This is a genomic window from Pseudomonas sp. P42 (assembly GCF_017973755.1).
GTDB lineage: Bacteria > Pseudomonadota > Gammaproteobacteria > Pseudomonadales > Pseudomonadaceae > Aquipseudomonas > Aquipseudomonas iridis.
Genome location: NZ_JACOPU010000001.1, coordinates 338,414 through 453,756 on the forward strand (window position 1 = coordinate 338,414; position 115,343 = coordinate 453,756).

Below are 115,343 nucleotides of genomic sequence, written 5' to 3' on the forward strand. Positions count from 1 at the left end.
TGTATGCGCGTCTGTCACCGGCCGAGCAGCAGCGGATTTTCCAGTCGCACCCGGGCCGTCGTGTGGTGCTGGCGACCAACGTTGCCGAAACCTCGCTGACCGTGCCGGGCATCCGTTACGTGATCGACAGCGGTACCGCGCGCATCAGCCGCTACAGCTATCGCGCCAAGGTCCAGCGCCTGCCGATCGAAGCGATTTCCCAGGCCAGTGCCAACCAGCGTAAAGGTCGCTGCGGCCGGGTCGAGCCGGGTATCTGCATTCGCCTCTACAGCGAAGAAGACTTCATCGGTCGCCCGGAATTTACCGATCCGGAAATTCTGCGCACCAACCTCGCCGCGGTGATTTTGCAGATGCTCCATCTGCGCCTCGGCGAAATCACCGCGTTCCCGTTCATCGAGCCGCCGGACGGCAAGGCGATCAGTGACGGATTCAATCTGCTGCAAGAACTCTCGGCGGTCGATCGCAACAGCCAGTTGACCCCGCTCGGCCGCCAATTGGCGCGCCTGCCGGTGGACCCGCGCATGGGGCGTATGTTGCTCGAAGCGGCCAAGCTCGGCAGTCTGCAGGAAGTGCTGATCGTCGCCAGTGCCATGTCGATTCAGGACCCGCGCGAGCGTCCGCCGGAGCGTCAGCAAGCCGCCGATCAGGCCCACGCGCAATGGAAGGACATCGACTCGGACTTCGCCGGGCTGGTCAATCTGTGGCGTGGTTTTGAAGAGCAGCGCCAGGCGCTCACGGCCAGTCCGCTGCGCAATTGGTGTCGGAAGAACTTCCTCAATTACTTGCGTTTGCGTGAGTGGCGCGACTCCCATCGTCAGTTGAGCCTGATCTGCCGCGACATGCAGCTGAGCCTGAACAAAGAGCCGGCGGATTATCAGAAACTGCACAAAGCGGTGCTGGTAGGGCTGCTCAGCCAGATCGGCCAGAAAACCGAGGACGGCGATTACCTCGGCGCGCGTCAGCGACGCTTCTGGATTCATCCGTCGTCAGGCATCGGCAAGAAGCGCCCGCAATGGCTGATGACCGCCGAACTGGTGGAGACCACCAAGCTTTACGCACGCATGGTCGCCAAGATCGACGCCGACTGGATCGAGCCGCTGGCCGGGCATCTGATCAAGAAAAACCACTTCGAGCCGCACTGGGAGAAGAAGCGCGGCCAGGTCGTGGCGTTCGAGCAGATCACCCTGTTCGGCCTGATCGTGGTTGGCCGCCGGCCGGTGCACTACGGTCCGGTCGATCCGGTGGTCTCGCGTGAATTGTTTATCCGTGAAGGTCTGGTGCGCGGCGAGATTCAATCCAGAGCCAAGTGTCTGTCCGCTAACCAGAAGCTACTGGAACAGCTCGACGAACTCGAAGCCAAGGCTCGTCGTCGCGACATTCTCGCCGACGAAGAAACCCTGTACGCCTTCTACGATGCACGCTTGCCGGCAGAGATTCACCAGACGGCGACCTTCGACAGTTGGTATCGCATCAACAGCCAGAAAGATCCGCGGCTGTTGATCATGCGTGAAGAAGATGTACTGGCTCGCGAGGCCAGTGAAGTCACCGCACGGGACTACCCGGACACCCTGCACATCGGTGATCTGGAACTGGCCCTGACGTATCATTTTGAACCCAATCACCCGCGTGACGGCGTGACTTTGCGTGTGCCGGCGCCGCTGTTGCCGATGTTGCCGCCGGAGCGTCTGGAATGGCTGGTGCCGGGGTTGATCGAGGCCAAGTGCATCGCCCTCGTGCGTAACTTGCCGAAAGCGCTGCGCAAAAATTTCGTGCCGGTGCCGGACTTTATCAAGGCTGCGTTGCAACGCATGACCTTCGCCGAAGCTTCGCTGCCGCAAGCTCTGGGCCGTGAGCTGTTGCGCATGACCGGCGCACGGGTCAGTGATGAGGCGTGGGCAGAGGCTGAGCAAGGGGTCGAAGGGCATCTGCGGATGAACCTGGAAATCGTCGACGGCCAAGGCAAGTTTCTTGGCGAAGGACGAGATCTGGCCGAGCTGACCGCGCGTTTTGCCGAAGCCAGTCAGGCCGCACTGGCCGTGCCGCAGAGCGCTAAAAGTCAGCAACCGGTGGAGGCGAAAGTCTTTGCCCCGGTGGCAGAAAAAACTCAGCAGAAGATCGCCGGGTTGTCGATGACGGTGTATCCGGCGCTGGTGGAAGAGGGCGGTACGGTCAAGGAAGGACGATTCTCGACGCCGGCCGAAGCCGAGTTTCAGCATCGTCGTGCGTTGCAGCGTTTGTTGATGCAGCAATTGGCCGAGCCGGCCAAATTCCTGCGTGGCAAGTTGCCGGGGCAGACCGAACTGGGTTTGCTCTACCGCGATCTCGGGCGGGTCGATGCCTTGGTCGAAGACATTTTGCTGGCCAGCCTCGACAGCTGCATTCTGGAGGGCGAAGACCCGTTGCCCCGTGACGGCGCAGGGCTGGCGGCATTGGCCGAGCGCAAGCGCAGCAGCTGGACGGAACATGCCGAGCGTGTGGCGCGGCTGACGCTGGAGATCCTGAAGATCTGGCACGGTCTGCAAAAGCGCTTCAAGGGCAAGATCGACCTCGCCCAAGCCGTGGCGCTCAATGACATCAAGCAGCAGATCAGTAATCTGGTCTATCCGGGCTTTGTCCGTGAAACGCCGATGCAGTGGCTCAAGGAGTTGCCGCGTTACCTGAAAGCGGTCGAGCAGCGTTTCGAGAAACTCGGCGCGCAGGTGCAGAAGGATCGGGTCTGGAGCGGTGAACTCGCTGGCCTCTGGGCGCAATACCAGACTCGCGCCGCCAAACACGCCCAGGAAGGCAAACGCGATCCGCAGCTTGAGTTGTACCGTTGGTGGCTGGAGGAATATCGGGTTTCGCTGTTCGCCCAGCAACTGGGGACGAAAGTGCCGATCTCCGACAAACGCCTGAACAAGCAGTGGACTCAGGTAGAACCCTGATCTTGCTCCCTACGCAACCCCCCTGTGGGAGCGAGCCTGCTCGCGAAAGCGCTGCATCAGACACCATGGCGGTGACTGACACACCGCCTTCGCGAGCAGGCTCGCTCCCACGTCGGGATTTGGGTTGTGCGTGAGAAAGGGGCCAAAACCTTGGGTTTATGGCAAACTTCGCGACCATAAACGCCGCGTTCGCGACCCAGAGCCTTCGGCCGTGTCCCGGAGCGGAATAAAGCGATGCCAGGTTTGCGTCCCCCGGATGGGAATAGACCCTTTGTGTGTTGGTACGACGGTTCCAGCACTTTCTGCCTGAACAGATTAGAGAAACGACCATGCATAACGTCGTCATCAGCGGCACCGGCCTGTATACCCCGGCCAACAGCATCTCCAACGAAGAGCTGGTGCAGTCTTTCAATACCTACGTCGCACAGTTCAACGCGGACAACGCCGAGGCCATCGCCAGCGGCGAAGTCCAGGCACTGACTGAATCCAGCGCACCGTTCATCGAGAAAGCCTCGGGCATCAAAAGCCGTTTTGTCATGGACAAGGACGGCATTCTTGATCCGCAACGCATGGCCCCGCGCCTGCCGGAGCGGTCCAACGACGAATGGTCGGTACTCTGCCAGATGGCCATCGGTGCTGCCGAGCAAGCCTTGCAACGCGCCGGCAAAACCGCTGCCGACATCGACGGTGTCATCGTTGCCTGCTCCAACCTGCAACGCGCCTACCCGGCCATCGCCATCGAAGTCCAGGAAGCGCTGGGCATTCAAGGTTTCGGTTTCGACATGAACGTGGCCTGTTCCTCGGCGACCTTCGGCATTCAGGCAGCGACCAACAGCGTGCAACTGGGCCAGGCCCGGGCGATCCTGATGGTCAACCCGGAAGTCTGCACCGGGCACCTGAACTTCCGTGACCGCGACAGCCACTTCATCTTCGGCGATGCAGCCACTGCGGTGATCATCGAACGCGCCGACCTGGCCACCTCCCGGCACCAGTTCGACGTGGTCAGCACCAAACTGCTGACCAAGTTCTCCAACAACATCCGCAACAACTTCGGTTTCCTCAATCGCGCGGCGGAAGAGGGCGTCGGTGCTCGCGACAAGCTGTTCGTGCAGGAAGGCCGCAAGGTGTTCAAGGACGTTTGCCCGATGGTTGCCGAACTGATCGGCGAGCATCTGCAAGAGAACCAGCTCAACGTCGGCGACGTTAAGCGCTTCTGGCTGCATCAGGCCAACCTGAGCATGAACCACCTGATCGTGCGCAAACTGCTGGGCCGCGAAGCGACGGAAGAAGAGGCGCCGGTAATCCTCGACACCTACGCCAACACCAGTTCGGCGGGGTCGGTCATTGCTTTCCACAAGTACCAGGATGACCTGGCCGCCGGTTCGCTGGCAGTGCTGAGTTCGTTCGGTGCGGGTTACTCGATCGGTAGCGTGATTCTGCGCAAGCGCTGAGTTTGCCCTGAAAAGATCGCAGCCTGAGACAGCTCCTACACTGACGGTTTCAAACCCGTTGTTGTAAGTGCTGCTGCGGGCTGCGATCTTTTGCGTCCTATCAACTGAAGCGAGGCGTCAATGGCCGTTACGGACGACACCCAATTGCTTGAGCGTTTGCTGGCAGGCGAGCAGAAGGCTTTCAAGGAGCTGGTCACGACTTATCAGAGCGCCATGCGTGCCGTTGCATATGCGATCGTCGGCCAGCGTCATGTCGAGGAAGTGGTGCAGGACGCCTGGCTGTCGGTGGTGCGTCATATTGGCAGCTTCGAAGGGCGCTCCAGTCTCAAGACCTGGCTGCTGACCATCACTGCCAATTCGGCCAAGAGTCGCTACAAGCAAAATCGCCGCGAGGTGCTGCTCGACGACTTGCCGTCGCCCCACGGCACTATCGACGACGACCGTTTTTCGTCTGGCGACGGCCATTGGCTGGTCGCGCCTTTCGCCTGGCACCAGGACACTCCCGAGGCGTTGTTGACCGAAGGCGAACTGCGCGAGTGCCTGGAGCACACGTTGCTGAGCCTGTCGGAACTGCAAAGCAGCGTTTTGCTGTTGCGTGAGCGCCAGGGCGTGGAGCTCGAAGAGATCTGTAATCTTCTGGACATCTCGCTCTCCAATGTTCGGGTGCTGCTGCATCGGGCACGGTTAAAGGTCTTCGCGACCGTGGAACATTTTGAGGAGACAGGAGAATGTTGACATGCAAGGAGCAAGTGGCACGATCCAGCGATTATCTCGATGGTCAGCTGAGTTTTGGCGAGAAGCTGATGGTGCGTCATCACCTGATGTTCTGCCGCAACTGCCGGCGTTTCATACGCCAGATGCGGTTGATGCAGGCGACGCTGAAGGCCATGCCGGAACAACCTGAAGAGGGTGTCGATGCACTGGCTGAGCGCCTGGCGACGCAACGACGGGAAGACAAGCCTCTGTAGGAGCTGCCGCAGGCTGCGATCTTTTGATCTTAAAAACAAGATCAAAAGATCGCAGCGTGCAGCAGCTCCTACAGGGGTTTTTGCGCATTCTGAAATAGCCCCGCGTGGGTGAAACGAACGGATGATGGGGATCGTCCCGCCCACGTCAGGCTATTGATTGCTGCTGTTTAGAACTTGGCTTCCGCATCCAGCTGCAGGGTGTTGGTATCTGCATCACGCTGGGTACGGCTGGCGAAGTCTGCCTTGGTCAGGAAGTACGTCGCGCCGACAGCGAAGTTCTTGTCGATGTCGTAACCGACCTTGAACTTGTGACCACGCGAACCTGTGGTGCCGTTGGCAAAGTCGGAGTCGGTGAACGCGCCGACCACAGCGTTGCGCTGCACGTCACGATAGTTGTAGTCGAGGTTGAAACCAAAGACCTTCGACTTGGCGCCGAGCAGCCAGGCAGTGTCCTGATCGGTCACGGCATCGTTGTTCTTCACGTATTGACCGTAGAACGACAGAGGCATTGGCAGACCGCCGATGTCGACCTGGCTGAAACCTTCGTACAGGCGGAACTCGTTGTTTGCCGAGTTGCCGTTGACCGCCAGCGCGCACGGCGTGGAAGTGCCGGTGCAACGGCTGTCTTCGTCGTTCTGGTAAGCGTAGACACTGCCGCCCAAGGTCAGTTTCAGGTTGTCGGTGATATTGAATCGGCTACCCAGTTGGCCGGCGGTCAGGCGCAGGTCGTGACGAAACTGCACGCCGTCACCATCGACGTTGTCTTTGAGGTTGTAGTTACCCAGGCTGCCGAACAGTTCGGCGCTGCTGCCCAGCGGGTATTTGTAAGTAACGGCCAGACCTTCAGGGTTGATGTCGCTATCCCAGATCACGTCGCCCATGCTCACCCACGGTTGCAGCATCTTGCCGCCGATCACGTGCAGGTTCTTGATCTGGTCAGGGTGGTAGTCGATGTAGCCCAGATCCAGCCAGATCTGCTTCTTGTCGAAGTAGTTGTCCTGATCCTGGTTAGTCGAACGGGCATCGTCGCCGCCGCCGGTGGCGATGCGGATGCCGGTGTCTACTTGCGGGTTGATCTCGGTGTAGGCACCCAGGCGGGCACGGATGCGCTGACGATCCTTGTCGCGACCGCCGTTGTTCGGTTCGCCATCGATCTTGATGGTTTCCTGACGGATGCGCACGTCGCCCTTGAACTGAGTCTTCGCCGCCCACGCCAGTTTCTGGTCGAAAGCGCTTTGTTCATTGGTCTTTTTCGCGACAGCCGCGACTTGTTCGTTGGTCTCTTGCTGCGCCTGCTGCGCGATTTGCTGAGCCTTCTGATCCTTGGCCAGTTCAGTTTGCAGTTCAATGTACTGCGCCTGGGAAATCGAACCGTTAGCCTTGAGCATGTCGAGCAGTTTGGCGTCGACTGCAGCACTGGCCGGAACGCTCATGGCCAGCAACAAGCCACCGCACAGGGCCGCCGCAGTTTTCGTGTAAGCAAGACGCATAGCAATCTCCGAAGATGAGAGGGATGGCTTAACCATCCTGGGCACAACCGACAATCGAGGTCGGAAAACAGTGTCCGGGTTAGAACCCGGCGCTCTAAAAACAGGCGCCAGTATCGCGATGGTTTATGACAGTGCAGTGGCACAGTGATGGCAAGATGATGACGGTGTGCGTCGATCGTGAACTATTGATCTAGAGCGCTGTCGGCCGATTGCGGGTGTGCATTGCGGCGCAATCGGCGATACTCGCCGGGCGCTGGAGTCCTGTTGTGGAGAGCTTGTTGATGCCGTTGCAACGTCTGCAAAACCTGTCAGAAATTTCCTCACATGCCTGGGATGCACTGGTGCCGGACAATCAGCCGTTTCTGCGCCATGCGTTTCTCAGTGCATTGGAAGACAGCGGCAGCGTCGGCCCCCACTCCGGTTGGCAGCCGGAGCATTTGCTGCATATTGAAGACGATCGGCTGATCGCGGCGTTGCCCAGTTATCGCAAGTGGCATTCCTACGGCGAGTACGTGTTCGATCATGGCTGGGCCGATGCCTGTGCCCGCGCCGGAATCGATTACTACCCCAAGCTTTTGACGGCGGTCCCGTTCAGTCCCGTCAGTGGGCCGAGGCTGCTGGCCGCCAGGGTCGAGGACGGTTTCGAGCTGCTCAAGAGCCTGCCCGGTTATCTGGAAATAGAAGCGCTTTCCAGTGCCCACATCAATTTCACCGATACGTTCACCGACGCGGCCATGGCCGAACAGCCGGGCTGGTTGCAGCGCATTGGCTGTCAGTATCACTGGCAGAATCGCGGCTATCGCGACTTTCAGGATTTCCTCGACGTGCTCGCTTCGCGCAAGCGCAAACAGATGCGCAAGGAACGCGAGCAAGTGGCGGGGCAGGGCTTTGAGTTTGAATGGCTGGAAGGAGGAGCGCTGGACGAGGCGCAGTGGGATTTCGTCTACGCCTGCTACGCCAATACCTACGCGGTGCGTCGGCAAACGCCGTATCTGACCCGGGAGTTTTTCAGTCTATTGGCCGAGCGCATGCCCGAAGCGATTCGCGTGGTATTGGCCAAACAGGGCTCACGGCCGGTGGCCATGGCGTTCAGTCTGGTGGGGGGCGACAGTTTTTACGGACGTTATTGGGGCTGTTTGGCCGAGTTTGATCGGCTGCACTTCGAAACCTGTTTTTATCAGGGCATGGACTACGCGATTGCCCAGGGTTATCAGCGTTTCGATGCCGGTGCTCAGGGCGAGCACAAACTGATTCGTGGCTTTGAACCGGTGATCACCCATTCATGGCATTACCTGCGCCATCCCGGATTGAAAGCAGCGGTGAAGGATTTTCTGAAACAGGAACGCGCTGGCGTTCTGGCCTATGCCGAGGAAGCAAAAACAGCCTTGCCCTACCGTCAAACCTAGATCCCCTGTAGGAACTGCCGAAGGCTGCGATCTTTTGATCTGGTTTTTTGAACATCAAGATCAAAAGATCGCAGCCTTCGGCAGCTCCTACAAAGGGAGCTCAGGCATCTCTCAGGTTTCCTCTTTGCCCAACCAGCGATAGATCCCGCCACCGACCACCGCGCCAATCAACGGCGCGACCCAGAACATCCACAACTGCGCGATCGCCCAGCCGCCGACCATCAGCGCCGGCCCGGTGCTGCGGGCCGGGTTGACCGAGGTATTGGTCACTGGAATCGAGATCAGGTGGATCAACGTCAGCGCGAGGCCGATGGCAATCGGTGCCAGCCCTGGCGGAGCGCGTTTGTCGGTGGCGCCCAGAATGATGATCACAAACATCGCGGTCATCACCAGCTCGGTGACAAATCCGGCAGCCATCGAATACTTGCCGGGCGAATGCTCGCCATAACCGTTGGAGGCCAAACCGGCGGCAATGTCGAAACCCTCCCTGCCGCTAGCGATGTAGTAAAGCAGCGCTGCCGCCAGAATCCCGCCCAGCACTTGGGCGATGATGTAGGCCGGCAGTTCCCGGGCGGGAAAACGACCGCCGACAAACAGGCCTACCGACACGGCCGGGTTGAGATGACAACCGCTGATGTGGCCGATGGCAAAGGCCATGGTCAGCACCGTCAGACCAAACGCCAGGGCCACCCCCAGCACCCCGATTCCCAAAGGTGAAGAGGCAGCGATCACCGCACTGCCACAACCGCCCAACACCAGCCAGAACGTACCCAGCAACTCCGTAACTGAACGTTTGAACAAAGACATGAGAAGAGTCCTTGATAGGCTTGCTATCGAGACTGCATCGAGTTGCGCGTCCTTGCGGACTTACGACAGGTTCCCTGCTGGAACCTTCGCTGAGTACAGCACGCTTTCCGCGGATTTCCAGCAGGCGAAAAAAAACCGCCAGCCCCCGTGATTGGCGGGTTGTGACGGTTTTGTCTGCGGGTGATTGCAGGCTCACTCCTGCAAGGTTTGGTGGTGATCGGGTCTGTCAATCGATCCCGACAAACCCCCCGGTCTGATGCGCCCACAACCGGGCATACAAACCACGGTGAGCCAGCAGTTCAGCGTGGGTGCCGCTCTCGGCGATCTTGCCGTTTTCCAGCACCACCAAGCGATCCATCCGGGCGATGGTCGAGAGGCGGTGGGCAATCGCGATCACGGTTTTGCCCTGCATCAGGGTTTCCAGGCTTTCCTGAATTGCCGCTTCAACTTCCGAGTCGAGTGCCGAGGTCGCTTCGTCCATGATCAGGATCGGCGCGTCCTTGAGCAGCACTCGGGCAATCGCGATGCGCTGTCGCTGGCCACCCGACAGCTTCACGCCGCGCTCGCCGACATGGGCGTCAAACCCGGTGCGGCCTTCAGCGTCGGACAACAACGGAATGAACTCGTCGGCGCGGGCCTTGTGCACTGCGTCCCAGAGTTCGGCGTCGGTTGCATCAGGTTTGCCGTACAACAAGTTGTCGCGGATCGAACGGTGCAGCAGCGAGGTGTCCTGGGTAATCATGCCGATACGTGCGCGCAGGCTTTCCTGGCCGACTTCGGCGATGTTCTGGCCGTCGATCAGGATGCGCCCACCCTCAACGTCGTAGAGGCGCAGCAGCAGGTTGACCAGAGTCGATTTGCCTGCACCGGACGGGCCGATCAGACCGATTTTTTCACCCGGTTTGATGGTCAGGTTGAGGTCGCCGATGATCCCGCGCTTCTTGCCGTAGTGAAAATCCACATGCTCGAAACGCACTTCGCCATTGGCCACCGCCAGCGGTTTGGCCTGCTCCTGATCGGTCACGCTGACCGGTTGCGAGATAGTGCGCAAACCGTCCTGAACCATGCCGATGTTTTCGAAGATGCCGGTGACCACCCACATGATCCAGCCGGACATGTTGACGATGCGGATCACCAGGCCAGTCGCCAAGGCAATGGCACCGACGGTGATTAACGATTGCGTCCACAACCACAGGGCCAGGGCGGTGGTGCCAACGATCAGCAAGCCGTTCATGGTAGTAATCGCCACGTCCATGCTGGTGACCACACGACCGGCCATTTGCGCCTTGACGGTTTGTTCTTCGATGGCTTCCTTGGCGTAATGCTGTTCGAAGTTGGTGTGGGCAAATAGCTTCAGTGTGGCGATGTTGGTGTAGCCGTCGACGATCCGCCCCATCAGTTTCGATCGCGCGTCGGAGGCTTCGACCGATCGCTCTTTCACCCGGGGCACGAAGTAGTAGAGCGCGCCGATGTAAGCGGCGATCCACACCAGCAGCGGGATCATCAGGCGCCAGTCAGCCTCGGCGAACAGCACCAGTGCGCTGATCGCATAGATCACCACATGCCACAACGCATCGACGGCTTGCACCGCTGAATCACGCAGCGAGTTGCCGGTCTGCATGATGCGCTGGGCGATGCGCCCGGCGAAGTCGTTCTGAAAGAAGTTCAGGCTCTGCTTGAGCACATAACTGTGGTTCTGCCAGCGGATCATGCTGGTCATGCCGGGGCTCAGGGTCTGGTGCACCAGCAGATCGTGCAGACCAAAGAAAATCGGCCGCAGGACCAGCGCAACCACCACCATCCACGTCAGTTCGAGGGCGTGGTCGCTGAAGAAATTCGGGTTGGGTGTGCCTTGGGCCAGGTCGATGATGCGGCTCAGGTAACTGAACAGCGCCACTTCGATCAGCGCGGCGAACAGGCCAACGACCAGCAGGGCGGCGAAACTCGGCCAGACCTGCTTCAGGTAATAGGTATAGAAGGGCCAGACACGATCTGGAGGGGCCGCCGTCGGGGCGTCGCGGAATATGTCGATCAGTTGTTCGAAACGGCGATAGAGCATCAGATAACCGCCCGGATACGGGCTCTCCTTTTATCAGTGTGAGCGGCGTGGCCCGAGACCGCCGCCGCTCGAAATGCCCCGCGAAACTTAGTCGATGCGTTTGGCCGACTTGATGATCACAGGGTCGACAGGCACGTTTTGCATGCCGCCTTTGGTGGTGGTTTGCGAGTTGACGATGATGTCGACCACGTCCATGCCCTTGACCACTTTGGCGAATACCGCGTAACCGGCATCACGGCCCGGGTCGAGGAAAGCGTTGTCAGCCACGTTGATGAAGAATTGGCTGGTGGCCGAATCCGGGTTGGAGGTGCGCGCCATAGACAAGGTGCCGCGAACGTTGTGCAGGCCGTTGCTGGCTTCGTTCTTGATCGGTGCCTTGGTGTCTTTCTGCTGCATTTGCTGGGTGAAACCACCGCCCTGAGCCATGAAGCCCGGGATCACACGGTGAAAAATCGTGTTGGTGTAGAAGCCGCTGTCGACGTACTCAAGGAAGTTCTTGGTACTGATCGGCGCCTTGACCGGGTCCAGTTCGATTTCAATCTGGCCGTTGGTGGTGTCCAGCAGCACGTGCGGCGCTTTGGCCGGAGTGGCAGCCATCAGGTTGGCGGCAAACAGCACGGTACCGGCGGCGAGAGCGATTTTTTTCAGCATGGGTCAGTGATCCTGAGGAGGAATATCGGCTGCGGCGAGAAACTCCAGCAGCGTTTGATTGAAGCGTTCGGGTTGATCGAGCGGGGTGGCGTGGCGCGAATCGGCGATCACCACCAGCCGCGCATCGGGCAGCAGTTTTACATAGGTTTCTTTCAGCGTGACGGGTGTGTAGTCACGGTCGGCGCTGACGATGAGCGTTGGACAGGTCACTCGGGAAAGTCGTTCCTGAACGCCCCAGCCAACAATCGCATCGAAGCTGGCGAGATAAGCACGTTTGTCGTTTTTTGCCCAGCGTTCGGCCATTTTCTGCCGCAGAGCGGCCTGTTCCGGCTTGGGAAAAAGTTTGCTGCCCAATGCCTTGCCGATGGTTGCCAGGCTGAGCACGCGCATCAGGCTCCAGCGTTTGAACCACTGCCAATAGTCATCGCGCGAACGCAGTTTGACCTCGGGCGCGCTGTTGACGATGGTCAGGCTCTTGAGCAGTTGCGGCTGATCGACACCCAACTGGAAACCGATCATGCCGCCCATGGACAGGCCAATGTAGTGCACCGGGCCGAGGTTCAAGTGCTCGATCAGTGCGACCAGATCGGCGCTGAACCCGGCGATGCTGTAGCGCTCGCGGGGTTTGTCCGAGCGTCCGTGGCCGCGGATGTCCGGGACGATCACCCGGTAGTGCGCGGCCAGCGCGGGAATCTGCATTTCCCAGTCCAGCGTGCTCGAGCCGAGCCCGTGGACCAGCAGCAGCGGTGTGCCGTGGCCATATTCCTCGTAATGCAGGTTGCAACCGTCGTGTTCGAAATACGCCATCGGTGAACTCCGTGTCAGGCTTGTTCAGGGGCGGCGAACGGTGCATCCAGCGGCAACGTGTCGAAGGTGCGCAGCAGTTCGATGAGGATTTGCGTCGCCGGGCCCAGCGGTTTGTCCTTGTTCGAGTACAGATAGAAACTCGGGTTGCGGCTGCCACCCTGATCCAACGGTAGCAGCTTGAGCGAGCCTTCTTTCAATTCCCGTTCGATCATGTGCCTTGGCAACCAGGCAAATCCCAGGCCGCTGCTGACGAAGGTTGCGGCGGTGGCGAGACTGCCGACGGTCCAGCGCTGCTCGGCGCCGAGCCAGCCGACATCCCGTGGTTGTTGGCGGCCGGAGTCACGGATAACCACTTGCATCTGGGTTTCCAGGTCCTGGAAGCTCAGTTCGCGGTTCAAACGATGCAAGGGATGTTCCGGGTGGGCGACGGCAACGAACTCGACATCGCTCAATTCTGCGCCGAGGTAACCGGGAATGCTGAACCCGGTGATGGCCAGGTCAGCCACGCCTTCAAGCAAGACTTCCTCCACGCCCGACAGCACTTCTTCGCGCAGGCGCACCCGGCAGCCACGGCTTTGCGGCATGAACGCCGTCAGTGCGCGGACGAGGCGAGCGCTGGGGTAAGCCGCATCGACGACCAAACGTACTTCGGCTTCCCAACCTTGCTCCATATGGTGGGCGAGGTCTTCCAGTTGGCTGGCCTGTTTCACCAGTTGTCGCGAGCGGCGCAGCAGTACGCCGCCGGCCTCGGTGAGCACTGCTTTACGCCCGTCGATGCGCAGCAACGGCACACCGAGTTGGTCCTGCATGCGGGCGACGGTGTAGCTCACCGACGATTGCGAACGGTGCAGAGCCTCGGCGGCCTGGGCGAATCCGCCGTGGTCGACCACGGCCTGCAATGTTCGCCATTGATCAAGGGTCACGCGGGGCGCTTTCATCAATAGCTCCTCTTGTCCTAAGCTGGCTGTCCCTCATGGAGACTGCCGAATGAAAAAATTCTGTTGTGTGCTGCTGGCGCTGCTGCCGCTGACGGCGTTTGCGTATCCGATCGACGTGCAGAAAGACCTCAACGACATGAAGATCGACTACGAGACCTTCGACACCGATAACGACATTGGCTCGATTCGGGTGGCCAACTACGGCGATGTCGATGCGACCTGCAAAGCGGTGTTCAATAATGGTCCGGAAGCGCCACGCACCCGTACCATCGATGTGCCCGCCGGCAAACACAAGAACGCCACGGCCAAGTTCACCCGCGAGATCATCAAGCTGCGCATCAAGCTGACCTGCACGCCGAAGTAGTACCAGTCCCTTGTGGGAGCGAGGCTGCTCGCGAATGCGCTGGATCAGTCAACGTATGTGTCGACTGATATTGCGTATTCGCGAGCAGGCTCGCTCTCACAGGGCTGAATGCATCTAAACGAATTATTCGATGCTTTGCAGCAATTATTTGCGCTTTTTCATCGATACGATACTGCTTAACCTTCACTCCATCGACCTACAACATTCTCGGATGGAGGCTACACAATATGTCCCGCGTTCTGATCATCGAAAGCAGCGCCCGCCAGCAAGACTCGGTTTCCCGTCAGCTGACCCAGACCTTTATCCGTCAGTGGAAAGCGGCGCACCCGGCCGATCAGATCACCGTCCGTGACGTTGCCGTCAACCCGGTTCCGCACCTCGATATCAACCTGCTGGGCGGCTGGATGAAGCCCGCCGAACAGCGCAATGACAGCGAGCAGTCCTCGCTGGACCGCTCCAATGAATTGACCGATGAGCTGCTCGCCGCTGATGTGCTGGTGATGGCCGCGCCGATGTACAACTTCGCGATCCCCAGCACCCTCAAGGCCTGGCTTGACCATGTGCTGCGTGCCGGCGTGACGTTCAAGTACACCGAAACCGGCCCGCAAGGTCTGCTCAGCGGCAAGCGTGCCTACGTGCTGACGGCTCGCGGCGGCATTTACGCTGGCGGCCCGGCCGACCATCAGGAACCGTACCTGCGTCAGGTGATGGGTTTCATCGGCATTCACGACGTGACCTTCATCCATGCTGAAGGCATGAACCTGGGGGGCGACTTCCAGGAGAAGGGCCTGAACCAGGCCAACGCCAGGCTTTCTCAGGTCGCTTGATATGTTAATCGCCAGATAATCACTGGATGTTCTAGTGCTCTGGCGCAACCCCTTCAAGGCTTTACGCGCATCGAACCTCCCTTTGCACTTGTTGCTCCTGAGTGCTGTAGCCCGATTGAACGCATTAGCGAGATCGGGCTTTTTTTTGCCCGGGATTTGAAGGCGGACACAGCTCCTACAGGGGATTTGTGCGTATCCAGTCGATTCGCAGTGAAACCAAAAAACCGCTATCGTCGCCGCCATTCAAAACAGGGGCGACCATGGGCTATCTACTTTTTGTCACGCTGATCCAGGCGTTTTCCTTCAGTCTGATCGGCGAATACCTGGCAGGGCATGTCGACAGCTACTTCGCGGTGCTGGTGCGTGTGGTGCTGGCCGGGCTGGTGTTCATCCCGCTGACACGCTGGCGTTCGGTGGAGCCAGCGTTCATGCGTGGCATGCTGCTGATCGGCGCGTTGCAGTTCGGCGTGACCTACGTCTGCCTGTACCTGAGCTTTCGCGTGTTGACGGTGCCGGAAGTGCTGCTGTTCACCATCCTCACGCCGCTGCACGTGACCCTGATCGAAGATGCCTTGAACCGGCGCTTCAACCCGTGGGCGCTGATCGCAGCACTGGTGGCGGTGGGCGGCGCAGCGGTGATTCGTTTTGACCGGATCAACCCGGACTTCTTCATGGGCTTCCTGCTGCTGCAACTGGCCAACTTCACCTATGCCGCCGGGCAAGTGTTGTACAAGCATCTGGTGGCCAAACACCCGAGCGATCTGCCGCATTACCGGCGCTTTGGCTTCTTCTACCTTGGCGCACTGGCGGTGGTGTTGCCGGCGTTTCTGTTATTCGGCAAATCGAACTTCCTGCCGGAGGCGCCGCTGCAATGGGGTGTGCTGGTGTTCCTTGGTCTGGTCTCGACCGCACTCGGCTTGTACTGGTGGAACAAGGGAGCGTGCATGGTCAATGGCGGCACATTGGCCGTGATGAACAACCTGCATGTGCCGGTGGGGTTGCTGCTGAATCTGCTGATCTGGAATCAGCATGAGGAACTGGGAAGGTTGTTCCTTGGCGGGAGTGTGATTCTGGCGGCGGTGTGGATCAGCCGGCTGGGCATCCGTAAAACCCCAGCCACCGCATGATACCTGACTGAAAAATATCCCTGTGGGAGCGGGCTTGCCCGCGATAGCGCAGTACCAGTCGATGAATTCATTGCTGACACTCCCTCATCGCGGGCAAGCCCTCTCCCACAGGTTTCAGTGGCGCTACATAATATGTTTTTCAGGCTCTGGGATGCTGGCCGCGCCCAACACCGCCGGCAACAACCCCGAGCGCAAATCCCCGCCGCTCGGCTGCTGATACAAGCTCAGTCCAAACTCCGGCAGCACGGCCAGCAGGTAATCGAAAATATCCCCCTGAATCCGCTCGTAGTCCGCCCACACCGTCGTGCGGGTGAAGCAGTAGATCTCCAGCGGAATGCCCTGCGCCGTGGTCTGCATCTGGCGGACCATGCAGGTCATGTTCGGTTGAATTTCCGGGTGGCTCTTCAGATAAGCCAGCGCATAAGCGCGAAAGGTACCGATGTTGGTCATGCGCCGGCGATTCGCCGACATGGCCGCGACATTGCCCTGCGCCTCGTTCCACGCCTTGAGTTCGGCTTTCTTGCGGCCCATGTAGTCGGTCAGCAGGTGCACCTGGGACAGCTTCGCTTCCTCGTCATCGCGAATGAAGCGCACGCCGCTGGCATCGATGAACAGGCTGCGCTTGATCCGCCGGCCACCGGACTGCTGCATGCCGCGCCAGTTTTTGAACGACTCGGACATCAGACGCCAGGTCGGGATCGAGACGATGGTTTTGTCGAAGTTCTGCACCTTGACCGTGTGCAGGGTGATATCGACCACGTCACCGTCGGCGCCGACCTGGGGCATCTCGATCCAGTCGCCGACCCGCAGCATGTCGTTGCTGGTCAATTGCACGCTGGCGACAAACGATAGCAGCGTGTCCTTGTAGACCAACAGGATCACCGCCGACATCGCACCCAAACCCGACAGCAGTAACAGTGGCGAACGATCGATCAGCGTGGCGACGATGATGATCGCGCCAAACACGTACAGGACCATTTTTGCCAGTTGCACGTAGCCTTTGATCGAGCGCGTACGGGCGTGTTCGGTGCGCGCGTAGATATCGAGCAGGGCATTGAGCAGGGCGCTGATCGACAGCAGCAGGAACAGAATGGTGAACGACAGCGCCACGTTGCCGAGAAAAGTCATCGCGGTTTTGCTCAGCTCGGGCACCAGATGCAGGCCGAACTGAATGACCAGCGATGGCGTCATCTGCGCCAGTCGCTGAAACACCTTGTTGTGGCGAAAGTCGTTGATCCAGTGCAGGGCCGGTTGGCGACCGAGCATACGGCTGGCGTGCAGGATCAGATAACGCGCCACTCGTCCGAGCACTAGCGCGATCACCAGTAAAACCGTCAAGGCCAGACCTGCCTGCAAGATCGGATGCTGTTCGAGGGTGCCCCAGAGGTCCTGGGCGTTGAGCCAGAGCTGTTTGAAATCCATGAGAGAAACGATTCTTCTGTAAGACGCGATGGGCGATTAGAGCATTTAAGCCGCTGTGTATTACCGTAAGAGACAAATCGAGCAACAAAAAAGCCACTGATTCACGCCGTTTGTATAAAGAAACTCGGCCTGAGCGCTCGAAACCGGTAACCTATGCAGCTGTTTTTTTGCATATCTTCGAGGTAGCACCCGTGTTTTCCCAATTCGCCCTGCACGAACGCCTGCTAAAAGCTGTGGCCGAGCTGAAATTTGTCGAGCCAACGCCTGTGCAAGCCGCGGCCATTCCGCTGGCGCTCCAAGGGCGTGATTTGCGGGTGACTGCGCAAACCGGTAGCGGCAAGACGGCCGCTTTTGTCCTGCCGATCCTCAATCGCCTGATCGGCCCGGCCAAGGTTCGCGTCAGCATCAAGACCCTGATCCTGCTGCCGACCCGCGAACTGGCCCAGCAGACCTTGAAGGAAGTTGAACGCTTTGCGCAGTTCACGTTCATCAAGTCCGGCCTGATCACCGGTGGTGAAGACTTCAAGGTCCAGGCCGCCATGCTGCGCAAGGTGCCGGACATCCTGATCGGCACCCCGGGCCGGATGATCGAGCAACTGAACGCCGGCAACCTCGACCTCAAGGAAGTCGAAGTGCTGGTGCTCGACGAAGCCGACCGTATGCTCGACATGGGTTTCTCCGAAGACGTGCAACGTCTGGTCGACGAATGCCCGAACCGTCAGCAAACCATGCTGTTCTCCGCCACCACCGGTGGTTCGGGCCTGCGCGAGATGATCGCCAAGGTGCTGAACAACCCTGAGCACTTGCAGCTCAACGCGGTCAGCCAGCTGAATTCGACCACCCGTCAGCAGGTGATCACAGCTGACCACAACCAGCACAAAGAACAGATTGTGAACTGGCTGTTGGCCAACGAGACCTATCAGAAAGCCATCGTATTCACCAACACCCGCGCCATGGCCGACCGCATTTACGGCCGTCTCGTGGCTCAGGAATACAAAGCGTTCGTGCTGCACGGCGAGAAAGACCAGAAGGATCGCAAACTGGCGATCGACCGTCTGAAGCAGGGCGGTGTGAAGATTCTGGTGGCTACCGACGTTGCGGCCCGTGGTCTGGACGTTGATGGCCTGGACATGGTGATCAACTTCGACATGCCACGCAGCGGCGACGAATACGTGCACCGTATCGGTCGTACCGGCCGTGCCGGTAACGACGGTCTGGCGATCTCGCTGATCTGCCACGGCGACTGGAACCTGATGTCGAGCATCGAGCGCTATCTGAAGCAGAGCTTCGAGCGCCGCACCATCAAGGAAGTCAAAGGCACCTACGGCGGACCGAAGAAGGTCAAGGCCTCGGGCAAAGCCGTTGGCGTGAAGAAGAAAAAAACCGACGGCAAGGGCGACAAGAAGAAAACTGCCGCCAAGACGCCGACCAAGCGCAAGAGCGTCAACCGTCCCAAGCCAGATGCTCTGGTGAGCAGCGACGGCATGGCGCCGCTCAAGCGCCGCAAACCGGCAGAGCCAGCGGCTGAGTAAGTCGTTTCAGGCGCATAAAAAACCCGGACAGTGTCCGGGTTTTTTTATGGCCGGGATTTGTCAGCTCCCGAGCAGACCGCTGGTGTCGGCATCAAAACGTTGCTTTGCCTTGTCAGCGGCCGGTTTCAGCAACGCGAGCAGCGCGGCCTCGCTGTACAACCCGGTTGTCGCCAGTTCCTTGGGCGTCGGCTCAATCGGAATCAGCAGATCTTCACCGTCCGCGTGCAGCCAGATCGCCACAACGTGCAGTGCCGAGACGAACAGCAGTCGCGGTTCCACGGTTTTGCCCTGCAATGGCGGCGACTGCTCCGCCAGTTTCAGCGCACCGATGGCAGCGGCGGCGAGTGTCCCGTGGTTCAACGAGGCAAACTCGACGTGGCCGCGTACTTCGGCCAGTTGCGCATCGGCAATCGTTACGCCATCGGCGAAGACCAGGTAATGCCAGTCGCCCATCCGAGCGTCTTGCAGGCCTTTGTCGTTGCTCAAATCCTCCAGACTCAGCGAGTAACCGCGCCAGGCCTCACTGAGGCTGATCTTCGCAGGTGAGGCGTTAGCGAATTGGCGGTTAGCGCCAAAGCCTCGGGTTTGCAGGGCGGCTTGCAGAGCCGGACGCAAGGTCTGTACGCCGTTGGAAGGCGCCTTTGGATAAGTCAGTTGCATGATCTCGCCCTCCTAGTTTTTTACGGTGAAGTAAGTGTTGGTCCAGTTGCCGCCGCCGTTGTATGAACGGGGGAATGTGTTCAGCGCGCGGGTCGAATAGCCGTAGATCGAGTCTGCGACCAGTACGTAGTTGCCATTGGTGCCGTAGATCGTCAGGAAGTGGGCACCACCGCCGTACCAGGCACAGCGCAGGCCGACCGGGCGGCCCATGTTGATCTGGTTCTGAATGGCCGACATCTGCAGCGAACCCTGATTCATGCCGTTATAACTGCGCGTGGTGCGCAGGGCGGTGTCGAGGTAGCCATAGACGTTGCACGGCCCCGGCTGATTGCAGCAGTTGCGGTTCAGCTCCGAACTGGCCACACCGCACTGAGTCCACGACCCGGTGCCGTAATAGTTGCCGACTGAAGCGGAAACGGCCGCCCAGCACCAGTTGGTCTGGGTTTGCTTCTGCATCGTGAAATTGAGGCTGCCTGCGGCGAGTGCGCGGGGCTGCGCCGATGCTTCGACGTCGACCAGTTTCGGGTCGATCAGGTGGCCGATAAGACACCTTGGCAGGGTCTCGGCGGTAAAACGGGTCGCTTCATTGGTTAACATTTTTCAATCCTCCATGAGTGAAAACAAGCGTCCAGCTTGTGAGTGTGTTGCGGTGTTGCTGAGCAATCGGTGCGTAAGGGTTGCCATGTTGGATGGCGCGTTCCGATCTCCTTGCTGGAGGTAACCTTAGCCTGAGTATGCATTTGTGCAATAAAATAAATGCATTAATGCATTTTTGAGGTCAAAAGATCGTCCGAACGCGGCCCGAGCCCTCGGCTGCTCCTACAGGTGGACCATCAATCCCATGTAGGAGCTGCCGAGGGCTCGGGCCGCGTTCGGACGATCTTTTGACTTTTAGCTGTCTGCTTTCTTCTCAGCCGAATTCAGCTCTTTCAACCGCTGATCAATCAACTGGCACTTGTCCGGCAAATCCGCACTGGCCGTGCCCAGGTCCATCTTCTGCAATTCAGCATTGATCTCTTTGGCCTTGGCTGGATTCTGTTCGGTGAGCCGGGTGACTTCCTTGGCCAGTTGTTCACGTTTGGCCGTGGCTTCTTCGGGCGTGCAGGCCCAGACGGGCAGGGCGCAGGCGAGGGTGGCAGCGAGGGTGAGCTTGATCAGGGTTTTCATGGGAGCAGGCCTCAGTTCCGGTTAAGGCGGGTTAAACGGTTGAGGGCTTTGGCCTGTTAAAAGTTCAGTCTCGCTCCCATCAATCCTCCGCAGACTTTATGGGAGCGAGGCTTCTCACGATCGCGATGACACGGCATCAAAGACTAACTGGCGTGGCAGCAACTGGATCGGTTTACCCCTTCATACCGATCATGATGGCGCACCCATTCCATGATCTCGTCCTCATTCCTGCCCTTGGGCGTGAGGTCGAGGTAGTTGTAAGCGCCAACCAGCATGTCCAGACCTCGGGCATACGTTGAGTAGGTGTGAAAAATCTCACCTTTGTCATTGCGATAAAACACACTCAGCCCCGGCATTTCCTCCTCAGCACTGTCGGTTTTTTCGTAGTTGTAAGTAGCCTTTCCAGCCGCGACATCTTCAGCTCGCGCGCAAACGCCGAAGTCATAGTTGAAGTCGCAACCTTCTGACGACACCCATTCGAACCTCCAGCCCATCCGCCGTTTAAAGGCTTGAAACTCGTTGAACGGTGCATGGGAAACAGCCACCACGGCAATGTCGTGATGGGCCAGATGCTGATTGGCACCATCGATGTGGTCGCTCAAAAACGAGCAACCCTGACAACCTTCCTCCCAGTCTTTGGCGAACATGAAGTGGTACACCACTAATTGGCTGTTTGTGCCGAAAAGGTCGGCGAGTTTCAGTTCGCCGTTGGGGCCCTGGAAGCGGTAATCCTTGTCAATTCTCACCCAAGGTAATGCCCGGCGTTCAGCGCTGAGGCGGTCGCGTTCCTTGGTGAACGCTTTTTCATGAGCCAGGTGCTGCTTACGGGCGGCGAGCCATTCTTCGCGCGATACCACCGGATGATTCTCAACGTTCATGATGATTTCTCCTGCGGGGTTGAAACCGTCTGTTTCAGACTAGTCGTTTAACCCGCCGGGAATTCGACAGACCGCCGGTCGGTCGCCGTGCAAAATGCGGCTGAACGGCTGCGGCACGTCCGGGTCACAACCTATGAACGCGCCCTAAATCACGCGCACCGGAGGTTGAATCAGGATGACGACTTATAACTGGGATTTGATTGAGCGATTGCTGCATGAAGTGCAGAACAGCGCTGGCCATAGTTTCGCCCCTCGGGCGTACGCGGAGGATTACGCGGCAGCGAAAGCCAGCGCCGGTGAGCCGATCGAGAATCTGGATCTCTTGAAAACGCTGGCCTGTGAATATGAGCGGTTGCTGCTATTGCGCGGTTACATTGAGCCACGTGGCGAAGATGAAGGCAGCACCGGCAATAACTTCAGTCTGACTCCGCGGGGATCGAGCCTGTTAAGCCTGATCGACAGCAGCATTCCCGGGAATGACCATCCGCGTCAGGTGCTGGATGAACAGGAAGATGCACTGGCAGAGGGGACGTTTGATGAAGTGGCGTCCAAAGCGCAGATAGCCTGACTTCACACATATCCCTGTGGGAGCGAGCCTGCTCGCGAATGCGTAGTGTCAGTCACCCTCAAAGTGTTTGATACAGCGCTTTCGCGAGCAGGCTCGCTCCCACATTGGTTTTACATTGATCTTAATTATTTCGTGCAGCCTTCAAGCACTTCAGATCATTGAAATCTTTACGCACACCCTCGATTTTCTTCAGCAACCGTTTACGCTGCTGCGGCGTACTTTCGGCCATCAGGTCGACCGCCAGCGCTCGTCCTTGTGCCTCGGTGTTGGCGTAGGCTTTGCGGTAATCCGCCGTCCACAAACTTTCGCGGTTGATCAGCAGGGTCTCGATACGTTGTGGGAATTCGAGACTTTTGCGCTGTGCGACCGCAGCGCTGAACTGCTTCTGCCAATGCTCACGGTTGGCAATCCATTGGGTGTTCTGATCGCCCAAGGCGTTAGTCCAAGCCAATACCCGCTCTTTTTGTGTCGGGCTTAGTGGTCCGAGCCAGTCGTTCAGACGCTTCTCCATACGCTCGCCACGTTCCTTGATCTGCTCGGCCAATGGCGGTTTGACGTAATTCTGCTGGCGTTTGCGCAGATCCTTGGCGAACGCGTCGTTCATCTCCGCCACCTGCTTATCGTCCAGGCCTTGCAGAAGTTCGATGGCTGACGGGGTGATCTCCCGCGCAGTTTCGGCAATGGCGTTTTTGGCTTCCACGGTGCGCGCCTGAAGCGCTTCGTCAGTGACCTGATTGGTTTCGACCATCGTTTGCAAACGATCCAGCCAGTCGAGATACCCCGGCAATTGCGTGGTGCAGTGCCAGCTCAGGTGTTCCTGGAGGCGCTCGTTGAACCAGCCCTTTTGCTCGCCGTTCATGTCCAGGTAGTCGCCGAGCGTCCACGGGATAATCACGTCGAGATTGCGATACGCCAGGCCGACGCGGCTACAGGCGCCAAGGGCGAGGGTGCAAATCAACAAGGCAGCGATGTGTTTGAACCAGCGAGACATAGGCGAATCCTTGCGATGGCCAGCCGTAGGGTCTGATTCTCATGTGAACGCAGAATGAGCCCGGCAGTTCAGCCAATCAATAGAACGCGCGTGCAGCCTTGAGTGTGACGAGGCCATCGCATTCGCTGTTGTGCCCGGAATAGGCCGAGCAATCGCTGCCGCTGAGGCTGGAGTTGCTGTAGATCAGGTCGAGGTCGACGCCCATGAAGGGCCGGGACAATTTCACCGACCAATCGGTAAAACTGCTGACGTAACCACCGTCCACCGCGACCGGCGAATTCAGTTGGTGGGTGGTGTATTTCATGCTGACACCAATGCCGAAGGGTTGATTGCCGCGCAGATCGGCAAACAGCGTGTTGTTCTGTTTATCCGGATCGTTGCTCAAGGCAATGCCGAATCGGCTGCCGAGCAGGGTCAGACCACCGAACAATTCCTGGCTGTCGAGGGTGTCCACTTTGGGATAGCTGTAGTGGATCATCCCCACTTCGTAGCCGAGGGTTTCGTCGAAAGGTTGTTTAAAGCCGACGTAGGAATCGATCTCGAGGTTCTTGCCCGGCGTGATGCCCATGCTCGGTGCGTACTGGCCGATATAGAGGCCACTGTCGTGGCTGAGGTCGAGTCCGCCATGAAACGAGCCGGTGGACGCCGGTTTGACCAGTCCTTGCGCCATGCTGCGCGTGGGCGTGGTGCCCAGTTTGAGGTCGAAATCACCGAGTTCACGCTGGAAAATCTGCGCGTGCGCAGTCGAACAAGCCAGCAGGCCAGCGAGTAAGAAACAAGATGATGTGCGCATGCGTCACTCCATGTACAGCGAGCGCAGGGCAGCTAGCCTGCTGAAACGCTTGATCTAGACGCGTGCAAGGATACCGGCGAATGCTCGGCATTGATGGCCGTTCGTCGATTTTCAAAGAATGGATAAGTGTTTTTTAAAGCGGAGGGGGATTTTGCGGTGCCAGTCCAGACGCTTCGAAGCTCAAAGCGCCTAGGGACGGGTGTATTACCGGGGATTACTTCTTGCCCAGGCTGATCTGCTTGGACGGACCGAACGTCTGGCCGCTGACGCCTTTGGCAATTTGCTGGATCTCGCCGCCGGACTTGAGGAACAAAGCAATCTGATCGTTGATCGATTCGCTTGTTTCAACGGCTGGGGCTGGCTTTGCTTTGCTGGTGGATGCTTTTACACGCATGGCGGCCATTAACCTGTAGAAGAGTAACTCGGCCAGGCATCGTACAGGAATAACTTGACAATAGCTCGGTAAATATCCCCCGGAATAACCAACCTTCACGGTGGATTATTCTCGGTTAAATATCCGAAATACTTCGCTAACCTGCTGTTTTAGTTAAGAACATCTGTGCATTGCGGTGCTGTGGCGGTCTTGCGCTGGGCACCGAATCAGTCTGACGAGTGGCACCGCGTGCGTGCCCGACCAAGGAGAATCAAGGCGTTGCGCAGATTTTCCCGGTCTCGCCGTTTTGCCGGCGAACGTTCACGGTAAAAACGGGTAGAATGCCGCCCACGCAATGAGGGTTTTGGAAATGGCTTTAGTCGGGCGCTACAACAGTTTGCAAGTGGTTAAACACACTAACTTCGGTTTATATCTGGACGGCGGTGCCGACGGCGAAATTCTTTTGCCCAACCGTTATATCCCTAAAGATATTCCCAGCGAAGATGAAGACTGGCTCAACGTATTTGTTTATCTGGATAGCGAAGACAAACTTCTCGCTACCACTGAAAAACCGAAAGTTCAGGTCGGTGAATTCGCCAGTTTGAAAGTTGTTGAAGTCAACAGCATCGGTGTGTTCCTCGATTGGGGCTTGCCGAAGGATCTGTTGCTGCCGTATTCCGAAGAGAAGCGTCAGATGACTGCCGGCGAATATTGCGTGGTGCATGTCTACCTCGACAAACACACCCGTCGCATCACCGCCACTGCGCGACTGGATCGTTACCTCGACAAAACCCCGGCCACCTACAGCCCGGGTCAGGAAGTTGATCTGCTGGTTGCCGAAGCTACCGATATGGGCTTCAAGGCGATCATCAACAACAAGCACTGGGGTTTGATTCACAAGAACGAAATCTTCAAGTTCATGCGCGCCGGCATGAGCGAAAAAGGCTTCATCAAGGAAGTGCGCGCCGACGGCAAGATCAGCCTGAGCCTGCAACCGGTTGGTCAGGAAGCGGCGAGCAGCCTGAACTCGAAGATTCTGACCAAGTTGCGCGAAAATGACGGCACCCTGCCGGTCAGCGACAAGAGCGATCCGGCATTGATCAGCAGTCTGTTCGGTGTCAGCAAGGGCAACTTCAAGAAGGCGATCGGTTCGCTGTACAAGGAAGGCAAGATCGTCATTCATGCGGATCGCATTGAACTAAGCTGATCGCGCACCAGCCCCATGTAGGAGCCGCTGAAGGCTGCGATCTGTTGATCTTGTTTTTTGGAACGAAGGTCAAAAGATCCAAGCGCGCGGCAACGCCTACATTGAGGGTCGTATGATGAAGAAAGCGCTGATTGCTTATTCTGCAACGCTGGTGACGTTTCTGTTGCTCGACGGGATATGGCTTGGCCTGCTGATGGCGCCGAGCTATCGCGAACTGCTCGGTCCGTTGATGCTCGAAAAACCGCTGCTCTTACCGGCAGCGGTTTTTTATTGCCTGTATGTTTTCGGTTGCGTGGTTTTTGTGGTGTTGCCGGCACTGAGATGGCAAAAGGCAGCGACGATGGGCGCACTGTTGGGACTGGTGGCGTATGGCACGTATGACCTGACCAATTGGGCGACATTGCGCGGATGGTCGGTGCAAGTGACTTTGCTTGATTGGGCGTGGGGGACGTTTGCCACTGCTGTGGCTTGTACTGTTGGTTTCCTATTGGCGACCCGGCGGGTGAAGTCATACTCCTGAACAGCGTTGATTGATCTGACCTCATCGCTGGCAAGCCAGCTCCCACAGGGTTTTGTGTCGAGCACGAGACAGGGTAGGCGCCACGAACTTGTGGGAGCTGGCTTACCAGCGATTGGCGTCGCAGTCGACAGCCATTCACCACTGACGCAGCAAGGGAATTAAATGTCTTTTCCAGACGGCTTTTTCTGTTGCACTGGTTAATAATCGACGCCACGACTCTTCGCCCCGGACATTGATCCGGGGTTTTGTTTTGACCAATGGATGGCTGCCATGTTGTTTGTGTTCGAGGTGTTGCGGTGATTGTCGAGCGGCGCAATGCCGACCGTTTTGCGCTGCAGGTGATGATCGGTCTGTGCCTGATCTGGGGCGTGCAGCAGGTGATGATCAAGTGGGCTGCACCTGACATCGCACCGGTGATGCAAGCGGCGGGGCGCTCGGGGATTTCTGCGCTGCTGGTCGGATTGCTGATCTGCTGGAAGGGCGGTTGGGATCAGGTCGGGAGCACCTGGCGCGGCGGCTTGCTGGCCGGTGCGCTGTTCGGGCTGGAGTTCTTCTTTATCTCCGAAGGCTTGCAACTGACCACGGCAGCGCACATGTCGGTGTTCCTCTACACCGCGCCGATTTTCACCGCGCTGGGCGTGCATTTTCTACTGGCCAGTGAGCGTTTGCGACCGTTGCAGTGGCTGGGGATTTTGCTCGCCTTCATCGGTATCGCGATTGCGTTTGCCGGTGGTGTTTCGTGGGACAACCTCGATCGGCGCATGTTATTGGGCGATGCCTTTGGTGTATTGGCCGGTGCCTGTTGGGGCGCGACCACGGTGGTGGTGCGCGCCTCGCGCTTGTCGGAAGCCCCGGTGACGTTGACCCTGTTCTATCAGTTGATCGTCGGCTTCGTCGGCCTGCTGTTGATCGCACTGTTCAGCGGCCAGATCGGCCATGTCAACCTGACCGCAGTGGCGGTGGCCAGCGTGCTGTTTCAAGGGCTGGTGGTGTCGTTCTTCAGCTACCTGGTGTGGTTCTGGTTGCTGCGGCGTTATCTGGCGGCCAACCTCGCGGTGTTCTCGTTCATGACGCCGCTGTTCGGCGTCACCTTCGGCGTGTTGCTGCTCGGTGAACAACTGAGCCTGAACTTCGTCATCGGCGCGGTGCTGGTGTTGCTCGGCATCACTTTTGTCAGTGCCGAGCAGTGGCTGCGTCGGCGTTTGCGCAAAGCGCTGGGCCAGTAGCCGTCGATAGCATCGCCAGACCGCCGGCAATCAGCAAACCACTGCCGGCGATCACCAACGCTGGCTGCAAGCCACCGCTGAAATGGCTGCTCAGCGCGGCCAGTAATGGGCCGCTGAGCTGGCCAACGGCGAAGCAGGCGGTGAGCATGCCGGCATTACGCTGGGTGGCGTGCGGCGCCAGTTCCCGCGAGCGTTGCATGACCAGTTGCATGCAGGCCAGGAACGGCGTCCCGCAGCAGATAACGCCCAGCGCCAACCCCCAGCCGCTGCCCAGCAAGCAGGCGAACACCCCGGCGGCTTGCAGCCACAACGTCGCCATCAACCAGTGACGCGTGGTGTGCGGTTCGTGACGACGCAGGCTCACCAGTAAAACGCCGATGGCGGCGCCGAGGCCGAAACACGGCCAGAACAGATCGGCCTGCCATTGCCCGTGAAACTGCGCGTTGGCCATTTGCGACAGAAACGTGGCCGGAATGATGTAGCCGACGCCATACAGCGCGTAAATCAACGCCAGACGACCAATCCCACGATTCGCCGGACTCACGGCCGCTGCATCAGTTGCCTTCGCGGCGACCGGTTGTGGCAGGAGTCGCCAGACCCCCAACATCATCACCAGCGCGGCCGCGGCATAAATCAGCCACAACGTCGCGGACGTCTGGTTCAACAGATGTGAGACCAGTGCCAGCAACCCTGTCAGAAAAATCCCCAGACCCGGCCCGGCAAAGACCAGCGCTCCCAGCCGTGGGCGACCCGCTGCCACCGCCAGTGGCTGACTCAGCGCGGTAATCATCACCAGCACCCAGGCACTCGCCACACCGGTTCCGAAGCGCAGCAGCAGATGTGCCCAGAAGCCATTCGCCCAGAACGACGCCAGTGTCAGCAGCACACAAAGCCACAAGCCGCCGTGCAGGCGCCGCTGCACCTGTTGCGCACGATGGGCAAACATCGCGTCCACCGCCCCGAGCAAGTAGCCGAGGTAATTGGCTGCGGCAATCAGACCGGCGGCAGTCAGGTCAAACTGCCCCTCGCTGAGCAGGTGCGGCATTTGCGGGGTGAGGGCGAAGCGCCCGATGCCCATGGCCATCATCAGGGCGACGAAGCAGGCGGATAAGCGAATCAGCGGTGACATGGTCTGGATTCCGTTGGCAAGATCAATGACCGTCAGGCTAGGACTGATTGACTTTCTTTAAAATTGAATAATAGTGAGTAACTTGTTCTGTTATGGAGAAAGGTTGTGGAGTTCAGCCAACTGCGGATTTTTCAGGCAGTCGCCGAGGAAGGTTCGATCACCCGCGCCGCCGAACGGCTGCACCGAGTCCCGTCGAACCTTTCGACGCGGCTCAAGCAGCTTGAAGAGCAAATGGGCGTCGAATTGTTCGTCCGTGAGCGTCAGCGTTTGCAGCTATCACCTGCGGGAAAAGTCTTGCTGGACTACACCGGCAAACTGTTCGCTCTGCGCGATCAGGCCAGCGCGGCGGTGATGGGCGGGCAACCGGCGGGGGATTTTGTGCTGGGCACGATGTACAGCACCGCAGCCATCCATCTGCCGGCATTGCTGGCGCGCTATCACAAGCAATATCCGGCGGTGAACCTGCAAGTGCAGTCGGCGCCGAGCGGTGAGTTACTGGAAGGTTTGCTCACCGGGCGCCTCGACGCGGCGTTGGTAGACGGGCCGCTGCAACTGGCCGGGCTCGACGGCGTGGCGCTGTGCGAGGAAAGGTTGGTGCTGATCACCGAGATCGATCACCCGCCCGTGCACAGTGCCAGTGATGTCGAAGGGCGCTCGGTGTTCACCTTTCGTCGCGGCTGTTCCTATCGCATGCGACTGGAGGCATGGTTCGCTCATGCCCACGCGGCAATGGGCCGGGCGATGGAGATCGAGTCCTATCAAGGCATGCTCGCCTGCGTGATTGCCGGCAGCGGGGTGGCGCTGATGTCGGAGTCGATGCTGGCCAGCCTGCCGGGGCGCGACAGCGTCGCGGTGCATCCGTTGGCCGAGCCGTTCGCGGGTGCGACAACATGGCTCATGTGGCGTCGGGGCATGGTCGGCGCCAATCTCAATGCGTGGATAGAAGTGCAGCAAGCTGTCTATCCCGCACCTTTGGTTGAATCCCTGGAAACGGCTTGAACCAACGATGGCGCACTCTGTTCAATTCAGTAACAGATCATTGCGGATTTGGCCGAGCATTGCGTAGGACTTCGGACTATTATCAGTGCGAAGCGGCCTCAGAATTCCGGTCGCTCAGCACTACCCTGAAGGGGGCATGACGATGAAAGAGAAAATTCAGAACTGGCTGCATGATTTGGGTGTTGCCCTCGGTTTGATCGAACCGCCTCTGCAACCGGTACCGATCCGCACTGACGACGAACAGCGTCGGCGCCAACCTCGTCGGCGGTAATGTCCCTGATGTGAAGGGTCAATAGACTCAAGATCAAGAGATCGCAGCCTTCGGCAGCTCCTACAGAGAAAAGTGTAGGAGCTGCCGAAGGCTGCGATTTTTTGTTTTCAATGCCGCCCGATCATCAGCAAAAACCGGCTCAAGTCATTTGCGGTCTTCGCAGTTTTGAGCAGGTGATCTTCTTCGGCGGTGAAAGCCGTCAAGCCGAATTCATCTTCCAGATGAAAGATCAGGTCCTCGATATCAGCTTTCTCTAATCCCAACTGCGCCAGGCTGGTGTTGTCGTTGAATTCGCGGTTCTCCAGCAGGCGGCGGATATATCGATGCACGGCAGCACGTACGGCAGCTCTTCTCATGGCAGATATTTCGTTGTTGTTTGACTGATTACAGCAGGCATCAAGGTTGTTGCCGCAGCCATTCGTCCATCATCGAGCGTGGCTGAGCTCTCTGCAGCGAATCTTCACCAGCACTTTCCTCCAGACGAAAAAAACGGGTGTGGCAACCGACGCCACACCCGTCGAAGAAAGCATCAGTCGTTACATCGAACTCAGATCGCGCTGGCCACCGTCGAAGGGCGCGGCGACAGCAGGCTGACCACCACAAAACTCACCAGACCCACAGCCAGGCTGTAGTAAATCGGGGTGTTGGCGTCCAGACCGTCCTTGAACATGAACAGCAGCGCGGTGGCAAAGCCCAGGCCCATGCTGGCGATGGCGCCGGAGGTGGTCGCGCGTTTCCAGAAGATCGCACCGATCAGCGGAACCAGCATGCCGCCCACCAACAGGTTGTACGCCAGGGTCAGGGCGCTGATCACGTCGTTTACCACCAGCGCGATGCCCAGTACGACAACACCGGTCAGCAGGGTGAACAGGCGGTTGATGCGCAGGCTCGATGGCTTGCCGCCACGCAGTTTCGGCAGCAGGTCTTCGGTCAGCGTGGTGGCGGCGGCGAGGAGGCCGGCGCTGGCGGTGGACATCATGGCGGCCAGTGCGGCAGCGATCACAAGGCCTCGGATGCCGTCCGGCAGCGACAGTTTGACGATCGCGGCGAACGCGTTGTTGACGTTGTCCAGATCCGGGATCAGCACATGAGCGGCCATGCCGATCAGGGCGCAGGCCAGACCGTAGACGACGCAGTAGACGCCCGCGATGCTGCCTGCGTATTGGGCGACTTTGGCAGTCTTGACGGTGAACACCCGTTGCCAGATGTCCTGACCGATCAGTATGCCGAAGAAGTAGATCATGAAGTAGGTGATGATCGTGTCCCAGCCGATGCTGGTGAAGTTGAACGCGGTGGCGGGCAGTTTCAGCACCAGCTCATCCCAACCGCCGACGCGGTACAGGCAGATCGGCAACAGGATGAACATCAGGCCCACGGTCTTGATGATGAACTGGACGATGTCGGTCAGGGTCAGCGACCACATCCCGCCGATCGCCGAGTAGACCACCACTACACCACCGCCGAGCAACACCGAGACCCAGAAGGGCAGGTCGAACAGCACTTGCAGCACGGTGCCGATCGCCAGGATCGAGGTCACGCCGATCATCAGTGCATAGGCCAGCATGATCACCGCGCTCGCCGAGCGGGCCATCGGGTTGTAGCGTTTTTCCAGGACCTGGGTAACGGTGTAGATCTTCAGTTTCAGCAGCGGCTTGGCCAGGAACAGGTTCAGCGCAATGATGCCGCAACCCAGTGCCGCGCAAAGCCAGAAACCGGAAATCCCGTGCACGTAGCCCAGACGCACGGTGCCAACGGTGGACGCGCCACCCAGCACCGTCGCGGCCATGGTGCCCATGTACAGGCTCGGGCCCAGGTTACGACCGGCAACGAGAAAGTCCTCGTTGGTCTTGGCCTTGCGCATACCGAAATAGCCGAGCAAAAGCATGCCGGCGGCGTAGATGAGGACGACGAATAAATCCAAAGCCATGATGGCGTGTCTCCGATTGTCTTTTTTATGGTGAAACAAAATTGGTTCGATGGAGCTGCCCTTTGTGGGAGCGAGCCTGCTCGCGAAGGCGATCTGTCAGTGACATCCATGCTGGATGTGCCGAAGTCTTCGCGAGCAGGCTCGCTCCCACAGAGGAAAAGTGTCAGGCCAGTTCGGGCTTCGCTGAGGGGGGCATAAATTGGCTGCGTTCATCCTTCGGGCCGTAAACCGCCGCCGGTTCCGGAAACAGGCGCAGCAGCGTCAGATACACCACCGAGGCCAGCCCCAGGGTCACCGGCAAACTGATGTCGATGCCGCCCGCCAACTCACCCAGTGGGCCGACGAACTGCCCCGGCAAATTGACGAAGAACAGACCAACGGCCGCGCTCGGAATCCACGCGCCCAGGCCCCGCCAGTTCCAGCCGTGGGTGAACCAGTAGCGTCCGCCTTGCTCGCCGCGCGTGAATACTTGCAGGTCATCCGGGCAGTAGAAGCCGCGACGCACCACCAGGCCGATGATCATGATCACCATCCATGGCGTGGTGCAGGTGATGATCAGCACGGCGAAGGTCGACACGCTCTGCACCAGGTTCGCCGCAAAGCGTCCGATGAAGATGAACGCAATCGACAGCACGCCGATCAGTAACGTCGCCTTGACCCGCGAGAGCACCCGCGGGAACACGCTCGACATGTCCAGACCGGTGCCATACAGCGACGTGGTGCCGGTGGACATGCCGCCGATCACAGCAATCAGGCACACCGGCAGGAAGAACCAGCTCGGCGACACCGCCAGCAGACCGCCTACATAGTTGTTTGCCGCGATGTAGTCCGGCGCCTTGATCGCCACGATGGTTGCGGTGGCCAGGCCGAACAGGAACGGGATGAGCGTCGCCAGTTGCGCGGCGACCACCGCCAGCATGATGCGACCCTTCGGCGTTTCGCGAGGAATGTAGCGAGACCAGTCGCCGAGGAATGCACCGAAGGAAATCGGGTTGCTCATGGCCACCAGTGCCGCACCGATGAACGCCGCCCAGAACCCGGCCTGACCCATGGCCACGCTGCCGGCGTACTGGCTGTCGAAGGCGGGGGCAAAGGCGAAGATGCCGAGCAGGAACAACAGGCTCGCGGCCCACACCGCAATGCGGTTGACCCACAACATGAAGCGAAAGCCGTAGATGCAAACCGTCAGCACCAGCAGCGCGAACAGCCCGTAGGCGAGGCCGAGCGTGAGGTCGGTTTCCGGCAGGTCGAGCAGGCGTTTGGCGCCGCCAACCAATGCATCGCCCGAACTCCACACCGAGAGCGAAAAGAACGCGATAGCGGTCAACAACGACAGGAAGGAACCAACGATCCGCCCATGCACGCCGAAGTGCGCACCGGAAGACACGGCGTTATTGGTGCCGTTGAGCGGGCCGAACAGGCCCATCGGCGCGAGGATCAGTGCACCGACCACCACACCCAGCACAATCGCCCAGACGCCAGCCTGAAAAGACAGACCGAACAGCACCGGGAAACTGCCGAGCACAGCCGTGGCAAAGGTATTGGCGCCGCCGAAGATCAAGCGAAACAGGTCGCTGGGCCGGGCGTCACGCTCATGATCCGGGATCTGTTCGACCCCGTTTGTTTCGATGCTGCTAAGGCGTTTTTCATTGTTGTTGTTATTCATGATCTGCTCCGATCATCAGGCGCGCTCATCGTGCGTGAGCGTCACCATTGGCTAAGGGGGTGGCAGCCCTTCCGGCATTGCGGACAAATGTTCGTGGCAGGCCAGCCAATGGCCTTGTTGTTCTAGGCTCGACGTTTGTTTCTTGAAAACAATCGTCTCGCGCTCCTGGCTGAAGTGTTGCTCCCCTTGCATGCGCAGATCGGTGGCCACGTCATGGATGAAAATCGCCACGTCACCCTGCAGGCTGACGAAGGCGTTGCTCGAGGTGCAGGAAAGCACCTCGAAGCCATCCTCGGTGCGCCAGCTGTCCCACAACGCCTGATAGGCATCGCGCGACAGCAGTGGCTGTTCGAGGGTGTAAAACACGAAGCTGGCGTCGGCGCTGAACGCGCCGAAGTAGGCTTCGCGATCATTGCGTGCGAAGGCTGAAACCAGCTCGGCCGCCGCATGCAAAACCTGATCATGATCGTTCATGACCCGACCCTCAGCGATGAACCACGCCAGGCAGTACGCAGAGCATTTCGTACAGCAGGTTGGCGGCCAGCAGCGAGGTGTTGCCGGTGGTGTCGTAAGCGGGCGAGACTTCTACCAGATCGCAACCGATCAGGTCGAGGCCTTGGCAGCCGCGAATGATCTCAATGGCCTGAATGGTCGTCAGGCCACCGATTTCCGGGGTGCCCGTGCCAGGCGCCCAGGCCGGATCGATGCCGTCGATGTCGAAGCTCAGGTACACCGGGCCACCGCCGACTTTCTCGCGGACTTCGGCCATCAGCGGCGCCAGCGACTTGTGCCAGCACTCTTCGGCCTGCACCACGCGGAAACCCTGATTACGGCTCCAGTTGAAGTCATCCGCGGTGTAACCCTGGGCGCGCAAACCAATCTGCACCACGCGGTCACAATCCAGCAGGCCTTCTTCGACGGCGCGTCGGAAGGTCGTGCCGTGGGCGATTTTCTCGCCGAACATGTGGTCGTTGACGTCAGCGTGAGCGTCGATGTGTACCAGACCCACCTTGCCGTGCTTTTTGTGAATCGCACGCAGGATCGGCAGGGTGATGGTGTGGTCGCCACCCAGAGTCATCGGAATCACGTTGTGTTCGAGGATGTTGTCGTAGGCTTCTTCGATGATGCGCACGGCATCGAGCAGGTTGAAGGTGTTGATCGCGACGTCACCGATGTCGGCGACCGACAGCGAATCGAACGGCGCAGCACCGGTGGCCATGTTGTACGGGCGGATCATCACCGATTCGGCGCGGATGTCACGCGGCCCGAAGCGAGTGCCAGGGCGCAGCGAAGTACCGATGTCCAGCGGCACGCCTACAAAGGCAGCGTCCAGGCCGGCAGCGGTTGGCAAGTGGGGGAGTCGGAGCATGGTGGCGATGCCGCCGAAGCGCGGCATTTCGTTGCCGCCCAGTGGTTGGTGAAGAATCTTGTCCACGGGTAGGGCCTCATCGTCTTTGTTTTATTTATGTTGGCGCGCCGTTCAGCAAAGGATCGGACACCGCTGTGGTGCCGATTCTGCGAAATGTAGTGAGGGGGAAGAATCGCTACGGGCAAATACTTAGTTCAGATTTTTCTAAACTAATGGGCGAGGTGGGATTAGAATTTGGTGGCCCTGGGTTTTGAGAGCGGCTGGAAATCGCGGCCCTCACCCCAACCCTCTCCCGGAGGGAGAGGGAGCTGATTTCCATGGCTTTCAAATCCTGAGTTGGACGCGATTTTTCAGGTCGATGCACATCCCGAGGACGCCGCGGTCGGCTCCCTCTCCCTGGGGAGAGGGCTGGGGTGAGGGGAAATTCAACAGGCGACACATCTCTTACGCCCGGAGTAGACATGGCCAACGCTTTACCCGACCTGAAACTGTTACGCATCTTCGTCAGCGTCGTGCGCCATCAGGGTTTCGCCAACGCCCAGCAAGAACTCAACCTGTCGACCTCGGCGATCAGCACCTACATGAGCCAGCTCGAAGCCGCGCTCGGTCTGGTGTTGTGCCATCGCGGCCGCGGTGGTTTCAGCCTCACCAGCAAAGGGGAACTGTTCCATCAGGAAACCCTGCGTCTGCTCGCCGAGCTCGAAGGGTTTGAGCAATATGCCGCCGCGCTCAAGGGCGAATTGCGCGGCACGCTCAACCTCGGGGTGATCGACTCCACCGTGAGCGACAAGGCGTTGCCGTTCGCCGAAGCCATCGGCGCCTACAGTCAGGAACACCCGGCCGTGCATTTGCACCTGTCGGTAATGAGCCCCTACGAACTGCAACTCGGCGTGCAGGACAACCGCCTCGACCTGGCCATTGGTGCGTTTTCCACGCGCATGAGCGGTCTGATTTACATGCCCCTGTACCGCGAACAGCACTGGCTGTATTGCAGCAGCCGTCACCCGTTGTTTAACGAGCGACGGATTCCCGAGCAAGTCATCACCCAGCAACGCATGGTCGGTCGTGGCTACTGGAGCCAGGCAGAGCTGGCCCGCCACGGTTTCAAACACAGCGCGGCGACGGTAGAAAGTATGGAGGCGCAGTTGATTCTGGTGCTGTCCGGCGCCTACATCGGTTATCTGCCGGAGCACTACGCCCAGGCCTGGGCCGACAAGGGCGATTTGCGCGTGTTGCTGCCAGCGACTTTCGGCTACCAGGCGCCGTTTTCGATGATCATGCGCCGTGGCCGCAGCCGCGAACCGCTGATCCAGACTTTCCGCGATTTGCTTAAAGCCCAGCTCAACCAGGCGTAAAAATGATGTCCAGAGTCCAATGCCCGCGCTGCCTGCGCCCACAAACCCATTGCCTTTGCCCGTTGATCCCGAGCCTCGACAGCCGCACCCGGGTGTTGCTGTTGCAGCACCCGAGCGAGGTCAATCATGCGTTGAATACTGCGCGCCTGGCCGCGCTGGGGCTGACCAACGCCGAGCTGATTGTCGGTGAGGTATTTAAGGATTTGCCGACACTACTGAACCGGCCGGGCTATCAGGCGCGGTTGTTGTTCCCCGCTGACGATGCGCAGCCTATGCAGGTTTATGGCGCGTCTGATGAACCGCTGTTGCTGGTCGTGCCCGACGGCACCTGGCGCAAGGCGCGCAAGATGCTGCATCTCAATCCGTTGCTGATGGCGTTGCCACGGGTGACTCTGGCGGAAGGCGGGGTGTCGCGGTATCGGTTGCGCAAGGCACCGGGGCCTGGGGCGTTGTCGACCATCGAGGCGATTGTGCAGGCATTGCAGACGCTGGAAGCGCCAGCGTCTTTCGAACCGTTGCTCAAACCGTTTGAAGCGTTGATCGAAGGGCAGATTGCAGCGATGGGGCAGGAGACGTTTCAGCGTAATCACGCTGAAAAATGATCGGTGCTTTTGCTGGCCTCATCGCTGGCAAGCCAGCTCCCACAGGTTTTGGTGATGTTCACAGGTTTTGTGTTCGACACGGGCACTGTGGGAGCTGGCTTGCCAGCGATAAGGCCAGATCATTCACCACAAAATCCAGACCAAAAGATCGCAGCCTGCGGCAGCTCCTGCATGGGTTTTGCGAGCGCCACTGCTTTTGTAGGAGCTGCCGAAGGCTGCGATCTTTTGATCTTATCTTTCGCGCATCGCCTCGGTCCGCGCCTTCAGCACCGGTTTAAGCAGGTAATCCAACACACTTTTCTCCCCGGTGATGATGTCCACTGTCGCCACCATCCCCGGAATGATCAGCAGCGGTTTCACATCCCCGCCAAGGTGGTTTTTGTCGGTGCGTACCTGAATCAGGTAGAAGCTGTTGCCCTTGTCGTCAGTAATCGTGTCGGCGCCGATCAGCTCAAGCTTGGCGCTCAGGCCACCGTAAATCGTGTAGTCGTAAGCACTGAACTTGACCATGGCTTTCTGGCCCGGATGCAGGAACGCGACGTCTTGCGGGCGTACTTTGGCTTCGATCAGCAGGTTGTCTTCCAGCGGCACGATTTCCACCATGTCGCTGCCTGGCTGGACCACGCCGCCGATGGTGTTGACCTTCATCTGCTTGATCACCCCACGCACCGGCGAGGTCACCGTGGTGCGCGTCACACGATCGTCGATGGCGATGCTCGATGCGGTGATTTTCGACAGGTCGGTGCGTTTCTCATTCAGCTCTTTGGCGGCATCCGAACGAAAGGTTTGCTCCGACTCGTCGATCTTGCTGCGGATTTCGGCAATCGCCGATTCGGCGCGGGGAATCGCCAAGGTGGTCGCGTTCAGCGAACCGCGGATTTCCACGGCATTGCGTTTGAGTCGCAGGATCTCCACGGGCGATACCGCGCCGGTTTTGACCAGCGGCTCGGACATGTTCATCTCTTGTTGCAGCAAGGCGAGGCTTGAACTGAACTGGCCTTGCTTGGAGCGAAATTCCGCCAGTTCCTGAGTCTTCTGCCGCAGTTGTTCGCTGAGGGTGCGTTGCTCACTGGCCAGCCGCCGCAGGCGTTGTTCGTGCAGCGAGCGTTCGTCTTCAGCGACTTGCGGGGCCTTGGCGATCACCTCGGCGGAGAGTTGGAACGGTCGCCCCTCGGCCTCTGCCGACAGCCGTTCGACCTGGGCGGTCAACGCATAACGATCCGCCTCGCTTTCACCCTTGTTCGACAAAAATCGTGTGTCATCCAGACGCAGCAGGGTGTCGCCCTTGTTGACCATTTGCCCTTCACGGACGAAAAGCTCGGTGACGATCCCGCCCTCAAGGTTCTGGATCACCTGAACCTTGCTCGACGGAATCGCCTTGCCTTCGCCCATGGTCACTTCTTCGAGCACTGCGAACTTGGCCCAGACCACTGCGCTGATCAACAGTGCCGCCGCGAGCCACACGGTGATCCGCGACCAGCGCGGCGAATCCTGCAATGAAGCCCCGGCAGTTTCCGGCATGAACTCGACCTCGGCGCTTTTGCCGAAGCTGTCGAAGTAGCCGCGCGATTTGCTATCTGTGGAAGCAGACATGAGGCAACTCCTAGACCGCCGCCGAGCCGACGCGGCCCTTGCGCAGTGCTTCGATGACCGCTTCTTTCGGGCCGTCAGCGACGACCCGGCCGTTATCCAGTACCAGCAACCGATCCACCAGGCTCAGCATCGAGGTGCGGTGGGTGACCAGCAGCAGTGTTTTGCCTTGCACCCAGCCATGCAGCTTCTGGCGCAGTTGGTCTTCGCTGCTGTTGTCCATGGCGCTGGTGGGTTCGTCAAGCAACATGATCGGCGGGTCGAGCAGCAATGCCCGAGCCAGCAGTACCGCTTGGCGCTGCCCACCGGAGAGCAGTTGCCCGCGTTCGCCCACCGGCCGGTCGAAGCCTTGCGGGTGTTGGCGGGCGAGTTCGGTGACGCCTGTCAGCTCGGCGACTTCGAGCATGCGTGAATCGCTGATGTAGCGCGCACCAAGGGTCAGGTTGTCGCGCAGGCTGCCGGCCAGCAGCGGCAAATCATGGGCGACGTAACCGATCTGCTGGCGCAGGTCAGCGACATCCAGTTGCCGCAGGTCGAGGCCGTCGAGCAGCAACTGGCCTTCTTCGGGTTCGTAAAAGCCCATCAGCAGCCGCGCAAGGGTACTTTTGCCGGAACCACTGCGGCCGATGATGCCGACCCGCTCACCGGGTTTGAGGCTGAAACTGACGTTGCTCAGCGCCGGGGCATTCTGGCCGTTGTAATGGAAAGTCACGCCGCTGACGTCCAGCGCGCCTTGCAATTGTGTGCGCTCCAGAGGCCGCTGTTTGCCGTCGCGCTCTTGCGGTAACGACATCAGCGCATCGGTGCTTTTCATGGTCAGTTGCGCTTGCTGATAGCGGGTAATCAGCCCGGCAATCTGCCCCAGCGGTGCGAGCACGCGGCTCCCGAGCATGTATGTCGCCACCAGTGCGCCGACGCTCAGGTTGCCGGCGATGATGCTGTAGACCCCTGCAACAATCGTCGCCATCCCCGCGAACTGCTGGATAAACAACGTGCCGTTGGTGGCCAGCGCCGAGAGATTGCGCGCATGGCTGTCGAGGCGGGTGAGGGCGCCGTGGGTGCTTTCCCATTTGTGCTGGCGTTCGCTTTCGGCGCTGCAGGCCTTGAGAGTTTCCAGGCCACCGAGGGTCTCGATCAGCAAGGCCTGGCGTTCGGCTCCGAGGCTCAAACTCTTCTGCACCGTGTCACGCAGGCGCACCTGAATGATCATCGCGAAGATGATCGTCAGCGGAAACGCCAGCAGTGGAATCACCACCAGCCAGCCGCCGAGCAGGCCAATCACCACCAGCATCAGCACCACGAAGGGCAGGTCGATCAGGCTGGTCAGGGTAACCGCGGTGAGGAATTCGCGCAGGCCCTGAAAGTCGTGAATGCTCTGGGCAAAACCGCCGATGGTTGCTGGCCGTGCCTTCATCGACATACCGGTGATGCGTTCAAATAAAGTCGCAGAAAGGATTACATCGGTTTTCTTGCCAGCGCTGTCCAGCAGGTGTGCACGCACCACTCGCAGCACCAGTTCGAAACCGGTGCCGATCAACAGGCCGATCGATAACACCCACAGGGTTGACGTGGCCTGATTGGGCACCACGCGGTCGTAGGTTTGCATGACAAACAGCGGCACCATCAGGCCCAGCAGGTTGATCAGGAAACTGGCAAGAAGCGCATCGCTGTACAGCCATTTAGACAGCTTCAGGGTGTCGCGAAACCATGCATGCACCCGTGGCACCAGCGGCGAGCGCAAGTCTTCGAGTTCATGCCGTGGCCGCGCGAACAAGGCCTGGCCGCTGTAGTGTTCGCTGAGTTCTTCGCGGCTGACCCACTGCTCGCCGCCATCGGCTTCGCTGGGCAGGATCAGCGCCTTGCCGTCATCGCCAAAGCGCCGCAGCACGGCGGTGCGACCGTCGTTGAGCAGTAGCAGAATCGGCAGATTCAGCGGGGAAATGTCTTTCAGCTCGCGGCGTAACAGCCGCGCCTGTAACCCGGCCCGGGCGGCTGCGCGCGGCAGCAGATCCAGGCTCAGGCGTTGTTTGTTCAGGGGCAGTCCGGCACTCAGGCTGGCGCGACTGACAGTCGCGCCATGGAGTTTGCAGAGGATCAACAGACCGTCGAGTAACGGATCATCGAAGCTCAGCCGCGGATCGACCCCGGCGTTGCCGCCGCCGGCCATGCTAGTCATATTGATCGCCCCTGTTGAACTGGCTCGAGTATCCCCAAAATCTCCCCTGAAGGAGTTGCCGAAGGCTGCGGCCTATTGATCTTGAAAAACAACATCAAAAGATCGTCCGATCGCGGCCCGTGCCTTCGGCAGCTCCTACATGGGACTTACTTCAGCTCTGGCAGGCGTGCTTCGTTTTTGACTTCGGCAGAAGCAATCGCATCCGCTGGCAGCACCACCCGTTGTTTACTCAGCAACAGGCCCATATTGGCCAGCACGCGATACATCGAATACTCCTCGGTGTAGCGGATTTCGGTGTAGCGACGGTTGGCGTTGTAGAGCTCGTTTTCACTGTCGAGCAAGTCGAGCAGGGTGCGTTGGCCAAGGCCGAACTGATCCTGGTACGCGGCGCGCACACGCTTGGTGGTTTCAGCGTATTCACGGGCGGTCGGGGTTTGTTTCTTGGCATTTTCCATGGCGTTCCAGGCCAGACGAATGTTCTCGTTGAGCTGGCGCAGAGCATTGTTGCGGATGTCCATCGCCTGGTTGATGTCGTGCGCGTTCGCGGCCAGTCGGGCCTTGTCGCTGCCACCGCGGAACAGGTTGTAGTTCATCACAATGCCCACGCGCCATTCGTTGTCGTGGCCTTCGTCACCCTGCACGTTGTTGTTCGCACCAACGGCGGCCTCAGCATCGAAGCGTGGGTAGAACGGTGACTTGGCGACTTCGTACTGGCTCTCGGCCGACTGCACGTCAGCCTGCGCCGATTTCAGGTACGGGTTGTTGTCGACCATGCTCTGCTGGGCTTCGCGCAGTTGGGTGGGCAGTTCGCCGCGAGTCGAGGCCGGGGTTTCCAGTTCATCGGGCATGCGCCCGACGACGCTGTAGAAATTGGCTTCGGCATCGGCCAGATCAACTTCGGCGGTGTCGAGGTTGTTCTGTGCCAAGGCTTTACGGGCTACCGACTGGTCGGAGTCGGCGGCGCTGCCGACGCCGCGCTCGGTACGCAGGCCAATCTGATCGTTGACGCGCAAGTGCGCCTGCAGGTTGTTCGTCGCCAGGGTCACCAGTTCGCGGCGCTTGAGCACTTCGAGGTAGACCTCGATGGTGCGCAGGGCCAGGTCTTGCGCGGTGCCTTGCGCGTAGTAGGCGCGCGAGTTGGACACACCTTTGGTGCGCTCGACTTCGTTGGCCGTGTTGAAACCATCGAAGATCATCTGCCGCATGCGCAGCTCGGACTGGGTGTAGGTAAGGATTTCGGTGTTGTGATTGCCGAAGGCCCGGGTGTTGGTGTTGTCGCTGTAACCGCGACCGTAGGCCGCGTTCAAATCGACGGATGGATAGAAACCACCCTTGGCGACTTTGACTTGTTCATCAGCCGACAGGCGCGCGTCCACGCGCGACGCAAGTTCCGGGTGGGTGGCGATAGTGCTTTGAATCGCCTCCGTGAGGTTCATTGCCTGGGCTTGAGAAGTGCAGGCCATGGCCAGCAAAACCGCGCTGCAGAGGGGGGTTAGAACGCGCATGGGGTGCATCTCCCTGAGTCCTGATGGTGTGTTACTGTCGCCAAATATTTGACGATATTATGAGGTCTGAGCGTTTCACTCTTGTAACAACAGAGCTAAGAACATCCTGAAGCGTAGCTAAGAAAAAATTTTCATAAGGCTTATTCCGAAAAAAACTTATGCGGTTTGTAAAATGCAGCACATTGTTCACCACGAAAGCCTTTGTTTTGTGCGCTTTAGGGAGCGCAAAAAGGCTTGAGGAAAGTTCCATTCACTTTGCGACATACGGCGAAGTACTGCTGAAGGGGAGGGACGCGTAACGGTTGATGAGCGACAGATTTCTGTCACTCGAGTGCTTCACCACCGTTACGTAGCGTTAGCAGGTTGGTTGCCTCGATCAGGGTTTGGAGGTGCTTGAAAGCACTCAAATTTCTCGCTCGGGCAAGGCCTGTGAAACGAACTGTCGAGGGTGCGAGCGTCGCCCCGACAACCCGATTGAGCCATGGGCTACTTCGCGAACCAGTGCTGACGGTGGTCAGCAGCGGAGGATTTCACATGGCAACGCTCATCGGCACAGTCACCAAGGTTATTGGTCAGGTTTTCGCTCAAGGTATCGACGGCACCCGTCGCGTCCTGGTTGAGGGGGATCGGCTGTTTGCAGGCGATCAACTGATCACCGGGGCCGAGGGCGCGGTTGCCGTTCATCTGCAAAATGGCCAGGAACTGACCTTGGGCCGCGGTAGCAACGTGACCATGACCGACCAATTGCTGGCCGGCCAGGCAGCACAGGTGAACGCCGCTGAAGCGCTGACCCCGAGCGACGCACAACTGACCGATGTCGAACAGATCCAGAAAGCCATCGCCGCCGGTGAAGACCCGAGTAAAACCGCTGAAGCCACCGCTGCAGGCCCGAATGCCCCAACGGGTGCGCCGGGCGCGGTGGGCGGCGGCCATAGCTTTGTGTTGCTGGAGGAAGTCGGCGGGCGGGTCGATCCGGTTATCGGTTTCCCCACTGCCGGCTTTAACGGTATTCCCGAGTTTCCCGAAGAACGCCGCGAAGCGGTCATCGACAATGGTGACGGCGGCGATATCGTCGTGCCTGTTGTTCCGCCGCCACCGGTGAACAATCCGGTCACGCTCGGCGGGCTTGCGGTAGACGGTGGCGAACTGAACGTAAACGAAGCCAATCTGCCCGACGCCTCTGCCGCCAATAGCGGGGCTCTGACGCAAAGCGGCAGCTTCACCGTATCGGCACCGGACGGTCTGACCAGTCTGAGCATTGGCGGCATCAGCCTGATCAATGCTGGCGTGACGGTCGGCTTTCCGCAGTCGATCACCACGCAGTTGGGCAACACGCTGACCATCACCGGTTACAACCCGGCAACTGGCGTGGTCAGCTACAGCTACACGCTCAATGGCAATGAAACCCATGCGGCCGGTGACGGCGCCAACAATCTCAGTGAACAGTTCACGGTGATTGCCAGCGACAGCAATGGCGACATTGCCACGGGAACGCTCGACGTCAACATCACCGACGACGTGCCGGTCGCGGTCGATGACGGCAATGGCATCGCTTCAGAAACCTCGTTGACGCTGACCGGCAACGTCCTGACCAACGACGTGCAAGGCGCCGACCGCGTCGCCACCGGCCCGATCACCGCCGGTACTTTCACCGGGACGTACGGCACGCTGGTGCTCAACGCCAACGGCACTTACACCTACACGCTGAACACCAGCGATGCTGACTTCAAAGCCCTGACCGGCGGCGGCAACGGTACGGAAACCTTCGCCTACACCATCACCGATGCCGACGGCGACACCAGCACTGCGAACCTCGTGTTGCAGATCCAGAACAACGACGATCCGGTGATCATCAACGGCTTGAACGTAGAGGGTGGCGAACTTACCGTCTTCGAGAAAAACCTCAGCGACGGCAGCGCGCCGGACTCATCCGCGCTAACGCAAAACGGCACCTTCACCATCACCGCACTGGACGGCGTTACCACGCTGACGATCGGTGGCATCGCCGTGGTCACCAATGGCGTCGCCGCCGGGTTCCCGCAATCGGTCACCACGCCGCTGGGCAGCACGCTGACCATCACCGGGTTCAACGCAGCGACGGGCGTGGTCAGTTACAGCTACACCCTGGTCGACAACGAAGCGCACGCAACCGCCAACGGCGCCAACAATTTGCCTGAGCAGTTCGCCGTCACGGTGGTCGATGACAATGGCACCACCGCCAACGCGACCCTTGATGTGAATATCGTCGACGACCTGCCAAACGCCGTGGACGACAGCAATGCAACCACCGCCTCCGAAGCGCAACTCACGCTGACCGGCAACGTCCTGACCAACGACGTGCAAGGCGCCGATCGCGTCGTCACCGGCCCGATTACTGCCGGTACGTTCACCGGTACCTACGGCACGCTGGTGCTCAACGCCAACGGCACTTACACCTACACGCTGAACACCAGCGATGCCGACTTCAAAGCCCTGACCGGGGGCGGCAACGGCACGGAAACCTTTGCCTACACCATCACCGATGCCGACGGCGACACCAGCACTGCGAACCTCGTGTTGCAGATCCAAAACAACGACGATCCGGTGATCATCAACGGCCTCGACGTAAACGGTGGCGAGCTCACCGTTTACGAGCAGAATCTCAGTGACGGCAGCGCGCCTGACTCCGCGGCGCTGACCCAAAACGGTACCTTCACCATCACCGCACTGGACGGCGTCACCACGCTGACGATCGGTGGCATTGCCGTGGTCACCAATGGCGTCGCCGCCGGGTTCCCGCAATCTGTCACCACGCCGCTGGGCAGCACGCTGACCATCACCGGGTTCAACGCAGCGACTGGCGTGGTCAGTTACAGCTACACCCTGGTCGACAACGAAGCGCACGCAACCGCCAACGGCGCCAACAATTTGCCTGAGCAGTTCGCCGTCACCGTGGTCGATGACAATGGCACCACCGCCAACGCGACCCTCGATGTGAACATCGTCGACGACCTGCCAAACGCCGTGGACGACAGCAACGCAACCACCGCCTCGGAAGCTCAACTCACGCTGACCGGCAACGTCCTGACCAACGACGTGCAGGGCGCCGACCGCGTCGTCACCGGTCCGATCACTGCCGGTACGTTCACCGGTACCTACGGCACGCTGGTGCTTAACGCCAATGGCACTTACACCTACACGCTGAACACCAGCGATGCCGATTTCAAAGCCCTGACCGGCGGCGGTAACGGCACGGAAACCTTCGCCTACACCATCACCGATGCCGACGGCGACACCAGCACCGCGAACCTCGTGTTGCAGATCCAAAACAACGACGATCCGGTGATCATCAACGGCTTGAACGTAGAGGGTGGCGAACTTACCGTCTTCGAGAAAAACCTCAGCGACGGCAGCGCGCCGGACTCATCCGCGCTAACGCAAAACGGCACCTTCACCATCACTGCACTGGACGGCGTTACCACGCTGACGATCGGTGGCATCGCCGTGGTCACCAATGGCGTCGCCGCCGGGTTCCCGCAATCGGTCACCACGCCGTTGGGCAGCACGCTGACCATCACCGGGTTCAACGCAGCGACTGGCGTGGTCAGTTACAGCTACACCCTGGTCGACAACGAAGCGCACGCAACCGCCAACGGCGCCAACAATTTGCCTGAGCAGTTCGCCGTCACCGTGGTCGATGACAACGGCACCACCGCCAATGCGACTCTTGACGTAAACATCGTCGACGACCTGCCAAACGCGGTTGACAACAGCAACGCAACCACCGCCTCGGAAGCGCAACTCACGCTGACCGGCAACGTCCTGACCAACGACGTGCAAGGCGCCGACCGCGTCGCCACCGGCCCGATCACCGCCGGTACGTTCACCGGTACTTACGGCACGCTGGTGCTCAACGCCAACGGCACTTACACCTACACGCTGAACACCAGCGATGCTGACTTCAAATCCCTGACCGGCGGCGGTAACGGCACGGAAACCTTCGCCTACACCATCACCGATGCCGACGGCGACACCAGCACCGCGAACCTCGTATTGCAGATCCAAAACAACGACGATCCGGTGATCATCAACGGTCTGGATGTGAACGGTGGCGAGCTCACCGTTTACGAGAAAAACCTCAGCGACGGCAGCGCGCCGGACTCATCCGCGCTAACGCAAAACGGCACCTTCACCATCACTGCACTGGACGGCGTTACCACGCTGACGATCGGTGGCATCGCCGTGGTCACCAATGGCGTCGCCGCTGGGTTCCCACAATCTGTCACCACGCCGCTGGGCAGCACGCTGACCATCACCGGTTTCAACGCAGCGACGGGCGTGGTCAGTTACAGCTACACCCTGGTCGACAATGAAGCGCACGCAACCGCCAACGGCGCCAACAATCTGCCTGAGCAGTTCGCCGTCACGGTGGTCGATGACAATGGCACCACCGCCAACGCGACCCTTGATGTGAATATCGTCGACGACCTGCCAAACGCCGTGGACGACAGCAATGCAACCACCGCCTCCGAAGCGCAACTCACGCTGACCGGCAACGTCCTGACCAACGACGTGCAAGGCGCCGATCGCGTCGTCACCGGCCCGATCACTGCCGGTACGTTCACCGGTACCTACGGCACGCTGGTGCTCAACGCCAACGGCACTTACACCTACACGCTGAACACCAGCGATGCCGATTTCAAAGCCCTGACCGGGGGCGGCAACGGCACGGAGACCTTCGCCTACACCATCACCGATGCCGACGGCGACACCAGCACCGCGAACCTCGTGTTGCAGATCCATAACAACGACGATCCGGTGATCATCAACGGCCTCGACGTAAACGGTGGCGAACTCACCGTCTACGAGAAGAATCTCAGTGACGGCACCAGCCCCAACACCCCGGCCCTGACCCAGAGCGGCACGTTCACCGTGACGGCCCTCGACGGTCTGCAAACCCTCAGCGTTGGCGGCATTGCCGTCGTCACCAACGGCGTGGCCGCAGGCTTTCCGCAATCGGTCACCACCCCGCTGGGCAGCACGCTGACCATCACCGGATTCAATGCAGCGACTGGCGTGGTCAGCTACAGCTACACCCTGGTGGATAACGAAACCCACCCGAACGCCAATGGCGCGAACAGCATCACCGAGAACTTCAACGTCGTCGCCACGGACACCGATGGCAGCACCGCCAGCGGGCAGATCAACGTCAATATCGTCGATGACCTGCCAAGCGCTTATTCCGATGCAGCGTCAGTGGCTGAGGGCGGGACCGTCAGCGGCAACGTGCTGCTTAACGACATCGGCGGTGCCGATGGCCCGGCCGTGACGGGCGCGGTGGTCGGCGTGCGCGTCGGTGCCGATACCTCGACTTCGGCCATCGGTGGCTTGAACTCGCAGATCAACGGTACCTACGGCTACCTGACCCTCGATGCCAACGGCAATGCGGTTTACCACAGCAATCCCAACACGGTGAATGGCCCAGGTGCAGTGGATGTGTTCACCTACACCGTGCGCGATTCCGACGGCGATGAAAGCACCACCACCATCACCATCGATGTCTCCAACAGCAAACTGTATGCAGTCAGCGACACAGATGTCACCGTCTACGAGAAAGCGCTTGATCTGACCAGGGACGGCGCCGATCTAGCGCCCGGCACGGTCACCGGCAGCGACCCGACCAGCACCAGCGAAACCGCGTCCGGCACTTTGGTCGGCTCGGTCAACGGTGCCGTCGGCGCGATCAGCTATGCGCTGATTGGCAGCGCCACCGGCAACTACGGGCAGATCGTCCTCAACCCCAACGGCACGTACACCTACACCCTGACATCGCCAGCGACCACCACTCCGAATGCCGATGACGGCGCCAATACCCTGACCGAAACCTTCACCTATCAGGCCACCGATTCGCTGGGCAACATCGTCACCAGCACCATCGTCGTCAGCATTGTCGATGACGTGCCGAAAGCGATGAACGACAGCAATGCCAACACGGCCTCGGAAACCCAACTGACCCTGAGCGGAAACGTGCTGACCAACGATGTGCAAGGCGCAGACGTGGTGGCGACCGGGCCGATTACCCCCGGCACTTTCACCGGGACGTACGGCACGCTGGTGCTCAACGCCAACGGCACTTACACCTACACACTCGACGCCACTGACGCCGACTTCAAAAACCTGCAAGGTGGCGGCAACGGCACCGAGACGTTCACCTACACCCTGACCGATGCTGACGGCGATACCAGCACCGCCAACCTGGTGCTGAACGTCCACAACAACGACGATCCGGTGGTGCTCAACGGCCTCGACGTCAATGGCGGCGAACTCACCGTCTACGAGAAGAACCTCAGTGACGGCACCAGCCCCAACACCCCGGCGCTGACCCAGAGCGGTACTTTCACCGTCACCGCGCTTGATGGACTGCAAACCCTCACTGTCGGTGGCATCGCCGTGGTCACCAATGGCGTGGCCGCCGGTTTCCCGCAATCAACCGTCTCGCCGCTGGGCAGCACGTTCACCATCACTGGTTACAACCCGGCCACTGGCGTGGTCAGCTACAGCTACACCCTGGTCGATAACGAAACCCACCCGAGCGCCAACGGTGCCAACAGCATCACCGAGAATTTCAACGTGGTGGCGACCGACACCGATGGCAGTACCGCCAGCGGTCAGATCAACGTCAACATCGTCGATGATCTGCCGACCGCCAAACCCGACACCGGCTCGGTGGCGGAGGGAGGTACGATCAACGTCAGCGTACTGGGCAACGACGTCAACGGTGCCGATGGCGCGGTTACGGTGATCGGCGTGCGCGCCGGCAGCAACACCGCCACCTCGGCCGTCGGCGGGCTCAACAGCAACATCAACGGCGCCTACGGTTACCTGACCCTCGATGCGGCGGGCAATGCCGTTTACCACAGCAACCCGAACTCGGTGAGCCCACCGGGCGCCACCGACACCTTCACCTACAGCATCCGCGACAGTGACGGTGACGAAAGCACCACGACCATCACCATCAACGTCGCCGACAGCAAACTCATCGCCTCGGTCGATCAGGACGTGACCGTTTACGAAAAGGCCTTGGACTTGAGCAAAGATGGCCAGGATCTGGCACCCGGCACGGTCACCGGCAGCGAGCCTGGCAATACCGGCGAAACCGCCAGCGGCACGCTGGTCGGTGCGGTGACCGGCGGCAGCGGTGCGCTCACTTACACCCTGGTTGGCAGCGCCACCGGCACTTACGGGCAGATCCAGCTCAACGCCGACGGCACCTACACCTACACGCTGACTTCGGCACCAAAAACCTCGCCGAACGCCAACGACGGGCCGAACACCCTGAGCGAAAGTTTCACCTACAAAGCCACCGATGCGCTGGGCAACACCACCACCAGCACCCTCGTCGTCAATATCGTTGATGACGTGCCAAAAGCCGTGGCCTCGGATCGCTCGGTGACAGCAGTGGAGATCGATTCCAACCTGCTGATCGTTCTCGACATCTCCGGCAGCATGGCCGATGCCTCGGGCGTTCCGGGCCTGTCGCGCCTGGCGCTTGCCAAGCAGGCGATCAGTGCCTTGCTCGACAAGTACGACGATCTGGGCGACGTCAAAGTCCAACTGGTGACCTTCAGCAGCAACGCCACCGACAGAACTGCCGTGTGGGTGGACGTCGCGACAGCGAAGACGATTCTCGCGGGCCTGACCGCCGGCGGCGGCACCAACTACGACGCTGCCGTTGCGGTGATGCAGACCGCGTTCAACACCTCGGGCAAACTCACCGGGGCGCAGAACGTCGGTTACTTCTTCTCCGATGGCAAACCCACCACCGGGCAGGAGATCGGCACGGCTGACGAGACCGCACTCAAAGCTTTCCTTGATGCCAACAACATCAAGAACTACGCGATCGGCCTCGGCAGTGGCGTGAGCAACGCCAACCTCGATCCGCTGGCTTACGACGGCATCAATCACACCAACACCAACGCGGTGGTGGTCACTGACCTCAACCAGCTCAACTCGGTGCTGTCGGGCACCGTGCAGGGCGCGCCGGTCACCGGCTCGCTGCTGGGCGAGGGCGGCACGTTTGGCGCCGATGGCGGTTTCATCAAGTCCATCGTGATCGACGGCACCACTTACACCTACGACCCGAAAGCCCTCAGTGGCCAGGGGTCGCTGATCGCGAGCGGTGGTGTCAATCACGGCACCTTCAACACCGCGAACAACACGTTGAGCATCGCGACCAACAACAGCGGCACGCTGCTGATCAACCTCGACACGGGCGAATACACCTACACCTCGCAGAAAACCACCGCCGTGGTGCTCACCGAAAATATCGGCTTCACCGTCAGCGACAACGATGGCGATCTGGCCAGTTCGACGCTGACCGTGAAAGTGATCCCCAACGCGCCTCCGGTGGCGATGGACGACCACGTCATCACCAACGTGCTGTCGGGCAACATTGTGGTGCCGGGTGAGCTGTTGCTGGCCAACGACACCGACCCTAACGGCGATACCCTCAACGCCACGCCGACCAGTTTTAACACCGGTTGGGTGTCGAAAGCGGCGGACTTCACCGGCACCGGCGCGATCAATTTCACGGGCACCAACGTCAATACGGCGGCCAACCAGAATCTGGCCAACGTCCGTAGTGCGTTCTCGGCGAACGCTGCAACCATGACCGCCGTGCTGGTGGTCAGCGGCTACCTGGGCGCTGTGACCAACAGCAATGCCAACGATGAAGACCGCATTACCGTCAACCTGCGTCAGGGTGAAACCCTCAACCTCGACCACAACCTGGCGGCCGGTAACGTCAGCATGGAGTATTCGATCAACGGCGGCGGCTGGATCGCGCTGGCGGATGGGCAAACCCTCACTGCGACGTCGAACGCGGTCTACCAGATTCACATCACCAACCTGACCAATCCCTCGGGTGGCAACGTCAACGGAGCGGAAAACTACCAGTTGACCATGAAGCTCAACTACGCCGGTGCCCAGGACATCGCCCCGGACTACCACGGCACTTACACCGCCAACGACAATCATGGCGGCAGCGACACCGCCAACGTGAGCATCAGCTATCAGGACGGCCACACCCTCACCGGTACAGCAGGCGATGACGTGCTGGTGGCGGGCACCGGCAACAACATCATCAATGCCGGCGACGGCAACGACGTACTGACCGCAGGCTCAGGCAACAACGAGCTGCACGGCGGCGCGGGTAACGACTTGCTCTACAGCGGCGCGGGCAATGACCTGCTCGATGGCGGCAGCGGTACCGACACCGCCAGCTACGCCCATGCGACTGCTGCCGTCACCGTCAATCTCGGCCTGCTCGTTGCGCAAAACACCCTCGGCGCCGGGACGGACACCCTGACCGGCATCGAAAACCTCGTTGGCTCGAACTTCAACGACAGCCTGACCGGCGACAACAATAACAACGTGATCAACGGGGGTCTGGGCAACGACACCCTCAACGGTGGCGGCGGCGATGATTTGCTGATCGGCGGCATGGGCAACAACACCCTGACCGGCGGGGCAGGGGCCGACACCTTCCAGTGGCTCAAAGGCAACAGCGGCCACGACCTGATCACCGACTTCACCCCCGGCACCGACAAGCTTGATCTGTCGCAACTGCTGCAAGGCGAAAACGGCACTACGTCGTCCCTCGACGACTACCTGCACTTCACCGTCAGCGGCAGCGGCGCGTCGGTCATGACCAGCATCGACGTCAGCGCCATGGCCGGCGCCACGCCGAACCAGACGATCGATCTGGCCGGCGTCAATCTCGCCAGCCACTACGGCGTCACGCCTGGCGCCGGTGGAATGATTGCCAGCGGGCACGACACAGCGACGATCATCAGCGGGATGTTGAATGATCATTCGTTGAAGGTGGATACGGTTTGATCTGAGGCAGAAACGACAAAACCCGTCGTCCCGATCATCGGGGCGACGGGTTTTTTCATGCCGGCAGATATTTGTTGGCTGTGAGGTCGCCTTCGCGAGCAGGCTCGCTCCCACATTGGAACGCGATCAACTGTGGGAGCGAGCCTGCTCGCGAAAGCGCCAGATCTGACGCCGAATAACTCAGCGGTTGATCACGCCTGCATCAACCCGGCAACTCCAGATTATCGATCACCCGATTCACCGCCAGCTCCCCGAGCATGATCAGTTGCGCGATCCCCAACAGCGTCCTGCGCTGCGACGCGGGTATGAGGTGGGCGAAGTCATGGGCGATGGTTCTGGCTGAGGCGAGTGTTTCGCTGGCATCGGCCAGCAGTTCTTCATTTTTGAAGTCTGCGGTCACGGCGTACATCCGGCGGGTTTTTCGGGGCGGTGGCGTGGAGCCGGGCGGGCAGAGGTAGTGATCGAGGGCGCGGTCGGCGGCTTCGCTCAGCCTTCTCGAATCGATGGATTCGTAAGGCGAGGTGGGATCGGTTTCGGGCGGGTTGGGCGTTGGTTTGATCATGGTGAAGCTCCTAGAGTCGACGGAGCCGCCACATTTCGCTGCGATACGAAAAGGAGGTGGCAGCTATACGCGGGTCGCAGACCGGGACTCTAGAACCGGCAGACCCGAAGGTCTCCCACGTACAGCCGCCATAACAAGGACGGGTGTTGTGCGTCTAGAGATCAGCGGGCTGCGAGACCCGATCGCTGATTCGTCAGCGACCGCCCCACAATAGAACCCGTCCCCAAGGCGCACAAGCCGGCGGATTCTGGCGTAGCTGTAGGCAATTACGCAAGGTCGTATAGCTTCGGAGAGTGTTTGCAGGTCTGGTTTAAACGTGGGTGTTTAAAGTCAAAAGATCGCAGCCTGCGGCAGCTCCTACAGACGATCTTCATGTAGGAGTTGCCGCAGGCTGCGATCTTTTAGTGTTTCAGGATTTGCGCAGGGTCTTCTGCCGAAGGATATAAACCGTCACCAGCACTGCACTCGTCAACATGAACCCCCGCGCCCACACCAGCGGCACCAGATAGCAGGAAAGCAGAATGCTCGCCCACATCAGCCCGATCGCGTAGACCTTGCCCTTGAGTGGAATACCGTTGCCATCGAGATAATCGCGAATCCATGGCCCGAGCCGTGGATGCTCGACCAGCCATTGATAGAAACGCGGAGAACTGCGCGCGAAGCAGGCGGCGGCGAGCAGAAGGAAAGGGGTGGTGGGCAGGACGGGCAGGAAGATACCGATCACCCCCAATGCCACGCTGAGCCAGCCGATAGCCAGCAGGAAGTAGCGCAACATCAGGGGGCGGTTGCCTATGGGGTTGTCCATAGGCTGGATCTTAGTGGTGACGTGGCTTGAGGATCGCCGGTTTTTCGTCTGGCGCCTGGCACAGCAGGTACAGCGCGGTCAGGGCTTCCGGGATCTGCACAATCATGTCGTCCATCAGATTGGCGTCTTGAGCGATGTCTTCGAACTCGGGTTGTTCGTCGAACAGACCCGAACCGACCATGATCGGCAGGAGCATTTCGCTGACTTCTTCTTCGGCGGTTTCGAACCAGGCGGCTTCACGCAGGAACACGCCTTCCATGAAACCAATGCACCAGCCGCGCAATTCCGAATCGTCGGGGTCTTCGCCCAGATCCAGCTCGCACGGCAGTTCGAATTCTTCATCGGACGCCAGTTGACGGGCGATGTGCGCCTTGAGGCCGATCAGGGTGGCTTCGATCTCGGCACGCTGTGCTTCGTCGCTGTAATGCGGCTCTTCGGCGAACAGGGCGTCGATCCATTCACGCTCCGACACTTCTTCGGAGCAGATCGACAGCGCGGTCAGGTAACCGTGGGCGGCCACGTAATCCAGCGCCTCGTCGTGCAGCTCGTCGGCGTCGAGGAAGACTTGCAGGCGGGTCAGTTGCTCAGCGAAGGACATTACGTTGCTACCTTGGGGAATCAATAATGCGGGAATTCTAGGCCTTCTTGCGCGCTCAAGCCAGCCGCATGGCAGATTTGCCGCAATTGCCGGGCTGCATATAAATCCTGTGGGAGCGAGCCTGCTCGCGAAAGCGGCGTATCAGGCACCTTTATGTCGAATGACCCACCGTATTCGCGAGCAGGCTCGCTCCCACAAGGAATTTATGTGTGGCAGGGTTATCAGTGTCTTATCAGCGGCACCCTGCGCAGGGGAGGCCTCGGGTATACTGCCGCGTTTTGCGATCCCTGCCCGCATTGCGGTTGTCGTGCAATGCGTTCTTACGTTTTGTTTAAACGGCCCTGGCTGCTCTGAACCAGCCTGAGCAGGGATGTATCGGTAGATTTTTGGAGTTTTTATGCTCGAACAGGCACAACGCGTCCTCAAGGACATCTTCGGCTACGACAGTTTCCGTGGCCGCCAGGGTGCAATCATTGAGCGCGTGGCCAGTGGCGGTGACGCGCTGGTATTGATGCCTACCGGTGGCGGCAAGTCCCTGTGCTTCCAGGTCCCGGCGCTGTTACGCGATGGCCTGGCAGTGGTGGTATCGCCGTTGATCGCCTTGATGGATGACCAGGTTGCCACCCTCGAAGAGCTGGGCGTGGCGGCCGCCGCGCTGAACTCCACGTTGAGTGCCGAACAGCAGCGTGATCTGGCAACGCGGATCAAGCGCGGTGAAGTGAAGATGCTCTATCTGGCGCCCGAGCGTCTGGTGCAGCCACGCATGTTGTCCTTCCTGCAAAGTCTCGACATTGCGCTGTTCGCCATCGACGAAGCGCACTGTGTGTCGCAGTGGGGCCATGACTTCCGTCGCGAGTATCTGCAACTCGGGCAACTGGCCGAGTTGTTCCCGACTGTGCCGCGCATCGCGCTGACGGCCACCGCCGACAAACGTACCCGCGAAGAAATCGTCGAACGCCTGCATCTGCAGAACGCCGAGCGCTTCCTGTCGAGCTTCGACCGACCGAACATTTTCTACCGCATCGTGCCCAAGGAGCAGCCGCGCAAGCAGTTGCTGGCGTTTCTTGCCGAGCGGCGCAGCGATGCCGGCATTGTCTATTGCCTGTCGCGCAAAAAGGTTGAAGAAGTCGCGACATTCCTTAGCGATCAAGGCTTCCCGGCGCTGCCGTATCATGCCGGTCTGCCCAACGAGCTACGCGCCTTCAACCAAAAGCGTTTCCTCAACGAGGAAGGCCTGATCATGGTCGCTACGGTGGCGTTCGGCATGGGCATCGACAAGCCCAACGTGCGTTTTGTTGCCCACCTCGATCTGCCGAAATCCCTCGAAGCGTATTACCAGGAAACCGGACGCGGTGGTCGTGACGGTCTGCCGGCGGATGCGTGGATGGCCTACGGTCTGCAAGACGTGGTGATGCTCAAGCAGATGCTGCAAAACTCTGAAGGCGACGAGCGTCACAAGCGTCTGGAGCAACACAAGCTCGACGCGATGCTGTCGCTCTGCGAAGAGACTCGTTGCCGTCGTCAGACGCTGCTGGCGTATTTCGATGAGCAGATGGCCGAACCTTGCGGCCATTGCGACAACTGCGTCGACGGCGTGCAGACCTGGGATGCCACCGAGCCTGCACGTCAGGGGTTGTCGGCGATCTTTCGCACCGGTCAGCGTTACGGCGTCGGCCATCTGGTTGATGTGCTGCTGGGCAAGGACAACGAAAAGGTTCGCAGTTTCGGTCATCAGCATCTGTCGGTGTTCGGCGTTGGCAAGGCACTGAGCGAAAGTGAGTGGCGCTCGCTGTTCCGTCAATTGGTTGCGCGTGGACTGGCCGATGTCGACCACGAAGGTTATGGCGGCTTGCGTTTAAACGATACCTGCCGGCCACTGCTCAAGGGCGAAGTGACACTGGAACTGCGCCGCGATCTCAAACCACAAGTCACCGCCAAGAGCGGCAGCAAGAGCCAGGCCAGCCAATTGGTGCGCGGCGAAGAGCGCGAGCAGTGGGAAGCCCTGCGTGCGTTGCGACGCAAACTGGCCGAAGAACACGGCGTGCCGCCGTATGTCATCTTCCCGGATTCAACACTTCTGGAAATGCTTCGCAGCCAGCCAACTTCGTTGGCGGAAATGGCCAGGGTCAGCGGCGTCGGTGCGCGCAAGCTGGAGCGCTACGGCGATGCTTTCCTCGAAGTGCTCGGCGGCGAGGTCGAGGCGCCGAAGGTGGTGGCCGATGTGCGTCACGAGCTCATCACCCTGGCCCGCGCCGGCATGACCCCGATGCAGATTGCCGGGCAGTTGCAGTGCTCGGAAAAGAACGTCTACACCATGCTCGCCGAGGCGATCGGCAAGCAACAACTCTCACTGGAACAGGCTCTGGACTTGCCTGGAGAGCTGATGGGCGAGGTGCAGGACGCGTTCCTTGATGGCGAGGGTGAATTACCGCCGGTCGCCGAAATCGCCGAACTGTTCGCCGGTCGTGTTCCTGAAGGCGTCCTTTATTGTGTGCGGGCTGCGCTGCAATCCGAGTTTGAAATGTAATTCGGTCCAACCCTCATCGGAACGCCGCCCGCCCAGCCCTCTCCCGGAAGGAGAGGGAGCCGACCGAGGTGTTTTGCGGATTACATCGACCTGACAGACCAGGTCGATCAAGGATTCGGTAAAGCCCTGTCAGGTCGGTGGATTTGTGCAGCATCCCCCAATCAAGCCCCTCTCCCTTTGAGAGAGGGGCTTTTCAAGATGTAACGATTCAGTACAGACCGACACTTGCCTATAGCTGCAGCTCATGCTTAGCTGACTAATAATTAGTTTTTCTCTATTACATCCGTCTAACCATGAGTGTTTTATGCCGTTAACCGATCAACACCGCTTTGGCATGCAACTGGCCCAGATGTCCCGCGGCTGGCGTGCCGAGCTGGACCGGCGTCTGGCCGGCCTTGGCCTGTCCCAGGCGCGCTGGCTGGTGCTGCTGCATCTGGCGCGTTTCGAGGAAGCGCCGACACAGCGAGAGCTGGCACAAAGCGTTGGCGTTGAAGGCCCCACCCTCGCGCGCTTGCTCGATAGTCTGGAAAGCCAAGGGCTGGTGCAACGACAGTCGGTGGTTGAAGACCGCCGGGCGAAAAAAATTGTCCTGTGTGCACCGGCCCTGCCGTTGATCGAACAAATCGAAACCATTGCTACCCAACTGCGCCACGAATTGTTCGAGGGTGTCGACGAGGCGGATTTAAAGGTGTGCATGCGTGTTCACGGTCACATTCTGGCCAATCTGGAAAAATCTTGAGGCATAACCGCGCACCCGTTTTTTGAGAGATCGCACTGAGCAGACTATAAGAACTACTAGGCAATATCGTGTTCGTACCGGATGTGCGAACGCATAAGAAGTCGGTTTTGCTTATTTAAGGGATGCTCATGCTCGCAAGTTGGCACACGGTACTGCGCGTTTACGCCAAGGGATTATTGGTCGCTGGCGCATTCGGCTATTCGACCTTGTCGATGGCTTTGGGGCTTGGCGAGATCACGGTTCACTCAGCCCTCAATCAACCGCTCAAGGCCGATATAGCGCTGATCGATGTCGGGACACTGACGCAGAACGACCTGTCAGTGAGCCTGGCCACGGCAGAAGAATTTGGCCGTGCCGGGGTCGAGCGGGTGTTTTTCCTCAACGACCTCAAGTTCACGCCGATCCTGCATGGCAATCGCCAGATGATTCGCGTGACCTCCAGCAAACCGGTCAACGAACCCTTTCTGAATTTCCTGGTGCAGCTCAATCAGCCCAATGGCCGCTTGCTGCGCGAATACACGGTACTGATCGATCCGCCGGGTTCCCCGGGTATCGTGCCGGCTACCGATGAGCCGGACCCTCGCGCGCAATCCTCAGCATTTCCCACTGTCGAGCCCGTGAGCGCGCCACCACAGGCGGCCCAGGGCAAACGCGCCATGCCGGCCGCGCCTTCATCTACAACCGCTCCGGCCAACGATGCACTGGCCGAACAACTGGCAGCCAGCGTGTTGCAGAACCAGCAGTTGCAAAAGTCCCTTGATGAGCTGAACGTCAAACTGCAGGCGCAAGATGTGCAGATTGCCGACGGCAGGAAACAGGTCAGTGACCTGCAAGCGCGCTTGATCGAGCAGCAAAAGGCACCGCCAGCGCCAGTAGTGACACCTGCGCCAACACCGACAGCTGCCGCTGCGCCAATCGAGCCCGCAGAGGACGGTTTGAATTGGCCATTACTCGGTGGCTTGCTGTTGCTGGTGGCATTGGCCGGGTTGCTCGTGCTCCGTCGACGCCAGCAACAGCAGCAGGGAGATGCACCTTTGCCGTCATTACCGTTGAGCAACGAGCCCGATGGGGATGACGCCGGTTCCTCACAGGGGGTGACTGAACCGGTCATGGGGCACGCCTCGGCCGATCCTCGTGAAGAGCCGACGGCGGGTGATGTGCTGGAAGCCGTGGGGATTTACCTGGCCTATGGGCGCCTCGGCGAAGCCGCCGGACTGTTGCGCGACGCGCTGCACAAAGAGCCCGAGCGTACCGATCTTGGTTTGCAGCTACTCGAAGTGCTAGGGCGTCAGGGCGATAGCGCAGCGTTCGAACAGCAGGAAAGTCATTTGCGTGAGCAGGGCGTTGCTGCACAAGCCTTGCAGGATATCCGCGCTCGGCATCCGAAGCTGTTGGGCACTGCGCCGTTGGCGGCAGTCACGCCATCGGCCATTGGCATTGCTCCGGTCGTAGTCGCCGGGCCTGCGTTGCCCGAGGACAATTTCGAGTTGAATCTGGATGAGTTGTCGGTGAACTCCAATTGGGATCTGGAGGAAAGCCGCCCGGCACTGGCTCAGTCAGCCACAGACGACTCCAGCTTCGCTTCCAGCCTGAAAGTGTTGCCGCAGGACTTTGACCTGCCAGAGACCGCGGCCAGTGAAGACGCGGAGCTTGAATGGATTCCTGAGCCTGAGGCACAGCCGCTGGACGATGACTTCCTTGAAGCATTTTCCGATCCGCTGCCGTCGTTGGCGCTGGAGCCGTTGGATTTACAGATGGCAGCGCCAGACGAGGCGGGGGCGGGGAAGCTCGAACAGGCGCAGACCTGCATCGATGACGGTGACATCGACAGCGCGATTGCGCTGCTCAATGAGTTGCTCAAGGACGGGGACGAGCCTTTGAAGCAAACCGCCAGAACCCTTTTGGCCGGGATCCGCTGATCCGAGAGCTTCAGTCACTGTTGCGGCGATCTTGATGACGCCATCGCGGGCAAGCCCGCTCCCACAAGTATCGATGCCGAACAAAAATGCGGTGAACGACGCTCAACCTGTGGGAGCGGGCTTGCCCGCGATGGCGGCCGGCCAGGCACCCTCATTCCTGAACCTTGATCAGAACGTCTGCCCCAGGTTCAAATACACCGCCTGCTCGTTCGCATCATTGAGCCCATAACTGAAATTCAACGGCCCCAGCGGCGTATCGAAGCCAATAAACACACTCGCCGCATTGATGTAACCACTGTCGAACTCGTTGTCGTTGTTCCACGCTCGCCCACGCTCCAGCGATCCGCCGGCGTACAGCGGGAAGTCCAGCGGCAGATACGAGCGCGGTGTCAGACGGCGGTAATACACCGCCCGCATCAGACTGACGTTCTGCCCGGAAATCGCATCCTCGCGAAAGCCCGACAGCTGGCGCGCGCCACCGAGCAGGAAGCTGGACGTCACCACATTGGTGTCGTCGAGGGTACGGCCATAGCGCCCGCCCAGAATCAATGTGTCCGGTCCGCGGCTCATGGCTTTGTCGAATTTGAACTCCCACTGTCGATAACGCGTATCCGAGCCCAGGCTCGGTTCGAATTGCAGGATTGTCAGGCTGACGTCCTTGCCCTCGTGGGGGTAGTAGACGTTGTCCAGTGAGTCGTAGGAATACTTCAGCGAATAGAAGCCTTCATTGAAATTCTCGCTGGGCAGGTCCTGATCGCCAATGCGCACATCGGCCTTGCCCCAGGCCTCACCGACGCCGAAGCGCACTTCGCCGTTGTTGCCGATTTGCCGGCCGACATTCAAGGCCATGCCGTAACGCTCGACGCGGTACTGGGCGACCGGATCATTGTCGAGCACCGCATCGACGTTTTGCGCCTCGAACACCACCGACGGCGCGATGAAGTAACGCGAGCCAACGTCCAGCGGCTGATAGAACTCGCTGTACAGCTCCTGTTTGTCGCCAATCTGCACACGCGTCAGCCATTCCGCGCCGAGACGATTGATGCCGTTTTTGCGGTAACTGGCGCCGAGGTTGAAAGCACTGCTGCCGCGCATGTCGTCTGACAGGTTCAGGCCGACCCTCAGGTAATCGGTGCCACTGCGTTTGCCGCGGGCACTGATTACCAGGGTATGGTCCTGCCCCTTGTGCGCCACGCGGTACTGCACCTGTTCGAAGTAGTCGAGGCCGTACAAGGTGCCCATGTCCGAATGCAATCGACCCAGATCCAGCGGTTCGCCGATGTGTTGGCGAATGTAGTAGCGGATCACGTCGTCGTCGACCTTCGAATCGTTTTCGACCTTGATCGCGGTGATGATCGGCGTACGTTGACCCGGTGCTCGGGCGGCGTTGAGTTCGGCGTCCTGGGACTCGGCAGGTTTGAGACTGGCGAGGCGCGCGTCAAGGATTCGGGTTGCGCGATAACCCGCATCGATCATTTCCTGGGCGCGGCCGAAATCAGTCACGCCGAAGCTTGCCAGCGACGGTTGGATCAACACGTCAGTGGCTTTCAGCGCGGCCAGTTGTTCTTCAGAGTTGCGCCGGGTCATCAGGGTGATCGACTGGTTGAGCACATCGACCACAGTGTTCAGTTGCTTGCGACCGCGCAGCGGCGTACCGATGTCGACCACGATGGCGATGTCGACGCCCATTTGCCGCGCGACATCCAGCGGAATGTTGTCGGTCATACCGCCGTCCACCAACAGGCGGCCGTCGAGTTCGACCGGTGCGAACACCGCCGGAATCGACATGCTGGCGCGAATCACCTGGGGCAGGTGGCCCTTGCGGAATACCACTTTTTCGCCATTGGCGATGTCGGTGGCCACGGCGCGGAAGGGGATCGGTAACTTGTCGAAATCCCGGGTGTCGCTGGTGTGCGCCAACAAGCTTTCGAGCAACAGCGCCAGATTCTGCCCCTGAATCACGCCCAGTGGCAGGCCGAGACTGCCGTCGTCGCGAAAGCTGAGTTTTTGTTTCACCAGAAAGTCGCGGTCATCCTGTTTGCGCCGGAACGGCACGTCTTCCCGAGGCGGCGCGTCGGACAGCGCCTGCTGCCAGTCGATTTCCAGGGCGAGCTTTTCCAGTTCGTCGATCTTGTAGCCCGAGGCATACAAGCCGCCAACCACCGCACCCATGCTGGTGCCGGCAATCGCATCGATCTTGACGCCTTGCTCTTCCAGCGCCTTGAGTACGCCGATGTGCGCCAGACCACGAGCGGCCCCACCGGACAGCACAAGGCCGACTTTCGGTCGCGGCGCTTCGCTGGCAAGCACGAAAAAAGGAAGAAAACCAAGCAGCAGGCAGAACAGCAGACGGCGCATTGTGAGTCTCGGGGCAAACGATAAAGCCGGGTATTATAGCGGCGCCCTCTGTCTCCGGAGTTTCATTGAACATGACTGTCGCAAAAGCAGAAGTTGTCATCACCTATTGCACCCAATGCCAGTGGCTGCTGCGCGCGGCGTGGCTGGCGCAGGAACTGCTCAGCACCTTCGGAGACGACCTCGGCAAAGTGTCACTGGTGCCGGGCACGGGCGGGGTGTTTCACATCACTTGTGATGGCGTGCAGATCTGGGAGCGCAAGGCTGATGGCGGTTTCCCGGAGGCGAAGGTGTTGAAGCAGCGGGTGCGCGACCAGATCGATCCTGACCGCGACCTCGGCCACAACGATCGCACTCAGTGAGACGCGGCTTCGGCGGCGACGGTTTTTTTGTCGGCATTGCCTGACATTCGCGCCGACACCACGATGGCGACGATGATCAGCGCACCGCCGAGCAGCATGCGTAACGTCGGATTTTCATCGAACAGCAACCAGGCAATTGTGATGCCGTAGACCGGTTCCATGGCGAACACCACAGCAGCGGTGCGCGCCTTGATCACTGCCAGACTGGCAACGAACAGACTGTGGGCGACGCCGGTGCAGAACACGCCGAGCAGGGCGATCCACAACCAGTCCAGCGCGCGCACTTCGCTCAGTTGTGGCGCCGCCACTGGCAGCAGACACAAAGCCACCACGACGTTTTGACAGAGCGCTGCCTGCACTGCCGGGATTCGCCCGGAGCTGGCGCGATTGGTCAGCGACAACAGGGAAAACAGCAGCCCGGACAACACCGACCAAAGCAAACCTATGGTTGCACCGCTGCCAAGATCGAACGCCGGGGTCACCAGCACCAGACCGACGCTCACCAGCACCACCAGCAGAATTTCATTGGCACGGATGCGCTCGCGAAAGATCAGCCCTTCGAGAATCACCGTGAACGCCGGGAAACTGGCAAAGCCAAGCGTCGCGATGGCTACACCCGCGACCTTCACCGAAATGAAAAAACTCACCCAGTGCCCGGCCAGCAATACACCGCTGAGCAGCAGACGTCGCCAATCCACGGCCTGGAGTTTTTGCCAACCGTGCTGGCTGGCGAATCGGGCAAAAAATGCCAGCGCGATGACGGCGAAAGCGGCACGTCCAAAGACAATCACGGCAGGGGACGCGGCGGCGAGTTTGCCGAACACGCCGGTCAGGCCAAACATCAGAGCGCCAATATGCAGGGCGCCGAGGGCGGTACGCGGAGTCATTGCAGTCCTTAATTCAAACGCAGATTCACAGACCTATTGAAACGTGTCGCAGCCCATAAATCTGTCGGCAAACTATTGTCCTTTGTCGCCAGCCTCGCGCCGCAATTGGCCCGGCGAGGCGCCAAACTCGCGCAGCACCGCTGCCGCAAATGCACTTTGCGAGCTGTAGCCGACCCGACTGGCGATTTCGCCAATCGGCAGCACAGTCTCACGCAGCAGGGTCACAGCCTTGTGCAGGCGCCGACTGCGAATGTAGTCCATCGGCGTCTGCCCGCATTCAGCCATGAAGCGCGCGTGCAGACGTGCACTGGATAATCCTGCGATCCGCGCCAGATCAGCGACTTGCAACGGATAAGCAGCATGCTGCTCGATGTGCGCATCCAGCGCCGCGTAAGGCAAGCGCCGGGCGGTGAGTTCGACAGGTTGCGCATGATTCAGACTGGCCAGCAGCAAAATCGCGCCTTGCTGCGCAATCAGCGGATCGCCAACCGGGCTGTTCGCCAGCCAACTGACCAACTGGCTTTGTCCTGAATCCAGCGACAACCGGGCGGTCTTGTCGAGTAGGCGGCGGCTGGCTTCGGCGTGCTCGCCCAGTGAATCGAGCAGCCATTGCTCGTCAGGGATGTCCATGACCAGACAACGACTGCCTTGCGGACTGCCGCAGGCGTGGTGGGCGTCGGCTGGAATGACCACGAAACTCTGCTGACGCACCTGACTGCCACAGCCCTCGACCTCGAAGTCCAGCGCGCCGCACAAGCCGAACACCAGTTGTGCGTGGTCGTGGCTGTGGACGATCAGGTCGTGAGAGTAATGACGCAGGGTGAGGATCGGTCGCATGGCAGGTCGTCTCCGAAGTGACCGACAGTCTACACCGGCACCTCACGAGTGCGTTGTCACAGGACTGACTCGCGGCTGTCATGGACGATTAACCGGGCGCGCGCAAGCTGGCGAAAACATCCAGAGGGTTGCCCATGACCAGCGCCGAGCTCGCCAAACCCAGCCGCAAACAACGGGTGCGAACCTTGTGGATTTCCGACGTGCACCTGGGCACGCGGGATTGCCAGGCCGAGCATTTGTCGCAATTTCTCAAGGGCTACCACACCGACAGGATTTACCTGGTCGGTGACATTATCGACGGCTGGAAACTGCGCGGCGGCATGTATTGGCCGCAGGCTCACACCAACGTGATCCGCCGCTTGCTGACCATGAGCAAGCGCGGCACCGAAGTGATCTACGTCACCGGCAACCACGATGAATTCCTGCGGCGTTACTCGAAGCTGATTCTGGGCAATATCCAGTTGGTCGACGAGGCCGTGCACGTCACGGCTGACGGTCGCCATTTACTGGTGATACACGGTGACCAGTTTGATGTGATCACCCGCTATCACCGCTGGCTGGCCTTTCTCGGCGACTCGGCCTACGAATTTACCCTGACGCTCAACCGCTGGCTCAACCACTGGCGCGCGCGATATGGCTACGGTTACTGGTCGTTGTCGGCGTACCTCAAGCACAAGGTGAAGACGGCGGTCAGCTTCATCAGTGACTTCGAAGAAGCCATCGCCCATGAATGTGTGAAGCGCGAATTGCACGGTGTGGTTTGCGGGCACATTCACCACGCCGAAATCCGCAAGGTTGGCGACGTGGATTACCTTAACTGCGGCGATTGGGTAGAGTCGTGCACCGCGCTGATCGAGCATTGGGACGGCACGATCGAGTTGTATCGACTGGCGGATGCGCAGGCGCGGGAGGCGGAGTTGAAAGCTGCCAAAGTTGCTGAACCCGTCTGAAAAGCAAAAGATCGCAGCCTTCGGCAGCTCCTACAGGGGTACACATTCCAATGTAGGAGCTGCCGAAGGCTGCGATCTTTTGATCTTAGGCCGGGCTGTGTTCTTCCATCGCCGCCTTGTAGATCGAATTCTTCGGCTGGGCAAACAAGCGCTCCATCATCGGCTCAAAGAAGCTCAACGGCAGCGTGTCGTACTCCGGATCAAACGCCGCTGCATCGTATCTGGCGCAAAACTCGGCAGTTGCCTGAAACTGCGGGTGCTCTTTGAACTGCTCGCGCAGATGCCGATCCATTCCCAGATGATGAAAGAAGTAGTAACCCTGAAACACCCCGTGTTTCTCGACCATCCACAGGTTTTCGGCACTGACGAACGGCTTGAGAATCGCCGCCGCAATGTCCGGATGGTTGTATGAGCCCAGCGTATCGCCAATGTCGTGCAGCAGGGCGCACACCACATATTCCTCGTCACGGCCATCGCGAAAGGCGCGGGTGGCGGTTTGCAGCGAGTGGGTCAGGCGATCCACCGGGAAACCGCCGAAATCGCCTTCGAGCAATTTCAGGTGGGTGGTGATGCGTGATGGCAACTGCTTGGCATAGGCGCTGAAGTCTGCGGCGATGATCGCCCAGTCTTCCTGGGTGCCATCCTGCATATGGGTGAAGCGGGCACTGACGGTCATCGGCAATCCTCGTTGTTGCTTGTTTTCAGAACGCCACGCGACCCAGAATCATGTCGCGGTACATGACGAAGTCGCCGAGCAGGCTGTAGAGCGGATGCTGGAACGTCGCCGGCCGGTTCTTTTCAAAGAAGAAATGTCCCGCCCACGCGAAGCTGTAGCCCGCCAGCGGCAGGGCCAATAACAGGAGCCAGGCGCCTTTGGCGATGGTCAGCGCGAGAATGAAAATAACCAACGTCGTGCCAATGAAATGCAGGCGACGGCAGGTGCTGTTGTTGTGCTCGCTGAGGTAATACGGATAGAACTCAGCGAAGCTTTTGAAATGCTTGATGTTTTCCACGACTGCGATCTCTGTGGTTATTGTTCTGGCGACGAGTTGTGCTGCGGGTAGCCTATTTGAGTCTAGAGTGATCATGGGGGTGGGCCAGTGACAATTGGCGCCACTTTAGTATCCTTCGCAAATCGGGCCGCAACAGGCGACCCGCCATGCAAAAGAAAAACGCCATGAGCGAACGAACGACTTCTGCAAGCTGGGCGATGGGGATTGTCAAAGCATTGGAGATGGACGGCCTGGATTGCCGGGTTCTGTTCAAGCAACTGGGGCTGGATTACTCGGCTCTGGATGATCCGGATGCGCGTTTCCCGCAAGACTCCATGACCCGGCTCTGGCAACGGGCGGTGGAGGTGTCCGGCAATCCGGCCATCGGTCTGAACATGGGCAAAGTGGTGCGCCCGGCCTCGTTTCATGTCGCCGGTTACGCGCTGATGTCCAGTAATACCCTGGTCGAAGGCTTTCAACGGCTGGTGCGCTATCAACGAATCATCGCCGAAAGCGCCGACCTGAGTTTTCGTCTGCTGGATGAAGGTTACGCGCTGATTCTGACGGTGCACGGCGATCACTTGCCGCCCACCCGGCAAAGCGCCGAAGCGTCGCTGGCCTGTGCGCTCGCCCTGTGCGGCTGGCTGAGCGGGCGCACGCTGCATCCGGTCAAAGTGTTGCTGCAGGGCGATGAGCCGGCTGATCTGCAACCCTACAAACACGCTTTCCATGCGCCGCTGGTGTTCAGCGCGCCTTACGATGCGCTGATCTTCAAACGCGCTGACATGGAGGCGCCGCTGCCCACCGCTAACGAGGCCATGGCGCTGTTGCACGATCGCTTTGCGGGAGAATACCTGGCGCGGTTTTCCGAAAGCCGTGTGACTCACAAGGCGCGGCAGGTGCTTTGCCGGTTATTGCCTCAGGGCGAGCCCAAGCGCGATGCGGTGGCGCAGACTCTGCACCTCTCGCAACGTACGTTGCAACGCAGGCTGCAGGAGGAGGGCACGAGTTTTCAGCAGTTGCTCGATGACACTCGCCGCGAACTGGCCGAACAGTACCTGGCGCAGCCGAGCATGACCCTGCTGGAAATCGCCTATCTGTTGGGCTTTGCCGATCCGAGCAACTTTTTTCGTGCCTTCCGCCGCTGGTTCGACAGTACGCCCGGTGATTACCGGGCGCGGTTGGCCAAGGCGCTCAACGCCGTCAGTGACGCCAAAAGGCCGGTATACACAGTACAAACACCGTAATGATTTCCAGTCGGCCGAGCAGCATGCCGAACGACAGGATCCACTTCGCGGCATCCGGCAGCGTGGCGAAGTTGCCTGCTGGGCCAATGGTCTCGCCAAGGCCCGGGCCGACGCCGGACACGGTGCTGGCGGCGCCGGTCAGCGCGGTCATCCAGTCCACGCCCAGCAGCGACAGGAGCAGGGCGATCACGCAGATGGTGATGGCGAAGAAAAACGAAAACGTCAGAATCGAGCGCACGATCTCTTCGTCGAGCCGGTGACCGTTGTACTTCTGCTTGATCACCGCACGGGGGTGAATCAGCTGATTAAGGTTGGCCTTGAGCAGGATGTAGGCGACCTGGAAGCGGAAGATCTTGATCCCGCCTGCCGTCGACCCGGAGCAGCCGCCGACAAAGCCCAGATAGAAGAACAACATCAACGAGAAGTTGCCCCACAGGCTGTAGTCGCCGAGGGCAAAACCGGTGGTAGTCAGCACTGAAGTCACGTTCAGCGCCACATGGCGCAGCGCATCCAGCCAATGCAGTTGGGTCGTCCACCAGTACCAGGTGCCGAGCACCAGCCAGGTCACCAGCAACATCGCCAGCATGCCCTGCACCTGCTGATCCTTGATCAACGCTCGGCGATTGCCGCGCATCGTCGCCACGTACAGGGTGAACGGCAGGCTGCCGAGAATCATGATGACGATCGCCACCCAGTGCACCGCCGGTTGCGTCCACTTGGCCAGGGATTGGTCGGAGGTCGAGAATCCACCCGTGGAAATAGCCGACATCGCATGATTGATCGCGTCGAACAGGCTCATCCCTGCCCACCAGAACGCCAGACTGCCGAGGATGGTGATGCCGACATACGCCCCCACGATCAGCCGCGCCACCATGTGTGAACGGGGCATGACCTTTTCCGAGCGATCCGACGATTCGGTCTGGAACAGGCGCATGCCACCAATTCGCAGCAGCGGCAGAATCGCGACCGCCATGCCGATAAAGCCGATGCCGCCAATCCAGTGCAGCAGTGAACGCCACATCAAAATCCCGGGGGACATGCTGTCGAGGCCGTTAAGCACGGTCGCGCCGGTCGCGGTAATGCCTGACATGCTCTCAAAAAACGAGTCGGTGTAGCTGATGTGCTGAGTCAGCAGGAACGGCAGCGCGGCGAAAATACACACCACCAGCCAACTGCTGACGGTCAGCAGGTACATGTCACGCGGGCGCAGGTGAATGTGTTCCGGGCGGCCCGGAATCACCAGTGCGAGGCCGGCAACGAAGGTGATCATGCTCGCCCAGAGGAACGACGGCAGATCGCCGGTGCGGTCGAAAATCACCAGGGTGGCCATCGGCACGACCATGGCAATTGCCAGAGTGATCAGGAAGATGCCGATGATGAAACCAATGATCCGTAAGGTCGGCAACGCCATGAAGTCTGCTCGGGCTGATAGGAGAAGGGCGCCATTCTACCCGTGAGGCAGGGCATGTAAACCGGCATCCTTTTGGCAGATACCGCTAGAATAGCCGCATATTTTTTTCAGGAGGTGGCCGATGCAGGCTCTCGACGCTTTGCTCAACCGTGTTTCCGTTCCACGACTGGTCGAACCGGCCCCTACCGCGCAGCAGCGCGAAGCCCTGTTTGCCGCCGCGTTGCGCGCGCCGGATCACGGGCACTTGCAGCCGTATCGTTTTTTGACCGTCGAAGGCGCTGCGCGCGAGCAGATGGGCGAACTGTTGGCTGAAGCTGCGCAGAAGCAGGAAGGCGAAATCACTGAAGCCATGATCGACAAGGCGCGCAACGGCCCGCTGCGTGCGCCGCTGGTAGTTGTGGTGATCGCGAAACTGCAGGAACACGTCAAGTACCCGAAGGCCGAGCAGTTGCTGGCCGCCGGGTGTGCCGCCCACGGGATTTTGCTGGCGGCGTATGCGCAGGGGATTGGTGCGGTTTGGCGTACCGGGGATCTGGCTTATTCGCAGCATGTCGCGAAAGGCTTGGGACTGGTGGAGGGCGAGGAGGTGATTGCGTTCCTGTACCTCGGCACGCCGCAGAAAGAGCCGCGGGTGGCGGAGAAGGTCGATCTGGCGGAGTTTGTCAGCGCTTGGCCTGGTAAGGCCTGAAGATCAAAAGCCCCTCACCCTAACCCTCTCCCGAAGGGAGAGGGCTGGGCGGGCGGCGTTCCGATGAGGGTCGCTGTCAGGGCTGGACGACAGCCCCCGGCACCAGCGGCAATTCCAGACTGGCAACAAACCCGCCGTCAGGATGATTCGCCAGCACCAGACTCCCGCCATGCCGTTCCGCCGCACGCCGTGCAATCGCCAGGCCCAGACCATGACCCGCCGCTGTCTGCCCCGGCGCCCGATAAAACGGCTCGCCCAACTGACTCAGGTGTTCGGCCTGAACTCCCGGGCCATGATCGCGAACACTGATGACTATCCGCTCACCCTGCCGCGAGGCCTGCATTTCAATCGCCTGACCTTGGGGATTGAAGCGCTGCGCATTGCGTAGCAGATTGTCCACGGCGCGCTCGATCATGGTCGGCCAGCCCTTCAGATTCAGCTGTTGCTCGGCGTCCAGACTCACGTTCTGTTCCGGCGACGCCAACTGCGCATCCTTTTGCAGGGCGCTCAGCAGCGTATTCAAATCCACGTCTTCAGCGCTGGCGTTGTCGGCATCGACCCGCGCCAGCACCAGAATTTCACTGATCAGCGCTTCCAGGCGATCGCATTCGCGGGTCAGTCGGGGCCAGAGTTTTTCGCGTTCTTCAGGGTTGGCGCGCTCTGCCAGCGCCAGGGCAATTCGCAGCCGCGCCAGCGGTGAACGCAGTTCATGGGATACGTCGCGCAACAACTGACGCTGGCTGCCGATCAGGCTTTGCAGGCGCGCACCCATGCGGTTGAAGTCGTTGGCGAGGACGCCGAACTCATCGCGGCGGTTGGCCAGTTTGGCCAGGCTGTTCTGCTGATAAGTCGCTTGCCCCAGGTCATGTACCGCGCCGCGCAAACGGCTAAGCGGACGGGTGATGGAGAAGGTCACCAGCAAGCTGAACAGAGTCAGTACCACCAGCGCAATGCCCAGCGCACTCAATGGCCAGAGCAGGCTTTCGCGGTGCCAGGAGTCGAGTTCGGGGTGTGGGATGCGGTAGATGAACAAGTAGGTGTCACCGGTTTTTTCACTGGTGAACTCATCGGTCAGGCGCCGCCACGGCAGGCGTCGGTCATCGTTGTTCTGGCGGGCTTCGAAGGCAGCGGCACGACGGGGGAAGGTGCCGCGCACGACCGGGTCACCGCTTTCGTTCAGCACTTGAACATCGATGTGGTACTGGCGTTTGCGTTGTTGGAGGATCTGCTGAGCGGCTTCTTCGCCTTGTGCTTCGTAGCTCTGCGTCCACTCAGCCGCGAGGGTGTTGAGGCCCGGATGGCGACTGAGGATCCACGCGTCCTGATTGAGCATGTGCCCCAACAGAATGGACAGCCCTGCAACCAGAGCGATGGCCAGCCAGAAGCTTGCGAGAATACGCCAGAACAATGACCGCACAGAAAATCCTCAATCAAACGCGTAACCCCTGCAGGAGCTGCGGCACGCTGCGATCTTCTGATCTTGTTTTTCAAAAGCAGAATCAAAAGATCGCAGCGTGCCGCAGCTCCTACAGAGGGCGGATGTGAACAGGCCCGACGGTGTTAGCCGTCGGGCCTGTGGTTAAAACATTATTGCGCTTTTTGCGGCTGTTGCGCTTTCCACGCCTTGAACTCAGCCCATTCGGCGCGACGCTCGGCCTTTTTCTTCTGGATCTCGTCGAATTTCTTCTGTTGATCCGGTTTCAGCACGGCGCGAACATCGGCCTCGGCTTTCTTGTGGTTGGCTGCCACCTCATCCTTCATGGCTTTCTGGTCAGCCGGCGAGAGTTTTTCCAGGTACTTGTCGACCACTTGCTTACGCTCGTGCATCTGCTCGCCCATGATCTTGCGGATCTGCTCGCGTTGTTCGCGGGACAGGTCGAGTTGGCTGTACGGGCCTTTGCCGTGCATGCCGTGCATCTGACCGCCGTGGCGTGGGCCGTCGAGCGGGCCACCCATCGGACCGCCGTCTTGCGGCATGGCCATGGCGACGGTTGGCAGAGCGGCAGCGAACATCAGAGCGATAAGAGTCTTGCGCATGGTGTATCTCCTTGTCTCGTTCCCGGTACGTTCCGGATGAGTTCAGATTACGCAGATCAAGGTCAGCGGCGGTCAGCGCTAGGTAAAGCTTGGGTAAAGACGATTTGTCTTAAGCCTTACACACAGACCCCTGCAGGAGCTGCCGAAGGCTGCTACAGGGGGGGCGGTCCCATTGGAGGGGGATCAGGTCAGAGGCAGTAGAAGTAACCGCGGCTGCGCAAGGCAACGATGCGCGGGCGACCGTCGGGATGCGGGCCGATTTTTTTGCGCAGGTTGCTCACGTGCATGTCGAGGCTGCGGTCGTACAGGGTCAGCTTGCGGCCGAGGGCCAGTTGCGCCAGTTCCTGTTTGTCCAGCGGCTCGCCGGGCTGCTTGAGCAGGGCTTCGAGCAGACGGCTTTCGGAAACGGTGAGGGTCAGTTCTCTCTCGTCGATGCTGACCACACCGCGCACCGGGCTGAAACTCAGGTCGCCCAGCTCAAGCTGCGTCGACACGGCCGCCGGGTGGCTGCGGCGCAGCACGGCGCGCAGGCGTGCGGTCAACTCGCGTGGATCACACGGTTTGGCCAGGTAGTCGTCAGCGCCCAGTTCCAGACCGAGGATCCGGTCCAGTGGTTCGCCACGGGCCGAGAGCATCAACACCGGCAGATCGGCGTGATCGTTGCGCAATTGCTTGAGCAGTTCCAGACCGCTGCCATCGGGCAGCATCACGTCCAGCACCACCGCCGCCGGGGCGGTTTCGGCCAAGGCCTTGCGGGCGCTCTGGCCATCGTGGCAGGCACGTACCTGGAAGCCTTCCTGGCTTAGCCAACTGCTCAGAAGCTCACACAGCTCCTGGTCATCATCAATAATTAACAGCTCGCTCATGACTCACTCAATTTAACCATTGCCGACGTTTTCGGCTTGCCCCACTGGCAAAGATACCGCAGAGCAGCGCCAATAGCGCTACTCCGGCACCCGTGACGAACCACTGCTGCTGATCGGTCAACAAGCGCGGCAGCGGGCTGGCCTGGGCTTCCTTGAGTTGCAGCTTGAGTCGCTGGTTCTCTTGGCGCAACCGGGCGAGCTGAGCGCTTTCACGTTGGTTGTCGGCATTTTGCAGTTGTTTGCTCAATTCTTCCCGCTGCTGCTCGCTCGCTTTGAGGCGCTGCTGCAACTCGGTGATCTGGCTGCCGGCGCTTAATGACAATGGCGTGGAGCTGCCGCCTTCGGTGGTTTCATCACCATGGGTGGGTGCCATGATCGATAACGTGACCAACATCAGACACAACGGACCCTTGCGCATCGCGACACCTGTTTCCAAATGGATATTGGGCAGGTTGTCGGCAGGCAAACGAGAATAATGAGCGATTGAGAGTGTGATGAACAGACAAGGTTCAGTGATACAGATGTGTCGCGGGTAATGAGGAGATGAATCTCCTCATTACCGGACTTTTTAAGGCAGGACTTGCTTGAACGGCTTCACGATCACGTTGGCATAAACGCCTGCCGCGATGTATGGATCGGCATCTGCCCAGGCTTGCGCGGCGCTCAGGGAGTCGAACTCGGCAACAATCAGGCTGCCGGTGAAACCCGCTGCGCCCGGATCATTGCTGTCGACGGCCGGGTGCGGGCCGGCCAATACGATACGACCTTCGCCCTTGAGCGCTTGCAGGCGTTCCAGATGCGCAGGGCGCGCAGCCAGGCGAGCTTCCAGTGAATTGGCGACGTCGGTGGCAATGATTGCGTAGAGCATGTCAGTCCTCGGTTTTTGGTGTTGTGGCATCGGCGTCATGCAGGTGACGGGACAGGTAAACGCCCTGCGCGACCAGGAACAGCACGGTCATGCCCAGGCTGCCGAACACCTTGAAGTCCACCCAGATGCTCTGGAAGGTGAAGGCGACGAACAGGTTGGCGGCCCCGCAGAACAGGAAAAAGGCGATCCAGGCGATGTTCAGACGGGTCCACACCGGATCCGGCAGGGTCAGCGCGTGGCCCATGATGCGTTTGATCAGCAGGCGGTCACCGATGAAGTGGCTGCCAATGAAGGCGACGGCGAACAGCCAGTTGACCACCGGGGCTTTCCATTTCAGGAAGGTCTCGCTGTGGAACGCCAGTGTCAGGCTGCCGAACACGAGGCAGGCGATCAGGGTCAGCCATTGGCTCTTTTCCAGCTTGCGCTGTTGGATGAAAAGCGCGCCGTACACCACCAGGGAGCTGATGATCAGCATCGCGGTGGCGCTGTAAATACCGCCTACAGTCACTTCATGGCCAGCGATGTCGACGACCCGTGGATCAAGTTTGTAAACGATGAAGAACAGCAAAAGCGGGATGAAATCGATGAATTGTTTCACAGTGAGAGCCAGAAGCTGGATGTGGCGGCATAATAACAAACATATGGGCGCGCGATAGCGCTCGCTGATTTGAGGTTACAACTCTCCGTGAATGTTGATTTGCACTGCCATAGCACGGCCTCCGATGGCGCCCTGGCGCCTGCGGTTCTGGTTGCGCGTGCGTTCGAGAACGGCGTGCGAGTCCTGGCCCTGACCGACCACGATACCCTTGAAGGCCTCGCCGAAGCGCGCACGGCCGCGACCGAACTGGGGATGCAGCTGGTCAACGGCGTCGAGTTGTCCTGCACCTGGGGCGGGGCAACCATTCATGTGTTGGGTTACGGTTTCGACGTCAATGCTGCACCGTTGGTCGAGGCGATCGCCAGATTGCACGATGGGCGTTGGCTGCGGTCGGAAGAAATAAGCCGCAAGCTTGCCCTCAAGGGCATGCCCGGTGCCCTGGATGGTGCGAGGCAGATCCAGCGGGAGCTGGGCGACAGCGGCAACGCCCCGGCCCGTCCGCATTTCGCCGACTGGATGGTCCGTGAAGGTTTTGTAAAGGATCGCGCCGAAGCCTTCCGCAAGTGGCTCGGTGCCGGCAAGTTGGGCGACGTCAAGCAACACTGGCCGACGCTCGAAGACACCGTTGGCACGCTGCGCGCTGCGGGTGCCTGGGTCAGCCTGGCGCATCCGTGGCACTACGATTTCACCCGCAGCAAACGCCGAAAGCTGATTGCCGACTATATTCAAGCGGGCGGGCACGCGATCGAAGTGGTCAATGGCCATCAGCCCGCGGAACAGGTGGGCAGCCTGGCAATCCTTGCCCGTGAGTTCGGTCTGCTGGTCAGCGCCGGCAGTGATTTTCATGGCCCTGGAGGTTGGTCCGAGATCGGCCAGTACCGGCCGGTTCCCGAGGACCTTCCACCCCTGTGGTGTCGGTTCAAACATGACACAGTTATTGCCGCCGTCTGAACAGGTAGAGAACGTGAGTCAATTTTTCCAGATACATCCGGAAAACCCGCAAGCGCGCCTGATCAAACAGGCGGTCGAGATCATCCGCAAAGGCGGGGTCGTGATTTATCCCACCGACTCTTCCTACGCCATCGGTTGCCAAATCGGCGACAAGACCGCCATCGAGCGCGTTCGACGCCTGCGTCAGCTCGACGAAAAGCACAATTTCGCCTTGATCTGCAGCGACCTGTCGCAACTGGGCAACTACGCCAAGATCGACACCGGCACCTTCCGTATTCTCAAGGCGCATTTGCCGGGACCGTACACCTTCATTCTCAACGCCACCCGTGAAGTGCCGCGCCTGTTGCTGCACCCCAAGAAGCGCACCATCGGTTTGCGCGTTCCCAGCCATCCGATTGCGCTGGCGCTGCTGGCCGAACTTGGCGAGCCGCTGATGAGCGTGACGCTGATCATGCCCGGTGATGAAGATCCAATGACGGATCCATACGAAATGCGTCAATTGCTTGAGCATCAAGTGGACCTGATCATCGACGGCGGTTTCGGCGGCATCAAGGCTTCCACCGTGATTGACCTGACGGGTGACGATCCTGAAGTAGTCCGCGTCGGTTGCGGCGATCCGACCCCGTTCATGGTCGAGGCCTGAATGTCCGCAGTGGAAACCGTTGCCGATCCTCAGGCCGGCGCCCAGCAGGAGCTGCCGTTCGCCATGGTCTATGGCCAGGCGGTCATGGAAATGCCGCTGGACCTGTACATTCCGCCGGATGCGCTGGAAGTCTTTCTTGAGGCCTTTGAAGGTCCGCTCGACCTGCTGCTTTACCTGATCCGCAAACAGAACATCAACATCCTCGACATCCCGGTGGCGGAAATCACTCGCCAGTACATGGGCTACGTCGAGTTGATGCAGTCGGTGCGTCTGGAACTGGCCGCCGAGTATCTGGTGATGGCCGCGATGCTCGCCGAGATCAAATCGCGCATGCTTCTGCCACGGGCCGAAACCGTCGAGGCGGAAGAGGACGACCCGCGCGCCGAACTGATCCGTCGCCTGCAGGAGTACGAGCGTTTCAAGGCTGCTGCCGAAGGCATCGACGGCTTGAGCCGGGTTGGCCGTGATGTGGTCGTGCCCAAGCTCGACGCCCCCGAAGCCCGGGCGCGCAAGCTGTTGCCCGACGTGGCGCTGGAAGAGATTTTGATGTGCATGGCCGAAGTGCTGCGCCGTGGCGACATGTTTGAAAGCCATCAGGTCAGCCGCGAAGCGCTGTCCACCCGCGAACGCATGAGCGATGTGCTGGAGCGGCTCAAGGGCGGCGGTTTTGTGCCGTTCGTCGAGCTGTTCACCGCCGAAGAAGGTCGCCTGGGTGTAGTGGTGACCTTTATGGCGATCCTTGAACTGGTCAAGGAATCCTTGGTCGAGCTGGTGCAGAATGATCCGTTCGCCGCGATCCACGTGCGAGCCCGAGCCGAATAACGAGTCGAAACATGAACCTGACTGAACCCCGCGAGCTGGCGCCCCTGCTTGAAGCCTTTCTGTTGGCCTCGGGAAAGCCGCAATCCCTTGAGCGCCTTTTTGAACTGTTCGAAGAAGGCGAACGGCCTGAACCGGCAGTCTTCAAGAAAGCCCTGACCCTGCTGGGCAAGTCCTGCGAGGGCCGGGCGTTCGAACTCAAAGAGGTCTCGTCCGGCTATCGCTTGCAGATCCGCGAGAAGTTTTCGCCGTGGGTCGGGCGCCTGTGGGAAGAGCGGCCGCAGCGTTATTCCCGGGCCTTGCTGGAAACCATCGCGCTGATCGCCTATCGCCAGCCGATCACCCGTGGCGAGATCGAAGACGTACGGGGCGTAGCGGTCAACAGCAACATCGTCAAAACCCTGCTCGAACGCGAGTGGATCCGCGTCGTCGGCTACCGCGACGTGCCCGGCAAGCCAGCAATGTTCGCCACCACCAAGGGGTTTCTCGATCACTTCAACCTGAAGAATCTGGAAGACCTGCCACCGCTGGCCGAACTGCGCGAGATGGAAGCCGACCCGATACTCGATTTCGACGATGCCCCGGTGCCGCAAGGCTTGCAGGAACTGGCCGACGCCAGCGCCGAGCCGGAGGAAGAGAAAGAAGAAACCAGTTTCCATACGCTGTTGCTGGAGCTGGACAGCATGGAGGAGGGGATCAAGACCGACTTCGACGATCTGTTGCGCGATGGCGCCGATGCCGATTCCGATTCCGAAGCACCGTCGACCGAGACCGAAACTGTCGAGCCGGTGAACGAAGTTGAACTCGAAGAAGAGCCGCAAGCCGAACCTGAAGAGGACATTCTGGGCGTAGCCGAAGCTCGGGAAAAACTGCTCGCTGCCGTGGCGGCTCTGGAGCCACCCGCGCCAGACCCCGAACCGGAGTTGAGCGAAGAAGAAGCCGAAGCCCGCGCCCTGGCCGAAGCCATCGAAGCCGAACGCCGCGAGTTCGAGGACTGATCCTTCCTCAAGAACACTGTTGCCCCCTGTGGGAGCGAGCCTGCTCGCGAATGCGGTGTATCAGGCAACGATGATGTCAACTGACAGGACCCTTTCGCGAGCAGGCTCGCTCCCACATGGAGCGCTGCACATCTGGAGTATCTGATGAGTTCTACAAAAGATCCCTGCATCAGCCTCTGCAAATTCACCGACGACATCTGCCTCGGTTGCGGGCGCAGCAAGCGCGAAATCAAGGCCTGGAAGAAACTCGACAAGGACGACAAGCGCACTGTACTGGCCGAAGCCGCGTTGCGCCTGATCAAACTCGGTGGCGCCGGTCGGCGGAAAAAGAAATAACCTTGGCCTGATCGACTAGTCTCTGATGCGCGATGCCGCACATCCGCGTATGATTCGCGACCCTTCGCCGATCCCTTCGGTGAAGAACCCAGATTCCAATGCTTCAGACGCCCCGCTCAGGACGGCTGAACAGACCACACCGGGAGGTGCCCAGATGAGTGACATCAATCAGAAAGACGACCAGGAAATCGGCCCAGCAGGCGAAAAACTGCAGAAAGTCCTCGCCCGTATCGGCGTCGGCTCGCGCCGTGACGTGGAAGCCTGGATCACCCAGGGCCGGATCAAGGTCAATGGCAAAGACGCCACCCTCGGTCTGCGCGTCGACATTCTCGACGCCATCACCATTGATGGCAAAGTGATCAAGCGTGAAGAGGCTGCCGAATCGGTGCGCCGCGTGATCATGTACAACAAACCCGATGGCGAGATCTGCACCCGTGACGACCCGGAAGGCCGTCCGACCGTGTTCGACAAGCTGCCGCGTCCGAAAGAAGGGCGCTGGATCAACATCGGTCGTCTCGACATCAACACCACCGGTCTGTTGATGTTCACCACTGATGGTGAGCTGGCCAACCGTCTGATGCACCCGTCGTACGAGATGGACCGCGAGTACGCCGTGCGTGTACGCGGTGAAGTCGATGACGAAATGATCGAGCGCCTGAAAGCGGGCGTGGTGCTGGAAGACGGTCCTGCCAGGTTCACCGACATCAAGCAGGCGCCGGGCGGCGAAGGCTTCAACCACTGGTATCACTGCGTGGTGATGGAAGGTCGTAACCGTGAGGTTCGTCGTCTGTGGGAATCCCAGGGCCTGGTGGTCAGCCGTCTGAAGCGCGTGCGTTTCGGCCCGGTGTTCCTCAACTCCGATCTGCCGATGGGCCGCTGGCGCGAAATGAGCCAGTACGAAGTCGACATTCTGAGTGCTGAAGTGGGTCTGACGCCGGTGGCGATGCCGCAACTGAACGCCAAGAGCAAAGACAAGCTTGAGCGTCTGCAGCGCAAATCGTCGCGCCCGATGGGCAAGACCGAGCGCGTGCGTACGCTGCGTCCAGCCGCTGGTGCTCCGACCGGCCCGCGTCCATCGCGCGAGCCGCACATCGAAGGCGAGCGTCCGGGGCGCAAGCCGGTTGCCCGTGACGGCGAGCGCGCTCCGCGTCCGGCCAACGGTCGCACCGAGCGTGGCGAGCGGGGTGCACCTGCCGGTCGTGGCACGCCAGTGGCGGATCGTCCAGCGGACACCACCAACAAGCGCCCGGCCAAACCTGCACCAAAGCGTCCGGGGATCAAACTGGCCGACGACAAGCCATCGGGCAAGCGTCGCGGCGCACCGGCCGGTTCCGGCCAGCGTCCGGGTTTCGGTCGCAAGAAACCGGAATAAGGCAGCTGTGAGCTTCTAGCGGCAAGCTTCAAGCTAAAGCAGAAACGCCAACCGCAGGGTTGGCGTTTTTTTTCGTCTGGCGAAAGTGGGGTAGTGCTTTTGAGGGACTCATCGCTGGCAAGCCAGCTCCCACAGGTTTTTGTTGCGTTGCATAAATCCTGTGAACACCGCAGATCCCTGTGGGAGCTGGCTTGCCAGCGATGAGGCCAATGCAGCCCCATGATTTCCAGAATCAGAACACAAACCGCCCATCAAACACCGGCTTGTCATCCAGCGCCAACACCCCTCCAGAGAAGATCAGATCCAGGTGATGGCTGCCTTTGGCCCCGCCACCCAGCCCCAGATGCAAGCCACAATGGCGTTCTTCGAACCCGGCGTTGCGCGCATACAGGTCTTTCACGCCTTCGTTGGTGCCAATCCCCAGTTCCTCGATCCGCCGGTTCGACGGATTCGCATCCAGGTATTTGTTGAAGTCATGCTCCAGGCCCGGCACATCCGTGGCGATGCGGCTGATGGTCGAGTTTTCGATCCACAACTCCAGCGGCGACTCCAGCACGCCGTACTTGCGCGCAAACGGAATGGTGCTGAGGAAGGTGCCCTTGAACTTCACGTGGCCGTTGATTTCTTCGCTGTGGGTGGCGATTTCACCGGGGGCCAGGTCGAAGTTGCCGACACCGTTGATGTCGGTCCACTTCTTGATGCTGCTCAGCGGCGCTTCAAACCATGAGCCGAGGTCATCCTTGAAACTCAGGGTGGTGGCCTGGGACATGCGCTGAATCAGGTGGCTGTTCAGTCCGGCAATCCGCTGCGGCGTGACGCTGAACGTGTCGTAAAAATAATCGCCGTAATCCTTGAACAGCAGCGACTTCTTCCAGTTTTGCGCCATCACCGCTTGAAGCGCGCGGACAAACTCCGGGCCGTCGGGGCGCGGGTTAGGCAGGGTGGAAGAGTCGTAGAAGAAAATGTACAGATCGCTGTCGGTTATCGCCGAGGTCAGCGCTGCGGTGCTTTCCAGGTCCAGGCGCCGGGCGCTGAAGTTGAAACGCGGATGATTGCTGGCCTGTTCGGCGATCGCGCCGGTCAGGGCTTCGTAATCGGCGGTGTGGCCGAGCAAGACCTGCGCCGAGTCGAGGCCGGCGAGGGCTGGATGATGTTCGAGGTAGTAAAGGAAATGCGAGATCGCGCGGGGCTTATCCATGAGTCCTCCCTGACTGACCGTGAAGAAAGCGGCAGGCACGACCGGCCGGATCGTGCCTGCCCGGTGATGTCTTTACAGAGGCCACATCGCCGTGCCGAACGGAACGACCGCGTCGGCTTGCATCATTTCTACGGCGGCCTCGTGGGTCGGTGCTTCAAACCATTCGTCCAGTTGCAGTTCGCTATCCAAGTCTTTTTCCAATGCTTGCATGGTCGATCTCCTAGATGACTTTCACGGTTGTGACTGGCCGGTCGAGTTGGCCGGCGAGACGTGAAGAACCTAGTTCAGGGATTTTTATAATGCAAAAAATCATTCATTTAATTTTTAAATGGATTTTTTATTCTGTTTTTTGGCGGCGGTTTTCTTATTTAAAAACAAAAAACTAAGCGTTCGGATCGTTAGCAAGCTAGCTACCGTCAATTTGCAGACGTCTGACAGAAATTTCTGAAATGGAAACTCTTCGTTACGGTCTGTAAATAAATGTTTACGAAATCTGCGGTAAACCCCAGTGAAAGGAGCCTGATGTCAACGCTGTAAGGAAAACCTGCCGAAGCCCCATCGGCTGGGAGCTGCGCAAGGCTCTGGCGCGCTTGTTTCAGAGGCGTTTGAAGGGTGAGATGCGCCTCATGCCTGCCGTGCAGGTGCATAACAAGAAGGAGGCGCAATGAACGCCGTGACTGATTTCCACTTCTCACCGTGGGACGGTTTTCCTACCGTTCCCGTCGATGGCCCGCAAAGGCTTGACTCAATTTTTGCAGCCGCTCGAGCGTATCGAGGCGGACACACGCAATCCCGGCAACCGATACGCTGATCCAGCGGGGTCTGGCGGCAGGGGGTTAGCGGTGTACAATGCGCCGCGTTTTAACTGTGACCCTCTGCGTAATCGCATGAATCTCAAGGCTATACGCCTTGTTCACTCCGCCGCGCCACAAGCGTGTCGGGTTCGATTTCGTCACAGATAAAAACAAACAGGTGACGCATGACCGTTGTAAAAACGCTGAACTCCTGGTGCCTGCGCTGGGGTTTGATCGGGGCTGCTTGAAATCGCAACCTTGCAGCAACGTCTACTGAACATCATCAAACCTTGCGTGAGACCTTTTTCATGAGTGGACAACCCTCGCAATCAGGCGAGCTGAAACGCGGCCTGAAAAATCGACACATTCAACTGATCGCCCTCGGTGGCGCGATCGGTACAGGATTGTTCCTCGGCTCGGCCGGGGTCCTGAAATCCGCCGGCCCGTCGATGATCCTCGGCTACGCCATCTGCGGCTTCATCGCCTTCATGATCATGCGGCAGTTGGGCGAGATGATCGTCGAAGAGCCGGTGGCCGGTTCCTTCAGCCATTTCGCGCACAAGTACTGGGGCGGCTTTGCCGGTTTCCTGTCGGGCTGGAACTGCTGGATTCTGTACATTCTGGTGGGCATGTCGGAGCTGACCGCGGTCGGCAAGTACATCCACTACTGGGCACCGGAGATCCCGACCTGGGTGTCCGCTGCCGGGTTCTTCGTGCTGATCAACCTGATCAACCTGGCCAACGTCAAAGTCTTTGGTGAAGCCGAATTCTGGTTCGCGATCATCAAGGTCGTGGCGATTGTCGGCATGATTGCCCTCGGCAGCTACCTGCTGGTCAGCGGCAACGGTGGCCCGCAAGCCTCGGTCAGCAACCTGTGGTCCCACGGTGGTTTCTTCCCCAACGGCGTCAGCGGTCTGGTGATGGCCATGGCGATCATCATGTTCTCGTTCGGCGGCCTGGAAATGCTCGGTTTCACCGCAGCCGAAGCCGACAAGCCGAAAACCGTGATCCCGAAAGCGATCAATCAGGTGATCTACCGGATCCTGATTTTCTACATCGGCGCCCTGGTGATCCTGCTGTCGCTGACCCCATGGGACAGCCTGCTGGCAACCCTCAACGCGTCTGGCGATTCCTACAGCGGCAGTCCGTTCGTGCAGGTGTTCTCGATGCTCGGCAGTAACACCGCCGCGCACATCCTCAACTTCGTGGTGCTGACCGCTGCGCTGTCGGTATACAACAGCGGCACCTACTGCAACAGCCGCATGCTCCTGGGCATGGCCGAGCAGGGTGATGCGCCGAAAGCGCTGGCGAAAATCGACAAGCGTGGCGTGCCGGTGCGTTCGATTCTGGCCTCCGCGGCGGTAACGCTGGTGGCGGTGCTGCTCAATTACCTGATCCCGCAGCATGCGCTGGAACTGCTGATGTCGCTGGTTGTGGCGACTCTGGTGATCAACTGGGCAATGATCAGCTTCTCGCACTTCAAGTTCCGCCAGCACATGAACAAAACCAAGCAGACGCCGTTGTTCAAGGCTTTGTGGTATCCGTACGGCAACTACGTTTGCCTGGCGTTCGTCGCGTTCATTCTCGGCGTGATGCTGTTGATCCCGGGCATTCAGATCTCGGTGTATGCGATTCCGGTGTGGGTCGTGTTCATGTGGGTCTGCTACGTGATCAAGAACAAGCGTGGCGCGCAGCAGGCGCTGCACGCGGCGAGTTCTGCCGCCAAGTAAGCAAGCTGCACAAACAACAAACCCGGCCAATGTGCCGGGTTTGTTGTTTCTGAGCCTTTTGCAAATTCCCTGTGGGAGCGAGCCTGCTTGCGAAGGCGGTGTGTCAGCTGAATGATTTTCGACTGACACTGCGTATTCGCGAGCAGGCTCGCTCCCACAGTGGATCTTCGTCAGGTTCGAGAGGATTTTCGCGGTATCCTGCGCTTACTGAATACGGACGCTTTTCCATGCTGGTGATTTCCAACAATGTGCATCTGCCGGATGCCGAGATCGAATTGACGGCCATTCGCGCCCAGGGTGCGGGTGGGCAGAACGTCAACAAGGTCTCCAGTGCCATGCACCTGCGCTTCGACATTGCGGCCTCGTCCTTGCCCGCGTTCTACAAGGAACGGTTGCTGGCGCTGCGCGACAGTCGCATCACCAGCGACGGCGTGTTGATCATCAAGGCCCAGCAATACCGCACGCAGGAGGCCAACCGGGCCGATGCGCTGGAACGTCTGGTGGAGTTGATCGTCAGCGCCACCAAAGTCGAGAAGAAACGTCGCCCGACCAAGCCGACCCTCGGTTCAAAGAAGCGTCGGCTCGAATCGAAAACCAAGCGCGGCAGCATCAAGGCCGGGCGCGGCAAGGTGGATTTCTAGTCTTCGCGGTATTTCGCCGTGTGCTTGTACAGGTACACGCTCAGCGCCAGGCCACTCAGCGCGGCGAGGGCGGCGAACAGGAAGATCGAGGCGAAACCGAATCCGGCAGCAATGGCCCCGGCCAACGGCCCGGTGATCCCCAGTGACAGGTCGATGAACAGCGAGTAGGCGCCGACTGCCGCGCCCCGGCTGGACGCAGGCACCAGATTCACTGCCTCTACGCCCAGCGCCGGGAACACCAGCGAGAAGCCGAAACCGCTCAGTGCCGCGCCCGCCAAGGCCCAATGCGCATCCGGCGCCAGCCACAGCAGCAACAGCCCCAGTGTCTCTACCGACAAACAGACAATCGCCACGCGAAAGCCGCCGAGGCGGTTGATCAGGTTGCCGAACAAGAGCCGCGCGCCGATGAAACTGGCGCCGAACAGGCTCAGGCACAACACCGCGTTGTCCCAATGCTGCGTGGCGTAATACAGGGTGATGAAGGTGGCGATGGTGCCGAAACCAATCGAGCCCAGCGCCAGTCCGCAGCCGTGCGGGAAAACCCGCCCAAGCACATGCATGAACGGCAAGCGCTCACCGGCGACCACCGGGGCGGCGGTTTTCGGCCACGCCAGCAGCAGGCCCAGCGCGGCCAGCAAGATGATGCTTACGCCCATGCTCCACAAGCCCAATCGACTGACCAGCCACACCCCGAACGGCGCGCCGATCGCCAGTGCGCCGTAACTGGCGATGCCATTCCACGAGATGACTTTGGCGGTGTTCGCTGCGCCGACGCGGCCGATGCCCCAGCCAATCGAGCCGGAGCCGACCAGGCTTTCCGCGCTGCCCAATACCAGACGGCCGATCAGCAGGCTGATCAGGCTAAGCATCGGCAGGTTCGGCGTCCACGCGGAAATCAGCATGAACACGCCGCTAAGGCCACAACCGGCCAGGCCATACATGACGGCCAGCTTGCTGCCCTTGTTGTCGATGATCTTGCCGGCGTACGGGCGGCTGAGCAGGGTGGCAAGGTATTGCACACTGATCACCAGCCCGGCGACGACCGCGCCAAAACCCAGATCACTGTGGACATAGCCCGGCAGCACCGCGAGCGGAATGCCGATGTTCAGATAACCGATAAAGGTGAAGAGGACGATGGAAACAACCTGCAGCGTAACCTTCATAGGGCGCTGGGGCTCGGACATAGAGGACGACATGGGTAAAGATCCACGGGAGCAGCACAATAGATAGGCTGCTCATGATACCGGTGAGAAATAATCTGGGGCGGGAAAAGTAAAACTATTTGCCTTGCGGCGACTTCAGGGTTTGGCGGGGGCAACCAGTTGCGTGGTGACCAGTGCAGCGAGGGCATTTTCTTCGCTGCCGAAACGGGCGAGCAGGGCGGCTTGTTTCTCGGGAGAGAGGCGGCTCCAGATCTCGATCATTTTCTCGGTGGCGCCGATCAGGACGGCAGCTTGGCTTTCGGAGAATTCGTCGGTCATGGCGGGCTCGGTTCAGGCAGTGTGGAAAGCGCATCTTAGCGCTTTCCACACGGTCTGTACGGCGGGTGTTGCTTACTCTTCGCTGTCGGCCGGACGGCTCTCAGCAGCTTCTTCAGGCTCGGCCTGTGCGGCGCCGGCTTGTTGCATGGTCGTCTGCTCAGGCTCGTGCAGGCTTGGGAAGGGGAGATTAGGAATCTCGTGCATGGTTGCGCTCCTCGCTAAGTCTGTTGATAGATCTGGTAGATCCGCGCTTTCAGAAAGCCTGCGCAGGATACAGCAGGAAAAATGACAATCAGACTTTTAATTCAATTTATTGCGACAAATGGCCGCAGGTGAGGGCGGGAAGCAAAAGATTGCTGCGAAAACAAATGCAGGAGCTGCCGCAGGCTGCGATCTTTTGATCTTTTTTAAAGCAAGATCAAAAGATCGCAGCCTGCGGCAGCTCCTACAGGGTATTGCGGTCTTACTTGCAGGCGTCGGCGATTGCGTCGGCCAGCAGCGCCAGGCGTGTCGCATCGATGCCGGCAACGTTGGCCCGACCCGAACTCACCATGTACACACTGTGATGCTCGCGCAGTTGTTTCACTTGTTCCGGTGACAGGCCGGTGTAGGAGAACATCCCGCGCTGCACGCCAATGTGCGCAAAACGCTCGCGCAAACCGTGCGGCTCCAGCGCTTCGACCAGGCCGCTGCGCAATTGGGCAATACGCAAGCGCATGGCTTCCACTTCGTCGGCCCAACGGGCTTTGAGCTCTGGATCAGCGAGGATCGTCGCGACCACAGCTGCACCGTGATCCGGCGGCGTCGACCACAGATTGCGGGCGATGTTGGCCAGTTGGCTGCGGATATCGATGAGCTTGTCGGCGCTTTTCGCGCAGACGATCAGCGCACCGGTACGGTCGCGATACAGGCCGAAGTTTTTCGAGCAGGAACTGGTGATCAACAGCTCAGGCAGTTCAGCGGCGAATAACCGGGTTGACCACGCATCCTGCTCCAGGCCATCGCCAAAGCCCTGATAGGCGAAGTCGATCAGCGGCAGCAAATCACGGCTGCGCACGACGTCCAGCACACGCTGCCAGTCGTCATGGCTGAGGTCAAAACCGGTCGGGTTGTGGCAGCACGCATGCAGCAACACCACGTCGCCCTTCGGCACTTCATTGAGCACCGCGAGCATCGCTTCGACGTCGAGACGGTTGTCGCTGCCCACATAAGGGTAGTGACTGGCCTTGACACCGGCCGCCGCAAAAATGGTTTCGTGGATCGGCCAGGTCGGATTGCTCAGCCATACACCTTTGTCCGGCAGGCATTGGGCGATGAAGTCGGCAGCCAGACGCAGGGCACCGGTGCCGCCCGGCGTCTGAGTGGCGCCTGCACGCTGCTCGGCGAGCAGTTTCGAACCGGTGCCAAGCACCAGCTCGTTGATGACCTTGCCGAACAACGGATTGCCGTGGCCACCGATGTAGGTCTTGGTGTCCTGGCTTTCGACCAGCCGCGCCTCGGCGATTTTCACCGCTTCAGGGATCGGCGTCAGGCCCTGGGCGTCCTTGTAGACGCCAACGCCCAGGTCGAATTTGCGCGGGTTAGGGTCCTGCGCATACGCCTCCATCAAACCGAGGATAGGGTCGCCGGGTACCCGGCCGATGGCGTCAAAGTGCATTACTTGCGTCCTTCAGCGGTCTTGGCTACTTCATCCGTGCGCGCTGCCATGATGAAGTCGTTGCGGTGCAGGCCTTTGATCGAGTGGCTCCACCAGGTCACGGTGACTTTGCCCCACTCGGTCAGCAGGCCCGGGTGGTGACCTTCGGCCTCGGAAATCTCGCCGACGGCGTTGGTGAAGGCCAGCGCGTGCTTGAAGTTTTTGAACAGGAACAGTTTTTCCAGCTGCATCACGCCATCGCGAACTTCGATGTTCCAGTCAGGGATCTGCTTGATCAGGATCGGCAGTTCTTCGTCGCTGACTTGTGGCGCATCGGCGCGGCAGGCTTCGCAGTGGGCTTGGTTCAAAGTAGACATGGTGGGCTTCCTGAAATCTGGAGGTGTTTTTTTATATTGGCCGTCAATGCCGCCACGCTAAAGCAAAGTGGCGGCAACTGACAGACTCACTTGTCAGCAAAAGTGGCGGGTCACGCCGCTTTTGGTTTTGGCGGAAATTTCGGCGCGTGCAGACCTAGCTGCATACCTTGTCTGACCATGGCCATGATGTCTTCATGGGCCACATCGAACAGGCGCTTGAGGTTCGGCAGGACAAAGTACAGCGGTTGCAGGATGTCGATGCGATACGGCGTGCGCATCGCTTCCAGCGGATCGAATGCCTGATGCTCGGGCTCGTCCGACAACGAATAAACAGTTTCTTTGGGCGAAGACAGGATGCCACCGCCGTAGATGCGTTTGCCTTGCGGGGTGTCGACCAGGCCGAACTCGATGGTCATCCAGTACAGGCGGGCGAGATAAACGCGCTCTTCCTTGGTGGCTTGCAGGCCGAGTTTGCCGTAGGTGTGAGTGAATTCGGCGAACCACGGGTTGGTCAGCAGCGGGCAGTGACCAAAAATCTCGTGGAAAATATCCGGCTCTTGCAGGTAGTCCAGCTCTTCGCGGGTGCGAATGAACGTGGCCACCGGAAATTGTTTGCTGGCGAGCAATTCGAAGAAGGTCTGGAAGGGGATCAGCGCCGGGACACGGGCGACCTGCCAGCCGGTGGTCTCGCCGAGCACTTTGTTGATCTCGCCCAGTTGCGGAATGCGGTCGTGGGGCAGACCGAGTTTTTCGATACCGTCCAGGTACTCCTGGCACGCACGACCCTCAAGCACTTTCAGTTGGCGAGTGATCAGCGTGTTCCACACCGCGTGTTCTTCGGCGGGGTAGTCGATAAAACCTTGCGCATCGGGCTCGCGGGCCACGTATTGCGTCTGCTTCATACTGCTCTCCTGCTAGGGGAATTCGTTCTTGTTATGTCCAGCGATGGACTCAGATTTACCTGAGAGCGCGTTGATGTGCAGCAGGTTGAATCACCTGCGCGTAGGAAATTTCTATTTAATTCGTAAAGTAATCGTTACGCTTTCACGAATATCTCGCGTTTACAGTGATTCACGGGTTTGAAAAGGTCGGTAGCTGTCACATAATCTTGACAACTATCTGCGTGCCTCGGCAGAAAGTATCCCCTGTGGGAGCGAGCCTGCTCGCGAATACGGTTTGTCTGACACATCAATGCTGAATATGACGCCGCCGTCGCGAGCAGGCTCACTTCTACAGGGTCTGTGTTCAACCCTTTTACTGGTCTGTCGGGTCATTTATATGCGTATCAAAGTCCACTGCCAGAACCGCATCGGCATCCTGCGCGACATCCTCAACTTGCTGGTGGCGTACGGGATCAACGTCGCGCGCGGCGAGGTCGGCGGTGAGCATGGCAACGCGATCTATCTGCATTGCCCGAACCTGATCAATATCCAGTTCCAGGCGCTGCGGCCGAAATTCGAAGCGATTGCCGGCGTGTTCGGCGTCAAGCGGGTAGGGTTGATGCCGAGCGAGCGCCGGCACATGGAATTGAACGCATTGCTCGGTGCGCTGGAGTTTCCGGTGCTGTCGATCGACATGGGCGGCTCGATCGTCGCCGCCAACCGCGCGGCGGCACAGTTGCTCGGCGTGCGGGTCGATGAAGTACCGGGGATTCCACTGTCGCGCTATGCCGAAGATTTCGATTTGCCGGAACTGGTGCGGGCGAATAAATCGCGAATCAACGGCATGCGGGTCAAGGTCAAAGGCGACGTGTTTCTGGCCGATATCGCCCCGCTGCAATCGGAACACGACGACAGCGAAGCCATGGCCGGTGCGGTGTTGACCCTGCACCGCGCCGACCGCGTCGGCGAGCGCATCTACAACGTGCGCAAGCAGGAACTGCGCGGGTTCGACAGCATTTTTCAGAGCTCCAAAGTCATGGCCGCAGTGGTGCGTGAAGCACGGCGGATGGCGCCACTCGATGCACCTCTATTGATAGAAGGCGAAACCGGCACGGGCAAGGAGTTGCTGGCGCGCGCCTGTCACCTTGCCAGTCCGCGCGGGCAGTCGCCACTGATGGCGCTCAACTGCGCGGGTCTGCCGGAGTCGATGGCCGAGACCGAACTGTTCGGTTATGGCCCCGGTGCTTTCGAAGGTGCGCGGGCCGAAGGCAAGCTTGGTCTGCTGGAATTGACGGCAGGGGGGACGCTGTTTCTCGATGGCGTGGGTGAGATGAGCCCGCGCTTGCAGGTCAAACTGCTGCGCTTTCTGCAGGACGGCTGCTTCCGTCGCGTTGGCAGTGATGAAGAGGTTTATCTGGATGTACGGGTGATTTGCGCGACGCAGGTGGACCTGTCCGAATTGTGCGCGCGGGGCGAATTTCGCCAGGATCTGTATCACCGCTTGAACGTGCTGTCGCTGCACATTCCACCGCTGCGCGAATGCCTCGACGGTTTGACGCCGCTGGTGGAGCACTTCCTCGATCAGGCCAGTCGGCAGATTGGCTGTTCGCTGCCGAAACTGGCGCCGGCGGCGATGGATCGGCTCAGCCATTACCACTGGCCGGGCAACGTGCGGCAGTTGGAAAACGTGCTGTTCCAGGCCGTTTCGCTGTGTGACGGCGGTATGGTCAAAGCCGAACATATTCGTCTGCCGGATTACGGCGTGCGTCAGCCGCTTGGCGATTTTTCGCTGGAGGGCGGGCTGGACGAGATCGTCGGGCGCTTCGAGAAAGCCGTGTTGGAGCGATTGTATTCGGAGCACCCGAGCAGTCGGCAGTTGGGCAAGCGACTGGGCGTTTCGCACACGACCATTGCCAATAAATTGCGAGAGTATGAGGTTGGCAAGTCCGAGTCATAGTCAAAAACGCCATTGGCTTTGATGGCCGCTTCGCGAGCAGGCTCGCTCCCACAGTTGCAATGCATTCCCCTGTGGGAGGGAGCCTGCTCGCGAAGGCGGCATTGCAGACAACGTCGGTGTCAGCCTTTGCCACCTACCGGCACAACACCGCCGGTTTTTCGACTTCGATACATTTCCCCTTTCCCCGCAATCCCCCTCAAGTCCTTTGTTTGCCGGGCTTCGCGCTGCCAGAAAAAAGTTGGTCTGCAAATTGCTTATGGCTCAGCAGTACAGCAGTGGGCGGCAAACGTCCGGCATGCAGAGGAAAGAGCGTGGACAAGTACCTTTATGTAGCAATGACCGGCGCGAGCCAAAACGCGCTGGCGCAAAGGGCTCATGCCAACAACCTGGCGAACATTTCCACCAACGGTTTTCAGCGCGACCTGGAGCAGGCGCGTTCGATGCCGGTGTTCGGTGACAGCTTTCCGGCGCGTGCGTTTGCCATGAGCGAGCGGCCCGCCACCGATTTCACTCCGGGCTCGCTGGTGCAGACCGGACGTGACCTGGACGTCGCCGTGACCGGCAACGGCTGGATCGCCGTGCAGAACCCGAGCGGCGGCGAAAGTTACGTGCGCACCGGCAGCCTCAACGTCGATGCCCTCGGTGTATTGCGCGCCGGCAACGGCATGCCGGTGATGGGCAATGGCGGTCCGATCGCCGTGCCGCCCGAGCAGCAGATCGAAGTCGGTGAAGACGGCACCATCAGTATTCGTGCGATGGGCGAAGGCCCGCGTGTGATGGCCGAAGTCGACCGGATCAAACTGGTCAACCCTGACATCAAGAACATGAATAAAGGCCTCGACGGCTCGATCTACACCAAGGACGGCCAGCCGGCGCAGGCTGATGCCAACGTCAAACTGGTGTCGGGTTTCCTTGAGTCGAGCAACGTCAATGCCGTCGAAGAGATGACCTCGGTGCTGGCCCTGGCCAAGCAGTTCGAGTTGCACATCAAGATGATGAACACCGCCAAAGACGACGACCAGGCCATGGCTCGGGTCTTGCAGATCAGCTAATTATCAGAACGTCGCGCCGTAAAACAGGCGCACGAGGAGAATCGAATGCTTCCGGCTCTATGGGTTGCCAAAACGGGTCTGTCCGCTCAGGACACTAACCTGACCACCATTTCCAACAACCTGGCGAACGTCTCGACCACGGGTTTCAAACGTGACCGCGCCGAGTTCCAGGACTTGCTGTACCAGATCAAACGCCAGCCAGGCGCCCAGTCGACTCAGGACAGCGAACTGCCGTCGGGTCTGCAAGTGGGTACCGGTGTGCGCATCGTCGGCACCCAGAAAAACTTCACCGCCGGCAGCCTGCAGACCACCGAGCAACCGCTGGACATGGCCATCAACGGTCGCGGTTTCTTCCAGATCCTGCAGCCGGACGGCACCACGTCCTACACCCGTGACGGTACGTTCCACCTCGACTCCAATGGCCAGATCGTCAACGCCAGTGGTTTCGCTCTGGAGCCTGCGATCGTTATCCCGAACGACGCGCAAACCTTCACCGTCGGCAATGACGGCACCGTTTCCGTCACGCTGCCGGGCAACGCCGCTTCGCAAGTGATCGGCAACCTGCAGACCGCTGACTTCATCAACCCGGCCGGTCTGCAAGCCGTGGGCAACAACCTGTTCCTGGAAACCGCCGCTTCCGGCGCGCCGCAGGTCGGTACTCCGGGCCTGGCCGGGTTCGGCACCACGCTGCAGAACACGCTGGAAACGTCCAACGTCAGCACCGTTGAAGAGATGGTCAACATGATCACCACTCAGCGCGCTTACGAGATGAACTCCAAGGTGATCTCCACCGCCGACCAGATGCTCTCGTTCGTAACGCAGAATCTGTAATCAAGTCTATGAGGCGGCCATGAGGTCGCCTGCAACACCGTGAGGTAGGGTCATGAATCGCTTTGTATCTGTTCTGGCATTGAGTGGGGTCGTCTCGCTCGCGGGCTGCGTCGCTCCGACGCCCAAGCCCAATGACCCTTACTACGCTCCGGTGTTGCCGCGCACGCCGTTGCCGGCGGCTGCCAACAATGGCTCGATCTATCAGGCCGGTTTCGAGCAGAACCTGTACAGCGACCGCAAGGCATTCCGGGTTGGTGACATCATCACCATCACCCTGAACGAGCGCACCCAAGCGAGCAAGAATGCCAACTCGCAGATGGACAAGAACAGCGACAACTCGATCGGCCTGACCTCGTTGTTCGGTTCCAGCCTGACCACCAACAACCCGATTGGTGGCGGCGACCTGAGCCTGAACGCGGGCTACAGCGCCGACCGCTCGACCAAGGGTGACGCCAAGTCGGGACAGAGCAACAGCCTGACCGGTTCGATCACCGTAACCGTCGCCGATGTTTTGCCTAACGGCATCATCGCCGTGCGTGGCGAGAAGTGGCTGACGCTGAACACCGGCGACGAGCTGGTGCGCATCGCCGGCATGGTCCGCGCCGATGACATCGCCACCGACAACACCGTGTCGTCGACTCGCGTCGCCGATGCTCGCATCACCTATTCGGGTACCGGCGCGTTTGCCGACACGAGTCAGCCAGGCTGGTTCGACCGCTTCTTCCTCAGCCCGCTGTTCCCTTTCTAGGTGGCTACGTTGAATTTCAAGAGCCTCATGCTGGCTGCCGTTATGTTGTCGGTGGCCTTCACTGCACACGCCGAACGGTTGAAAGACATCGCCAGTATTTCCGGCGTGCGTTCCAACCAGTTGATCGGCTATGGCCTGGTGGTCGGGCTTAACGGCACCGGTGACCAGACGACGCAGACGCCGTTCACCCTGCAGACCTTCAACAACATGCTCTCGCAGTTCGGCATCAAGGTGCCGCCGGGATCGGGCAACGTGCAGTTGAAGAACGTCGCGGCGGTGTCGATCAGTGCCGATCTGCCAGCGTTCGCCAAGCCGGGTCAGCAGGTCGACATCACCGTTTCGTCGATCGGTAACTCCAAGAGCCTGCGCGGCGGCACACTGTTGCTGACCCCGCTCAAGGGTATTGACGGCAACGTCTACGCCATTGCTCAGGGCAACCTTGTTGTCGGTGGTTTCGACGCTGAAGGTCGTGACGGTTCGAAGATTACCGTCAACGTTCCGTCGGCCGGTCGCATCCCTGGCGGTGCGTCGGTTGAGCGTTCGGTGCCGAGCGGTTTCAACCAGGGCAACAGCCTGACGCTGAACCTCAATCGCTCCGACTTCACCACCGCCAAACGCATCGTCGACAAGATCAACGACATGCTCGGCCCTGGCGTCGCACAAGCCATCGACGGCGGTTCGATTCGCGTGACCGCGCCGCTCGATCCGAGCCAGCGTGTCGACTATCTGTCGATCCTGGAAAACCTCGAAGTCGATCCGGGTCAGGCCGTCGCCAAAGTCATCATCAACTCGCGCACCGGCACCATCGTCATCGGCCAGAACGTGAAGGTTTCGCCAGCCGCCGTGACTCACGGCAGCCTGACCGTGACCATCACCGAAGACCCGATCGTCAGCCAGCCAGGTCCGTTGTCCAACGGCCAGACCGCTGTTGTGCCGCGTTCGCGAGTGAATGCCGAACAGGAAGCCAAACCGATGTTCAAGTTCGGCCCGGGCACCACCCTCGACGAGATCGTTCGTGCGGTGAACCAGGTCGGCGCGGCACCGGGCGACCTGATGGCGATTCTTGAAGCATTGAAACAGGCCGGTGCGTTGCAAGCCGACCTGATCGTGATCTGAGGACGGCCACTATGGATATGCGCAAAAGCGGTCTGGTCGGCAGCAGCGATTCGGGTTCCTACTCCGATCTCAATCGTCTGAATCAGCTCAAGGTCGGTGACAAGGACAGCGATGCGAACATGCGCAAAGTTGCGCAGGAGTTCGAATCGCTGTTCCTCGGTGAAATGCTCAAGTCGATGCGCTCTGCCACAAATGCGTTGGGCGAAGACAATCCGCTGAACACGCCGGCGGCCAAGCAGTATCAGGAAATGTACGACCAGCAACTGGCCGTTTCCATGTCCCGCGAGGGCGGTGGTATTGGCCTGGCCGACGTGCTGATGCGCCAGATGTCGAAGAACAAACCGATGGCGCCGGGCGAAGCTGAAGCTGCCTCCGCTGCCAAGCAGGAAGCCGCGAAAGCCGCTGCCGCTAATGTCGCCACGCCGATTGCGGCCGGCACCGTCGGCACTGGCCCGTTGTCACGCCTCAATGGCGAGCGCCCGCTGTGGGCCTCGCGTGCGGTGCATGCGCCGAACACCCAGCTCGCGCACAGCAATGACATGGCGCTGATCAACCAGCGCCGTCTGGCCTTGCCGCCGAAACTGGCTGATCGTTTGCTCGCAGGGCTGGTGCCGTCGGCAACGCCTGCCGCGACAACTCAATTGCCGCAACGCGCCACGACTGCTGCCATCACTGGCACAGGCCCGCTGTACAACGGCGACTGGCTGGCGCGTGCGGAGGCCGAGAAAGCCTCAGGCGGCCAGATGCAGGTTTACGGTCGTGCGGTGGCGCAGATTCCGCTGGCACCGGCGAAAAAAGCCTTCAGCTCTGCCGACGAATTCGTCAACACCATGCTGCCGATGGCCAAGGAAGCCGCCGACCGTATCGGCGTCGATCCGCGTTACCTGGTGGCGCAAGCCGCGCTGGAAACCGGTTGGGGCAAATCGGTCATGCGCGCGCAGGATGGCAGCAGCAGCCACAACCTGTTCGGCATCAAGGCGAGCAGCAACTGGCAGGGCGATTCGGCCCGGGCAATCACCAGCGAGTTCCGCAATGGCGCGATGGTCAAGGAGACGGCCGAGTTCCGTTCCTATGCCTCGTACAAGGACAGCTTCCACGATCTGGTGACTTTGCTGCAGTCCAATAATCGCTATCAAGAAGTGCTGAAGTCGGCCGATAACCCAGAACAGTTTGTACGCGAGTTGCAGAAGGCCGGTTACGCAACCGACCCGAACTACGCGAGCAAGATTTCGCAGATAGCCAAGCAGATGAACAGTTTTGAAAACTACGCTGCGGCGGGCGTTTCCACCACGCCTTTATAAGGCACAAGGTATAAGGTCTGAACCATGAGTTTGCTCAATATCGGGATGTCGGGGCTGTCGGCTAGCCAGTCCTCTTTGGCTACGACAGGCAACAACATTGCCAACGTCGACACCGCCGGTTATTCGCGCCAGCAAACCGTGCAGGGCACCAAATCCTCGCAGCAGTACGGCAGCGTTTTCATCGGCACAGGCACCACCCTGGCCGACGTGCGCCGGGTCTACAACTCGTACCTGGAAACCCAGTTGCACACCGCGACTTCGCTCAACAGCGAATCGGCGTCGTTTCTGGCGCAAGCCAAACCGCTGGACGGCACGCTGTCCGACGTCAACACCGGCCTGACCGGTGTGTTGCAGAAATTCTTCACCTCGATGCAGGGCGTATCGACTTCGGCCACCGATGACACTTCCCGTCAATCGGTGCTGACTGGCGCACAGGCGCTGACCGGTCGCTTCAACTCCATCGCCAAGCAATTGAACGACCAGAACACCACGATCAACGGCAGCCTGAGCGACATGACCGCCCAGGTGAACAAACTGGCCAACTCGATCGCCGCGCTCAACCAGAAGATCGGTGAGATCTCCACCAGCGGCGGTGCGCCGAACGATTTGCTCGACAGCCGTAATGAGGCCGTGCGTCAGTTGTCCGAACTGACCGGCGCGCAAGTAGTCGAGCGTGGCACCAGTTTCGATGTGTATGTCGGCAGCGGCCAGCCGCTGGTCATCGGCAACACCACCAACTCCCTCAGCACCGTGCCGAGCAAGGATGACCCGACGCGCATGGGCATCCAGATGGATCGCGGTTCGAGCACCATCGACATCACTTCGGTGATCAACGGTGGCGAAATCGGTGGCTTGCTGACTTATCGCAAAGAAGTGCTCGACCCGTCGCTCAACGAGCTGGGGCGTGTAGCGCTGGTCATCGCCGATCAGATCAACAGCCAGCAAGCCCAGGGCATCGACAAGAACGGTGACTTCGGCGCGGCGATTTTCAACAATATCAACAGTGCCGCGCTGATCAGTCAGCGCAGTATTGCGCAGTCGGGCAACAGCGCAGGCTCGGGCAACCTTGATGTCACCATCAAGGACACCGGCAAGCTGACCACCAGCGATTACCAGGTGACGTTCACCAGCGCCACCGATTACAGCGTCAAACGCTCCGACGGCACCGACATGGGGACGTTCAGCACCAACACGACGCCACCGCCGGTGATCGACGGCTTCAGTCTGGCCCTCAAGGGCGGCGCGTTGAGCGCGGGCGACAGCTTCAAAGTGACGCCGACGCGCAATGCGGCAGCGAGCATCCAGACCGTACTGACCGATCCGAAGAAAATTGCTGCAGCGGGCCCGTTGACCGGTGTCGCTAGCGCCAATAATTCCGGCACCTACACCCAGCCGACGCTCACCGACAAGATCAACATCTACAACCCGGCCGCTCAGGCCGAAATGCAGACTGCGCTGAAATATTCGACGCCGGTCAAACTGGTGTTCGGCGAGGCGAGCGGCGGCAGCCAGCCGTACACCATGGTCGACGCCAAGGGCGGGCTCATCAGCTCCGGTACGATCGTTCCGGGGCAGGCGAACACCCTCGACCTGAAAGTGGGCATGGTCGATGCCAACGGCGCCAAGATCATGGATACCTCGGTCACGCCTAACGTGCAGAAGACGTTCACCGTGCAGACCACCGTCGGCGGCACGCCGAAGGCTGGCGAAACCTTCACCATGAACATGACCGGCGCGGCCTCTTCGGATAACCGCAATGCCCAGGCGCTGGTTGGCCTGCAAACCAAACAGACCGTCGACACCGGTTCGGCGAGCAAGGGCATCAGCCTGACCGACGCCTACAACAAACTCGTGACCAACGTCGGTACCAAGACCGCACAAGGCAAGTCAGACGTGGAAGCCACTACGGCGATCCTGACGCAGGCTGCCGGTGCGCGTGATTCGCTGTCCGGGGTCAACCTGGATGAAGAAACCGGCAACCTGGTCAAATACCAGCAGTACTACACAGCGTCTTCGCAGATCATCAAAGCTGCGCAGGAAACTTTCGCCACGCTGATCAACAGCCTTTAAGGAGTCGTAATTCATGCGCATTTCCACCGCCCAGTATTACGGAACGCAAGCTGCGGACTATCAGCGTAACTTCAACAAGGCGCTGGCCAGCGCCAGCGAGGCGAGCAGCCTGCAACGCATCAACACCGCCGCTGATGATCCGGTCGGTGCCGGTCGCCTGCTGCAACTGGGTCAGCAGGCCGCGATGCTGGAGCAGTACACCACCAATATCAGCAGCACCAAGAGTGCGTTGACCGTGCAGGAATCCACGCTGGATGCCATCACCACGGCGTTGAGCCGCGCCAAGGAACTGTCCCTGGCCGCCAACAACGGCACGATCACCGACAAGGATCGCCAGGCTTACGCGTCGGAACTGGGCGAGATCCAGAAACAGGTATTGGGCCTGATGAACTCCAAGGATGCCGACGGCAACTACCTGTTCTCCGGTTCGAAAACCGACACCGCGCCGTATTCGCAAAACACCGACGGCACCTACAGCTACAACGGTGACCAGACCACCATCAATCTGGGCATCGGCGATGGCCTGACGGTCGGCACCAATACCACCGGTTGGGATGCATTCCAGCAGACCATCAACACCGGTCGCACCAACACCAGCCTGACTGCCCCCGCGGTGGATGATGGTCGCGTCGTGTTGTCCAACGGTACCGTTGGCACCGCTGCCACCTATAACTCGAAGTTCGCCAGCGGTCAGCCGTACACCGTCGAATTCGTCAGCAGCACGCAGATGAAGATTACCGACGCCCTGGGTAACGACGTGACTGCTGACGCCAGCAAGAACGGCGTGATCAGCAACACCAGCGGCAGCAACCAGAGCTTCAGCTTCCGCGGTGTCGACATGAAGCTGAACATCAACCTGAAGGCCGGTGACACCAACCCGGATGCGGTCATTGCCGGGCACAGTTTTCAACTGGCGGTGACACCGGACACGTTCACCACGTCGCGTAGCCCGGGAAACCCTTCGACGGCGGTGATCACCGGTTCCAGCATCACCGACCAGGCGGCCTACACCGCGGCATTTCCGCAGGGCGGGGCGATCCTCAAATTCACCAGCGCCACTGCGTTCGACCTGTACGCGGCGCCGGTGACTGCTGACAGCAAGCCTGTGTCTTCGGGCACTGTGGCCGGTAGCAACGCGACGGCAGCCGGTGTGACGTTCGCTCTAGGTAGCGCCCCGGCAGCCGGCGATCAATTCTCGATTCAGCCAAACAATCACCAAACTCAGAACGTGCTCGACACTCTGGGGCAGATGATTACCGCGCTGAACACGCCGATCGATGGCGACCCGGTGGCCAAGCAGAAACTGCAGGGCGCCATGGAAGCCGGTATCGGCAACATCGACGCCGCCACCAATCAGATCGGCACCGCTGTCACCTCCATCGGTGCCCGTGGCCAGTCGCTGGATATGCAATCCGTCACCAACGACAGCCTGAGCACGGCTAACACCACGACCCAAGGCTCGATCCGTGATTCGGACCCGGCTGAAGTCATGACCCGCCTGACCTTGCAACAGACCATGTTGCAGGCCGCGCAACTGGCGTTCAGCAAGATCAGTCAGTTGGGTTTGTTCAACAAGATCTGACGGTAACGGGCGCGCAAGCGCCCGCTAGCTCGGCTCTTTAGTTTCCAATGTCTTTTTTCGCGGTTTCAGAGGGCTCGCTGTTCCGGGCGGGGTCCCGCCGCTTGCGAGTCCGCCGTGAATTCACTTCCCCTTGTCAGCCTTGTTATTCCTGCCTTCAATTCGCGTTTTTTCGAGCGGGCGTTGCGCAGTGCCGTCAGTCAGGGCTATGGCAATCTTGAGATCATTGTGTGCGATGACAGTCGCGGCAGTGAGATCGAAGACATCGTTACGTCGGTTGTCGAGCAGTCCGGCGTCACCGTGCGTTACGTGCGTAATCCGCACACGCTGGGAATGATCGGCAACCTGAAAGCCTGCCTGGATCAGGCTCAGGGCGAGTTCATCAAGTTTTTGTGTGACGACGATCATCTGTTTGCCAGTTGTATCGAGTATCAGGCTCGCGTGCTGGCCGAACGTGACGAGGTCAATCTGGTGCTGGCCCAGCGTCTGCTCTGGGACGCCGACGACATGGTGCTGCCTTCACGTCTGGAAAATACGCCGCTGTCACCGATCAGTGGTTTGTTCAAGGGTGAAGACTTGCTGGCAATCTTCGAGGCGTTCCCGTCGAACATCCTGGGTGGTTTCAGCAGTGCCATGTTTCGTCGCACCGATGTTTTGGAGTTGTTGCCGGCGCTGACGCAGCCGGAGCACTGCTTTGTGGCGAGCCTCGATTTTGCGCTGTTTGTGTGTCTGATGCGGCGTGGCAACGTGGTCATGTCCAACCATGTTTTGAGTGTCGAACGCCTGTATCCCGATCGTCTGAGCGGCCAGCAAGCCATGAAAGACGCGCTCGAAATCGAGCGGCAATGGCTGATGCAAATGCTTAAGGCGCGCAGCGGAGAATCTGCGCCTGCCAAGGGTTGGGTGCGTTATGTGCCGATACCCAAGGCAGACGATTCGCCACGGGTCTGGGAAGAACTGCCGCTGAGCCGCACGCTCGGTACCAAACAGAGCGCTCAGATATGGGCGGTTGGCAGTAGCAGCCTGAGTTTTTCCGAGCTCTATACGCAATGGCTGGAGTGCCGCACGCTCACTGGCGTTCAGCGCAGACTGTTGCCGGACACGCTGGCAGGCTGGCCGTCCACGCCGCGAATCGTGCCCATCGTGGTTGATGATCAGGGCAGTTCTGCAGCGCTGGAACGTACGCTGGAGAGTCTCGCCGCGCAGGTCTATGCGCCCGAGCTGACACTGGTGTTGTCTTCCAGTTGCGCTGAGCCGGTACTGGACGGACGTGTGTTCCATTTGCCGCTGCAGGACGATCGCCTGCAACAGATCAATGAATTGCTGCCACAGTTGCAGGGAGCCGACTGGTTTTATCTGCTGCGTGCCGGTGATCGTCTGGTGCCTCCTGCCTTGCTGATGATGGCCGAGCGAATCGCCTTCAACAGTGATTTGCAGTGTCTATACAGTGATGAAGGCAGTTTGCGGGCGGGTGAGTCGGTGGAACCGGCATTCAAGCCCGACTTCAACCTCGACCTGATGCGCACCTTTCCTTATGTCGGCCGTGCCCTGGCGTTCCAGCGTAATGCCTTTGTGGCGCTCGGCGGGTTCGATTCGACGTTCACTGAGTTGGCGCCTCACGACCTGTTGTGGCGAATGGTTGAAGATCAGGGCACTCAGGTGGTCGGGCATCTGGCCGAGATTGCCATCGAGTCGACATTCGATTTGGCCAAGTGGCTATCGCTGCCTGAAGTGACCGAGAACAACGCGCGATTGCTGGCGACCCATCTTGATCGTCTGGGGATCGCCCACGACATACGTCGCGGCAGCGTCGAGCTGCTCAATCGAGTCGATTACCGGCACGTGAGCCGGCCGTTGGTCTCGATCATCATTTCTACCCGCGACAAGATTTCGGCGCTGCAGCGCTGTGTCGAGAGCCTGCTGGAAAAAACTTCGTACAGCGAGTACGAGCTGTTGCTGGTCGACAACGGCAGCGAGACAGCCGAGGCCCAAGCCTGGCTGGCCGGTATGGCGCAACTGGGCAGCGAGCGAGTGCGGGTGCTGACTTACCCGCAGCAAGGCAACGTCGCAGCCTTGCGCAATTTTGCCGTTGCCCAGGCGCGGGGCGAGTACGTGCTGCTACTCAACCCCTTTGCGGTGATCACTCAGGGTGACTGGCTTGACGAGTTGCTCAACCACGCCCAGCGTCCGGAAGTGGGCATCGTCGGTGCCAAGCTGTTCAATCCCGATGGCTATGTCTTGCATGCCGGGCTGGTACTGGGCTTGCAGGGGCCGGCCGGTGTGCCGTTCTATGGTCAGGCGATGCAGTCCGCCGGGTACATGTTCCGGTTGCAGGCGGTCCAGGACCTGAGTGCCGTCGGGGCTGATTGCCTGATGGTACGCAAGTCGGTGTTCGATGCGGTTGACGGTCTGGATGAGCAGAGCCTGCCGCGCACGCTGCACGAAGTGGACCTGGCCCTGCGCGTCGCCCGGCAAGGTTATCTGGTGGTCTGGACCCCTTACGCGGTGCTGGCGCTCGGCGCGCAACCCGTCGAGTCGGTCATTGATGAAGCCGCCATCTCACACAGCGAGCAGGAAAAAACCTTCTACAAGCGCTGGCTTCCGGTGGTTGCTCGTGACCCGGCCTACAATCCCAACCTGTCGTTGAATGGGGCCACCCGTTCGAGTTTCACCCTCGAGCCGGGCCTGCGCAGTGGTTGGAGTCCTTTCAGCAATAGCTCCTTGCCGAAAATTCTCGGGCTGCCGATCAATGCCTCCGCCGTCGGGCACTATCGTGTGACCCAACCGCTGATCGAACTCGAAGCGGCAGGCAGGGTGCAGGGGCAGATTCGCTATAGCGTGAACCTGCCGCCAATTGTTGAGATCGAGCGCCTGTCACCTGATGTGATTGTTCTGCAGGGGCGTTATTCCGAAGCGCCAATCAACGAGATGCCAGTGCTGCGTGACTACTTCAATGCGCGGCGAATCTATGAGCTGGATGACTACGTCATCGATGTTCCCCATCGCAATGCGCATATCCGCAACATGCCGGACAAGCATCAGATGGAGCGTCTGGTTCGCCGTGCGATCGGCATGTGCGATCGCGTCGTCGTCTCGACTCAGCCGTTGGCCAACGCATTGTCGGATATGCATCACGACATTCGTGTAGTGCCCAACATGCTGGCCAAAGAATTCTGGAGCAACCTGCGCAGCCAGCGCCGGACCTCGAAAAAGCCCCGCGTCGGCTGGGGCGGCGGTACCAGTCACCATGGTGACCTGGCGGTGATCGCTGATGTCGTGCGCGAACTGGCGGATGAAGTCGACTGGGTATTTTTTGGCATGTGCCCGGACGACCTGCTCCCGTACATGCATGAGTTTCACGGGGTGATTGCCCTCGACGCGTATCCGGCGAAACTGGCCAGCCTCAATCTCGATCTGGCCTTGGCGCCGCTGGAATTCCACATCTTCAACGACTGCAAGAGCAACCTGCGTCTGCTGGAGTACGGCGCCTGCGGTTATCCGGTGATTTGCACCAACACCGAGGCCTACCAAGGCTATCTGCCGTGCACACGGATCAAGACCAACACCACGGACGAATGGCTGCAGGCAATCCGCATGCATCTGGCTGACCCGGACGCCAGCTATCGCATGGGTGACGATTTGCGCGAAGTCGTGCTGCGCGACTACATCTTGCGTGGCGATAACTTGCGTTATTGGGAAAGCGGATGGCTGGCGGATTGATGCCCGCCAGTAGCGATGCGTTCGCCATGTCTGGCTGACAACTCAATCCAGCACTGTCGATCCTGCAACGGGATTGATGGTGAGCAACTTTGCTAAAGGCGAACCCGATTTTGGATTCGCCTTTTTTACGACTGCACCCAGCTGGCACCCACCTTCCCTAGATGGCGCGTTTCCTGCAAGTCCCCCTCAAATCGCCATAAAACGAGCGCTCGCGGGCATCCCACCTGCGCCCGAACCGGCAAAAAGGTTAGCCAGTAGGCCGCAACGCTCAAGAAAGCTGTGCGCAGCCCGGTGAAGAACAAGAGGGGAGACGATGAAGGCAGTTATTTTGGCGGGTGGCCTCGGCACCCGCATCAGTGAAGAGTCGCACCTCAAGCCCAAACCGATGATCGAGATCGGCGGCAAGCCAATTCTCTGGCACATCATGAAGCAGTATTCCGCCCACGGAATTCACGACTTCGTGATCTGCCTCGGCTACAAGGGCTACGCGATCAAGGACTTCTTCGCCAACTACTTCCTGCACACCTCCGACGTCACCTTCAACATGCGCGAAAACCGCATGGACGTGCACCAGAATTACAGCGAGCCCTGGAGCGTCACGCTCATCGACACCGGCGAAGAAACCATGACCGGTGGCCGTCTGCTGCGCGCTGGCCGTTACCTGCAGGATGAAGAAGCGTTCTGCTTCACCTACGGCGATGGCGTTTCCGATTTGAACATTCGCCAACTGGTCGATTACCACAAGGCTCACGGTCGCTTGGCGACCGTCACTGCGGTGCAGCCGCCGGGTCGCTACGGTGCCCTCGAACGCCAAGGCGATCAGGTCCTTGGCTTCACCGAAAAACCTCGTGGAGACGGTGGCTGGATCAACGGCGGTTTCTTCGTACTGTCGCCAAAAGTGTTGCCGTACATCGCGGGTGATGACACCACTTGGGAAGCGGAGCCATTGGCCCGCCTGGCCCAGGACGAACAGCTCAAGGCCTTCGAGCACGATGGCTTCTGGCAACCCATGGACACCCTGCGCGACAAGAACCATCTCGAAGCACTGTGGCAGAGCGGGGAGGCCCCATGGAAGCAATGGGCCTGAGTGCGGATTTCTGGCGCGGCAAGCGTGTGCTGGTTACCGGCCACACCGGTTTCAAGGGCAGTTGGCTGACCCTGTGGCTGCAAAGCCTCGGCGCGCAAGTCAGCGGTTTTTCACTGGATCCGTCGACCGAGCCGAGCCTGTTCGAACTCGCGCGGGTGCACGAAGGCATTGATGATCAGCGCGGTGATCTGCGTGACCTTGGTGCCTTGCTCGAAATCATTGCCGACACCGAGCCGGAGATCGTCCTGCACCTGGCCGCCCAGCCACTGGTGCGCGAAGGCTATCGCGATCCGCTCGGTACTTATTCCAGCAACGTCATGGGCACGCTCAACCTGCTCGAAGCGATTCGTCAGGTCGGCTGCGTACGTGCCTGTGTGCTGGTGACCACCGACAAGGTTTACGCCAACAAGGAATGGCTGTGGCCGTACCGCGAAGACGAAGCCCTCGGTGGTCATGATCCTTACAGCAGCAGCAAGGCCTGTTGCGAACTGTTGGCGCAGTCTTACGCGGCGTCTTTCTTCCCGGCGGACAAGTACGCCGAGCACGGTCTGGCCTTGGCCACGGCGCGTGCCGGCAACGTGTTGGGCGGCGGTGATTTTGCCCCTGAGCGGCTGATTCCCGATGTGCTGAAAGCCTGGACGGCAGACGAGCCGGTGACCCTGCGTTACCCGCACGCAGTGCGCCCATGGCAACACGCGCTGGAGCCATTGGCCGGTTATCTGCAACTGGCTGCCGGCCTCTACGAGCAAGGCCCGGAGTACGCCGGTGCCTGGAACTTCGGCCCCGGCGAGGCGGACATGTGCAGCGTCGGCGAAGTGGTCGAATTGCTCGCCAGCCGCTGGCCGCAAGCGCGCGGTCTGCGCATCGAGCCGAGCGAACTGCACGAGGCCGGTCTGCTGCGTCTGGACAGCAGCCGCGCACGCCAACTGCTCGGTTGGCAACCGCGCTGGACCTTGCAGCAATGCCTGACCCAGACCCTCGACTGGCATTTGGCGTGGCAGAACGGCGACGACATGCGCGCCGTCACCCTCGGCCAACTGAACCTGTACCGAGGCGCGTTGTGAGCGAGTTTTCCTTGCAGGCATTGCCGCTGGCCGGGCTGTTCAGCGTCCAGCACAAACGCTTCGAAGATCAGCGCGGGCACTTCGCCCGGTTGTTCTGCGAAGGCAGTCTGAGTGCGTTTGGCAGTGAGTTTCATATACGTCAGATCAACCATTCCTGCACCCGCGAGAAGGGCAGCGTGCGCGGTCTGCATTATCAGAACGCGAATGCGCCGGAAGCCAAACTGATCACCTGCCTGCGCGGTGAAGTGTGGGATGTGGCGGTCGATTTGCGTCCGGACTCGGAAACCTTTTTGCATTGGCACGCCGAGCATCTGAAGGCCGGCGACGGTCGCAGTCTGTTGATTCCGGCCGGGTTCGCCCACGGTTTCCAGACGCTGACCGAAGACGCCGAATTGCTTTACCTGCACAGCGCCGATTACGCCCCTGCGCATGAGGGCGGTCTGTCGGTGAATGATCCACGGCTGGCCATTGCCTGGCCGTTGCCTGTCAATAATTTGTCAGCGCGTGATTCCAGCCATCCCGCGCTCGATCAACACTTCGCTGGAGTGCGTCTATGAATTGCCGTGGGTGCGCCGCACCGCTGAGCCTGCCGCTGATCGACCTCGGCACCTCGCCACCGTCCAACGCCTACGTGCATGCCGATCGGCTGGAACAGTCCGAGCAATGGGTGCCGCTGAAGGTCGCCGTGTGCCAGCAATGCTGGCTGGTACAGACCGAGGATTACACCTCCGCCGACAGCCTGTTCGATGCCGAATACGCCTACTTCAGTTCGTTCTCCAGCACCTGGCTGGCCCATGCCGAGCGCTATGTGGCCGAGATGGTCGAACGCTTCGGCCTGACCGCTGACAGCCGCGTGGTCGAAGTCGCTGCCAACGACGGTTACCTGCTGCAATACGTCGCCGGTCGCGGTATTCCGTGTCTGGGCGTCGAGCCGACTCGCAGCACCGCGCAAGCGGCGCGGGAAAAGGGGCTGGACATTCGTGAGCTGTTCTTTGGTCGCGACACCGCCGCGCAGTTGAAAAGCGAAGGCTGGGGCGCCGACCTGATGGCCGCCAACAACGTGCTCGCGCATGTACCGGACATCAACGATTTCCTCGGTGGTTTCGCGGCACTGCTGAAACCGACCGGTGTGGCGACTTTCGAATTCCCGCAACTGTTGACGCTGATGGCCGGCGCGCAGTTCGACACGCTTTATCACGAGCACTATTCGTATCTGTCGCTGACGGCTGTGCAAACCCTGTGCGAACGCAACGGCCTGGAAGTCTTCGACGTCAGCCAGTTGAGCACTCACGGCGGATCGCTGCGGGTATTCGTGCAGCGCAAGGACGGCGAGCGTCGCCCGGTGCAACCAGCGGTGCAACAACAGTTGCAGGCTGAACTTGATGCAGGGGTGAAAACCCCCGAGTACTACGCGACCCTTGCGCCTGCCGCCGAACGAATCAAGCATGAACTGCTGCGCTTTTTGCTGCAGGCCAAGGCTGATGGTAAACGTGTGGTGGGTTACGGCGCGGCGGCGAAGGGCAACACCTTGCTCAACTACGCCGGGGTCAAACCGGACCTGCTCGCCTGGGTGGCCGATGCCAACCCGCACAAGCAGGGCAAGTTTCTGCCGGGCAGTCGCATCCCGATTGTTGCGCCGGCACAGATCGATATCGAAAAACCCGACTACGTGCTGGTGCTGCCGTGGAACCTGCTGCACGAAGTCAGTCAGCAACTGGCGCAGGTGCGTCAGTGGGACGGCCGCTTCGTGATGGCGGTGCCTGAGTTGAAAGTGCTGTGAAGGTCCTAGTAACCGGAGCCACGGGCTTCGTCGGTCGGCATCTGGTCGCGGCATTGCTGGCGCGCGGCTGTGTTGTTCGTGCAGTGGCACGCAACGCAGAAACCGCGCGGGGCATGCCGTGGATCAACGATGTCGAGTTCGTCGCGGCGGATATTCACGCCGACGATCTCGATATCGCCGCGTTGACCGAAGGCGTTGATGCGCTGGTTCATCTGGCCTGGCCGGGTTTGCCGAACTATCGGGCGCTGTTCCATTTCGAGCACAACCTGATGGCCGATTACCGCTTCATCAAGCGTGCGGTCGAGGCGGGGGTGAAGCAGGTTCTGGTCACCGGCACCTGCTTCGAGTACGGCATGCAAAGCGGCCCGCTCAGCGAAAACACCGAGCCAAGTCCGAGCAATCCGTACGGTCTGGCCAAGCACACCTTGCACCTGTTTTTGCAGAACTTGCAGCAAGAGCATCCGTTCACCCTGCAATGGGCGCGGCTGTTTTACCTGCACGGCGAAGGGCAGAACCCCAACAGTTTGCTCGCGGCGCTAGACCGTGCAGTCGATGCCGGTGAGGCGTCGTTCAACATGTCGGCCGGCGAGCAGTTGCGCGACTTTCTGCCAATCGAGACCGCTGCCGGTTACCTCGCCGCGATTCTGCATCAACGCGACTTCAGCGGCGTGATCAATTGCGCCAGTGGCCAGCCGATTTCAGTAAGAACCCTCGTCGAGCAACGCCTGCGCGAACGCGGCGCTTCGATTGATTTGAACCTGGGGCATTACCCCTACCCGACACACGAACCCATGGCGTTCTGGGCGGTGGTCGACCGTTTGCAAGATCTGCTTGAGGTGCAGCAGAGCAACTGATGTGCCTCGAAGCGAATGCCTTTGGCAGCGTGACTATCAAATGACTTTTCAGTGAGACCGGACAATGAGCGATAACGTAATCAAAGCCTTCGAGGCGGAGTGCCAGGCCGAAGTGATTGCCCAGGGCCAGGACAAGGACCTGAAGGCGTTGGCCCAGGAGTTCTACAACCAGTCGGCCAAACACAAATACACCTATCACTTTTCGTGGATGGGTCGTCCGATCATTCAATTGCCGCAAGACATGATGGCAATGCAGGAACTGATCTGGCGGATCAAGCCAGACCTGGTGATCGAGTGCGGTATCGCCCACGGCGGTTCGATCATTTACTACGCCTCGCTGCTCGAATTGCAGGGCCACGGCGAAGTGCTGGGCATCGATCGCGACATCCGTGCGCACAACCGTGAGGCCATCGAAAGCCATCAGATGATCAAGCGCATCAGCATGATCGAAGGCTCGAGCCTCGATCCGGCAGTGGTCGAGCAGGTTCGTCAGGCTGCGGCCGGCAAGAAAGTGATCGTGGTGCTCGACTCCAACCACACCCACGACCATGTCCTCGAAGAGCTGCGTCTTTATGCACCACTCGTCTCGGTGGACAGCTACTGCGTGGTCATGGACACCGTGGTTGAAGACATGCCGGCCGATGCCTTCCCGGATCGCCCGTGGGGTCCGGGTGACAACCCGAAAACCGCGGTTTGGGCCTACCTCAAAGAGAATCAGGATTTCGAGATTGACCAGCAGATGCAAGACAAGCTGCTGATCACGGTCGCCTCGGACGGTTATCTGCGTCGGGTTCGTTGATCCGTTCCATCATTAAAGTGTTTTTCGGGCGGTTTCGCCGGTAGTGGGGAGAAGTTATGCAAGGCAAGTACGGTTCTGAAAACAAGCAGCCATTGAGCGAGTTGCTGACGGTGGTACTGATCACCCACAACCGCCCGGCTTTTTTGCGTCGAGCGCTGCAGTACTACAGCGGCCTGCCTTGCAAGGTTTTGGTACTGGATTCTTCTTCCGAGCGCCCGGAAGGTGATTTTTCCGCGGTCGATTATCAGCACCTGCCGCAATTCGCCTACTGGGGGATGCAGGCCAAACTGACCTACGGCGTCGAGCAACTGACGACGCCGTATATGGTGTTCGCGGCTGACGACGATTTCATCCTGCATGAATCGCTGGCCGAGTCGGTCAACTTCCTGGAGGCCAACCGCGACTACGGGCTGTGCCACGGCTACTGCCTGATGTACCTGGCGCTGGCCGGCAGCGTCAGCTACTACCGACGCGACAAGAAAATCTGCGAAGACTACGCGTCGGAGCGTGCCGAGGATCGCGTTCTCGATTTCATGCACCAGTACGTGCCGCCGTTCTATGGCGTGTGCCGCACCTCGATCATCAAGGACTGGTACGCGGCATTGCCGCCGGGCACCAGTTTCGAATGGCAGGAAATCGGCCACACCTACTACCTGCTGGCGAACGCCAAGGCGCGCATTCTGCCGATTCCTTATGTCGTGCGCGAGATCAACATCGGTTTCTCCGACCACAACACCGAGGTCTACCACGCGCTGTCGTACACCGATACCAAGTCGGTGACCGAGCGCGAAGCCTTTGCCGAATTCCTCGCCTCCTTGCCGACCGGTATCACCGATCTCGACCAGGCGCAGCGCAAGGCGTTGGCCCTGGAAAGCTTCGCGGCCATGACGGACAGCCTGGTCTCCGGACGGGCGTTGACGACCGAGCTGATTTTCGAGTCCACCTGGAGCAACCTTACCAAGACACCAGAGCGCAAATTCGGGCCACGCCAATACGTCGAGATGCCTTTCTACAACGAGCGCTTTTTTGACTTGCTGACCCAGTTCGAGTTTTTGCTGCACGCGATGCCGGCCGGTCGCATTCAACTGGAAAAACTCGAGGGTGTGTGGACCCGGCAGGAATACCTGCTGCAGGCACGCAATAACGATACGGCGCAAAGTGTCGTCGACCGGTTGTGGCAGGCCCATGACAGCAACGCGTTCAACCGCGCTGTGCTCAAGCGTCTGACGGCGCAACTGCAAACCCTGGGCGAAGAAGAGCAAGCGCAGAAGATAGCTGAGTGGGATGCTCGTCTGGCGGCAGTGGCGGACACCGATCATTACCCGGTCTTCAGCAAGATGCGCTCGGGCCGTTTGCTCGACTGGCTGGCGGCTCGCAAGCCGGACGCCGAACAGGCTGCGTTGATTGCCAGGCATCTGGCGGCGAACAATGGCGGTCCACAATTCGGCATCTTCCTGCTGGATCTGGACAACAACGTCGAGAAGCTGCAAGTGACACTCGACAGCCTCGTCGAAGGTCACAGCAAGGCTTTCAAAATCGTCGTCTTCACCACGGGCGAGCCGCAGAGCGCGACCACCGCTCAGAACACCTTGCACTTTGTCCGGGTCACGCCGGGCAGCCTCGTCGACAAACTGAACCTGAGCGCCGCGCAATCTCCATGCGACTGGTTGCTGCTGGCGAACGTGGGTGATGAATTCACGCCGAGCGGCCTGCTGCGCGCCGGCCTGGAACTGATGTCGGCCACGGGGCTTCGCGCGGTGGCCACTGATGAAATCCAGCGCACTGAAGAAGGTGCGCTGGTGGACGTGTTCCGCCCTGGCTTCAATCTTGATTTGCTGCAGAGCATCCCGTCGCTGATGGCACGCCATTGGCTTGTGCGCCGCGACGTGCTGCTGGAGGTCGGCGGTTATCAGGCCGACTTCAGCAAAGCGATGGAGTTCGACCTGCTGCTGCGCATCATTGAGCAGGGCGGCCTCGACGGTCTGGCGCATCTCGACGAGCCGTTGTTGATCACACAAGCAGCAGCGCTGGAAGAAAACGCCCACGAGCGTCAGGCGTTGTTGCGCCATCTGGGCAATCGTGGCTACCAGGCCAAAGTGACTTCGGCGGCGCCGGGCACCTGGCAGGTTGATTACCGCCACACTGAACAGCCGATGGTGTCGATTATTCTGCCGGTCATTGATGACTTGCCAGTGATGCGCCGCTGCCTGGAAGGCCTGCTGCTCAGAACCCGCTACAACCGTTATGAAGTACTGGTGGCGGCAAACGCTAATCAGTCGGCAGCGGTCAATGACTGGCTGGGTGCATTGCGCCATCCGAAAGTGAATGTCTTGCGCGCCGATCAAACACTCGGCGAAGTGGCGCTGTATAACGCTGCCAGCGAGCAGGCGCAGGGTGAATACCTGGTGCTGCTGGCCGCTGACGCAGAAGTCGTCAACCCGAACTGGCTCGACTCGTTGCTCAACCATGCCCAGCGTCCGGAAGTCGGGATCGTGGGTGCCAAACTGGTCAGCCGTGACGGGAAAATCTCCCAGGCGGGTTTGATTCTCGGTCTGAACGGTGGCGTCGGTTCGGCGTTCATTGGCGAGAAACACAGTGCTGCGGGTTACATGCAGCGCCTGTCGGTCGAGCAGAACTATTCGGCCGTGTCGAAGGTGTGCCTGATGGTGCGCAAAGAGTTGTTCAACGCGCTCGGTGGTCTGGATGAAGTGACCTTCGCTGATGGCTTCAGCGATGTTGATCTGTGCCTCAAGGCCGGGCAGGCTGGTTACCTCACCGTGTGGACGCCGCTGGTCCAGGTGTTGCACACCGGTGAATTGCCGCAAGCCCCTGAGGCGCTGGCCGCATTGCGCGAGAAATGGAGCAGCGCTTTTGCCCAGGACCCGGCTTACAACGCCAACCTGGCCCTGACCGGCAAAGGCTTTACCCTGGCTGAAAACACTTCGATCAATTGGTCGCAGTTGCTGGCTTGAGTCCGTCGGACAGGGAACAGGAATTACACATGTTCAACGGTAAATCGATCTTCATCTCCGGCGGCACGGGCTCGTTCGGGCGCAACTTCATCCGCCGCTTGCTGGAGCAGTACCAGCCCAAGCGCGTGGTGGTGTTCTCCCGTGATGAGCTCAAGCAATACGAAATGCAGCAGACGTTCAACGCGCCGTGCATGCGTTACTTCATCGGTGACGTGCGTGACGCTGACCGCCTGCGTCAGGCCATGCGCGGCATCGATTACGTGGTGCATGCCGCCGCGTTGAAGCAGGTGCCGGCGGCTGAGTACAACCCGACCGAATGCATCCGCACCAACGTCAACGGCGCGGAAAACATCATCGCCGCGGCGATCGACAACGGTGTGAAAAAGGTTGTGGCGCTGTCCACCGACAAGGCTGCCAGCCCGATCAATCTGTACGGCGCGACCAAGTTGCTCTCGGACAAATTGTTCGTCGCCGCCAACAACATTGCCGGCGAGCAGGAAACCCGGTTTGCCGTGGTGCGCTACGGCAACGTGGCCGGTTCACGGGGCTCGGTGGTGCCGTTTTTCAGCAAGCTGATCGCCGATGGCGCGCAAGAGCTGCCGATTACCGACGAGCGCATGACACGGTTCTGGATCACCCTCGACCACGGTGTGCAGTTCGTGCTCGACAGCTTCGCGCGGATGCACGGTGGCGAAGTGTTCGTGCCGAAGATTCCGTCGATTCGCATCGTCGATCTGGCCCGTGGCATGGCTGAACATCTGCCGCACAAAAACGTCGGCATTCGTCCCGGGGAAAAACTCCATGAGTTGATGGTGCCGCTGGACGATGCGCGGATGACTATTGAGTTCGAGGATCACTACACCATCCAGCCGTCGATTCGCTTTACCAGCGTCGATGTCGATTTTGCCGTCGACAAACTTGGCGAGCATGGGCGTGCGGTGAGTGAAGATTTTGAGTATCGCTCCGACACCAATCCGCACTACCTCTCGGTCGGACAGATCGCGGCGCTGCACGCGAAGCTCTCGGTATGATCCCTTACGGCCGGCAGAGTCTCGATCAGTCGGACATCGATGCCGTCGTTGAGGTGTTGCAGTCGGACTGGTTGACCCAAGGGCCGACCATCGAGCGCTTCGAGCAGGCTGTGGCCGAGCGTTGCCAGGCTGATTTCGCCGTGGCGGTGTGCAACGCCACGGCGGCGCTGCACATTGCGTGTCTGGCGGCGGGGCTTGGCCCGGGCGACCGCCTGTGGACCACGCCGAATACATTCCTGGCATCGGCCAATTGCGGGCGTTACTGCGGCGCCGACGTGGATTTTGTCGACATCGATCCGCTGACCTGGAACCTCGATGCTTACGCGTTGGCGGCGAAACTGGATCAGGCTGAACAGGACGGCAAACTGCCAAAAGTCTTGGTGGCGGTGGCGTTTTCCGGGCAGAGCTGCGACATGCGCAAGATTGGCGAGCTGGCCGAGCGCTACAACTTCACCGTGATCGAAGATGCCTCCCACGCGGTCGGCGCTTCTTACGCCGGGCGTCCGGTGGGTTGCGGTGAGTTTGCGGCAATGACCGTGTTCAGTTTCCATCCGGTGAAGATCATCACCAGTGCCGAGGGCGGCATGGTCCTGACCAATCGCCCGGCCCTGGCCGAGCGCCTGCAACGCCTGCGCAGCCATGGCATGACCCGCGATTCGCAGCAGATGACCGAGCCCAGCCACGGCCCTTGGTACTACCAGCAGATCGAGCTGGGCTTCAATTACCGGATCACCGATCTGCAAGCCGCGCTGGGCTTGTCGCAACTGGCCAAGCTGGATGACTTCATCGCTCGGCGTCGTGAGTTGGCAGCGCGCTACGAGCAGTTGCTGACGTACTTGCCGCTGACGTTACCCAGCGCTCAACCGGACGCGGAATCAGCCTGGCATTTGTATGTGGTGCGCTTGCAGACCGAGCGCATCAACCTCAGTCACCGCCAGGTGTTCGAGGGCTTGCGCGCGGCCGGCATCGGCGTGAATCTGCACTACATTCCGGTGCATCTGCAGCCTTACTATCAGGCACTGGGTTTTGCCGAGGGCGACTTTCCCGAAGCCGAACGCTATTACGCCGAGGCGATCAGCCTGCCGATGTTTCCGCTGCTGACCGAGGAGCAGCAGGATTACGTGGTCGAGCAATTGCGCCGGCTGCTGATTGAGGAGTAGGGCAACGTGAGCAACATTGCAATCATCCCGGCGCGCGGGGGCAGCAAACGCATCCCGCGCAAGAATCTTGCGCCGTTCGACGGCGTGCCGATGATTGTCCGTTCGATTCGTACGGCGCTGGATTCGGGCTTGTTCGATCAAGTCGTCGTCAGTACCGATGACGAAGAAATCGCCGAGGTCGCGCGGGTGCACGGGGCTGATGTGCCGTTTTTGCGCCCGGCCGATCTGGCGGATGATTTTACCGGCACCGCAGCGGTGATCGTGCATGCCTTGCAGCAACTGCCGGCCTTTGATTACGCCTGCTGCGTGTACGCCACGGCGCCCTTGTTGCAGGCGCGTTATCTGCGTCAGGGCTTTGAGTTGCTGGCGCAACAGCCGGATAAATCCTTCGCCTTCTCCGTGTGCAACTTCGGGTTCCCGGTGCAGCGTGCGCTGACGCTGGACGGGCAGGGCGCGTTGACGGCGTTGTATCCCGAGTTTCGCAACACCCGTTCGCAGGATCTGCCCGAAGCGTTTCAGGATGCCGGGCAGTTTTATTGGGGCCGCACGGATGCGTGGCTGCGCGGCGAGGTGGTCTATTCGCCCGTCAGCCTGCCGGTGATTTTGCCCCGGCATCTGGTGCAGGACATCGATACGCCTGAAGACTGGAAACGTGCCGAATACCTTTACGCCGCGCTCAAGGCCGGCGGAGAGTTGCAATGAGAATCCTGATTCGCGCCGACGCCTCACCCACCATCGGCAGCGGCCATATCGCCCGCTGCCTGACGCTGGCGCGGGTGCTGCGCAAGCAGGGCAGTCATGTCGCGTTTGGCTGTCGGCAGTTGCCGGGGCATCGACTCGATGCTCTGAGCGCCGAAGGTTTCGAGACGTTCGCACTGCCTGAATTTTATCCCGATGAAGACCCGCAGCAGGCCATCGAGTCGATGCTGCCGTGGCAGGCCGACATTGATGCGTTGGATTTGCTGCTGGAAGATCACGCCGAATTCGACTGGATAATCGTCGATCATTACGGCCTCGATCATCACTGGCAGACCGCCGCACGGCGTTGGGCGCCGCGTATTGCTGCCGTCGACGATCTCGCCACTCGGCGCTACAGCGTTGATTTGCTGCTCAATCAGAATCTGTCCGGCCTCAGCGATAACTACACGCCGCTGTTGCCCGAGGGCTGCCGCACACTGCTCGGCCCGCGTTATGCCATGTTGCGTGAAGAGTTCGATTGCCCGGCGATCGAAATCAAACCCGAAGCCCGGCGAGTGCTGGTGAACTTCGGCGGTTTCGACGCGGCGATGCAGACCCATCACGCGATGTTGGCGTTGGCCGATTTTACTGAACTTGAAGTGGACTTCGTCGCCGGTGTCGACAACCCGGCATGGGCGCAGATGCAGGCACTGGCGCAAACGCGGCCAAACTGGCGTCTGCACAGTTTTGTCAGCGATTTCCATCAACCCATGACCGAGGCCGATCTGTTTATCGGCGCCGGTGGCGGCACCAGTTGGGAGCGTGCGGCGTTGGGTTTGCCGACGATCTGTATAGCGGTGTCGAATAACCAGCAGGTCAACGGTGAAGTCATGGCGGCAGCGGGCGCACATGTATTCATGGGTGCGCGCGAGCAGGTCAGCGTTGCGCAGTTGCGTGACGCGATTGGTTTTGTCGCCGCTAATTTTTATCTGCGCCAGAGCCTGGCCGAACGTTCTCGGCAAATGGTCGATGGGCGCGGTGCATTGCGAGTCGCCGCGGCATTGGCCGATGGTGTGCTCAAGTCAAGTGACGCCACACTGGACGATGCGCAATTGCTGCCCGACGGGCCGAACTCCAGTTTGAATAAAGGGAACACCGTTCATGAGTAGTTTCAAGATTGGCGACCGTCTGATCGGTGCCGATGCGCCGCCGTTCATCATTGCCGAGATGAGCGGCAATCATAACCAGTCGCTGGACGTGGCCCTGCAAATTGTCGAAGCCGCCGCCAAGGCCGGCGCGCACGCGTTGAAACTGCAAACCTACACCGCCCAGACCATGACGCTGGATCTGGCGGAAGGCGAGTTCTTCATCAAAGACCCGGGCAGCCTGTGGGCCGGCACTTCTTTGTATGACTTGTACGAGCAGGCTCACACACCGTGGGAATGGCATGCGCCGATCTTCGCTCGCGCCAAGGAGCTGGGGATGCTCGCGTTCTCGACGCCGTTCGACGACACGGCTGTGGATTTTCTCGAAAGCCTCGACGTGCCGGCGTACAAGATCGCCAGTTTTGAAAACACCGACCTGCCGTTGATTCGCCGTGTCGCCGCCACCGGCAAGCCGCTGATCATCTCCACCGGCATGGCCAGCATCGCCGAACTTGATGAAACCGTGCGCGCCGCCCGTGCAGCCGGGTGCAAGGATCTGGTGTTGCTCAAATGCACCAGCACTTATCCGGCGACTCCGGCAAACAGCAATGTGCGGACGATCCCGCACCTGCGTGATTTGTTCGGTTGTGAAGTGGGGCTGTCCGATCACTCGATGGGCGTTGGCGTCTCGGTGGCGGCCGTGGCGCTCGGCGCGACGGTGGTGGAAAAGCACTTCACCCTCGACCGTTCGGCGGGCGGGGTGGATGCCAGTTTCTCGCTGGAGCCGGCCGAGATGGCCAGCCTGGTGGTGGAAACCGAACGCGCATGGCAAGCGCTCGGCAAGGTGCAATACGGCGCAACCGAAGCCGAACTCAAGTCGGTGGTGTATCGCCGCTCGCTGTACGTGACCGCCGACATGGCCGCCGGTGACCCCTTTACGCAGGACAATTTGCGCGCCATTCGCCCCGGCCTCGGCCTGCCGCCTAAGCACACCGATGCCGTGCTCGGGCGCTGCGCTCGCGCGTCGATCAAGCGCGGTACGCCGCTGGATTGGTCATTGGTCGAATAACCCAATCTGTAATGGATTCGGCAAAATAGCGTGACCTGCGAGTCATAACGCGCATCTTCACTGTATTGTATTGATCGGGGAGATGGCGCCTGGCCCTTTTTTGGTTCCAGTGATAGCCCTTTGCGCTCCCCTTGGTTGCCCGTCGTGGCAACCATTTTCTGTTTGTCGGCGCCCCTCAAATCCTTGCGAGCGGTGGTCTTGGGCTGTTTTTTATTGGGAAGCCGTAATGATTGGCATAAAAAGCATTGCGAGCTACGTTCCTGTAGCCGGCGTGGACAATTACGCACAAGGTGCAAAATTCGAGAAGGATGAAGAGTTCATCCTTGGCAAGATTGGCTCGGCATTCCTGCCGCGCAAAGACGCTGATCAAGAAACCTCCGATCTGTGCGTGGAAGCAGCCAATGCGCTGTTTGCCAGCAACCCTGGACTGAAGCGTGAATCGATCGATGCCTTGATCGTTGTCACCCAGAACGGTGATGAAGAAGGCTTGCCGCACACTGCTGCGATCGTGCAGGACAAACTCGGTCTGCCGACCAATGTCGCCGCGTTCGATATTTCGTTGGGCTGCTCCGGTTATGTCTACGGCATCTACGCGATCAAGGGC

Annotated in this window: 100 protein-coding genes and 1 pseudogene (2 of these 101 running past the window's edge); 55 read left to right on the forward strand and 46 right to left on the reverse strand. The window is 59.9% G+C overall.

Annotation, left to right across the window (positions count from 1 at the left end):
* The 4 genes from hrpA to H8B20_RS01715 all read left to right on the forward strand — a co-directional run.
* Positions 1-2,924, forward strand: partial view of an ATP-dependent RNA helicase HrpA gene (hrpA, locus tag H8B20_RS01700; protein ID WP_210622187.1) — the 3' portion only. The gene continues 988 nt to the left of window position 1, outside the view; only the last 2,924 of its 3,912 coding nucleotides appear in the window; its start codon lies off the left edge, out of view; its stop codon occupies positions 2,922-2,924.
* 329 nt (positions 2,925-3,253) lie between these two features.
* Positions 3,254-4,375, forward strand: a complete 1,122-nt coding sequence (locus H8B20_RS01705) for a beta-ketoacyl-ACP synthase III (protein ID WP_047300123.1) — start codon at positions 3,254-3,256, stop codon at positions 4,373-4,375.
* A gap of 120 nt (positions 4,376-4,495) precedes the next feature.
* Positions 4,496-5,110: an RNA polymerase sigma factor gene (locus H8B20_RS01710; RefSeq protein ID WP_042558118.1), complete on the forward strand. Its 615-nt coding sequence runs from the start codon at positions 4,496-4,498 to the stop codon at positions 5,108-5,110.
* Positions 5,104-5,343, forward strand: coding sequence for an anti-sigma factor family protein (locus H8B20_RS01715; protein WP_210622188.1), 240 nt, complete (start codon positions 5,104-5,106; stop codon positions 5,341-5,343). The genes H8B20_RS01710 and H8B20_RS01715 overlap by 7 nt, the downstream gene beginning before the upstream one ends.
* Positions 5,344-5,510: 167 nt before the next feature.
* Here H8B20_RS01715 and H8B20_RS01720 read toward each other — a convergent pair whose 3' ends face one another.
* The gene (locus H8B20_RS01720) at positions 5,511-6,833 is read right to left on the reverse strand and encodes a putative porin (protein ID WP_210622189.1); all 1,323 of its coding nucleotides are present in this window, start codon (positions 6,831-6,833) and stop codon (positions 5,511-5,513) included.
* Between the two features lie 281 nt (positions 6,834-7,114).
* Here H8B20_RS01720 and H8B20_RS01725 point away from each other — a divergent pair, with 281 nt between their 5' ends.
* Positions 7,115-8,239: a GNAT family N-acetyltransferase gene (locus H8B20_RS01725; RefSeq protein WP_210622190.1), complete on the forward strand. Its 1,125-nt coding sequence runs from the start codon at positions 7,115-7,117 to the stop codon at positions 8,237-8,239.
* A gap of 111 nt (positions 8,240-8,350) precedes the next feature.
* Here the strand turns inward: H8B20_RS01725 and aqpZ are convergent, their stop codons facing one another.
* From aqpZ to H8B20_RS01750, 5 genes are all read right to left on the reverse strand, one after another.
* On the reverse strand, positions 8,351-9,046 hold the full coding sequence (gene aqpZ / locus H8B20_RS01730) for an aquaporin Z (RefSeq protein ID WP_210622191.1): 696 nt from the start codon (positions 9,044-9,046) through the stop codon (positions 8,351-8,353).
* Between the two features lie 226 nt (positions 9,047-9,272).
* A complete protein-coding gene (locus H8B20_RS01735) occupies positions 9,273-11,105 on the reverse strand; it encodes an ABC transporter ATP-binding protein (RefSeq protein WP_210622192.1) in 1,833 nt (610 codons plus the stop codon).
* 87 nt (positions 11,106-11,192) lie between these two features.
* Positions 11,193-11,756, reverse strand: a complete 564-nt coding sequence (locus tag H8B20_RS01740) for a peptidylprolyl isomerase (protein ID WP_042558122.1) — start codon at positions 11,754-11,756, stop codon at positions 11,193-11,195.
* A gap of 3 nt (positions 11,757-11,759) precedes the next feature.
* The gene (locus tag H8B20_RS01745; RefSeq protein ID WP_210622193.1) at positions 11,760-12,563 is read right to left on the reverse strand and encodes an alpha/beta fold hydrolase; all 804 of its coding nucleotides are present in this window, start codon (positions 12,561-12,563) and stop codon (positions 11,760-11,762) included.
* 14 nt (positions 12,564-12,577) lie between these two features.
* Entirely contained in the window at positions 12,578-13,501 is a 924-nt protein-coding gene (locus H8B20_RS01750) for a PA3225 family LysR-type transcriptional regulator (RefSeq protein ID WP_150594336.1), read from the reverse strand.
* 49 nt (positions 13,502-13,550) lie between these two features.
* Between H8B20_RS01750 and H8B20_RS01755 the strand changes: the two genes are divergently transcribed.
* From H8B20_RS01755 to H8B20_RS01765, 3 genes are all read left to right on the forward strand, one after another.
* On the forward strand, positions 13,551-13,865 hold the full coding sequence (locus H8B20_RS01755; RefSeq protein ID WP_042558125.1) for a hypothetical protein: 315 nt from the start codon (positions 13,551-13,553) through the stop codon (positions 13,863-13,865).
* A gap of 227 nt (positions 13,866-14,092) precedes the next feature.
* Entirely contained in the window at positions 14,093-14,692 is a 600-nt protein-coding gene (locus H8B20_RS01760; RefSeq protein WP_042558126.1) for an FMN-dependent NADH-azoreductase, read from the forward strand.
* 260 nt (positions 14,693-14,952) lie between these two features.
* The gene (locus tag H8B20_RS01765) at positions 14,953-15,819 is read left to right on the forward strand and encodes a carboxylate/amino acid/amine transporter (protein ID WP_210622194.1); all 867 of its coding nucleotides are present in this window, start codon (positions 14,953-14,955) and stop codon (positions 15,817-15,819) included.
* A 123-nt stretch (positions 15,820-15,942) separates the two neighbouring features.
* Here the strand turns inward: H8B20_RS01765 and H8B20_RS01770 are convergent, their stop codons facing one another.
* Positions 15,943-17,241: a mechanosensitive ion channel family protein gene (locus tag H8B20_RS01770; protein WP_210622195.1), complete on the reverse strand. Its 1,299-nt coding sequence runs from the start codon at positions 17,239-17,241 to the stop codon at positions 15,943-15,945.
* A gap of 191 nt (positions 17,242-17,432) precedes the next feature.
* Here H8B20_RS01770 and H8B20_RS01775 point away from each other — a divergent pair, with 191 nt between their 5' ends.
* Positions 17,433-18,773, forward strand: coding sequence for a DEAD/DEAH box helicase (locus H8B20_RS01775; RefSeq protein WP_042558129.1), 1,341 nt, complete (start codon positions 17,433-17,435; stop codon positions 18,771-18,773).
* Positions 18,774-18,833: 60 nt separating this feature from the next.
* Here the strand turns inward: H8B20_RS01775 and H8B20_RS01780 are convergent, their stop codons facing one another.
* The 4 genes from H8B20_RS01780 to H8B20_RS01795 form a co-directional block, all read right to left on the reverse strand.
* Positions 18,834-19,433 carry a hypothetical protein gene (locus H8B20_RS01780; protein ID WP_210622196.1) on the reverse strand — a complete coding sequence of 200 codons (600 nt, stop codon included), beginning with the start codon at positions 19,431-19,433 and terminating at the stop codon, positions 18,834-18,836.
* A gap of 12 nt (positions 19,434-19,445) precedes the next feature.
* Positions 19,446-20,030, reverse strand: coding sequence for a papain-like cysteine protease family protein (locus H8B20_RS01785; RefSeq protein WP_210622197.1), 585 nt, complete (start codon positions 20,028-20,030; stop codon positions 19,446-19,448).
* Between the two features lie 294 nt (positions 20,031-20,324).
* On the reverse strand, positions 20,325-20,600 hold the full coding sequence (locus tag H8B20_RS01790; RefSeq protein WP_042558132.1) for a hypothetical protein: 276 nt from the start codon (positions 20,598-20,600) through the stop codon (positions 20,325-20,327).
* 143 nt (positions 20,601-20,743) lie between these two features.
* Positions 20,744-21,478, reverse strand: a complete 735-nt coding sequence (locus H8B20_RS01795) for a DUF899 domain-containing protein (protein WP_210622198.1) — start codon at positions 21,476-21,478, stop codon at positions 20,744-20,746.
* Between the two features lie 175 nt (positions 21,479-21,653).
* Here H8B20_RS01795 and H8B20_RS01800 point away from each other — a divergent pair, with 175 nt between their 5' ends.
* On the forward strand, positions 21,654-22,046 hold the full coding sequence (locus H8B20_RS01800) for a transcriptional regulator (protein WP_210622199.1): 393 nt from the start codon (positions 21,654-21,656) through the stop codon (positions 22,044-22,046).
* Between the two features lie 121 nt (positions 22,047-22,167).
* Here H8B20_RS01800 and H8B20_RS01805 read toward each other — a convergent pair whose 3' ends face one another.
* The 3 genes from H8B20_RS01805 to H8B20_RS01815 form a co-directional block, all read right to left on the reverse strand.
* A complete protein-coding gene (locus H8B20_RS01805) occupies positions 22,168-23,037 on the reverse strand; it encodes a DUF6279 family lipoprotein (RefSeq protein ID WP_210622200.1) in 870 nt (289 codons plus the stop codon).
* Between the two features lie 76 nt (positions 23,038-23,113).
* Complete coding sequence (locus H8B20_RS01810) at positions 23,114-23,830, reverse strand: TorF family putative porin (RefSeq protein ID WP_210622201.1); 717 nt, start codon at positions 23,828-23,830, stop codon at positions 23,114-23,116.
* A gap of 214 nt (positions 23,831-24,044) precedes the next feature.
* Positions 24,045-24,233, reverse strand: coding sequence for a hypothetical protein (locus H8B20_RS01815; RefSeq protein WP_181818528.1), 189 nt, complete (start codon positions 24,231-24,233; stop codon positions 24,045-24,047).
* Positions 24,234-24,573: 340 nt separating this feature from the next.
* Between H8B20_RS01815 and H8B20_RS01820 the strand changes: the two genes are divergently transcribed.
* The 3 genes from H8B20_RS01820 to H8B20_RS01830 all read left to right on the forward strand — a co-directional run bounded on the left by H8B20_RS01820 (position 24,574) and on the right by H8B20_RS01830 (position 27,156).
* Entirely contained in the window at positions 24,574-25,410 is an 837-nt protein-coding gene (locus H8B20_RS01820) for a CvfB family protein (protein ID WP_042558137.1), read from the forward strand.
* A gap of 115 nt (positions 25,411-25,525) precedes the next feature.
* Entirely contained in the window at positions 25,526-25,930 is a 405-nt protein-coding gene (locus H8B20_RS01825; protein WP_210622514.1) for a DUF2177 family protein, read from the forward strand.
* Between the two features lie 341 nt (positions 25,931-26,271).
* A complete protein-coding gene (locus H8B20_RS01830) occupies positions 26,272-27,156 on the forward strand; it encodes a DMT family transporter (protein WP_228732634.1) in 885 nt (294 codons plus the stop codon).
* Here the strand turns inward: H8B20_RS01830 and H8B20_RS01835 are convergent.
* Positions 27,104-28,285 (reverse strand): MFS transporter, encoded by a 1,182-nt coding sequence (locus H8B20_RS01835; protein ID WP_210622202.1) that lies wholly within the window; start codon positions 28,283-28,285, stop codon positions 27,104-27,106. The genes H8B20_RS01830 and H8B20_RS01835 overlap by 53 nt on opposite strands.
* A gap of 105 nt (positions 28,286-28,390) precedes the next feature.
* Between H8B20_RS01835 and ptrR the strand changes: the two genes are divergently transcribed.
* Positions 28,391-29,284, forward strand: coding sequence for a putrescine utilization regulator PtrR (ptrR, locus tag H8B20_RS01840; RefSeq protein ID WP_042558140.1), 894 nt, complete (start codon positions 28,391-28,393; stop codon positions 29,282-29,284).
* Between the two features lie 142 nt (positions 29,285-29,426).
* Positions 29,427-29,555 (forward strand): PA1414 family protein, encoded by a 129-nt coding sequence (locus H8B20_RS28045; protein ID WP_003184145.1) that lies wholly within the window; start codon positions 29,427-29,429, stop codon positions 29,553-29,555.
* Between the two features lie 107 nt (positions 29,556-29,662).
* Here H8B20_RS28045 and H8B20_RS01845 read toward each other — a convergent pair whose 3' ends face one another.
* From H8B20_RS01845 to speB, 5 genes are all read right to left on the reverse strand, one after another.
* Positions 29,663-29,911, reverse strand: a complete 249-nt coding sequence (locus H8B20_RS01845; protein WP_042558141.1) for a phosphopantetheine-containing protein — start codon at positions 29,909-29,911, stop codon at positions 29,663-29,665.
* Between the two features lie 191 nt (positions 29,912-30,102).
* Complete coding sequence (locus tag H8B20_RS01850; protein WP_210622203.1) at positions 30,103-31,482, reverse strand: sodium:solute symporter family protein; 1,380 nt, start codon at positions 31,480-31,482, stop codon at positions 30,103-30,105.
* Positions 31,483-31,645: 163 nt separating this feature from the next.
* The gene (locus H8B20_RS01855; protein WP_042558143.1) at positions 31,646-33,148 is read right to left on the reverse strand and encodes a purine-cytosine permease family protein; all 1,503 of its coding nucleotides are present in this window, start codon (positions 33,146-33,148) and stop codon (positions 31,646-31,648) included.
* Between the two features lie 51 nt (positions 33,149-33,199).
* Entirely contained in the window at positions 33,200-33,622 is a 423-nt protein-coding gene (locus H8B20_RS01860) for a YybH family protein (RefSeq protein ID WP_210622204.1), read from the reverse strand.
* Between the two features lie 10 nt (positions 33,623-33,632).
* Complete coding sequence (gene speB, locus H8B20_RS01865; RefSeq protein WP_047300226.1) at positions 33,633-34,583, reverse strand: agmatinase; 951 nt, start codon at positions 34,581-34,583, stop codon at positions 33,633-33,635.
* Positions 34,584-34,978: 395 nt separating this feature from the next.
* Between speB and H8B20_RS01870 the strand changes: the two genes are divergently transcribed.
* Positions 34,979-35,872 (forward strand): LysR family transcriptional regulator, encoded by an 894-nt coding sequence (locus H8B20_RS01870; protein ID WP_007914510.1) that lies wholly within the window; start codon positions 34,979-34,981, stop codon positions 35,870-35,872.
* 5 nt (positions 35,873-35,877) lie between these two features.
* On the forward strand, positions 35,878-36,474 hold the full coding sequence (locus tag H8B20_RS01875) for a tRNA-uridine aminocarboxypropyltransferase (RefSeq protein ID WP_210622205.1): 597 nt from the start codon (positions 35,878-35,880) through the stop codon (positions 36,472-36,474).
* A gap of 231 nt (positions 36,475-36,705) precedes the next feature.
* Here H8B20_RS01875 and H8B20_RS01880 read toward each other — a convergent pair whose 3' ends face one another.
* The 3 genes from H8B20_RS01880 to H8B20_RS01890 all read right to left on the reverse strand — a co-directional run bounded on the left by H8B20_RS01880 (position 36,706) and on the right by H8B20_RS01890 (position 41,745).
* A complete protein-coding gene (locus H8B20_RS01880) occupies positions 36,706-38,067 on the reverse strand; it encodes an HlyD family type I secretion periplasmic adaptor subunit (protein WP_042558147.1) in 1,362 nt (453 codons plus the stop codon).
* A gap of 10 nt (positions 38,068-38,077) precedes the next feature.
* A complete protein-coding gene (locus H8B20_RS01885) occupies positions 38,078-40,240 on the reverse strand; it encodes a type I secretion system permease/ATPase (protein ID WP_210622206.1) in 2,163 nt (720 codons plus the stop codon).
* Between the two features lie 146 nt (positions 40,241-40,386).
* A complete protein-coding gene (locus H8B20_RS01890) occupies positions 40,387-41,745 on the reverse strand; it encodes a TolC family outer membrane protein (protein WP_047300228.1) in 1,359 nt (452 codons plus the stop codon).
* A gap of 534 nt (positions 41,746-42,279) precedes the next feature.
* Here H8B20_RS01890 and H8B20_RS01895 point away from each other — a divergent pair.
* Positions 42,280-51,621 carry a retention module-containing protein gene (locus H8B20_RS01895; RefSeq protein ID WP_210622207.1) on the forward strand — a complete coding sequence of 3,114 codons (9,342 nt, stop codon included), beginning with the start codon at positions 42,280-42,282 and terminating at the stop codon, positions 51,619-51,621.
* A 202-nt stretch (positions 51,622-51,823) separates the two neighbouring features.
* Here the strand turns inward: H8B20_RS01895 and H8B20_RS01900 are convergent, their stop codons facing one another.
* From H8B20_RS01900 to H8B20_RS01910, 3 genes are all read right to left on the reverse strand, one after another.
* Entirely contained in the window at positions 51,824-52,183 is a 360-nt protein-coding gene (locus H8B20_RS01900; protein WP_115147848.1) for a DUF6124 family protein, read from the reverse strand.
* Between the two features lie 409 nt (positions 52,184-52,592).
* The gene (locus tag H8B20_RS01905; protein ID WP_210622208.1) at positions 52,593-52,988 is read right to left on the reverse strand and encodes a YbaN family protein; all 396 of its coding nucleotides are present in this window, start codon (positions 52,986-52,988) and stop codon (positions 52,593-52,595) included.
* Positions 52,989-52,998: 10 nt separating this feature from the next.
* Positions 52,999-53,586: a UPF0149 family protein gene (locus H8B20_RS01910; protein ID WP_042558152.1), complete on the reverse strand. Its 588-nt coding sequence runs from the start codon at positions 53,584-53,586 to the stop codon at positions 52,999-53,001.
* Between the two features lie 397 nt (positions 53,587-53,983).
* On the opposite strand from H8B20_RS01910, the gene recQ reads away from it, so the two are divergent.
* The 3 genes from recQ to H8B20_RS01925 all read left to right on the forward strand — a co-directional run bounded on the left by recQ (position 53,984) and on the right by H8B20_RS01925 (position 58,771).
* On the forward strand, positions 53,984-56,113 hold the full coding sequence (gene recQ / locus H8B20_RS01915; RefSeq protein WP_210622209.1) for a DNA helicase RecQ: 2,130 nt from the start codon (positions 53,984-53,986) through the stop codon (positions 56,111-56,113).
* Between the two features lie 304 nt (positions 56,114-56,417).
* Positions 56,418-56,852, forward strand: a complete 435-nt coding sequence (locus H8B20_RS01920; protein ID WP_210622210.1) for a MarR family transcriptional regulator — start codon at positions 56,418-56,420, stop codon at positions 56,850-56,852.
* 128 nt (positions 56,853-56,980) lie between these two features.
* A complete protein-coding gene (locus H8B20_RS01925) occupies positions 56,981-58,771 on the forward strand; it encodes a motility hub landmark protein FimV (RefSeq protein WP_210622211.1) in 1,791 nt (596 codons plus the stop codon).
* A gap of 168 nt (positions 58,772-58,939) precedes the next feature.
* On the opposite strand, the gene H8B20_RS01930 is transcribed toward H8B20_RS01925, so the two are convergent.
* A complete protein-coding gene (locus tag H8B20_RS01930) occupies positions 58,940-61,129 on the reverse strand; it encodes a patatin-like phospholipase family protein (protein WP_210622212.1) in 2,190 nt (729 codons plus the stop codon).
* A gap of 71 nt (positions 61,130-61,200) precedes the next feature.
* On the opposite strand from H8B20_RS01930, the gene H8B20_RS01935 reads away from it, so the two are divergent.
* Positions 61,201-61,488, forward strand: coding sequence for an Rdx family protein (locus tag H8B20_RS01935; RefSeq protein WP_093442622.1), 288 nt, complete (start codon positions 61,201-61,203; stop codon positions 61,486-61,488).
* On the opposite strand, the gene H8B20_RS01940 is transcribed toward H8B20_RS01935, so the two are convergent.
* Together H8B20_RS01940 and H8B20_RS01945 are read right to left on the reverse strand one after the other, a co-directional pair.
* A complete protein-coding gene (locus tag H8B20_RS01940) occupies positions 61,482-62,375 on the reverse strand; it encodes a DMT family transporter (protein ID WP_042558157.1) in 894 nt (297 codons plus the stop codon). The two genes, H8B20_RS01935 and H8B20_RS01940, sit on opposite strands and share 7 nt — an antisense overlap.
* A 72-nt stretch (positions 62,376-62,447) precedes the next feature.
* Positions 62,448-63,212, reverse strand: a complete 765-nt coding sequence (locus H8B20_RS01945) for an AraC family transcriptional regulator (RefSeq protein ID WP_210622213.1) — start codon at positions 63,210-63,212, stop codon at positions 62,448-62,450.
* 134 nt (positions 63,213-63,346) lie between these two features.
* Here H8B20_RS01945 and H8B20_RS01950 point away from each other — a divergent pair, with 134 nt between their 5' ends.
* On the forward strand, positions 63,347-64,162 hold the full coding sequence (locus H8B20_RS01950) for a UDP-2,3-diacylglucosamine diphosphatase (RefSeq protein ID WP_042558159.1): 816 nt from the start codon (positions 63,347-63,349) through the stop codon (positions 64,160-64,162).
* A gap of 85 nt (positions 64,163-64,247) precedes the next feature.
* Here H8B20_RS01950 and H8B20_RS01955 read toward each other — a convergent pair whose 3' ends face one another.
* Complete coding sequence (locus tag H8B20_RS01955; protein WP_210622214.1) at positions 64,248-64,838, reverse strand: HD domain-containing protein; 591 nt, start codon at positions 64,836-64,838, stop codon at positions 64,248-64,250.
* Between the two features lie 25 nt (positions 64,839-64,863).
* On the reverse strand, positions 64,864-65,175 hold the full coding sequence (locus tag H8B20_RS01960) for an Mpo1-like protein (protein ID WP_047300239.1): 312 nt from the start codon (positions 65,173-65,175) through the stop codon (positions 64,864-64,866).
* A 164-nt stretch (positions 65,176-65,339) separates the two neighbouring features.
* Here H8B20_RS01960 and H8B20_RS01965 point away from each other — a divergent pair, with 164 nt between their 5' ends.
* Positions 65,340-66,401 (forward strand): AraC family transcriptional regulator, encoded by a 1,062-nt coding sequence (locus tag H8B20_RS01965; RefSeq protein WP_200610871.1) that lies wholly within the window; start codon positions 65,340-65,342, stop codon positions 66,399-66,401.
* Here H8B20_RS01965 and H8B20_RS01970 read toward each other — a convergent pair.
* Positions 66,358-67,812: a TrkH family potassium uptake protein gene (locus H8B20_RS01970; RefSeq protein WP_042558162.1), complete on the reverse strand. Its 1,455-nt coding sequence runs from the start codon at positions 67,810-67,812 to the stop codon at positions 66,358-66,360. The genes H8B20_RS01965 and H8B20_RS01970 overlap by 44 nt on opposite strands.
* Positions 67,813-67,933: 121 nt before the next feature.
* Here H8B20_RS01970 and H8B20_RS01975 point away from each other — a divergent pair, with 121 nt between their 5' ends.
* Positions 67,934-68,500 (forward strand): nitroreductase family protein, encoded by a 567-nt coding sequence (locus tag H8B20_RS01975; RefSeq protein ID WP_042558163.1) that lies wholly within the window; start codon positions 67,934-67,936, stop codon positions 68,498-68,500.
* A 76-nt stretch (positions 68,501-68,576) separates the two neighbouring features.
* Here the strand turns inward: H8B20_RS01975 and H8B20_RS01980 are convergent, their stop codons facing one another.
* From H8B20_RS01980 to H8B20_RS02005, 6 genes are all read right to left on the reverse strand, one after another.
* Entirely contained in the window at positions 68,577-69,917 is a 1,341-nt protein-coding gene (locus tag H8B20_RS01980) for a sensor histidine kinase (RefSeq protein ID WP_115147843.1), read from the reverse strand.
* Positions 69,918-70,087: 170 nt separating this feature from the next.
* Positions 70,088-70,537: a Spy/CpxP family protein refolding chaperone gene (locus tag H8B20_RS01985; RefSeq protein ID WP_047300241.1), complete on the reverse strand. Its 450-nt coding sequence runs from the start codon at positions 70,535-70,537 to the stop codon at positions 70,088-70,090.
* Positions 70,538-70,725: 188 nt separating this feature from the next.
* Positions 70,726-71,403, reverse strand: coding sequence for a response regulator transcription factor (locus H8B20_RS01990; protein WP_047300242.1), 678 nt, complete (start codon positions 71,401-71,403; stop codon positions 70,726-70,728).
* 7 nt (positions 71,404-71,410) lie between these two features.
* On the reverse strand, positions 71,411-71,821 hold the full coding sequence (locus H8B20_RS01995) for an SH3 domain-containing protein (protein WP_210622515.1): 411 nt from the start codon (positions 71,819-71,821) through the stop codon (positions 71,411-71,413).
* 150 nt (positions 71,822-71,971) lie between these two features.
* Positions 71,972-72,271 carry a YciI family protein gene (locus H8B20_RS02000; protein ID WP_016987935.1) on the reverse strand — a complete coding sequence of 100 codons (300 nt, stop codon included), beginning with the start codon at positions 72,269-72,271 and terminating at the stop codon, positions 71,972-71,974.
* 1 nt (position 72,272) lies between these two features.
* Positions 72,273-72,869 carry a septation protein A gene (locus tag H8B20_RS02005; protein WP_210622215.1) on the reverse strand — a complete coding sequence of 199 codons (597 nt, stop codon included), beginning with the start codon at positions 72,867-72,869 and terminating at the stop codon, positions 72,273-72,275.
* Positions 72,870-72,956: 87 nt separating this feature from the next.
* Here H8B20_RS02005 and H8B20_RS02010 point away from each other — a divergent pair, with 87 nt between their 5' ends.
* The 6 genes from H8B20_RS02010 (at position 72,957) to rluB (ending at position 77,988) form a co-directional block, all read left to right on the forward strand.
* Positions 72,957-73,820 carry a PHP domain-containing protein gene (locus H8B20_RS02010; protein ID WP_210622216.1) on the forward strand — a complete coding sequence of 288 codons (864 nt, stop codon included), beginning with the start codon at positions 72,957-72,959 and terminating at the stop codon, positions 73,818-73,820.
* 13 nt (positions 73,821-73,833) lie between these two features.
* Positions 73,834-74,463, forward strand: coding sequence for an L-threonylcarbamoyladenylate synthase (locus tag H8B20_RS02015; RefSeq protein WP_115147863.1), 630 nt, complete (start codon positions 73,834-73,836; stop codon positions 74,461-74,463).
* A gap of 123 nt (positions 74,464-74,586) precedes the next feature.
* Positions 74,587-75,285 carry a segregation and condensation protein A gene (locus tag H8B20_RS02020; protein ID WP_210622516.1) on the forward strand — a complete coding sequence of 233 codons (699 nt, stop codon included), beginning with the start codon at positions 74,587-74,589 and terminating at the stop codon, positions 75,283-75,285.
* Positions 75,286-75,296: 11 nt separating this feature from the next.
* Positions 75,297-76,280, forward strand: coding sequence for an SMC-Scp complex subunit ScpB (gene scpB / locus H8B20_RS02025; protein ID WP_210622217.1), 984 nt, complete (start codon positions 75,297-75,299; stop codon positions 76,278-76,280).
* 144 nt (positions 76,281-76,424) lie between these two features.
* Positions 76,425-76,616 (forward strand): DUF1289 domain-containing protein, encoded by a 192-nt coding sequence (locus H8B20_RS02030; protein ID WP_007919669.1) that lies wholly within the window; start codon positions 76,425-76,427, stop codon positions 76,614-76,616.
* Between the two features lie 154 nt (positions 76,617-76,770).
* Positions 76,771-77,988: a 23S rRNA pseudouridine(2605) synthase RluB gene (gene rluB, locus H8B20_RS02035; RefSeq protein ID WP_042558174.1), complete on the forward strand. Its 1,218-nt coding sequence runs from the start codon at positions 76,771-76,773 to the stop codon at positions 77,986-77,988.
* A 232-nt stretch (positions 77,989-78,220) separates the two neighbouring features.
* On the opposite strand, the gene H8B20_RS02040 is transcribed toward rluB, so the two are convergent.
* Together H8B20_RS02040 and H8B20_RS02045 are read right to left on the reverse strand one after the other, a co-directional pair.
* Positions 78,221-79,186, reverse strand: coding sequence for a M29 family metallopeptidase (locus H8B20_RS02040; RefSeq protein WP_210622218.1), 966 nt, complete (start codon positions 79,184-79,186; stop codon positions 78,221-78,223).
* Positions 79,187-79,258: 72 nt separating this feature from the next.
* Positions 79,259-79,396 carry a hypothetical protein gene (locus H8B20_RS02045; RefSeq protein ID WP_042558177.1) on the reverse strand — a complete coding sequence of 46 codons (138 nt, stop codon included), beginning with the start codon at positions 79,394-79,396 and terminating at the stop codon, positions 79,259-79,261.
* Between the two features lie 892 nt (positions 79,397-80,288).
* On the opposite strand from H8B20_RS02045, the gene H8B20_RS02050 reads away from it, so the two are divergent.
* Together H8B20_RS02050 and arfB are read left to right on the forward strand one after the other, a co-directional pair.
* Positions 80,289-81,710, forward strand: a complete 1,422-nt coding sequence (locus H8B20_RS02050) for an amino acid permease (RefSeq protein WP_115147837.1) — start codon at positions 80,289-80,291, stop codon at positions 81,708-81,710.
* 227 nt (positions 81,711-81,937) lie between these two features.
* Positions 81,938-82,351 (forward strand): alternative ribosome rescue aminoacyl-tRNA hydrolase ArfB, encoded by a 414-nt coding sequence (arfB, locus tag H8B20_RS02055; RefSeq protein WP_210622219.1) that lies wholly within the window; start codon positions 81,938-81,940, stop codon positions 82,349-82,351.
* On the opposite strand, the gene H8B20_RS02060 is transcribed toward arfB, so the two are convergent.
* From H8B20_RS02060 to phhA, 6 genes are all read right to left on the reverse strand, one after another.
* On the reverse strand, positions 82,348-83,535 hold the full coding sequence (locus H8B20_RS02060; protein WP_210622517.1) for an MFS transporter: 1,188 nt from the start codon (positions 83,533-83,535) through the stop codon (positions 82,348-82,350). The two genes, arfB and H8B20_RS02060, sit on opposite strands and share 4 nt — an antisense overlap.
* 114 nt (positions 83,536-83,649) lie before the next feature.
* Positions 83,650-83,832, reverse strand: a complete 183-nt coding sequence (locus H8B20_RS02065) for a hypothetical protein (RefSeq protein WP_042558181.1) — start codon at positions 83,830-83,832, stop codon at positions 83,650-83,652.
* A gap of 72 nt (positions 83,833-83,904) precedes the next feature.
* A complete protein-coding gene (locus H8B20_RS28050) occupies positions 83,905-84,036 on the reverse strand; it encodes a hypothetical protein (RefSeq protein ID WP_258558327.1) in 132 nt (43 codons plus the stop codon).
* 259 nt (positions 84,037-84,295) lie between these two features.
* Positions 84,296-85,489, reverse strand: a complete 1,194-nt coding sequence (locus tag H8B20_RS02070; protein WP_210622220.1) for an amino acid aminotransferase — start codon at positions 85,487-85,489, stop codon at positions 84,296-84,298.
* A complete protein-coding gene (locus tag H8B20_RS02075) occupies positions 85,489-85,845 on the reverse strand; it encodes a 4a-hydroxytetrahydrobiopterin dehydratase (RefSeq protein ID WP_042558183.1) in 357 nt (118 codons plus the stop codon). Before H8B20_RS02075 ends, H8B20_RS02070 begins: the two co-directional genes overlap by 1 nt.
* A gap of 110 nt (positions 85,846-85,955) precedes the next feature.
* Positions 85,956-86,747 carry a phenylalanine 4-monooxygenase gene (phhA, locus tag H8B20_RS02080; RefSeq protein ID WP_042558184.1) on the reverse strand — a complete coding sequence of 264 codons (792 nt, stop codon included), beginning with the start codon at positions 86,745-86,747 and terminating at the stop codon, positions 85,956-85,958.
* A 376-nt stretch (positions 86,748-87,123) separates the two neighbouring features.
* Here phhA and H8B20_RS02085 point away from each other — a divergent pair, with 376 nt between their 5' ends.
* The 22 genes and pseudogenes from H8B20_RS02085 to H8B20_RS02190 form a co-directional block, all read left to right on the forward strand.
* Entirely contained in the window at positions 87,124-88,683 is a 1,560-nt protein-coding gene (locus H8B20_RS02085; RefSeq protein WP_042558185.1) for a sigma-54-dependent phenylalanine hydroxylase transcriptional regulator PhhR, read from the forward strand.
* Positions 88,684-88,994: 311 nt separating this feature from the next.
* A complete protein-coding gene (locus tag H8B20_RS02090; protein WP_150594284.1) occupies positions 88,995-89,735 on the forward strand; it encodes a flagellar basal body rod protein FlgF in 741 nt (246 codons plus the stop codon).
* A gap of 45 nt (positions 89,736-89,780) precedes the next feature.
* Positions 89,781-90,566 carry a flagellar basal-body rod protein FlgG gene (flgG, locus tag H8B20_RS02095; protein ID WP_042558187.1) on the forward strand — a complete coding sequence of 262 codons (786 nt, stop codon included), beginning with the start codon at positions 89,781-89,783 and terminating at the stop codon, positions 90,564-90,566.
* Positions 90,567-90,618: 52 nt separating this feature from the next.
* Positions 90,619-91,314, forward strand: coding sequence for a flagellar basal body L-ring protein FlgH (gene flgH / locus H8B20_RS02100; RefSeq protein ID WP_042558188.1), 696 nt, complete (start codon positions 90,619-90,621; stop codon positions 91,312-91,314).
* A gap of 27 nt (positions 91,315-91,341) precedes the next feature.
* Positions 91,342-92,430, forward strand: coding sequence for a flagellar basal body P-ring protein FlgI (locus tag H8B20_RS02105; RefSeq protein ID WP_228732622.1), 1,089 nt, complete (start codon positions 91,342-91,344; stop codon positions 92,428-92,430).
* A gap of 11 nt (positions 92,431-92,441) precedes the next feature.
* Positions 92,442-93,731 carry a flagellar assembly peptidoglycan hydrolase FlgJ gene (gene flgJ, locus H8B20_RS02110; RefSeq protein ID WP_042558190.1) on the forward strand — a complete coding sequence of 430 codons (1,290 nt, stop codon included), beginning with the start codon at positions 92,442-92,444 and terminating at the stop codon, positions 93,729-93,731.
* A gap of 24 nt (positions 93,732-93,755) precedes the next feature.
* The gene (gene flgK / locus H8B20_RS02115; protein ID WP_210622221.1) at positions 93,756-95,801 is read left to right on the forward strand and encodes a flagellar hook-associated protein FlgK; all 2,046 of its coding nucleotides are present in this window, start codon (positions 93,756-93,758) and stop codon (positions 95,799-95,801) included.
* Positions 95,802-95,814: 13 nt separating this feature from the next.
* On the forward strand, positions 95,815-97,383 hold the full coding sequence (locus H8B20_RS02120) for a flagellar hook-associated protein 3 (RefSeq protein WP_210622222.1): 1,569 nt from the start codon (positions 95,815-95,817) through the stop codon (positions 97,381-97,383).
* A gap of 114 nt (positions 97,384-97,497) precedes the next feature.
* On the forward strand, positions 97,498-101,100 hold the full coding sequence (locus H8B20_RS02125; protein ID WP_210622223.1) for a glycosyltransferase: 3,603 nt from the start codon (positions 97,498-97,500) through the stop codon (positions 101,098-101,100).
* 313 nt (positions 101,101-101,413) lie between these two features.
* Positions 101,414-102,187, forward strand: coding sequence for a glucose-1-phosphate cytidylyltransferase (rfbF, locus tag H8B20_RS02130; protein WP_210622224.1), 774 nt, complete (start codon positions 101,414-101,416; stop codon positions 102,185-102,187).
* Positions 102,169-103,251 carry a CDP-glucose 4,6-dehydratase gene (rfbG, locus tag H8B20_RS02135; protein ID WP_150594276.1) on the forward strand — a complete coding sequence of 361 codons (1,083 nt, stop codon included), beginning with the start codon at positions 102,169-102,171 and terminating at the stop codon, positions 103,249-103,251. Before rfbF ends, rfbG begins: the two co-directional genes overlap by 19 nt.
* A complete protein-coding gene (locus H8B20_RS02140) occupies positions 103,248-103,808 on the forward strand; it encodes a dTDP-4-dehydrorhamnose 3,5-epimerase family protein (RefSeq protein ID WP_042558197.1) in 561 nt (186 codons plus the stop codon). Before rfbG ends, H8B20_RS02140 begins: the two co-directional genes overlap by 4 nt.
* Positions 103,805-105,031 (forward strand): class I SAM-dependent methyltransferase, encoded by a 1,227-nt coding sequence (locus H8B20_RS02145; protein WP_210622225.1) that lies wholly within the window; start codon positions 103,805-103,807, stop codon positions 105,029-105,031. The genes H8B20_RS02140 and H8B20_RS02145 overlap by 4 nt, the downstream gene beginning before the upstream one ends.
* Entirely contained in the window at positions 105,028-105,885 is an 858-nt protein-coding gene (locus tag H8B20_RS02150; protein WP_210622226.1) for an NAD-dependent epimerase/dehydratase family protein, read from the forward strand. The genes H8B20_RS02145 and H8B20_RS02150 overlap by 4 nt, the downstream gene beginning before the upstream one ends.
* Before the next feature lie 64 nt (positions 105,886-105,949).
* A complete protein-coding gene (locus H8B20_RS02155) occupies positions 105,950-106,684 on the forward strand; it encodes a cephalosporin hydroxylase family protein (protein WP_210622227.1) in 735 nt (244 codons plus the stop codon).
* A 56-nt stretch (positions 106,685-106,740) separates the two neighbouring features.
* Positions 106,741-109,656: a glycosyltransferase family 2 protein gene (locus H8B20_RS02160; protein ID WP_210622228.1), complete on the forward strand. Its 2,916-nt coding sequence runs from the start codon at positions 106,741-106,743 to the stop codon at positions 109,654-109,656.
* Positions 109,657-109,685: 29 nt separating this feature from the next.
* Complete coding sequence (gene pseB, locus H8B20_RS02165) at positions 109,686-110,687, forward strand: UDP-N-acetylglucosamine 4,6-dehydratase (inverting) (protein WP_210622229.1); 1,002 nt, start codon at positions 109,686-109,688, stop codon at positions 110,685-110,687.
* Complete coding sequence (pseC, locus tag H8B20_RS02170) at positions 110,684-111,847, forward strand: UDP-4-amino-4,6-dideoxy-N-acetyl-beta-L-altrosamine transaminase (protein ID WP_210622230.1); 1,164 nt, start codon at positions 110,684-110,686, stop codon at positions 111,845-111,847. Before pseB ends, pseC begins: the two co-directional genes overlap by 4 nt.
* Positions 111,848-111,853: 6 nt before the next feature.
* Complete coding sequence (pseF, locus tag H8B20_RS02175; RefSeq protein ID WP_210622231.1) at positions 111,854-112,549, forward strand: pseudaminic acid cytidylyltransferase; 696 nt, start codon at positions 111,854-111,856, stop codon at positions 112,547-112,549.
* Positions 112,546-113,661: pseudogene (gene pseG, locus H8B20_RS02180) on the forward strand (UDP-2,4-diacetamido-2,4,6-trideoxy-beta-L-altropyranose hydrolase); the annotation flags it as partial. The gene pseF and the pseudogene pseG, both read left to right, overlap by 4 nt.
* 25 nt (positions 113,662-113,686) lie before the next feature.
* On the forward strand, positions 113,687-114,739 hold the full coding sequence (gene pseI, locus H8B20_RS02185; RefSeq protein ID WP_210622232.1) for a pseudaminic acid synthase: 1,053 nt from the start codon (positions 113,687-113,689) through the stop codon (positions 114,737-114,739).
* A gap of 226 nt (positions 114,740-114,965) precedes the next feature.
* A protein-coding gene (locus H8B20_RS02190; protein ID WP_210622233.1) for a ketoacyl-ACP synthase III crosses the window boundary here: on the forward strand, positions 114,966-115,343 show its 5' portion. Its footprint extends 549 nt past the window's final position; 378 of the gene's 927 nt are visible here — the first part of the coding sequence; its start codon is at positions 114,966-114,968; the stop codon falls past the right edge of the window.

Coding starts and splice junctions, on each gene's coding strand:
- H8B20_RS02040 (WP_210622218.1), bottom strand. CDS start 79,186: ATGGATAAGCCCCGCGCGATCTCGCATTTCCTTTACTACCTCGAACAT.
- H8B20_RS01975 (WP_042558163.1), top strand. CDS start 67,934: ATGCAGGCTCTCGACGCTTTGCTCAACCGTGTTTCCGTTCCACGACTG.
- H8B20_RS01745 (WP_210622193.1), bottom strand. CDS start 12,563: ATGGCGTATTTCGAACACGACGGTTGCAACCTGCATTACGAGGAATAT.
- H8B20_RS01760 (WP_042558126.1), top strand. CDS start 14,093: ATGTCCCGCGTTCTGATCATCGAAAGCAGCGCCCGCCAGCAAGACTCG.
- H8B20_RS01825 (WP_210622514.1), top strand. CDS start 25,526: ATGAAGAAAGCGCTGATTGCTTATTCTGCAACGCTGGTGACGTTTCTG.
- H8B20_RS01785 (WP_210622197.1), bottom strand. CDS start 20,030: ATGTTAACCAATGAAGCGACCCGTTTTACCGCCGAGACCCTGCCAAGG.
- H8B20_RS01755 (WP_042558125.1), top strand. CDS start 13,551: ATGAAAAAATTCTGTTGTGTGCTGCTGGCGCTGCTGCCGCTGACGGCG.
- scpB (WP_210622217.1), top strand. CDS start 75,297: ATGAACCTGACTGAACCCCGCGAGCTGGCGCCCCTGCTTGAAGCCTTT.
- H8B20_RS01935 (WP_093442622.1), top strand. CDS start 61,201: ATGACTGTCGCAAAAGCAGAAGTTGTCATCACCTATTGCACCCAATGC.
- pseB (WP_210622229.1), top strand. CDS start 109,686: ATGTTCAACGGTAAATCGATCTTCATCTCCGGCGGCACGGGCTCGTTC.
- H8B20_RS01910 (WP_042558152.1), bottom strand. CDS start 53,586: ATGTCCTTCGCTGAGCAACTGACCCGCCTGCAAGTCTTCCTCGACGCC.
- H8B20_RS01990 (WP_047300242.1), bottom strand. CDS start 71,403: ATGAGCGAGCTGTTAATTATTGATGATGACCAGGAGCTGTGTGAGCTT.
- H8B20_RS01705 (WP_047300123.1), top strand. CDS start 3,254: ATGCATAACGTCGTCATCAGCGGCACCGGCCTGTATACCCCGGCCAAC.
- H8B20_RS01835 (WP_210622202.1), bottom strand. CDS start 28,285: ATGTCACCGCTGATTCGCTTATCCGCCTGCTTCGTCGCCCTGATGATG.
- H8B20_RS01765 (WP_210622194.1), top strand. CDS start 14,953: ATGGGCTATCTACTTTTTGTCACGCTGATCCAGGCGTTTTCCTTCAGT.
- pseI (WP_210622232.1), top strand. CDS start 113,687: ATGAGTAGTTTCAAGATTGGCGACCGTCTGATCGGTGCCGATGCGCCG.
- H8B20_RS01950 (WP_042558159.1), top strand. CDS start 63,347: ATGACCAGCGCCGAGCTCGCCAAACCCAGCCGCAAACAACGGGTGCGA.
- H8B20_RS01930 (WP_210622212.1), bottom strand. CDS start 61,129: ATGCGCCGTCTGCTGTTCTGCCTGCTGCTTGGTTTTCTTCCTTTTTTC.
- flgK (WP_210622221.1), top strand. CDS start 93,756: ATGAGTTTGCTCAATATCGGGATGTCGGGGCTGTCGGCTAGCCAGTCC.
- recQ (WP_210622209.1), top strand. CDS start 53,984: ATGCTCGAACAGGCACAACGCGTCCTCAAGGACATCTTCGGCTACGAC.
- H8B20_RS01900 (WP_115147848.1), bottom strand. CDS start 52,183: ATGATCAAACCAACGCCCAACCCGCCCGAAACCGATCCCACCTCGCCT.
- H8B20_RS01895 (WP_210622207.1), top strand. CDS start 42,280: ATGGCAACGCTCATCGGCACAGTCACCAAGGTTATTGGTCAGGTTTTC.
- H8B20_RS01805 (WP_210622200.1), bottom strand. CDS start 23,037: ATGTCTCGCTGGTTCAAACACATCGCTGCCTTGTTGATTTGCACCCTC.
- H8B20_RS01725 (WP_210622190.1), top strand. CDS start 7,115: ATGCCGTTGCAACGTCTGCAAAACCTGTCAGAAATTTCCTCACATGCC.
- flgH (WP_042558188.1), top strand. CDS start 90,619: ATGAATCGCTTTGTATCTGTTCTGGCATTGAGTGGGGTCGTCTCGCTC.
- pseC (WP_210622230.1), top strand. CDS start 110,684: ATGATCCCTTACGGCCGGCAGAGTCTCGATCAGTCGGACATCGATGCC.
- rluB (WP_042558174.1), top strand. CDS start 76,771: ATGAGTGACATCAATCAGAAAGACGACCAGGAAATCGGCCCAGCAGGC.
- H8B20_RS01720 (WP_210622189.1), bottom strand. CDS start 6,833: ATGCGTCTTGCTTACACGAAAACTGCGGCGGCCCTGTGCGGTGGCTTG.
- H8B20_RS01750 (WP_150594336.1), bottom strand. CDS start 13,501: ATGAAAGCGCCCCGCGTGACCCTTGATCAATGGCGAACATTGCAGGCC.
- H8B20_RS02045 (WP_042558177.1), bottom strand. CDS start 79,396: ATGCAAGCATTGGAAAAAGACTTGGATAGCGAACTGCAACTGGACGAA.
- H8B20_RS01830 (WP_228732634.1), top strand. CDS start 26,272: ATGATCGGTCTGTGCCTGATCTGGGGCGTGCAGCAGGTGATGATCAAG.
- H8B20_RS01925 (WP_210622211.1), top strand. CDS start 56,981: ATGCTCGCAAGTTGGCACACGGTACTGCGCGTTTACGCCAAGGGATTA.
- H8B20_RS01985 (WP_047300241.1), bottom strand. CDS start 70,537: ATGCGCAAGACTCTTATCGCTCTGATGTTCGCTGCCGCTCTGCCAACC.
- H8B20_RS01885 (WP_210622206.1), bottom strand. CDS start 40,240: ATGACTAGCATGGCCGGCGGCGGCAACGCCGGGGTCGATCCGCGGCTG.
- H8B20_RS02050 (WP_115147837.1), top strand. CDS start 80,289: ATGAGTGGACAACCCTCGCAATCAGGCGAGCTGAAACGCGGCCTGAAA.
- H8B20_RS02065 (WP_042558181.1), bottom strand. CDS start 83,832: ATGACCGACGAATTCTCCGAAAGCCAAGCTGCCGTCCTGATCGGCGCC.
- H8B20_RS02000 (WP_016987935.1), bottom strand. CDS start 72,271: ATGCTCTACGCAATCATTGCCACCGACGTCGCCAATTCACTGGAAGCT.
- H8B20_RS01870 (WP_007914510.1), top strand. CDS start 34,979: ATGGCCAACGCTTTACCCGACCTGAAACTGTTACGCATCTTCGTCAGC.
- H8B20_RS01855 (WP_042558143.1), bottom strand. CDS start 33,148: ATGAATAACAACAACAATGAAAAACGCCTTAGCAGCATCGAAACAAAC.
- H8B20_RS01890 (WP_047300228.1), bottom strand. CDS start 41,745: ATGCGCGTTCTAACCCCCCTCTGCAGCGCGGTTTTGCTGGCCATGGCC.
- aqpZ (WP_210622191.1), bottom strand. CDS start 9,046: ATGTCTTTGTTCAAACGTTCAGTTACGGAGTTGCTGGGTACGTTCTGG.
- H8B20_RS01940 (WP_042558157.1), bottom strand. CDS start 62,375: ATGACTCCGCGTACCGCCCTCGGCGCCCTGCATATTGGCGCTCTGATG.
- arfB (WP_210622219.1), top strand. CDS start 81,938: ATGCTGGTGATTTCCAACAATGTGCATCTGCCGGATGCCGAGATCGAA.
- H8B20_RS01815 (WP_181818528.1), bottom strand. CDS start 24,233: ATGGCCGCCATGCGTGTAAAAGCATCCACCAGCAAAGCAAAGCCAGCC.
- H8B20_RS02030 (WP_007919669.1), top strand. CDS start 76,425: ATGAGTTCTACAAAAGATCCCTGCATCAGCCTCTGCAAATTCACCGAC.
- H8B20_RS01860 (WP_210622204.1), bottom strand. CDS start 33,622: ATGAACGATCATGATCAGGTTTTGCATGCGGCGGCCGAGCTGGTTTCA.
- H8B20_RS01995 (WP_210622515.1), bottom strand. CDS start 71,821: ATGCGCAAGGGTCCGTTGTGTCTGATGTTGGTCACGTTATCGATCATG.
- flgJ (WP_042558190.1), top strand. CDS start 92,442: ATGGATATGCGCAAAAGCGGTCTGGTCGGCAGCAGCGATTCGGGTTCC.
- H8B20_RS01955 (WP_210622214.1), bottom strand. CDS start 64,838: ATGACCGTCAGTGCCCGCTTCACCCATATGCAGGATGGCACCCAGGAA.
- rfbF (WP_210622224.1), top strand. CDS start 101,414: ATGAAGGCAGTTATTTTGGCGGGTGGCCTCGGCACCCGCATCAGTGAA.
- H8B20_RS01735 (WP_210622192.1), bottom strand. CDS start 11,105: ATGCTCTATCGCCGTTTCGAACAACTGATCGACATATTCCGCGACGCC.
- H8B20_RS01790 (WP_042558132.1), bottom strand. CDS start 20,600: ATGAAAACCCTGATCAAGCTCACCCTCGCTGCCACCCTCGCCTGCGCC.
- H8B20_RS01710 (WP_042558118.1), top strand. CDS start 4,496: ATGGCCGTTACGGACGACACCCAATTGCTTGAGCGTTTGCTGGCAGGC.
- H8B20_RS01905 (WP_210622208.1), bottom strand. CDS start 52,988: ATGGACAACCCCATAGGCAACCGCCCCCTGATGTTGCGCTACTTCCTG.
- H8B20_RS01875 (WP_210622205.1), top strand. CDS start 35,878: ATGTCCAGAGTCCAATGCCCGCGCTGCCTGCGCCCACAAACCCATTGC.
- H8B20_RS01770 (WP_210622195.1), bottom strand. CDS start 17,241: ATGGATTTCAAACAGCTCTGGCTCAACGCCCAGGACCTCTGGGGCACC.
- H8B20_RS02160 (WP_210622228.1), top strand. CDS start 106,741: ATGCAAGGCAAGTACGGTTCTGAAAACAAGCAGCCATTGAGCGAGTTG.
- H8B20_RS02155 (WP_210622227.1), top strand. CDS start 105,950: ATGAGCGATAACGTAATCAAAGCCTTCGAGGCGGAGTGCCAGGCCGAA.
- H8B20_RS02120 (WP_210622222.1), top strand. CDS start 95,815: ATGCGCATTTCCACCGCCCAGTATTACGGAACGCAAGCTGCGGACTAT.
- H8B20_RS02075 (WP_042558183.1), bottom strand. CDS start 85,845: ATGTCTACTTTGAACCAAGCCCACTGCGAAGCCTGCCGCGCCGATGCG.
- H8B20_RS02145 (WP_210622225.1), top strand. CDS start 103,805: ATGAATTGCCGTGGGTGCGCCGCACCGCTGAGCCTGCCGCTGATCGAC.
- H8B20_RS01800 (WP_210622199.1), top strand. CDS start 21,654: ATGACGACTTATAACTGGGATTTGATTGAGCGATTGCTGCATGAAGTG.
- flgG (WP_042558187.1), top strand. CDS start 89,781: ATGCTTCCGGCTCTATGGGTTGCCAAAACGGGTCTGTCCGCTCAGGAC.
- H8B20_RS01945 (WP_210622213.1), bottom strand. CDS start 63,212: ATGCGACCGATCCTCACCCTGCGTCATTACTCTCACGACCTGATCGTC.
- H8B20_RS01795 (WP_210622198.1), bottom strand. CDS start 21,478: ATGAACGTTGAGAATCATCCGGTGGTATCGCGCGAAGAATGGCTCGCC.
- H8B20_RS28045 (WP_003184145.1), top strand. CDS start 29,427: ATGAAAGAGAAAATTCAGAACTGGCTGCATGATTTGGGTGTTGCCCTC.
- H8B20_RS01880 (WP_042558147.1), bottom strand. CDS start 38,067: ATGTCTGCTTCCACAGATAGCAAATCGCGCGGCTACTTCGACAGCTTC.
- H8B20_RS01820 (WP_042558137.1), top strand. CDS start 24,574: ATGGCTTTAGTCGGGCGCTACAACAGTTTGCAAGTGGTTAAACACACT.
- H8B20_RS01715 (WP_210622188.1), top strand. CDS start 5,104: ATGTTGACATGCAAGGAGCAAGTGGCACGATCCAGCGATTATCTCGAT.
- H8B20_RS01920 (WP_210622210.1), top strand. CDS start 56,418: ATGCCGTTAACCGATCAACACCGCTTTGGCATGCAACTGGCCCAGATG.
- H8B20_RS01810 (WP_210622201.1), bottom strand. CDS start 23,830: ATGCGCACATCATCTTGTTTCTTACTCGCTGGCCTGCTGGCTTGTTCG.
- H8B20_RS01740 (WP_042558122.1), bottom strand. CDS start 11,756: ATGCTGAAAAAAATCGCTCTCGCCGCCGGTACCGTGCTGTTTGCCGCC.
- H8B20_RS01780 (WP_210622196.1), bottom strand. CDS start 19,433: ATGCAACTGACTTATCCAAAGGCGCCTTCCAACGGCGTACAGACCTTG.
- H8B20_RS28050 (WP_258558327.1), bottom strand. CDS start 84,036: ATGCACGAGATTCCTAATCTCCCCTTCCCAAGCCTGCACGAGCCTGAG.
- H8B20_RS02105 (WP_228732622.1), top strand. CDS start 91,342: ATGCTGGCTGCCGTTATGTTGTCGGTGGCCTTCACTGCACACGCCGAA.
- H8B20_RS01970 (WP_042558162.1), bottom strand. CDS start 67,812: ATGGCGTTGCCGACCTTACGGATCATTGGTTTCATCATCGGCATCTTC.
- phhA (WP_042558184.1), bottom strand. CDS start 86,747: ATGAAGCAGACGCAATACGTGGCCCGCGAGCCCGATGCGCAAGGTTTT.
- H8B20_RS02060 (WP_210622517.1), bottom strand. CDS start 83,535: ATGTCCGAGCCCCAGCGCCCTATGAAGGTTACGCTGCAGGTTGTTTCC.
- rfbG (WP_150594276.1), top strand. CDS start 102,169: ATGGAAGCAATGGGCCTGAGTGCGGATTTCTGGCGCGGCAAGCGTGTG.
- H8B20_RS01845 (WP_042558141.1), bottom strand. CDS start 29,911: ATGAGAAGAGCTGCCGTACGTGCTGCCGTGCATCGATATATCCGCCGC.
- H8B20_RS01850 (WP_210622203.1), bottom strand. CDS start 31,482: ATGGCTTTGGATTTATTCGTCGTCCTCATCTACGCCGCCGGCATGCTT.
- H8B20_RS02070 (WP_210622220.1), bottom strand. CDS start 85,489: ATGCACTTTGACGCCATCGGCCGGGTACCCGGCGACCCTATCCTCGGT.
- H8B20_RS02085 (WP_042558185.1), top strand. CDS start 87,124: ATGCGTATCAAAGTCCACTGCCAGAACCGCATCGGCATCCTGCGCGAC.
- H8B20_RS01965 (WP_200610871.1), top strand. CDS start 65,340: ATGAGCGAACGAACGACTTCTGCAAGCTGGGCGATGGGGATTGTCAAA.